At 68.6% G+C, this 105,173-nt stretch carries 106 protein-coding genes and 10 pseudogenes (1 of these 116 running past the window's edge); 63 read left to right on the forward strand and 53 right to left on the reverse strand.

What is annotated here, in order from left to right; genetic code table 11:
* Positions 1 to 375, reverse strand: partial view of a hypothetical protein gene (locus tag ACY0PA_RS42385; RefSeq protein ID WP_473082640.1) — the 5' portion only. The gene continues 270 nt to the left of window position 1, outside the view; the window shows 375 of its 645 coding nt (coding positions 1-375); the start codon lies at positions 373 to 375; its stop codon lies off the left edge, out of view.
* Positions 376 to 684: 309 nt separating this feature from the next.
* Between ACY0PA_RS42385 and ACY0PA_RS42390 the strand changes: the two genes are divergently transcribed.
* Positions 685 to 882: a DUF6381 family protein gene (locus ACY0PA_RS42390; protein WP_473082595.1), complete on the forward strand. Its 198-nt coding sequence runs from the start codon at positions 685 to 687 to the stop codon at positions 880 to 882.
* A gap of 184 nt (positions 883 to 1,066) precedes the next feature.
* Positions 1,067 to 1,394: pseudogene (locus tag ACY0PA_RS42395) on the forward strand (GNAT family N-acetyltransferase); the annotation flags it as partial.
* A gap of 156 nt (positions 1,395 to 1,550) precedes the next feature.
* Here the strand turns inward: ACY0PA_RS42395 and ACY0PA_RS42400 are convergent.
* The 3 genes from ACY0PA_RS42400 to ACY0PA_RS42410 form a co-directional block, all read right to left on the reverse strand.
* Positions 1,551 to 2,285 carry an NADPH-dependent F420 reductase gene (locus tag ACY0PA_RS42400; protein WP_473082641.1) on the reverse strand — a complete coding sequence of 245 codons (735 nt, stop codon included), beginning with the start codon at positions 2,283 to 2,285 and terminating at the stop codon, positions 1,551 to 1,553.
* Between the two features lie 143 nt (positions 2,286 to 2,428).
* Positions 2,429 to 3,025 carry a TetR/AcrR family transcriptional regulator gene (locus tag ACY0PA_RS42405; RefSeq protein WP_473082642.1) on the reverse strand — a complete coding sequence of 199 codons (597 nt, stop codon included), beginning with the start codon at positions 3,023 to 3,025 and terminating at the stop codon, positions 2,429 to 2,431.
* A 496-nt stretch (positions 3,026 to 3,521) separates the two neighbouring features.
* Positions 3,522 to 4,418, reverse strand: coding sequence for a LysR family transcriptional regulator (locus ACY0PA_RS42410; protein ID WP_473086610.1), 897 nt, complete (start codon positions 4,416 to 4,418; stop codon positions 3,522 to 3,524).
* Between the two features lie 143 nt (positions 4,419 to 4,561).
* On the opposite strand from ACY0PA_RS42410, the gene ACY0PA_RS42415 reads away from it, so the two are divergent.
* The 7 genes from ACY0PA_RS42415 to ACY0PA_RS42445 all read left to right on the forward strand — a co-directional run bounded on the left by ACY0PA_RS42415 (position 4,562) and on the right by ACY0PA_RS42445 (position 8,924).
* Positions 4,562 to 5,296, forward strand: coding sequence for a flavodoxin family protein (locus ACY0PA_RS42415; RefSeq protein WP_473082643.1), 735 nt, complete (start codon positions 4,562 to 4,564; stop codon positions 5,294 to 5,296).
* A 113-nt stretch (positions 5,297 to 5,409) separates the two neighbouring features.
* Positions 5,410 to 6,219 carry a hypothetical protein gene (locus tag ACY0PA_RS42420; RefSeq protein WP_473082644.1) on the forward strand — a complete coding sequence of 270 codons (810 nt, stop codon included), beginning with the start codon at positions 5,410 to 5,412 and terminating at the stop codon, positions 6,217 to 6,219.
* Positions 6,220 to 6,288: 69 nt separating this feature from the next.
* On the forward strand, positions 6,289 to 6,759 hold the full coding sequence (locus tag ACY0PA_RS42425; RefSeq protein ID WP_473082645.1) for a hypothetical protein: 471 nt from the start codon (positions 6,289 to 6,291) through the stop codon (positions 6,757 to 6,759).
* A gap of 141 nt (positions 6,760 to 6,900) precedes the next feature.
* On the forward strand, positions 6,901 to 7,113 hold the full coding sequence (locus tag ACY0PA_RS42430) for a hypothetical protein (RefSeq protein ID WP_473082646.1): 213 nt from the start codon (positions 6,901 to 6,903) through the stop codon (positions 7,111 to 7,113).
* 84 nt (positions 7,114 to 7,197) lie between these two features.
* Positions 7,198 to 7,425 (forward strand): hypothetical protein, encoded by a 228-nt coding sequence (locus tag ACY0PA_RS42435; protein ID WP_473082647.1) that lies wholly within the window; start codon positions 7,198 to 7,200, stop codon positions 7,423 to 7,425.
* 370 nt (positions 7,426 to 7,795) lie between these two features.
* A complete protein-coding gene (locus tag ACY0PA_RS42440) occupies positions 7,796 to 8,110 on the forward strand; it encodes a hypothetical protein (protein WP_473082648.1) in 315 nt (104 codons plus the stop codon).
* Between the two features lie 247 nt (positions 8,111 to 8,357).
* A complete protein-coding gene (locus ACY0PA_RS42445; RefSeq protein ID WP_473082649.1) occupies positions 8,358 to 8,924 on the forward strand; it encodes a dihydrofolate reductase family protein in 567 nt (188 codons plus the stop codon).
* A 417-nt stretch (positions 8,925 to 9,341) separates the two neighbouring features.
* Here ACY0PA_RS42445 and ACY0PA_RS42450 read toward each other — a convergent pair whose 3' ends face one another.
* Together ACY0PA_RS42450 and ACY0PA_RS42455 are read right to left on the reverse strand one after the other, a co-directional pair.
* Entirely contained in the window at positions 9,342 to 10,076 is a 735-nt protein-coding gene (locus tag ACY0PA_RS42450) for a dienelactone hydrolase family protein (RefSeq protein WP_473082650.1), read from the reverse strand.
* Positions 10,077 to 10,261: 185 nt separating this feature from the next.
* Positions 10,262 to 10,402, reverse strand: a complete 141-nt coding sequence (locus ACY0PA_RS42455; RefSeq protein ID WP_473082651.1) for a hypothetical protein — start codon at positions 10,400 to 10,402, stop codon at positions 10,262 to 10,264.
* A gap of 775 nt (positions 10,403 to 11,177) precedes the next feature.
* On the opposite strand from ACY0PA_RS42455, the gene ACY0PA_RS42460 reads away from it, so the two are divergent.
* The 3 genes from ACY0PA_RS42460 to ACY0PA_RS42470 all read left to right on the forward strand — a co-directional run bounded on the left by ACY0PA_RS42460 (position 11,178) and on the right by ACY0PA_RS42470 (position 12,616).
* A complete protein-coding gene (locus ACY0PA_RS42460; protein ID WP_473082652.1) occupies positions 11,178 to 11,420 on the forward strand; it encodes an antitoxin MazE7 in 243 nt (80 codons plus the stop codon).
* Between the two features lie 2 nt (positions 11,421 to 11,422).
* The gene (locus ACY0PA_RS42465) at positions 11,423 to 11,797 is read left to right on the forward strand and encodes a toxin Doc (protein ID WP_473082653.1); all 375 of its coding nucleotides are present in this window, start codon (positions 11,423 to 11,425) and stop codon (positions 11,795 to 11,797) included.
* A gap of 291 nt (positions 11,798 to 12,088) precedes the next feature.
* Positions 12,089 to 12,616: a hypothetical protein gene (locus tag ACY0PA_RS42470; RefSeq protein WP_473086638.1), complete on the forward strand. Its 528-nt coding sequence runs from the start codon at positions 12,089 to 12,091 to the stop codon at positions 12,614 to 12,616.
* Positions 12,617 to 12,950: 334 nt separating this feature from the next.
* On the opposite strand, the pseudogene ACY0PA_RS42475 reads toward ACY0PA_RS42470, so the two are convergent.
* Both ACY0PA_RS42475 and ACY0PA_RS42480 read right to left on the reverse strand, forming a co-directional pair.
* A pseudogene (locus ACY0PA_RS42475) lies at positions 12,951 to 13,142 on the reverse strand (histidine phosphatase family protein); the annotation flags it as partial.
* Positions 13,143 to 13,161: 19 nt separating this feature from the next.
* Positions 13,162 to 13,923 (reverse strand): SDR family NAD(P)-dependent oxidoreductase, encoded by a 762-nt coding sequence (locus tag ACY0PA_RS42480; RefSeq protein WP_473082654.1) that lies wholly within the window; start codon positions 13,921 to 13,923, stop codon positions 13,162 to 13,164.
* Between the two features lie 934 nt (positions 13,924 to 14,857).
* On the opposite strand from ACY0PA_RS42480, the gene ACY0PA_RS42485 reads away from it, so the two are divergent.
* Positions 14,858 to 15,271 (forward strand): hypothetical protein, encoded by a 414-nt coding sequence (locus ACY0PA_RS42485; RefSeq protein WP_473082655.1) that lies wholly within the window; start codon positions 14,858 to 14,860, stop codon positions 15,269 to 15,271.
* Here ACY0PA_RS42485 and ACY0PA_RS42490 read toward each other — a convergent pair.
* Positions 15,261 to 16,057, reverse strand: a protein-coding gene (locus ACY0PA_RS42490) for an IS5 family transposase (RefSeq protein ID WP_376692667.1) whose coding sequence is annotated in 2 segments (ribosomal slippage) — positions 15,261 to 15,722 and positions 15,725 to 16,057 — 795 coding nt in all. Because the reading frame shifts where the segments join, the coding sequence is not laid out codon by codon here. The two genes, ACY0PA_RS42485 and ACY0PA_RS42490, sit on opposite strands and share 11 nt — an antisense overlap.
* A gap of 1,014 nt (positions 16,058 to 17,071) precedes the next feature.
* Between ACY0PA_RS42490 and ltrA the strand changes: the two genes are divergently transcribed.
* Positions 17,072 to 18,274 carry a group II intron reverse transcriptase/maturase gene (ltrA, locus tag ACY0PA_RS42495; protein ID WP_473086611.1) on the forward strand — a complete coding sequence of 401 codons (1,203 nt, stop codon included), beginning with the start codon at positions 17,072 to 17,074 and terminating at the stop codon, positions 18,272 to 18,274.
* An 846-nt stretch (positions 18,275 to 19,120) separates the two neighbouring features.
* Here ltrA and ACY0PA_RS42500 read toward each other — a convergent pair.
* On the reverse strand, positions 19,121 to 19,948 hold the full coding sequence (locus ACY0PA_RS42500; protein ID WP_473082656.1) for an alpha/beta hydrolase: 828 nt from the start codon (positions 19,946 to 19,948) through the stop codon (positions 19,121 to 19,123).
* 536 nt (positions 19,949 to 20,484) lie between these two features.
* On the opposite strand from ACY0PA_RS42500, the gene ACY0PA_RS42505 reads away from it, so the two are divergent.
* Positions 20,485 to 20,952, forward strand: a complete 468-nt coding sequence (locus ACY0PA_RS42505; RefSeq protein ID WP_473082657.1) for an RICIN domain-containing protein — start codon at positions 20,485 to 20,487, stop codon at positions 20,950 to 20,952.
* Positions 20,953 to 21,209: 257 nt separating this feature from the next.
* Here the strand turns inward: ACY0PA_RS42505 and ACY0PA_RS42510 are convergent, their stop codons facing one another.
* From ACY0PA_RS42510 to ACY0PA_RS42520, 3 genes are all read right to left on the reverse strand, one after another.
* Positions 21,210 to 21,659, reverse strand: a complete 450-nt coding sequence (locus ACY0PA_RS42510) for a hypothetical protein (RefSeq protein WP_473082658.1) — start codon at positions 21,657 to 21,659, stop codon at positions 21,210 to 21,212.
* Positions 21,660 to 21,912: 253 nt separating this feature from the next.
* On the reverse strand, positions 21,913 to 23,277 hold the full coding sequence (locus tag ACY0PA_RS42515; protein ID WP_473082659.1) for a protein kinase domain-containing protein: 1,365 nt from the start codon (positions 23,275 to 23,277) through the stop codon (positions 21,913 to 21,915).
* 105 nt (positions 23,278 to 23,382) lie between these two features.
* Entirely contained in the window at positions 23,383 to 26,802 is a 3,420-nt protein-coding gene (locus ACY0PA_RS42520; protein ID WP_473082660.1) for a WD40 repeat domain-containing serine/threonine protein kinase, read from the reverse strand.
* 536 nt (positions 26,803 to 27,338) lie between these two features.
* Between ACY0PA_RS42520 and ACY0PA_RS42525 the strand changes: the two genes are divergently transcribed.
* Positions 27,339 to 27,614: a hypothetical protein gene (locus ACY0PA_RS42525; protein ID WP_473082661.1), complete on the forward strand. Its 276-nt coding sequence runs from the start codon at positions 27,339 to 27,341 to the stop codon at positions 27,612 to 27,614.
* Positions 27,587 to 28,156 carry a DUF3885 domain-containing protein gene (locus tag ACY0PA_RS42530; RefSeq protein WP_473082662.1) on the forward strand — a complete coding sequence of 190 codons (570 nt, stop codon included), beginning with the start codon at positions 27,587 to 27,589 and terminating at the stop codon, positions 28,154 to 28,156. The genes ACY0PA_RS42525 and ACY0PA_RS42530 overlap by 28 nt, the downstream gene beginning before the upstream one ends.
* Positions 28,157 to 28,229: 73 nt before the next feature.
* Here ACY0PA_RS42530 and ACY0PA_RS42535 read toward each other — a convergent pair whose 3' ends face one another.
* The 4 genes from ACY0PA_RS42535 to ACY0PA_RS42550 form a co-directional block, all read right to left on the reverse strand.
* Positions 28,230 to 28,517 carry a hypothetical protein gene (locus ACY0PA_RS42535; RefSeq protein WP_473082663.1) on the reverse strand — a complete coding sequence of 96 codons (288 nt, stop codon included), beginning with the start codon at positions 28,515 to 28,517 and terminating at the stop codon, positions 28,230 to 28,232.
* Positions 28,518 to 28,605: 88 nt separating this feature from the next.
* Positions 28,606 to 28,815, reverse strand: a complete 210-nt coding sequence (locus ACY0PA_RS42540; protein ID WP_473082664.1) for a hypothetical protein — start codon at positions 28,813 to 28,815, stop codon at positions 28,606 to 28,608.
* Positions 28,816 to 28,944: 129 nt separating this feature from the next.
* A complete protein-coding gene (locus tag ACY0PA_RS42545; RefSeq protein WP_473082665.1) occupies positions 28,945 to 29,652 on the reverse strand; it encodes a transposase in 708 nt (235 codons plus the stop codon).
* A complete protein-coding gene (locus ACY0PA_RS42550) occupies positions 29,649 to 30,278 on the reverse strand; it encodes an IS110 family transposase (protein ID WP_473082666.1) in 630 nt (209 codons plus the stop codon). Before ACY0PA_RS42550 ends, ACY0PA_RS42545 begins: the two co-directional genes overlap by 4 nt.
* 1,131 nt (positions 30,279 to 31,409) lie before the next feature.
* Between ACY0PA_RS42550 and ACY0PA_RS42555 the strand changes: the two genes are divergently transcribed.
* Positions 31,410 to 31,733, forward strand: a complete 324-nt coding sequence (locus ACY0PA_RS42555; protein ID WP_473082667.1) for a hypothetical protein — start codon at positions 31,410 to 31,412, stop codon at positions 31,731 to 31,733.
* Positions 31,734 to 31,755: 22 nt separating this feature from the next.
* Here the strand turns inward: ACY0PA_RS42555 and ACY0PA_RS42560 are convergent, their stop codons facing one another.
* Positions 31,756 to 31,989 (reverse strand): WhiB family transcriptional regulator, encoded by a 234-nt coding sequence (locus ACY0PA_RS42560; RefSeq protein ID WP_473082668.1) that lies wholly within the window; start codon positions 31,987 to 31,989, stop codon positions 31,756 to 31,758.
* 199 nt (positions 31,990 to 32,188) lie between these two features.
* Between ACY0PA_RS42560 and ACY0PA_RS42565 the strand changes: the two genes are divergently transcribed.
* From ACY0PA_RS42565 to ACY0PA_RS42575, 3 genes are all read left to right on the forward strand, one after another.
* Entirely contained in the window at positions 32,189 to 32,428 is a 240-nt protein-coding gene (locus tag ACY0PA_RS42565; protein WP_473082669.1) for a hypothetical protein, read from the forward strand.
* A 174-nt stretch (positions 32,429 to 32,602) separates the two neighbouring features.
* Entirely contained in the window at positions 32,603 to 33,289 is a 687-nt protein-coding gene (locus ACY0PA_RS42570) for an HAD family hydrolase (protein ID WP_473082670.1), read from the forward strand.
* Between the two features lie 363 nt (positions 33,290 to 33,652).
* Complete coding sequence (locus ACY0PA_RS42575) at positions 33,653 to 33,793, forward strand: hypothetical protein (protein ID WP_473086612.1); 141 nt, start codon at positions 33,653 to 33,655, stop codon at positions 33,791 to 33,793.
* 18 nt (positions 33,794 to 33,811) lie between these two features.
* Here the strand turns inward: ACY0PA_RS42575 and ACY0PA_RS42580 are convergent, their stop codons facing one another.
* Complete coding sequence (locus ACY0PA_RS42580) at positions 33,812 to 34,498, reverse strand: DUF2848 domain-containing protein (RefSeq protein ID WP_473082671.1); 687 nt, start codon at positions 34,496 to 34,498, stop codon at positions 33,812 to 33,814.
* Between the two features lie 152 nt (positions 34,499 to 34,650).
* Here ACY0PA_RS42580 and ACY0PA_RS42585 point away from each other — a divergent pair, with 152 nt between their 5' ends.
* From ACY0PA_RS42585 to ACY0PA_RS42595, 3 genes are read left to right on the forward strand one after another with little or no spacing between them, the layout of a single operon-like run.
* Positions 34,651 to 36,015 carry an MFS transporter gene (locus tag ACY0PA_RS42585; protein WP_473082672.1) on the forward strand — a complete coding sequence of 455 codons (1,365 nt, stop codon included), beginning with the start codon at positions 34,651 to 34,653 and terminating at the stop codon, positions 36,013 to 36,015.
* A 48-nt stretch (positions 36,016 to 36,063) separates the two neighbouring features.
* On the forward strand, positions 36,064 to 36,855 hold the full coding sequence (locus ACY0PA_RS42590; RefSeq protein WP_473082673.1) for a carbon-nitrogen hydrolase family protein: 792 nt from the start codon (positions 36,064 to 36,066) through the stop codon (positions 36,853 to 36,855).
* Entirely contained in the window at positions 36,852 to 37,262 is a 411-nt protein-coding gene (locus tag ACY0PA_RS42595) for a cupin domain-containing protein (protein ID WP_473082674.1), read from the forward strand. The genes ACY0PA_RS42590 and ACY0PA_RS42595 overlap by 4 nt, the downstream gene beginning before the upstream one ends.
* On the opposite strand, the gene ACY0PA_RS42600 is transcribed toward ACY0PA_RS42595, so the two are convergent.
* From ACY0PA_RS42600 to ACY0PA_RS42610, 3 genes and pseudogenes are all read right to left on the reverse strand, one after another.
* On the reverse strand, positions 37,259 to 37,906 hold the full coding sequence (locus ACY0PA_RS42600; protein ID WP_473082675.1) for a GntR family transcriptional regulator: 648 nt from the start codon (positions 37,904 to 37,906) through the stop codon (positions 37,259 to 37,261). The two genes, ACY0PA_RS42595 and ACY0PA_RS42600, sit on opposite strands and share 4 nt — an antisense overlap.
* Before the next feature lie 974 nt (positions 37,907 to 38,880).
* Positions 38,881 to 39,197: pseudogene (locus tag ACY0PA_RS42605) on the reverse strand (SDR family NAD(P)-dependent oxidoreductase); the annotation flags it as partial.
* Positions 39,198 to 39,590: 393 nt separating this feature from the next.
* The gene (locus tag ACY0PA_RS42610) at positions 39,591 to 40,121 is read right to left on the reverse strand and encodes a TetR/AcrR family transcriptional regulator (protein WP_473082676.1); all 531 of its coding nucleotides are present in this window, start codon (positions 40,119 to 40,121) and stop codon (positions 39,591 to 39,593) included.
* A 184-nt stretch (positions 40,122 to 40,305) separates the two neighbouring features.
* Between ACY0PA_RS42610 and ACY0PA_RS42615 the strand changes: the two genes are divergently transcribed.
* Complete coding sequence (locus tag ACY0PA_RS42615; protein ID WP_473082677.1) at positions 40,306 to 41,748, forward strand: aldehyde dehydrogenase; 1,443 nt, start codon at positions 40,306 to 40,308, stop codon at positions 41,746 to 41,748.
* 53 nt (positions 41,749 to 41,801) lie between these two features.
* Positions 41,802 to 43,415 carry an MDR family MFS transporter gene (locus ACY0PA_RS42620; protein ID WP_473082678.1) on the forward strand — a complete coding sequence of 538 codons (1,614 nt, stop codon included), beginning with the start codon at positions 41,802 to 41,804 and terminating at the stop codon, positions 43,413 to 43,415.
* Positions 43,416 to 43,709: 294 nt separating this feature from the next.
* Here ACY0PA_RS42620 and ACY0PA_RS42625 read toward each other — a convergent pair whose 3' ends face one another.
* From ACY0PA_RS42625 to ACY0PA_RS42645, 5 genes are all read right to left on the reverse strand, one after another.
* Entirely contained in the window at positions 43,710 to 44,084 is a 375-nt protein-coding gene (locus ACY0PA_RS42625; protein ID WP_473082679.1) for a hypothetical protein, read from the reverse strand.
* A 401-nt stretch (positions 44,085 to 44,485) separates the two neighbouring features.
* A complete protein-coding gene (locus ACY0PA_RS42630) occupies positions 44,486 to 45,673 on the reverse strand; it encodes an NAD(P)/FAD-dependent oxidoreductase (protein WP_473082680.1) in 1,188 nt (395 codons plus the stop codon).
* Between the two features lie 56 nt (positions 45,674 to 45,729).
* On the reverse strand, positions 45,730 to 46,503 hold the full coding sequence (locus tag ACY0PA_RS42635) for an amino acid ABC transporter ATP-binding protein (RefSeq protein ID WP_473082681.1): 774 nt from the start codon (positions 46,501 to 46,503) through the stop codon (positions 45,730 to 45,732).
* On the reverse strand, positions 46,500 to 47,453 hold the full coding sequence (locus ACY0PA_RS42640; RefSeq protein ID WP_473082682.1) for an amino acid ABC transporter permease: 954 nt from the start codon (positions 47,451 to 47,453) through the stop codon (positions 46,500 to 46,502). Before ACY0PA_RS42640 ends, ACY0PA_RS42635 begins: the two co-directional genes overlap by 4 nt.
* Complete coding sequence (locus ACY0PA_RS42645; protein WP_473082683.1) at positions 47,450 to 48,403, reverse strand: ABC transporter substrate-binding protein; 954 nt, start codon at positions 48,401 to 48,403, stop codon at positions 47,450 to 47,452. The genes ACY0PA_RS42640 and ACY0PA_RS42645 overlap by 4 nt, the downstream gene beginning before the upstream one ends.
* Positions 48,404 to 48,664: 261 nt before the next feature.
* On the opposite strand from ACY0PA_RS42645, the gene ACY0PA_RS42650 reads away from it, so the two are divergent.
* On the forward strand, positions 48,665 to 49,603 hold the full coding sequence (locus tag ACY0PA_RS42650) for a LysR family transcriptional regulator (RefSeq protein WP_383548191.1): 939 nt from the start codon (positions 48,665 to 48,667) through the stop codon (positions 49,601 to 49,603).
* A 666-nt stretch (positions 49,604 to 50,269) separates the two neighbouring features.
* Positions 50,270 to 51,085 (forward strand): class I SAM-dependent methyltransferase, encoded by an 816-nt coding sequence (locus tag ACY0PA_RS42655; RefSeq protein WP_473086613.1) that lies wholly within the window; start codon positions 50,270 to 50,272, stop codon positions 51,083 to 51,085.
* A 412-nt stretch (positions 51,086 to 51,497) separates the two neighbouring features.
* On the opposite strand, the gene ACY0PA_RS42660 is transcribed toward ACY0PA_RS42655, so the two are convergent.
* Entirely contained in the window at positions 51,498 to 52,361 is an 864-nt protein-coding gene (locus tag ACY0PA_RS42660; protein WP_473082684.1) for a hypothetical protein, read from the reverse strand.
* Between the two features lie 711 nt (positions 52,362 to 53,072).
* Between ACY0PA_RS42660 and ACY0PA_RS42665 the strand changes: the two genes are divergently transcribed.
* The gene (locus ACY0PA_RS42665) at positions 53,073 to 53,351 is read left to right on the forward strand and encodes a hypothetical protein (RefSeq protein WP_473082685.1); all 279 of its coding nucleotides are present in this window, start codon (positions 53,073 to 53,075) and stop codon (positions 53,349 to 53,351) included.
* 96 nt (positions 53,352 to 53,447) lie between these two features.
* The gene (locus ACY0PA_RS42670; protein ID WP_473082686.1) at positions 53,448 to 54,137 is read left to right on the forward strand and encodes a restriction endonuclease; all 690 of its coding nucleotides are present in this window, start codon (positions 53,448 to 53,450) and stop codon (positions 54,135 to 54,137) included.
* Positions 54,138 to 54,322: 185 nt separating this feature from the next.
* Here the strand turns inward: ACY0PA_RS42670 and ACY0PA_RS42675 are convergent, their stop codons facing one another.
* Complete coding sequence (locus ACY0PA_RS42675) at positions 54,323 to 55,573, reverse strand: IS110 family RNA-guided transposase (protein ID WP_383533997.1); 1,251 nt, start codon at positions 55,571 to 55,573, stop codon at positions 54,323 to 54,325.
* A gap of 299 nt (positions 55,574 to 55,872) precedes the next feature.
* Here ACY0PA_RS42675 and ACY0PA_RS42680 point away from each other — a divergent pair, with 299 nt between their 5' ends.
* From ACY0PA_RS42680 to ACY0PA_RS42700, 5 genes are all read left to right on the forward strand, one after another.
* Positions 55,873 to 56,202, forward strand: coding sequence for a hypothetical protein (locus ACY0PA_RS42680; RefSeq protein ID WP_473082687.1), 330 nt, complete (start codon positions 55,873 to 55,875; stop codon positions 56,200 to 56,202).
* A gap of 9 nt (positions 56,203 to 56,211) precedes the next feature.
* The gene (locus ACY0PA_RS42685) at positions 56,212 to 56,340 is read left to right on the forward strand and encodes a hypothetical protein (RefSeq protein ID WP_473082688.1); all 129 of its coding nucleotides are present in this window, start codon (positions 56,212 to 56,214) and stop codon (positions 56,338 to 56,340) included.
* Positions 56,341 to 56,507: 167 nt separating this feature from the next.
* The gene (locus tag ACY0PA_RS42690) at positions 56,508 to 57,122 is read left to right on the forward strand and encodes a DUF5753 domain-containing protein (RefSeq protein WP_473082689.1); all 615 of its coding nucleotides are present in this window, start codon (positions 56,508 to 56,510) and stop codon (positions 57,120 to 57,122) included.
* Between the two features lie 177 nt (positions 57,123 to 57,299).
* The gene (gene lexA / locus ACY0PA_RS42695) at positions 57,300 to 57,986 is read left to right on the forward strand and encodes a transcriptional repressor LexA (protein WP_473082690.1); all 687 of its coding nucleotides are present in this window, start codon (positions 57,300 to 57,302) and stop codon (positions 57,984 to 57,986) included.
* A gap of 247 nt (positions 57,987 to 58,233) precedes the next feature.
* Positions 58,234 to 59,946, forward strand: coding sequence for an IS1634 family transposase (locus ACY0PA_RS42700; RefSeq protein ID WP_473082691.1), 1,713 nt, complete (start codon positions 58,234 to 58,236; stop codon positions 59,944 to 59,946).
* Positions 59,947 to 60,059: 113 nt separating this feature from the next.
* Here the strand turns inward: ACY0PA_RS42700 and ACY0PA_RS42705 are convergent, their stop codons facing one another.
* Positions 60,060 to 60,686, reverse strand: a complete 627-nt coding sequence (locus tag ACY0PA_RS42705) for a DinB/UmuC family translesion DNA polymerase (RefSeq protein WP_473082692.1) — start codon at positions 60,684 to 60,686, stop codon at positions 60,060 to 60,062.
* 4 nt (positions 60,687 to 60,690) lie between these two features.
* Between ACY0PA_RS42705 and ACY0PA_RS42710 the strand changes: the two are divergent.
* The 3 genes and pseudogenes from ACY0PA_RS42710 to ACY0PA_RS42720 form a co-directional block, all read left to right on the forward strand.
* A pseudogene (locus ACY0PA_RS42710) lies at positions 60,691 to 61,059 on the forward strand (ISL3 family transposase); the annotation flags it as partial.
* A 155-nt stretch (positions 61,060 to 61,214) separates the two neighbouring features.
* On the forward strand, positions 61,215 to 61,472 hold the full coding sequence (locus ACY0PA_RS42715; RefSeq protein WP_473082693.1) for a hypothetical protein: 258 nt from the start codon (positions 61,215 to 61,217) through the stop codon (positions 61,470 to 61,472).
* Between the two features lie 66 nt (positions 61,473 to 61,538).
* Entirely contained in the window at positions 61,539 to 62,354 is an 816-nt protein-coding gene (locus ACY0PA_RS42720; protein WP_473082694.1) for a DUF6042 family protein, read from the forward strand.
* Positions 62,355 to 62,405: 51 nt separating this feature from the next.
* On the opposite strand, the gene ACY0PA_RS42725 is transcribed toward ACY0PA_RS42720, so the two are convergent.
* From ACY0PA_RS42725 to ACY0PA_RS42740, 4 genes are all read right to left on the reverse strand, one after another.
* Positions 62,406 to 62,537: a hypothetical protein gene (locus ACY0PA_RS42725; protein WP_473082695.1), complete on the reverse strand. Its 132-nt coding sequence runs from the start codon at positions 62,535 to 62,537 to the stop codon at positions 62,406 to 62,408.
* 493 nt (positions 62,538 to 63,030) lie between these two features.
* Entirely contained in the window at positions 63,031 to 64,524 is a 1,494-nt protein-coding gene (locus ACY0PA_RS42730) for a SulP family inorganic anion transporter (protein WP_473082696.1), read from the reverse strand.
* A gap of 8 nt (positions 64,525 to 64,532) precedes the next feature.
* Positions 64,533 to 65,114: a carbonic anhydrase gene (locus tag ACY0PA_RS42735; protein ID WP_398378166.1), complete on the reverse strand. Its 582-nt coding sequence runs from the start codon at positions 65,112 to 65,114 to the stop codon at positions 64,533 to 64,535.
* A gap of 87 nt (positions 65,115 to 65,201) precedes the next feature.
* A complete protein-coding gene (locus ACY0PA_RS42740; RefSeq protein ID WP_473082697.1) occupies positions 65,202 to 65,549 on the reverse strand; it encodes a hypothetical protein in 348 nt (115 codons plus the stop codon).
* A 456-nt stretch (positions 65,550 to 66,005) separates the two neighbouring features.
* Here ACY0PA_RS42740 and ACY0PA_RS42745 point away from each other — a divergent pair, with 456 nt between their 5' ends.
* Complete coding sequence (locus tag ACY0PA_RS42745; RefSeq protein WP_473082698.1) at positions 66,006 to 66,551, forward strand: hypothetical protein; 546 nt, start codon at positions 66,006 to 66,008, stop codon at positions 66,549 to 66,551.
* Between the two features lie 306 nt (positions 66,552 to 66,857).
* Here ACY0PA_RS42745 and ACY0PA_RS42750 read toward each other — a convergent pair whose 3' ends face one another.
* Together ACY0PA_RS42750 and ACY0PA_RS42755 are read right to left on the reverse strand one after the other, a co-directional pair.
* Positions 66,858 to 68,102, reverse strand: coding sequence for an MFS transporter (locus ACY0PA_RS42750; protein ID WP_473082699.1), 1,245 nt, complete (start codon positions 68,100 to 68,102; stop codon positions 66,858 to 66,860).
* A 138-nt stretch (positions 68,103 to 68,240) separates the two neighbouring features.
* On the reverse strand, positions 68,241 to 68,798 hold the full coding sequence (locus ACY0PA_RS42755) for an SDR family oxidoreductase (RefSeq protein ID WP_473082700.1): 558 nt from the start codon (positions 68,796 to 68,798) through the stop codon (positions 68,241 to 68,243).
* Between the two features lie 190 nt (positions 68,799 to 68,988).
* On the opposite strand from ACY0PA_RS42755, the gene ACY0PA_RS42760 reads away from it, so the two are divergent.
* The gene (locus ACY0PA_RS42760) at positions 68,989 to 72,375 is read left to right on the forward strand and encodes an AfsR/SARP family transcriptional regulator (protein ID WP_473082701.1); all 3,387 of its coding nucleotides are present in this window, start codon (positions 68,989 to 68,991) and stop codon (positions 72,373 to 72,375) included.
* A gap of 545 nt (positions 72,376 to 72,920) precedes the next feature.
* Here the strand turns inward: ACY0PA_RS42760 and ACY0PA_RS42765 are convergent.
* The gene (locus ACY0PA_RS42765; RefSeq protein WP_473082702.1) at positions 72,921 to 73,742 is read right to left on the reverse strand and encodes an SDR family NAD(P)-dependent oxidoreductase; all 822 of its coding nucleotides are present in this window, start codon (positions 73,740 to 73,742) and stop codon (positions 72,921 to 72,923) included.
* Positions 73,743 to 73,745: 3 nt separating this feature from the next.
* The gene (locus ACY0PA_RS42770) at positions 73,746 to 74,339 is read right to left on the reverse strand and encodes a TetR/AcrR family transcriptional regulator (RefSeq protein ID WP_473082703.1); all 594 of its coding nucleotides are present in this window, start codon (positions 74,337 to 74,339) and stop codon (positions 73,746 to 73,748) included.
* Between the two features lie 88 nt (positions 74,340 to 74,427).
* On the opposite strand from ACY0PA_RS42770, the gene ACY0PA_RS42775 reads away from it, so the two are divergent.
* Both ACY0PA_RS42775 and ACY0PA_RS42780 read left to right on the forward strand, forming a co-directional pair.
* Entirely contained in the window at positions 74,428 to 75,138 is a 711-nt protein-coding gene (locus ACY0PA_RS42775) for an SDR family oxidoreductase (protein ID WP_473082704.1), read from the forward strand.
* Positions 75,139 to 75,271: 133 nt separating this feature from the next.
* Positions 75,272 to 75,538: pseudogene (locus ACY0PA_RS42780) on the forward strand (helix-turn-helix domain-containing protein); the annotation flags it as partial.
* Between the two features lie 106 nt (positions 75,539 to 75,644).
* On the opposite strand, the gene ACY0PA_RS42785 reads toward ACY0PA_RS42780, so the two are convergent.
* Positions 75,645 to 76,172: a DinB family protein gene (locus ACY0PA_RS42785; RefSeq protein ID WP_473082705.1), complete on the reverse strand. Its 528-nt coding sequence runs from the start codon at positions 76,170 to 76,172 to the stop codon at positions 75,645 to 75,647.
* A 467-nt stretch (positions 76,173 to 76,639) separates the two neighbouring features.
* Here ACY0PA_RS42785 and ACY0PA_RS42790 point away from each other — a divergent pair, with 467 nt between their 5' ends.
* A complete protein-coding gene (locus ACY0PA_RS42790; RefSeq protein WP_473082706.1) occupies positions 76,640 to 77,185 on the forward strand; it encodes a hypothetical protein in 546 nt (181 codons plus the stop codon).
* Here the strand turns inward: ACY0PA_RS42790 and ACY0PA_RS42795 are convergent.
* A complete protein-coding gene (locus ACY0PA_RS42795) occupies positions 77,154 to 77,429 on the reverse strand; it encodes a transposase (protein WP_473086614.1) in 276 nt (91 codons plus the stop codon). The genes ACY0PA_RS42790 and ACY0PA_RS42795 overlap by 32 nt on opposite strands.
* Before the next feature lie 12 nt (positions 77,430 to 77,441).
* Positions 77,442 to 78,092: an IS5 family transposase gene (locus tag ACY0PA_RS42800; RefSeq protein WP_473082707.1), complete on the reverse strand. Its 651-nt coding sequence runs from the start codon at positions 78,090 to 78,092 to the stop codon at positions 77,442 to 77,444.
* Positions 78,093 to 78,198: 106 nt separating this feature from the next.
* Here ACY0PA_RS42800 and ACY0PA_RS42805 point away from each other — a divergent pair.
* The 3 genes and pseudogenes from ACY0PA_RS42805 to ACY0PA_RS42815 all read left to right on the forward strand — a co-directional run.
* Positions 78,199 to 78,408 (forward strand): annotated as a pseudogene (locus ACY0PA_RS42805) (NF041680 family putative transposase); the annotation flags it as partial.
* Between the two features lie 824 nt (positions 78,409 to 79,232).
* On the forward strand, positions 79,233 to 79,637 hold the full coding sequence (locus ACY0PA_RS42810; RefSeq protein WP_473082708.1) for a reverse transcriptase domain-containing protein: 405 nt from the start codon (positions 79,233 to 79,235) through the stop codon (positions 79,635 to 79,637).
* Entirely contained in the window at positions 79,631 to 80,362 is a 732-nt protein-coding gene (locus ACY0PA_RS42815; RefSeq protein WP_473082709.1) for a group II intron maturase-specific domain-containing protein, read from the forward strand. Before ACY0PA_RS42810 ends, ACY0PA_RS42815 begins: the two co-directional genes overlap by 7 nt.
* Before the next feature lie 250 nt (positions 80,363 to 80,612).
* Here the strand turns inward: ACY0PA_RS42815 and ACY0PA_RS42820 are convergent, their stop codons facing one another.
* Positions 80,613 to 81,236: a histidine phosphatase family protein gene (locus ACY0PA_RS42820; RefSeq protein ID WP_473082710.1), complete on the reverse strand. Its 624-nt coding sequence runs from the start codon at positions 81,234 to 81,236 to the stop codon at positions 80,613 to 80,615.
* Between the two features lie 520 nt (positions 81,237 to 81,756).
* Here ACY0PA_RS42820 and ACY0PA_RS42825 point away from each other — a divergent pair.
* Positions 81,757 to 82,650, forward strand: a complete 894-nt coding sequence (locus ACY0PA_RS42825; protein WP_473082711.1) for a YwqG family protein — start codon at positions 81,757 to 81,759, stop codon at positions 82,648 to 82,650.
* A 16-nt stretch (positions 82,651 to 82,666) separates the two neighbouring features.
* Here the strand turns inward: ACY0PA_RS42825 and ACY0PA_RS42830 are convergent.
* Positions 82,667 to 83,215: pseudogene (locus ACY0PA_RS42830) on the reverse strand (IS630 family transposase); the annotation flags it as partial.
* Positions 83,216 to 83,282: 67 nt separating this feature from the next.
* Positions 83,283 to 84,038: a helix-turn-helix domain-containing protein gene (locus tag ACY0PA_RS42835; RefSeq protein ID WP_473082712.1), complete on the reverse strand. Its 756-nt coding sequence runs from the start codon at positions 84,036 to 84,038 to the stop codon at positions 83,283 to 83,285.
* Between the two features lie 252 nt (positions 84,039 to 84,290).
* Between ACY0PA_RS42835 and ACY0PA_RS42840 the strand changes: the two genes are divergently transcribed.
* The 4 genes from ACY0PA_RS42840 to ACY0PA_RS42855 all read left to right on the forward strand — a co-directional run bounded on the left by ACY0PA_RS42840 (position 84,291) and on the right by ACY0PA_RS42855 (position 87,151).
* Positions 84,291 to 84,953 carry a DUF4097 family beta strand repeat-containing protein gene (locus ACY0PA_RS42840; protein ID WP_473082713.1) on the forward strand — a complete coding sequence of 221 codons (663 nt, stop codon included), beginning with the start codon at positions 84,291 to 84,293 and terminating at the stop codon, positions 84,951 to 84,953.
* Positions 84,954 to 84,989: 36 nt separating this feature from the next.
* The gene (locus tag ACY0PA_RS42845; RefSeq protein ID WP_473082714.1) at positions 84,990 to 85,946 is read left to right on the forward strand and encodes an ATP-binding cassette domain-containing protein; all 957 of its coding nucleotides are present in this window, start codon (positions 84,990 to 84,992) and stop codon (positions 85,944 to 85,946) included.
* Entirely contained in the window at positions 85,943 to 86,734 is a 792-nt protein-coding gene (locus ACY0PA_RS42850; RefSeq protein ID WP_473082715.1) for an ABC transporter permease, read from the forward strand. The genes ACY0PA_RS42845 and ACY0PA_RS42850 overlap by 4 nt, the downstream gene beginning before the upstream one ends.
* A 258-nt stretch (positions 86,735 to 86,992) precedes the next feature.
* Complete coding sequence (locus tag ACY0PA_RS42855) at positions 86,993 to 87,151, forward strand: hypothetical protein (RefSeq protein WP_473082716.1); 159 nt, start codon at positions 86,993 to 86,995, stop codon at positions 87,149 to 87,151.
* Positions 87,152 to 87,343: 192 nt separating this feature from the next.
* On the opposite strand, the gene ACY0PA_RS42860 is transcribed toward ACY0PA_RS42855, so the two are convergent.
* The 3 genes from ACY0PA_RS42860 to ACY0PA_RS42870 all read right to left on the reverse strand — a co-directional run bounded on the left by ACY0PA_RS42860 (position 87,344) and on the right by ACY0PA_RS42870 (position 91,149).
* The gene (locus ACY0PA_RS42860) at positions 87,344 to 87,712 is read right to left on the reverse strand and encodes an IclR family transcriptional regulator domain-containing protein (protein ID WP_473082717.1); all 369 of its coding nucleotides are present in this window, start codon (positions 87,710 to 87,712) and stop codon (positions 87,344 to 87,346) included.
* A 168-nt stretch (positions 87,713 to 87,880) separates the two neighbouring features.
* Positions 87,881 to 89,791, reverse strand: a complete 1,911-nt coding sequence (locus tag ACY0PA_RS42865; protein WP_473082718.1) for a serine/threonine-protein kinase — start codon at positions 89,789 to 89,791, stop codon at positions 87,881 to 87,883.
* Between the two features lie 119 nt (positions 89,792 to 89,910).
* Positions 89,911 to 91,149 (reverse strand): IS256 family transposase, encoded by a 1,239-nt coding sequence (locus ACY0PA_RS42870; protein WP_473082719.1) that lies wholly within the window; start codon positions 91,147 to 91,149, stop codon positions 89,911 to 89,913.
* Between the two features lie 94 nt (positions 91,150 to 91,243).
* Here ACY0PA_RS42870 and ACY0PA_RS42875 point away from each other — a divergent pair.
* Positions 91,244 to 91,775, forward strand: a pseudogene (locus ACY0PA_RS42875) (transposase); the annotation flags it as partial.
* Positions 91,776 to 91,852: 77 nt separating this feature from the next.
* Here the strand turns inward: ACY0PA_RS42875 and ACY0PA_RS42880 are convergent.
* Positions 91,853 to 93,031 carry a hypothetical protein gene (locus tag ACY0PA_RS42880; RefSeq protein WP_473082720.1) on the reverse strand — a complete coding sequence of 393 codons (1,179 nt, stop codon included), beginning with the start codon at positions 93,029 to 93,031 and terminating at the stop codon, positions 91,853 to 91,855.
* Positions 93,032 to 93,141: 110 nt separating this feature from the next.
* On the opposite strand from ACY0PA_RS42880, the pseudogene ACY0PA_RS42885 reads away from it, so the two are divergent.
* Positions 93,142 to 93,318 (forward strand): annotated as a pseudogene (locus tag ACY0PA_RS42885) (IS110 family transposase); the annotation flags it as partial.
* Positions 93,319 to 93,366: 48 nt separating this feature from the next.
* On the forward strand, positions 93,367 to 93,747 hold the full coding sequence (locus tag ACY0PA_RS42890) for an ankyrin repeat domain-containing protein (RefSeq protein ID WP_473082721.1): 381 nt from the start codon (positions 93,367 to 93,369) through the stop codon (positions 93,745 to 93,747).
* A gap of 370 nt (positions 93,748 to 94,117) precedes the next feature.
* Here ACY0PA_RS42890 and ACY0PA_RS42895 read toward each other — a convergent pair whose 3' ends face one another.
* Positions 94,118 to 94,456 carry a hypothetical protein gene (locus ACY0PA_RS42895; protein WP_473082722.1) on the reverse strand — a complete coding sequence of 113 codons (339 nt, stop codon included), beginning with the start codon at positions 94,454 to 94,456 and terminating at the stop codon, positions 94,118 to 94,120.
* Between the two features lie 19 nt (positions 94,457 to 94,475).
* Positions 94,476 to 95,093, reverse strand: a complete 618-nt coding sequence (locus ACY0PA_RS42900) for a TetR/AcrR family transcriptional regulator (RefSeq protein WP_473082723.1) — start codon at positions 95,091 to 95,093, stop codon at positions 94,476 to 94,478.
* Positions 95,094 to 95,176: 83 nt separating this feature from the next.
* Here ACY0PA_RS42900 and ACY0PA_RS42905 point away from each other — a divergent pair, with 83 nt between their 5' ends.
* Both ACY0PA_RS42905 and ACY0PA_RS42910 read left to right on the forward strand, forming a co-directional pair.
* Complete coding sequence (locus ACY0PA_RS42905; RefSeq protein WP_473082724.1) at positions 95,177 to 95,908, forward strand: SDR family oxidoreductase; 732 nt, start codon at positions 95,177 to 95,179, stop codon at positions 95,906 to 95,908.
* 243 nt (positions 95,909 to 96,151) lie between these two features.
* On the forward strand, positions 96,152 to 97,108 hold the full coding sequence (locus tag ACY0PA_RS42910) for an IS630 family transposase (RefSeq protein ID WP_473082725.1): 957 nt from the start codon (positions 96,152 to 96,154) through the stop codon (positions 97,106 to 97,108).
* Between the two features lie 43 nt (positions 97,109 to 97,151).
* Here the strand turns inward: ACY0PA_RS42910 and ACY0PA_RS42915 are convergent, their stop codons facing one another.
* The gene (locus ACY0PA_RS42915; protein WP_473082726.1) at positions 97,152 to 98,378 is read right to left on the reverse strand and encodes an IS110 family RNA-guided transposase; all 1,227 of its coding nucleotides are present in this window, start codon (positions 98,376 to 98,378) and stop codon (positions 97,152 to 97,154) included.
* Between the two features lie 550 nt (positions 98,379 to 98,928).
* Between ACY0PA_RS42915 and ACY0PA_RS42920 the strand changes: the two genes are divergently transcribed.
* From ACY0PA_RS42920 to ACY0PA_RS42945, 6 genes are all read left to right on the forward strand, one after another.
* Positions 98,929 to 99,234 carry a transposase gene (locus ACY0PA_RS42920; RefSeq protein ID WP_266567197.1) on the forward strand — a complete coding sequence of 102 codons (306 nt, stop codon included), beginning with the start codon at positions 98,929 to 98,931 and terminating at the stop codon, positions 99,232 to 99,234.
* Positions 99,231 to 99,422, forward strand: a complete 192-nt coding sequence (locus ACY0PA_RS42925; protein WP_473082727.1) for a hypothetical protein — start codon at positions 99,231 to 99,233, stop codon at positions 99,420 to 99,422. Before ACY0PA_RS42920 ends, ACY0PA_RS42925 begins: the two co-directional genes overlap by 4 nt.
* Before the next feature lie 54 nt (positions 99,423 to 99,476).
* The gene (locus ACY0PA_RS42930) at positions 99,477 to 100,391 is read left to right on the forward strand and encodes an IS982 family transposase (RefSeq protein ID WP_473079725.1); all 915 of its coding nucleotides are present in this window, start codon (positions 99,477 to 99,479) and stop codon (positions 100,389 to 100,391) included.
* Positions 100,391 to 100,948, forward strand: coding sequence for an IS3 family transposase (locus ACY0PA_RS42935; protein WP_473086615.1), 558 nt, complete (start codon positions 100,391 to 100,393; stop codon positions 100,946 to 100,948). The genes ACY0PA_RS42930 and ACY0PA_RS42935 overlap by 1 nt, the downstream gene beginning before the upstream one ends.
* 186 nt (positions 100,949 to 101,134) lie before the next feature.
* The gene (locus tag ACY0PA_RS42940) at positions 101,135 to 102,247 is read left to right on the forward strand and encodes an IS110 family RNA-guided transposase (RefSeq protein WP_473082728.1); all 1,113 of its coding nucleotides are present in this window, start codon (positions 101,135 to 101,137) and stop codon (positions 102,245 to 102,247) included.
* A 13-nt stretch (positions 102,248 to 102,260) separates the two neighbouring features.
* On the forward strand, positions 102,261 to 102,473 hold the full coding sequence (locus tag ACY0PA_RS42945) for an IS3 family transposase (protein WP_473086616.1): 213 nt from the start codon (positions 102,261 to 102,263) through the stop codon (positions 102,471 to 102,473).
* Between the two features lie 20 nt (positions 102,474 to 102,493).
* Here ACY0PA_RS42945 and ACY0PA_RS42950 read toward each other — a convergent pair.
* Together ACY0PA_RS42950 and ACY0PA_RS42955 are read right to left on the reverse strand one after the other, a co-directional pair.
* A pseudogene (locus ACY0PA_RS42950) lies at positions 102,494 to 103,190 on the reverse strand (IS5 family transposase); the annotation flags it as partial.
* Positions 103,191 to 103,691: 501 nt separating this feature from the next.
* Positions 103,692 to 104,672: a threonine ammonia-lyase gene (locus ACY0PA_RS42955; RefSeq protein WP_473082729.1), complete on the reverse strand. Its 981-nt coding sequence runs from the start codon at positions 104,670 to 104,672 to the stop codon at positions 103,692 to 103,694.
* Positions 104,673 to 104,915: 243 nt separating this feature from the next.
* On the opposite strand from ACY0PA_RS42955, the gene ACY0PA_RS42960 reads away from it, so the two are divergent.
* Positions 104,916 to 105,098: a hypothetical protein gene (locus ACY0PA_RS42960; RefSeq protein WP_473082730.1), complete on the forward strand. Its 183-nt coding sequence runs from the start codon at positions 104,916 to 104,918 to the stop codon at positions 105,096 to 105,098.
* Positions 105,099 to 105,173: the final 75 nt, after the last annotated feature.

Genomic DNA, 105,173 nt, shown 5'->3' on the forward strand with positions numbered 1-105,173 from the left:
GTAGGCCAGGATGAGCCGGGCGCGCGTCTCGAGATTCTGCCAGGCGTAGCGTCTGCGGAGGTTCGTCATGTGGCGGGCGTCCGCCCGCAGGAAAGTTGACCCGGCCGAGAACCCGGCGGCCAGGAGGGCAAGGATGGCCGCAGGCACCCGCGCCCCGGCGGAGGCCAGACCCGCCGCGCCCGAGATGCCAGCGAGGACCGCCCCAGGAAAACCCAGACTGAGATAGGTCGCGTGCCACAGCTTGGCGCGGCGCTGCGCCCGCCGTGCACCGATCTGGGCCTCGGTGATGAGCTTCTCGACTTCGGCACGCAGCGCGAGCAGCCGTGCGTCGTGGGCGGCGCCCTGCGCGGCTCCGGCGGAGGTTCGGTCGGGCACGAATCCCCCTTACTGCCAAGGGAGTTGGAGGTCTCATCCCAGAGTTTAGGGGTTGCGCCCGGATTGGCGACAGGGAACGTACAGGCCGCGTCCCCGGCCGACGCCGACCGTCTCGTATCCAATCCCGTGGGACCGGGGCCACTGAGTGAGAGCACCACACAACGTGAGCAGAGTCCGGCACGCAAGTCCTTCCGCGAGGGCTCTTCCAGCTGCGTAGATAGCGGTGGGTGACCGCTCGAGATGCAGGGGGTGGCGGGGCCTGTTTCGCTGTTGTGGCCCGCTCTTCCCCCCATCACCCAAGGAGTGATCATGAGCGCTGCAGGTGAGTCCGGTCGTGCCCAGCAGATCCGTACGAAGGTTCAGGACCTGGAACAGGCCGCGGAACGCGCCACTGACCCGCAGGAGCGTCAGCGTCTGAAGGACAAGGCCCGCCAGCTCAGGGAGCAGAGCGAGCATGCAGGCGGTACGGGCAAGCCGGACATCGACACGACGGTGTCGTCCCGGTAGTTCCGAGCACAGACACCGGCCGGTGGCCGGCCTGCGTGGCTTTCCGGCACGCGAGAGGCCCCCGGCCGGTCACTGCTGTCTCCGGTCAAGAACAGCGCCTCAGCCGCCAACGACGCCGGCAAAGGATCACCGCACCCCAGGCAGTACCGCCGAGCCGTCCCGCCAGCCTCTATCCGGCCCTGAGATCGCCGGATTCCTCGATGAGCATGTCCAGCAGATGCGGTCCATCACGCCTCCGGAGAGCAAGCACGCCCTTGATCTCGATGAATGCCCTCCGGAAGCCCGAGGTCACGTTCTGGTCAGTGAGGGATGGCGACACCCTGGTGGGCTGCGGTGCGATCAAGAGGCTGGACGGGGGGCACGCTGAGCTGAAGTCGATGCGCACCGTGCCGGCGCGGGAGCGGAGCGGGATCGCGTCCCTGCTGCTGGAGCACATGATCACCGAGGCCAAGCGGATGGGTTTCACGAGGCTGAGCCTGGAGATGGGCACGGCCGAGTTCTTCCTGCCGGCTAGCTAGTTGGCGGCTGGGTGCTATAGCTGGCGCGCAGGGTAGCGTCTGGATCCCCCTGCGGCGCACAGGGAGAGAGAGGGGGGCGTCGCGGCGCCGGCCGCTGCGGTCCCCGCCGCACGGGGCGTGTGCCGTGGACGGGGGTGGCGGCAGGCGGTGTCACCGGTGGGCGGCGCGGTTCATCTCGACGACGTCGTCCACGGTGGGGTTGGCGCCGAGTGCGGCGAAGCGCTCCAGCATGCTGTCGCGGACGGCAGCGTCCTTGTCCCGGTCGGCCGCGGCGAGCGCGGCCGGGAGCTCGTCCAGGGTCAGCTCGGTGCAGTAGGCCGGGCCCATCGGCTGCTGTCGCCAGGAGTCGGTCAGGACCCCGGCGTCGTACGGGTCGAAGCCGGTGTCGTCCACCAGTCGCATGGCCACGCGCTTGGCCTCGTCGGAGTCCCCGGCGACCGGGATGGCGATGCGGCCCGGTGTGCCGGCCGGGAGGCCCTTGGTGCGCTGGGTCTCGGCCAGGGCGGCGTTCCACGCCTTGACCACCGGGCGTCCCAGTAGCTCGGAGGTGTAGACGCTCTCCACCGCGCCGTTCTCCGCGGGCTCGATCCGCCCGTTGAGGTGCGGGTAGTAGTTCGAGGTATCGATGACCACCGTCTCGGCGGGCACCGAGGCGAACAGGTCGGCCAGCTGGCCCGCCGCCCCGAAGGGAATGGCCAGGATGACCGCGTCCTTGCCCTGGACGGCGTCCTCGAGAGCCACGGCCCGGGCACCGGTCTCCAGGACGTCGGGCGCCACGGCCTTGGGGCCGCGGGCATCGGCCACTGCGACATCGTGACCGGCCCCGCTGAGCTTGCGGGCCAGGTTGCCACCGATCGCACCAGTACCGATGACAGCTATTTTCATGATTCGTCCCTTCGAAGGTTGCGTGCGCCCCGGGAGACGGCATGCTGGAATGGCCGCGCGGCCGAAGCCGCCGGATGGCATGGGGAAATGTGGTCGGCCTCCGCGTGAACCGGCGGCCCGGGTGGAACGGGGTGCCCGAGGGCCTACGCCTGGACGCCGCGCTCGCGGTAGCCGCCGGCGACGAGCGCGCGCAGCCGGTTCAGGGCTTCCTCGTCGGTGGCACCGGTGCCCTTGACCCAGGCAACGGAACAGGCCGCGAGGAACAGCTCGTGCGCCTGCACCGATTCCCGTACGGCGCCCGTACGTTGCGCGGCGCGCAGGTACTCGCCGGTGGTGGCGGTGAGATCGTCGCAGGGAACGGTGAGCGGATTGCCGGGAGCAAGCGCCCTGGCCGCGGCCATCAGCGGTTCCGGCAGTCCGCTGAAGGCGCTGAGGTACTCCTCCAGTGCCCGCAGCCACCGCTCCAGCGCCTCGACCGGATCGCCGACCTCGGCGATGTCGGCCTGGCGGGCCACCAGCTCCTCGGAGCGGGTCTGCAGCACGGCCGCCAGCAGAGCTTCCCGGGTGGGGAAGTGCCGGTACAAGGTGCCCGGCCCCACCCCGGCCTCCTTGGCCACCGCCTCCAGCGAGGTACCCACCCCGTGCCGCAGGAAGTGGCGCTGCGCCGCCTCCAGGAGAGCGGTGCGGTTGCGCTGGACGTCCGCACGGGGCCTGCGCCCCTGCTGTCCACTGATGCTCATTGGAGGACCATCCTGTCCTGCGCTGCTCTGGCGGGTCTCGATAAAGCGGAGGCTGCCTCCGTACTCATTGGAGACTAAAACGGAGACAGCCTCCGGTCAAGCTGGCCGCATTTCCCCCACATGCCCCGCCGCACCGGACCGGACCCCGACGGGCCCATGCCTGACGGCGAACAGGGACAGCACGTTTGGGGTGGTGCGAGATTCATGACCCCGGGACCTCGGCCCGTTCGCCATACCGCAAGAGGCTGCGGCCCGGGCAGTACATCAGCTACCACCTGAGCCTGGCCGGGGGCTGGCTGATCGCGGGCCGCAAAGCTCCAGGACGGCGCCGTCCTGGACACTCAGGCTGGGCACTTCACATGACGAACGACGCCAACTGGGCTGCACAGTCACACGGCCTGTGACTGAGCGCTTCAGTTGGCCAGTGAGCGTGCGAGTTGGCCCGTCTGAGCGTCGTGATTGACCCACCCCCGGGTTTCAGCGCAAGCGGTGCAAGTCAGTGGTCCGCGGAGGCTAGCTCTGTCGAGGTGCTCAGGAGCAGGTCGCGCAGTGCCTTGGCGGTGTTCGACGGCTCGGGAGGGGTGAGGATGATCTGGTCGGCGGTGGTCGAGGGGCCTGTGAGGGGGATGACACGCAGGCCGGGTGGCGGGTGGTCGAGTGCGGATTCGACGGTGATACCGATGCCCGTCCCCGCGGCGACGTGAGCGGCGATGGCCTGCACGCTGTCGGCGGTTCGGACGATGCGTAGGTCGGCTCCGCCGATGTGGAAGGCAGACAGGAGGCGGTCGCAGAGACCGCTGTTGATCTGGTGGGGCCAGGTGAGCAGGCCGGTGGTGGACAGTTCGGACGCGCTCAGCTCGGCGTGATGAGCAAGGGGATGGGTTGCGGGTACGAGCGCCATGAATCTCTCGGTGGACAGCACCCTCGCGGTCACGTCGGTGACGTCGCCGGTCGCCCAGCTGATGCCGAGGCCGATCGTCTGCGCCCGTAGGGCGGTGAGCTGGGCTGCGGTCGGCATGGCCTGGGGGACGATCGTCACGTCGGGGAAGCGGTCGCGTAGCCTTGGCAGGCAGTGCAGCAGCAGTTGGTGGTCGGTGTACTCGGCGTGGCCGACGACGAGGGTGGTGCGGGTTTGGCCGCCGGCGGCAAGGGAGCGTCCGCGCTGTTTGAAGTGGCGCAGCTGGGCCAGGGCGGCGTGGGCGTCGGGCAACAGCGCTTCGCCGAGGTCGGTCAGTGACACCCGGCGGCTGGTGCGGTGGAACAGCCGCCCGCCCAGGGTGCTCTCCAGGCGCCGGATGGCGTCGCTGACGGTGGGCTGTCCCCGGTGCAGGCGCGCGGCGGCGCGGCCGAAGTGGAGTTCTTCGGCGACCGCGACGAACGCTTCCAGTTCCATCCTGTCCACGGGGTCAGGCTAACCCGATCGATCGATGCGGCCGATCGCTGCACGCCGAAGTTCGGCGTTGATGCCGTGCCGTACGCAGGTTGTGATGGATGAACAAGCAGGGTCTCCCCACAACTGGAAGCAGCGGAAAGAACATGACGCTGAATGACGTTGATCTCCAGCACGACGCACCGACGGCCACCGTGACGGTGGTCTACCACTCGGTGCACGGGCACACCCGGGTCCTGGCCGAGCGCCTCGCCGACGGAGCGCGACTGGTGCCGGGCGCCCAGGTACATCTCGTCGAGATCCGGCCCGAGGATGTCATCGCGGGCCGTTGGCACGATGCGGAGGTGCTGGCCCTGCTTGAGTGCTCCGATGCGATCGTCTTCGGCTCTCCGACGCTGATGGGCAGCGTGTCGGCGGTATTCAAGGCGTTCATGGAGGCGGCCTTCACACCGTTCGTGACGCAGGCATGGAAGGACAAGCTGGCCGGTGGGTTCACCATGTCCGCTTCGCAGAGCGGCGACAAGCTGGCGGTCCTGGAACAGTTGGCGGTGTTCGGCGCGCAACTGGGCATGCAGTGGATCGGCGTGGCCGATATGCCAGGCAACAACTGGAGCGGTGGCAGCCGCGATGATGTGAACCGGCTGGGCTCCTGGCTGGGGCTGATGAGCCAGAGCCACGCCGACCTGGGGGCAGAGCAGGCCGGATCGCGTGGCGACCTGATCACGGCGGAGCGGTACGGCGAGCGGATCGCCCGGCTGACGCAGCGCTGGGTCAACGGTGTGCCGTACGAGACCTCCCGGATGACCGAACACGAGGCCCGCGCTCTGTCGGCTTCCCTCAGAGACACGGACGACGCACCGGCGGCGCTGACCGGCGCCTGATCGCCTCACTCTGAGCGCTTCAGTTGGCCGTTCGGGCCAACTGAAGCGCTCAGTCACAATGGCGTTGTCCGGTCATCCGCGAACCCGCGGTCACCGGCTTTGTCCACTTCGGCGTGGAGCCGCCGGTCGAAGGACACGGGCTCGGTGGGCTGTTCCCGGCCGACCTCACCAGAGACCACGACGAAGCCGAGGTCTCCCTTCCGGTCGCTCTGGAGCTGGTCCGGGCCATGCTCCGCGACCAGGGCGCCTGGTGCCGGCTGGGGGTCGGGGACGTGTTCACTGTGCACATCGGGTGGGACGAGTACATGTACGTGGGCAGCGACCGGTTCTGCACGGACGCCGTGGCCCGTACACGTGAACTCGGCCTCTGTCCGGAACCGATGACGGCCTCGCCCTACGCGGCGGAGCTCGAGGAACGGGACGTGACTGAGGCTGCCGACCAGGACTTCTGGGCGCGCGTGCGCACAGCGCTGGCCGCACGGCACACGGCGCTCCTAGAGGAGGTCTACGTCCGCAACGTCGCGCGGTGGCACCGTCTCACGGCGGAGAACCTCGACGCGGTGCGTGCCGGTCTCAGCCTGCGAGCCCTGCTGTCCGTCTGGCCCGACCTCGTCCCCGATGCACCGGGAGGCCGCCGAGCAGGGCCGCCGCGCTCTGGTGACGGATCGCTGCCGCCCTGCTCGAACGCCGCACCGAGCTCGCCGACGACGAGGAGGTCGAGTATTGGCTCGACGAGACCGAGACCGTGCTTGCCGACTACCGCACGCCGACCCAGGTCGTCTCGCTGGCCACGTACCTGGAGGCGGCCGTGCGCCACCTGCAGCGCCACGAGCGGAGCACCGGTCAGCCCGCGGCGGCCCCCCGAGGCGGGCGCGGCGTACGCGGCGGCCCGCTCCCTGCTCCGGGCCGGAGGCGGCGGCTGAGGGTATCGAGCGCACGTCCGAGAGGCTCCCGGGGCGCCCTCCCTGGACTTGTCAACTAAACTTCAACTCATGAGCGCGATGGAGACGAACCTCTCGGACCTGCTGAACAAGCCCAAGGTGACGCTCGCCGCCCTGCGCGGCGCCCGGCGGATAAGGCTTAGGCGCCGCGACGACGAGGACCTGGTACTCACCACGGCCGCGCGCGCCGACCAGGACAGCGCGGTCCTGGGGGCGACCAGCCGCATGTTCGTGGAGATGATGCGCACCTCCCAGGGCCGCACTCTGGTCCTGGACGTGCTGCCCGCGACGTTCCCCTGGGTGCGCTACCTGACCGCGCACGACGTACGGGAGTTCTCCGTCGAACTGGTCGGCGCCCTGGGCGCGGCCGCCGACCTGGACAGCACCGCCGCCGTCGCCCAGCTCATCACCGAGTGGAAGCACACTGCCGAGGTGCACGCCGACCCCGAGCTGTACGCCGCCCTCACCACCGACTCCGGCGAGGACTACGGGCCGGTGCCCGAACCCGGAGCCGCTGCGTGAGCCCCAAACGCGGAGATCGCGTCGCCCCGCCGCCACGGGCCCGGCGAGTGGGACATCCGGTTCGTCAACGGCGAGGCCGCCAAGGGCTGGGAGCAGCTCGCCGCGCAGGCCGCGGGCAACACCCGGGCCGCCTGGCTGCTGATGCGCACCGACCCGGCCCCGGCCACCCGCACCGAGCGCCACCACCGGCTCAAGGGCGAGCTCGGCCACGGCGCCCACCGCGGCGAGTCGATACAGCGCGGGCAGATCGAAGGGACCGCCGGCGGGCGCATCTGGTACCTGCTGGACACTGAGCGCCGCACTGTATGGATCGACCAAGCATCGACCGGCCACCCCAAGGTCACCGACCGCTAACCCCGGTTCGCCCGCCGCCTCGTCGACTCCCGCCTCGCCGCCCCCGGCCGTCTGCCGATCGCCACCCGGGCCGGTATCCGCACCGTGCACGTCCCCGCCGACCCGGGCGAGGACATACGCGTCGACATGGGCTGCCCCACCTTGCCTGGACCCGAGACCATCACCGTCACCGCTTGCGGGCGCAGCTGGCTCGCCGTCCATGTCGACGTCGGCAATCCACATGCTGTCGCCCTCGTCGACGACCTCGCCCACCCGGCACTCTCGACACCGCCCCCACAGTCACCCCGCACGGGGCCTACCCGCACGGCGTGAGTATCGAGCTCGTCCGCCGCCTGGACACACACCACCTTTCGGTGCGCGTCCACGAGCGCGGCGTCGGCGAGACCCGGGCCTGCGTACCGGAGCCTGCGCCGCCGTCATCGCCGCCGCTCACACGGCCACCGGCGCCGACAGCGGCCAGTACCGCGTCGACGTCCCCGGCGGCACTCTGCACGTCACCCTCCACGCAGACGGCGCGCTCCAACTCGCCGGACCCACCGAGATTGTCGCCACCGGCGCCATCACGCTGTCACTCGACACTGGGTGAGCGCCCCGCCAACAGGCGTACGACATACCGGATAACGCCTGTCACGGCACCGCCGAGTGTGATCACCTGGACAACGGCCGAGCTGAAGGGGGAGACGTGTACCGAGCGAGGATCAAGGACGGCGGACGGGAAATCTTCGCCGTGCAGATCGGCGACGAACCCGTCTGGTACACGGACAAACACAAGCTGATCTGCTGGAAGTGCGACGCCGCGGTGCACGGCAAAGGCACGTATGTGAAGCGCAACGGGGCCAGCTACCGCGCGCACTTCGCCCTCAACCCCAAGACGTCTCACGCCGAGACCTGCCCGTTCAACCCGATCGAGGTGATCACCTCGATCGCGCAGAGCGCCCAGGACCTGGCGCACGTCGACGACGGCGTGCTGAAGCGAGTGTGGTCTCGCCGCTCGTGACATGTCGATCTTGCGTGACCTGGGTGTTCGTGGCTGTCTCACGGCCTTGTCACCCGTGATCAGTCTCAATCCCGTGGCATTTCCTCGCGAGGGCGAGGTCGAGATCAGGTGGCTTGCCCGTGTCGGCCGAGTACACCACGCTGAGCCCCGAGCACGAGGACTACTGGCGAGCCCAGATCGCGCACCGATGAGTTTCCCGCGCCGCGCTGGTCTATACGCCGGACACCCACGGACGGAAGGCTGGGCCATGCGGAAACTGATCTACGGCATGAACCTGACCCTGGACGGCTACATCGCCGCGGCCGGCGACGACATCGGCTGGAGCGGACCGCCGAGCGACGAGCTGTTCCAGTGGTGGCTCGACCACGAGCAGGCGAGTGGGCTGTCGCTGTATGGGCGCAAGCTGTGGGAGACGATGAGCTCCTATTGGCCGACCGGCGACCAGCAGCCCAACGCCACCCCGGCGGAGATCGAGTTCGCGCGGAACTGGCGGGACACGCCGAAGGTGGTGTTCTCCTCGACGATCGACAAGGTCGACTGGAACACCCGCCTGGTCACCGGTGACGCGATCGCCGAGATCACCCGGCTCAAGGCCGAGGACGGCGGCTCCATGAACATCGGCGGCGCAACGCTCGCCGGGGCGGCCATGCGCGCCGGGCTGATCGACGAGTACGCGATCGCCGCCTATCCGGTCCTGGTGGGCGGCGGCACGCCGTTCTTCACCGCGCTGGACAGCTGGGTGAACCTGAACCTGGTGGAGACGCGGACGTTTCCCGGCGGCGTGGTCCTGACCAGGTACGAGACGAGGCGCTGAGCAGCAGCTTGCGTAGCGGCGCGGGTAGCAGAACCTCAGCTGCTCCCACCCGCCAGCCCGACCACCACCCCTCATGGACGCGCTCCGCGCGACAGTGTTCCCACCACGTCGTCGCTGTCCTCGCCACGAACACGCCGAGAACCTGCCGCGGTGCCAGCTGACGTCCCCACAGCAAGTGACTCCGTCACTTCGAAACACCACTGTCCTGTCGCACTGCGGCTGTCAGATGGTGGGCCGTTGACGAGCTGGGATGCCAGGTCGTTTGCGACCGCGGAGGCTCGGGGTTCTCAAGCGACCTGGCTTTTACGGAAGTCTCGTTCGCGATAGAGGTGGGCCACGGCCATGGAGACATCGGTGTGGCCCGCCATGCCGTCTGCTGGTCGCGGCCGTTTCAGGCTTGGTTTCTGGGCTGGAGCCTCAGCTGTTGGCCAGGGTGCGGTCCAGGAGGGGGAGCAGGCGATCCCAGTGACGCTTCAGCCCGGAGGCGCTAAAAGCGTCGGTGTCGGACATGGTGAAGCCGTGGATGGTGCCGGGGTAGATCTCGGAGGTGTAGCCGACACCTGCCGCATCCAGGGCCTGGTTGAGCTCGCCGAGGGCCTCAGGTGTCATGTCGCCTTCGGCGTGGCCGAGGTGGACCTGGGCGGTGAGCTTGGAGAAGAGGTTGGCCCCATCGACACCCACGGGGCCGTGGAACGCCGCGACGGCGACCACCTGGTCGGGGTGGGCCGCGGCGGTGCGCATCGCGTAGAGGCCGCCTATGCAGTAGCCGGTCACTGCGACCGGTCCGGCGGCGACTTCGGGCTGGGTGGTGAGGAACCTGAGGTAGGCGTCGGCGTCGCTCAGGACACGTTCGGCGGTGTGCGCCTCGATCAAGGGCATCAACTGGGCGAAGACCGCGGGCCGGACCTCTTCTCCGATGTGCTCGGGAAGTTCGATTACCGGTGCCGGGCCGTGCCGGTAGAAGAGGTTGGGGACGAGTACGTAGTACCCGTGCCCGGCCAGTTCGCGGGCCATCTCCCGCAGCACGGGCCGGATGCCGAAGCCGTCCGCATGCATCAGCACCCCTGGGTGCCGCTCACCGCCGTCGGGGAAGGCTGCGAAAGCGTCGGCCTGGCCGTCCGTGGTGGGAATCCGCAGAGTCTTGGTGGGCATGAATTCTCCTGTCGTGGTTGATGTGCAGAGCCTGTGATCAACACGACGGGGGCGGAGCCCGCGCAGCAGCGCCAGATCCTCGATCAAACAGCGGGCCCAAACCGGCCCGTACGGCGCTCAGAAGAGCCCCGGGTCACCGATCCGTGTGTGGCGCAAGGCCGTCCCGGTAGTCATGGCCGCAGAGCTTAGCCCACCGGATATGAGCCGACGCCGGCCTTGCGGCAGAGCATCGCGGTGATCGCCGTGTTGATGTAGTGCTTGGCGACCCGGCGGGCTCGGTGGGTGAACAGGAAGTCGGCGTACGCGTTGGTCTTGCGGTCGAGCATGGGCGGGCGGGCGGATCTGACGGCCTGCCCATGCCTCGATGGCCTGGCCGAGCAGGGGGTCGACGGGCTTGCTGAACGAGGTGCCGGTCTTGTGGGTGGGCACGTCCAGCAGGCAGACAGCGTCGCGGGCGAGGACTTCGCCGGAGTCGCCGGGGATGGGCAGCCCGTCGTGCTGCCAGTGGATGCAGCCCAACCGGAGCCGGGCGATCTCGTCGCTGCGTTGACCTGCGAATAGCCAGGTCAGCGTGATGGCGCGGATCAGTTCGACCGGATAGGTGCGGCCGTCCGCGGTCGGCAGGTCGCTGGGCTCGACGTTCAGGCCGGCCCATAGCGGTTTGGCCCAGATATCATCGGCGATGACCCGCGGGTCCGGGCCCATCAGAGCGCGAACGCTCCGTGGCGTCCTCAGGGCGTGGGCGGGGTCGAACCGGCGCGGGATCCACTCCCCCCGACCGAGCCGGAGCGCACGGCGCCTGCCGCGCCGCCAGTCCTGCCCCAGCCCTCCCGCCCGCCACGGCCGACGTCCCCGCCGCCGCTGACACCGAGGCGTCGCCGCCGCGCGGGCCTTGTCGATTGGCTCGGACGCCGCAAGAAGCGCCGGAGCTGATCCGCCGGCCCGCCGCGCAGGTAGGGGGCTCTCGCGTGTGGCGGGCGCCTTGCCTCCAGTTGCAAGTGCCTTCGGAGGAGGCGGGGCACCGCCACGTGATTCGGCCCCAGGACCGCAGGAAGCTCTCTGAGGTATTCGCAAAGGTAGTCGCTAACGTATACTCGAGGTATGGGTGACACGACTGTCAAGATCGACACAGAGACCCGGGATCGGCTGGCGGCACTCGCTGCGGACCGCGGTCAGAGCATGCGCTCTTACCTCGCGGAGCTGGCCATTGAGCAGGAGAACCAGGTCAAGTTGGGGCGGGCCACGGCCTCCTTCCGGGATGTGGTGTCGCAGCCGGGCATCGCGGAGGCGTTCGACCGTGACTTCGGCGGACTCGCGGCGAGCACGGCGCGGCAGGCGGCCTGACCTTGGACTTGACGATCGACGTCCGGTGGCTGCTGGACCGCCAGGAGGAATTGCTCGGCAAGGACCTGGCCGTGCTCGACTACTCGGCTCTGGTGGCCGCCGTGGCCCGCCACCGGGTCAACACTCCTCAGCTGGAGGAGAGTTCTCCCGATGCGTACTGGCGGGCGGCAGCGCTGCTGGAGCAGATCGTGCTGTTGCGCCCGCTGCCGGCGCGCAACGAGTACTTCGGCTATGGCGTCGCCATCGCCTACATCGAGGCATCCGGTGAAACGGTCGACCGGTCCTACGAGCCGTGGCGGGATCTCATCACGGACATCCGGGCCCTGCGGCTCACCGTCTACGACATCGCCGAACGCTTTCGTTCCTGGCGGACCTGACCGCTGCACCACCTACGACGCGAGAAGTGAAGGGGCATGGTCGCGATGGACTTCGTGAGCGGCCGCCCGCGGCGCGGGGAAGGTTCTCCACTTCACCGCCACTCAGGGAGATGCGCCGCGCATCATCGAGCAGATCGGCACGGGCCAGGCCTGGCCATCGTCAGCGCTTTCGCGGAGATGCAAGGACTCGCCGGTACCCCGGACGCCGTGCTATCCCTACGGCCGGAGCTGTACCCGGACATCGGCATCGCGCCCCTCGACCCCACCGAGTAGCCCAGGAGCCTCCACCTCATGCAGGGCGCTGACTCACGGTACGGCCGTAATGCCGACGCGCCGGTCGACCCTGAACTCCCCGATGACATGCGGAAGTTCCTGGCCAAGGCGTCGCCGGACGACCTTGCGTACTTCGGTAACCCCGACAGGACGAGCCCGTCCTTCGCGTCGCTCATCGTTTCCTACCTGGTGCGCTTCGGCCTGCCGCTGGGCGCGTCGATCGCGTCCCGCTTGTACTCGTCGGAATACCGCTTCGTGTACTTGCTTCCCACCTGGCACTACTTCCCCTGGAACCGCTTAGATCCCAGTCTCCAGGTGTCCACGATCAAGGGGAAGCTTCAGTTGATGGGGCAGGTCGGTCAGTTGCTGGGGAGTCTGTCCGCGTCGGTGCATGGGGAGGTCCTGGTCGGCGCTGCCGATGCCGACAGGGCGGGGGTGTGCGGCCACGGTAAGCGCGGCGAGCTGAACGGCGCCGGGCAGCATCGCAGGGGCGAACCGGGCAAGGCCCGGTGCGCGGCCCGGGTGTGCTGCGGGCGGCCCGGCTGAGCCTGCATTGCTGCGTCAGGCAGGCGCGCCTGCCCCTGGGTGCTGTATGCCGCGGCAGCCGCGTGCCGCGCAGCAGCCCGTGGGCCAGGCCTACTTGTGCGTGGCTGTCCGTGCGCAGGGCGCACTGCAAGGCCAGCAGTCGGGCGGCGGGGGAGCAGAACCGAGGGAGCGCGGTGGCCGGATAGGCGAGCAATTTCCGTACCCGGTGCCCGGTATACCCGTGCCTGTGTGTCGGCGCGCGCGGAGACACGATCTTGTGAGGGCCGGGCGGGTGGGGACGGGATTGGTTGCCGCGCAAGTGGTGCGTGCTTCGGATACCTCCCTTGGCCGTTTGCAGGGTGCGTTGTAGATCCGATGAGAACAGTTCCACTTCGGCGTCGTGCAGGATCTGGGCCCGCAGTGCCTGGGCGATGGAGACCGCTGCGCGGATGCCGGCGAGTGTCAGTTGCGAGTCATGCCATCCGGCGACGTCTTTCTCGACGTGGTGCGTCGCCTCAAGATGGGTGACGACGTAAAGAGTGCGCATGAGCGCGTGCCCTCCATCGTCAGGTACGCAGGTGGGATGCGCCGTTGAGGTCCACGATGGTTCCCGATGCCCACATTGCCGCGGGTGAGGCCAGAAAGTGCACGGTGGCGGCGATCTCGTCTGGTGTGCCGACTCTGCCGAAGGGGCTCTGTGCGCGCAGGTGTTCGCCCTCTGGCCCTGCCAGTTTGGCTGCCTGGCGTTCGGTGGCCACGAACCCGGGTGCGACGGAGGTGACCGCGATGTTGTGCGGCGCCAGTGCAACGGCCAGTGATTGGCCCAGTGCGTGCAGGGCGGCTTTGGTCGTCGCGTAGGCCTGGAAGTCCGGCTCTCCCCGGAACGCGCCGCGGGAGCCGACATTGATGATCGCGCCCCCTGCCCCACGGTCGATCAGGTGCCGGGCAACGGCCCAGCACAGGTCGGCCGGGGCGAGCAGGTTCACGTCGACCATGCGCCGCCACACGCTCTGCCAGTCCGCGATCGGGGTGTCGGCGACCGGGTGGCGGTTCGCTTCCGTCGGCGCCACACCGGCATTGTTGACCAGGACGTCCACCGATCCCAGGGCGGCGACCGCCTGAGCAACGAGCTGTTCGGCGGCGTCCGGCTCGCCGAGGTCGGCCTGCAGCAGCACGTGTTTCTCGCCGGGCAGTTGCCGCAGGGTCTCCTCGGCATCCGCGCGGTTGCCCGCGTACTGCACCGCAACCCGGTCACCGCCATGAGCGAACGCCAGCGCGACGGCCCGGCCGATGCCCCGCGAGCCGCCGGTCACCAGGACGGCCCTCATCGGGCGACCGCCGTGCAGGCACCGCGCAGGGGCACCGCGGGCCCGTTGGCTTTGAAGTCGGACAGTGAACTCGCGGTTCGCGGTCGGCGCGCGAGGCCGTGGCAGCGCTGCCCGTGAGGCGGCATACGGCGGCAGATAGGCGCGGCCGATGGGGCAAGGGGACGGTGCGGCATGGGGAATCTCCTGGTCGGCGAACCTGAATCCATGGACAGCTGCTCCTGTGCGACGAAGCGTTGCACCAGGGGCGATCGGGTCATAGCGTGCGCCGTGCCCGTGTACAGCTTGCCCCCTGCCCTGCGCGTCTGTGGCAGTGAGCCCGGGGCAATGACAGCAGTTGCCAGTGTCCCTGAGCTCTGGTTCCGAGGCCGGGGACGGGGGAGTATCCGGTACCGGCCTCGTTCGCAGCGGGCGAACGTGCCGTCAACGGGTTGCGGCCGTGGCCGGTGCCCTGCGGGCGTACTCGTCCATGAGCTCGGTTAGTCGGAAAACATGGGATAACAGATGACCCCAGTAGGAAACTTCTGGTCACCAAAACCGCCCTCATGCTCTTTGCGGAGAGGCCCGGGGTCTGGCGCGGTGGAGAGGGAGCCGGCAGAGACTTCCTCAGTGGTCGTCCCGTTCGGAGGGCGGCCCGTACTGCGTGATGAGGTCGCAGTTGCAGGAGCCGCCCTCGTACACCGTCTTGTCGCACGCGCCATGGTGGTGCCGCACCGGAGGATTCGGCGGCGGCACGGGCTGTACGGAGCAGCCCTTCGTCGACTGGGCTGGGACGTTCTGGGCGGCTGGCGCCGTCGATGTCCTCAAACGCGCGGGCGAGCAGCCGGTCGGTGTCCGCCAAGTCGGGTTGCCGGACCAAGCGGCAAGCTCATTGGCGGTGGCATAGGTGATGCTCAAATGATTCCTCCAGTGCTCTCGACCCTGCTTCAATTCGCCCATGAATCAGATTTTGTTGCTCATCGGACCGTTGACCTGTGGTGCATTGCTTGCTGCCCTGAGCCTCAACCGGCAGCAACGCAAGATCACCAGTCACCTCATCGACGGACGGCGCATCAAGGTCTTCTGTGTCCTGAAAGACCCCCAAGCGCCCAGATGGACACGCGGGCACTTCGTGATCGAGTCCGGGGCCTGGTCCTGGGAGCCTGGTTCGCGACATGAGAATCCGTTGATGTTGCCTACTGACCTGGAAGTGGTACGCGTACGGAAGCCGGCGCTTGGGGAGAGCGCACGTCTCAATCACCGCTTCTTTGTTATGGAATGCACATCGCCCCAAGGCGAGGTGCTTGTCGCGGCACTGCACGGTCAGGTCGAGCACGTGTTCATGGCTCTAAGAGATCATCTCAATTGGTGAGTCTGCGGTAGCAGATGAGGGTGCAGGCGATGCTGGTGAAGGCCAGGAAGTGGATGGCCTGCCGCTCGTAGCGACGGTGGAGACGTCGGCAGCCGGCGAGCCAGGCCATGGTGCGTTCGATGGTCCACCGGTGGCGCCCCAGCTTCTGTGACGTCTCAACTCCCTTGCGGGCGATGCGCGGTGTTATGTGGCGTAGGCGGAGCCATTGCCGCAGGTGACGGTTGTCGTAGGCTTTGTCGGCGTGAAGCTTGGCGGGGCGCCGACGGCGTGGACCGCGCCGGGATCTGATCGGTGGGATGCCGCGCACGAGCGGTTCGAGGGCCTGGCTGTCATGAAGGTTGGCGCCGGAGATGCCGACGGAAAGCGGCAGTCCGGTCCGCTCGGTGATCAAGTGGATCTTCGAGCCGTACTTGCCCCGATCTACAGGATTCGGACCCGTCAGGTCCCCTTTTTCAGGGCCCGCATGTTCACCGAGTCGATTGCGCATCGTGACCAGTCCAGCTCGCCTCGAGCCCCCAGCTCATCCAGGACCAGACGATGCAGTTTCGCCCAGACCCGTTGTCGGCTCCACTCCATGAACCGGCGGTGAGCCGTGGCCCCCGATGGCCCGAACACGGGCGGGACCTGCGACCACGTGCACCCGGTCGTGGCCACGAAGACAATCGCCGCCAACACCTCACGGTCCCCATGACGGCGCCGGCCACCACCCTGCGGCCGAGTCGGCGCCTCCGGCACCACCCGCTGGAACAACTCCCACAGCCCATCTGGGACCAGACGCTCAGTCAGCAACACAGCACCAGACTACCGGCATCACCAATTGAGATGATCTCTAACCCACCGCTGATGCCACTACCCGCCCCTATCTCGTGGTGTGTTCGATGCGAGCTGCGGTGACCGTCTCCTGCGGGCGCACCGACAGACAGACTCATTCACAGCGGCCGTTCTCTTGCACTTCGTGACTCGACATCTCGAAGCGTGGAGAACGGCCGCCTCCACTGTCCCGGAAAGAACCACAGATCAGCAGGTCGGGTGACCTGCGACGTTAAACGCCAAGCGTACGTCCAGCAGTCCGGGCGTCTTCCCAGTTCAGAAGGGGTGTGAACGATGTAACCGGACGTCAAGTTCAGGGTAGCCAGCCGGTGCAAGTCCGGTCTGGGGAAACGCCAGGGTCCCCGGTAGCTGACTCCCGGCGTCGCTCGAAATGGTGGCGTCGAAGTGGAGTGACAAGCGCCCCTCGGGGGCGTGCAACCGACCAGTCCGCAACATGAAGTGAAGCCTGCAGCGTCGTCATTTAACCCCCGCCCGCGGGCGGGCCAAGGAGGAGCCGAGCCTGTGCTTGATTGGCGAAGGCCACGGAAGACGATCTCGGACCTGGAGCGGTCGTCGAAGAACCTCCCGGCGTAAGGGGCGTGGAATGGTCGGAAGGTTGCCCTGGGAACTGGAGAGAGCCTCCTCGGCCCCGGGTATTGCGGCCCGGGAAGCGTGGCCTTCCTATAACCGGAAGAACCGGGAAATGGCGGGTTGCCGAGAGGCAGTCGGAGGGGGTCGTAGTAGTGACGATCGGCGGGACAACACAACCCGCTGGGAGCGAAGGGCCCCTGCTTCATCGATGCGATTCGAAAACAGGGAGGGACCCGGATGAGTGCCGTTTCGGCTAGTTCCATCCGCCGGGAGGAAAGCGTCGCAGGACCGGGCCGCCGTCCTCTGGACAAGGTCCGAGCTCTGCAACGGACGCTTTACCGCTGTGCCAAGCTAGAACCCGAACGCCGGTTTCACGCCCTGTATGGCCATGTCCACCGCATGGACGTCCTTCGGCGGGCGTGGGTCGGTGTGTGCGCAAACCGGGGTGCCCCCGGCGTGGACGGCATGACCGTCGACGCGGTGGAGACCTCGGGAGTGGATGCATTCCTCCAGGACCTTTCGCAGAGACTGCGGGCGCATACGTATCGTCCGGCAGTACTGCGACGAGTCCAGATTCCCAAACCCGGGCGGCCGGGGGAGTTCCGGCCGCTATCGATCCCCACCGTGGCGGACCGTGTGGTGATGGCGGCTGCGAAATTGGTCCTTGAACCAGTATTCGAGGCCCAGTTCACCGAGGCGAGCTACGGATTCCGGCCGAAGCGGTCCGCGATCGACGCATGCGAAGCCGTGCGCGTCGCCGCGAACCAGCGGCGGGAGTGGGTGCTCGAGGCCGATATCCGCGACTGCTTCGGCACGATCGACCATGAGGCGCTGATGGCCCAAGTGGCACGGCGTGTGGTGGACCGGCCGATGCTGAAGCTGATCCGGGCCTGGCTGCGGATGGGAGTCCTGGAGGGCGGGGTGACCTCGCCTACCGGGGCAGGAACCCCTCAGGGCTCACCGATTTCCCCATTGCTGGCAAATATCGCGCTGCACGTTCTCGACGAGGCGTGGCAGAACGAAGGATGCCGACTGGGGGTGCTGGTGAGATACTGCGATGATTTCGTAGTCCTGTCGCCGACGGAGCAACGGGCCGAACAGGCCCGTGAATTGGCGGCACGAGTGCTGGAGCAGCTCGGGATGCGATTGCATCCCGAGAAGACCGGCATCGTCCGCCTCACCCGAGGTGGGCAGGGCTTCGACTTTCTCGGCTTCCACCACCGGAAGATGGAATCGTGGAAATGGCGGGGCAGGTACTACTTGCAACGCTGGCCCTCGGCCAGGGCGATGCGGGTACTGCGGGACAAAGTCCGTGCGGCGACCGCTCGTTCGAAGACTGAGCGGCCGGTATCCGCCGTGGTCGCCGATCTCAACCCGGTCCTGCGGGGCTGGGCGGCGTACTTCCGTAACGGGAACTCCGGACGGAAGTTCAACGTGGTCGACGGCTATGTCCACGAACGTCTGGCGATCTTCGCCAGCGCGAAACACAGACTTGCGGGCAGGAACTGGACCACCCGATTTACTTATGGGTGGATCACCCGGCTCGGTGTCTACCGCCTTACCGGAAACGTGCACAGGGCAACGGTGCATGCCAGCCGGTGAACGATGTCGGAAAGCCGTGTGCGGGAGAACTGCATGCACGGTTTGAAGCGGCGGGGACTGGAAACGGAGCATCAGCCACCGCGCCAGTCCCCGACCCTACTAAGTCCGAGCAGTCTCAAAGATCTCTGGACACCCGTCCGGGGTTGTCCGACGCCACGTCGCTCCGGGTGAGACGGTTCCCCTCTTTTGGGGACTTCGCGGAATCCGGCGAGCAGTCGCTGCCTGTTTTCGGATCTCCTCGACCAGGGTCTCCTCCGCGGCCTGCCGCTCGGCCCGAGCACCAGCGCCTGCGAACCGCCGGAGTAGCCCGACCGGGAGTCTTCCAGCGCCCGGCATATCCGCTTGATGCCGAACCCTCGGCGTGGACGGAGATGAAGTCCCAAGCGGCGGTCTTCACTTCCTCTCCCGGGCGAAACAGTTGGCAGCCGGTCCCCGGGACCGAACCGGCCCCTCGGCCTGGACGGTGAAGTGCACGATGCAGCGGGCGAGGCGGGACCACTCGCTTATCGCCACGAGGAAGACGGAACTCGTCCAAGGAGCCGGCAGTGACGTCGTCGGTGTCGTCGGACAGCGCGGTCACCGGGGAGACGATCCTCTCTGCGGCCGAGACCAGCAGCGTTGTAGGGGTGGATCTCGACGCGAGCTTGGCGACGCTGGCATTGCGCACCCGTCGCTGGGGCCGCACGCGGCGGCGAGGTCGATCGGCTGCAGGTGGCCGACCGGACCACTGCCGTTGAAACAGCCCCGCTGCCCCACACCGCGCTACAGGAAGCCGTGCCGCGTAGCGGCACAGCAACCCGTGGGACGGCCAGAATCCTCGCGCGTCAGCCCAAGGAGCATGTCAAGTCATTTCACCGCCGCGATCGCCGACTGAATGACCTTGCTCACGGCAGCCGGATCGGACACCAGGGTCAGATGCGAACCGCCTGGGTAAACAGTCACTTTCGCCCCCGCGCGACGCGCCATCTTCTTCTCCGACTCCGGTGTGATGATCTGGTCCCCGCTGCTGATGAAGTACCAGGAGGGGATCGTCTTCCATGCCGCAGCCTTGGAGGGGGTGGTGAAGGCCACTGTGCTGGCAGCCCGCTGGGTGGCCCACAGGTTGATCGCCTGGTCACGTGGCACGCTGCTGGCAAACTTCGTGACGAATACGTCCTTCTTGAGATAGAGGTTGGACGCCTTGGCGGGGGCGTCCGCGTACGACACGGCGTCGTACAGCTTGGACGGCGGCCCCGACAGTGCGGACGTCGAGCCGCTGAGCTGGCCCGTCGTCTCCCCGACCGCCGGAGCGGCCGCGTCGACGTATACGAGTGCCTTTACGTTGCTCACTCCTGCCGCGGCGTTCGTGATCACCGACCCGCCATAGGAGTGCCCCACCAGCACGATCGGCCCCGAGACGCTCTTGAGGAAGTCCTTGACCGTGCGCGCGTCGGTCGTCAGATTCTGCAACGGGTTCCCGATGGCACGCACTTTGTAGCCCGCGCGGCGCAGGATGTCGACCTCGCCGTCCCAACTCGACGTCCCCGCCCAGGCTCCGTGCACCAATACCACTGTGGGCTTCGTCTGCGCATTGTCCGCTGCTTTGGCAGCCGGATACCTGACTGTCGTGGCGGCGCCCGGAGGGGACGCCACGACCATGGTTGCAACAGTGACCGTGGCCACCGCCAGAGTCATCGGGATGAGCCGCCGCCGTGTAGTGGACGCCTTCATCAGAAGCCTCCTTGCTACCGCTTCACCGGGGAACGCGTCCTCAAGAGGATGAAGGGCCAGCGCACATATCGGAGGCGAACCGCGCTTCAGCCAACGACACGTCCCGAACCGTTCTCCCGACGTTAGCGCCAGGCCGCTGCATCGGCACCCGGAGCCGTGGTGCCCATCCTGTCGGCGCAGATCCGCCATGGTCACAGCGCCAGCGAAGGCTGCCCCCGCCCAACCGGTGTGCCCCAGGCACCGGTAGTGCAAGGCGTTGGTGGTCACTTTCCATGGATGTCGCGGTCCAGGGAAACGGAACGGCAGCGATGCCGTCACCGCGCCCTGGGCCGACCGCACAGGGACAGTTCACACACGAAGAGGTGACTCCGGCATGGCGTGGTGCAGCGGATCCTGTGTGCCTATGCGCGATGTCGGGGCTGGGGTGGCAGCTGGCTGCTAGTCTCCTGGCCCCGCAGATCTCAAATCGCACCCGGCCTGACCCGCCGGGCCGAGGGGGAATGATGTTGTTGAGAAGGCTGGCCACGCTGGGGGCCGTCATCGGGCTCGCGGTGGGCTTGGGCAGCACGCCGGCGAGCGCAGCGCCGGGGATCAGTACCTTCGAGAACAAGGCTGCCCCGGCCCGGAACTGCCTGGACTTCAGGGCCGACTACGGCCCCTATGTCTTCGGGTGCAACTTCACCAGCTATCAAAAGTGGTACTGGAACGACGAGTTCGAGTACACGGCGCTTCGGCAGAAGGCGACGGGGCTGTGCCTCGTGTCGCGCAACGGTCAGGCGACCATGAAGCCCTGTTCCGCGGCAGACGATGCGGCCTTGTGGACGATCACCCCGAATGAGGTGGATGGCGCCGCGATCAGGAACGCTGTGAGCCACAAGTGCCTCGCTCGGATGGCGAACGACCGCGTCAACACCACCACGTGCACCGGGGGTAAGTCCCAGCGCTGGCAGATCGGGTGGATCGCCTAGCGGGCAGCAGTGACCAGGACGTGCCGGGGTGGCTCCTGGGGCGCCGGTGGCAAAGCTGGGAGGCTCGCCGAATCCATGCTCTGGCGGCGGGCCGCCCCTGGTAGAGTTTTCGCCAGACTGCTGGGAACCGCCATGTGACGTCACATGGTCTGGCCTGGGCAAAGGGTTCTATGCAGGGGTGGTCTACGGGGATGTCACATCGCGTCACATGCCACTCACCACGCCTTCAGCCTTTGCAGGGGGATGGTAGGGCACGCTCAGCTTTCCGTTGGCGCCCCGGCCGCGGAGCGGCGGCGGGTCACAGTCCCAAGGCGCCGGTGGAGACCTGGCGGCCTGGGTGGGGAGGTCATCCAGGCATTGACTGCTGTCACGAACCGTTCGGTGAGGTCTTCCTGTTCGGCCTCCGCCTGCTGGCGCTGCTGACGCTGGGCCTTCCGATCCCGGCGTTGTCGGCCGGTGGTGAGGGCTGAGCGTACGTCGGTGCCCTGTCTCTCCCAGTACTGGATGTCGGGTTCGAGCTCCTCAAGGCCCTGCTCATCCTTGCCGTGCTCAAACGCCTCGTTCTGCTCGCGCTGGACCTCCAGTACGAAGTCCCACGCCTCCTGGCACTCGGTTCGTCCTGTGTGGTTGGCGGGGTGCCCCTTCTCGTCGGCGGCGTCTTCCCGGAGCCGCACCAGAGCAGCCTCGTCCGCAGTCGGCGACGGCAAAGGATCAAGGCTCAGGACCAGCAGCGCGGAATCCTGGAGTCGCACTGCGACGCCCAACGGTGTGTCATGGGGTACCGACGCGCCCGCGTCCCGGGAGAAACGAGGCGAAAAGTGGGAACGGGATGCGGATCCAGGTGAGCAGCAGGTCGAGCGCGAGGAGCACGCAGATGCCCGAGCGTGGATGAGGTGCCCCTTTTTTATCGCCACGGTCGCCGGCCGGGTTCTCCCGCGTAACTGCCGCAGTCAGGGCTCACTACCCCGCCCGCTCCAGCGCCCCGCGCAGCTCCGCCGCGCTCGAGCAGCCGATCTCGGGGTGCTCCCGCAGCGCCGTGTCGATGACCTCCGCGAGACGTCGTGGGATGGCCGGGTCGCGGCGGCGGATCGGGATCGCCGGCTCCTGCAGGACGACTTGCCAGGGGTCCTTGGCGCGCGGGAACTCGCGCGGGGTCCTTCCGGTCAGGGTGTGGTAGAAACAGGCGGCCAGTGCCCAGACGTCCACGGCGGGGGTGGCCTTGCGGAAGTCGATGACCTGTTGGCGCGCCATGAACATCGGTTTGCCTGCCGTTGTGCCGGTGCGTGTCAGTCCGCTCAGGCCCGCCTGGTCAAAGGCCTTTCCGATTCCGAAGTCCGCGATCTTCGCCGTCGTTGCGCCGTCGGTCTCCCGGTGCAGAAGGATGTTGGAGGGGCTCAGATCGCGGTGGACGATGCCCTGTGCGTGCGCGTGTTCCAGGCCCTTGAGCGCCTGCACCGCGATGGGCACCGCTTCCTCGACCGGGAGTCGCCCGCCGCGTTCGGCTACGAGCCGGTCCAGGCTGCCGCCGGTGCAGAACTCGGTTGTCAGATAGAAGGTTCCGTTCGCGAAGCCCGCGTCGTGCAGCGTGGCGATGTGCGGATGCTTCAGTGCCCGGGTGAGCGCCACCTCGCGCAGGAACCGGGCGCGCGCCGTCTCGTTCGCCGCCACCTTCGGCAGCATCACCTTCAGCGCCACCTCGACGCCGGTGGCCTCGTGCCGGGCCAGGTAGACCGCGCCCATGCCGCCACGGCCGAGCTCCCGGATCACCGAGTAGCCGCGGATGGCCTTGAGGTCGGCGCGTCCGCCGTGCGCCATGTCGAGCAGCAGCTTGAGCACGGCGTCGGGCCGGGCCTGACAGGCGGCGCACAACACCTCGCCGGGGCAACCGCCCGCCTCGTCGCCCAGCTCGCGCTCGCACTTGGCACAGCGTGCGAGCCTCAGCGTGGCAACCTGCGGCCGCGTGATGTGGACGCGGAACACGGTGTCACCGAGGCGGATCTGGTCGCCGTCCTTGAGGTCGTGCTCGGGGTAGGAATCCACGACGGCCTCTTCGGGGGTGAGGCCCGGGCGCCGCTGTCCGATCTTCTCGCCGTTGACGTACGTGCCGTTGAGGCTGCCGAAGTCGCGGATGCGGATGTCCGGCGGGTTGATGTCGAGCAGGCAGTGGTGGCGGGAGACGGTCCTGTGGTCGGGGTCGTCGGGAAGTTGGGGCGAACAGTCGGTGGAGCGGCCGAGGACGCAGGTGGTGCGCTCCTCGAAGACGTACGCGCTGGGCTTCACCCGGCCCTTGACGAGGGTGAGCGTGATGGTGGCCGAGGGCGTCACAGATGATCGTCTCCTTGTGTGGGGGAGGACGAGGGCTTCGGAGGGATGAGACGGTGAACGTGAGCGTCCTGTCTGCTGCGTGGGACAGGACGCGTCCCGCTCCGCTCAGTCGGCCGCCAGCTCCCAGTCGAGGTCCCAGAGCCGGATGCCGTCGTCTCCCGCTGAGACCAAGTTGCGCAGGTCGGGGGTGAGTTCGAGGTGCCGGATATATTGTCGGTGCCCTTCGAGCACGTGCAGGCATCGGCCGGTGGCGACCTCCCACATCCGTATGTCGCGGCCGGCTGAGAAGGCGAACCGGGCGTCGGGTGTGAACCGCACGGCGGAGACCCAGCCCTCGTGCCCCGCGAACTCGCGTACGGAGCGTTCGGCACCGGCGTCCCACAGCCGGATCGGTTCGTCCTTGGCGCCCGAGGACATGACCTGGTGTGTGGACATGGCCAGTCGGCCGTCGGCGCTCAGGCACGCCGACAGGATCGGTTCCCGAGGGCCGGTCCAGGTCCGCAGGCAGGCTCCGGTGTCGAGATCCCGCAGCCGGACCACGCCGTTGCTGTCGCCGACCGCCGCGAGCCGTCCGTCCGCGGACGTGGAGATCACGTTGACCGGGCCGTTCTGGCTGATCGTTGCGACGCAGCGGTCGTCGTCCAGGTCCCATCGGCGAAGGACACCGTCGCCGCCGCCGAGCCAGGCGTACCTTCCGTCGCCGGTGAACCTGATGGTCCGCCTCATGTCCCAGTCCGGAGTCAGCCGACGGCACTCGCCGTCTGCTAGTCGCCGCCGAATGATCGCGAGCGGCTTGGTGCCCTCGCACAGGACGTACTGGCCGTCGTCGCTCAACGCCACCCCGCCCACCCTGCCCGGGTGATCGTCGAGGACGAGCGTGCACGCGCCACTGTCCAGATCCCAGATCCGTACGGTGCCGTCGCTCTGCCCGCTGACGGCGAGCCGGACACCCGCGGCGACACCGAACGCCGTGATGGCGCCGAAGGAGAGGTGGCCGGCGTCCAGTGGCCGCGACCAGGCGGAGCGCAGCCGTATGTGGCGCGTCGAGCGGCCCAGATCGTGCCAGGCGGCCAGGAGCTGGGGCGCGCGCTCGTATCCTGGTATCTCTCGTGCGCGGGTCAGCAGGCCGAGGGCTGACCGGTGTCGGCCGTTCGACATCGCTTGGCGTGCGTCGGCGAGGAGTTCCTCGGCCAGTTCGCCGAGCCGGTTGACCTCCGCGTACTCGCGCGGCTTGATCACGTGCGGCTCGGCGGCGTATTCGGTCTCGGGCAACCGCCAATGATGCATGGGCAGTTCGGGATGGCCGCCGACGGAGCAGCCGAAACGGTCGTCGCTGTCCGGGAATCCGACGTGGTGCATTCCGTACGCGTGGGCGGTGAAGGTCCGCAGGCACCGGCCGCTGCCCAGCTCCCAGATCTGAACGGTGTGATCGCCGGTCGTTCCGGACATCAGCAGCCGCCCACTGTCGCCGAAGGCCAGGTGACCGGCCGCGGCGGTCAGCCCCGTCAATGTACGTAACGTACGGACCTGCCGACCGTCCCCCACATCCCACAACCGGATCACCCGGTCCTTGCCGGCCACCGCTACCATCCGCCCGTCGGGACTGAAGCACAGCGCATGCGTCGCCGAGCCGGTTGCCAGCATCCGGCACTGGCCATCGGCCACGCTCCACAGCCGCGCCCCGTCCTCCTCGGCGGTGAGCACATGGCGCCCGTCGGCGCTCACCTCGTACTGCGAGCCGTCCAGGGCGCCGTCCTTGAGTGCTGCCCCGAGCGACCACCGGCAGGTCCCGGTTCGCGGTTCCCAGACCTGGACGCGCCCGTCCACGCCCTGCCACACACCGACGCGCCCGTCGGCACTCAACCTGACCGGGCACCCCGTGGCGCGTGCGGCGGAGCGGATGACGCGGGTACACCTGCCCGCCCTGAGATCCCAGAACTGCACCGTGCCGTCGCGGCTCGTGGACAGTGCGTACGAGCCGTCAGGGGTGAGGTCGACGCCGAGCACCTGCGTGCGGTGGCCCTTGACCGCCAACCGCTGTGCGCGGGTCGCCGTGTCCCACAGCCGGAGCACGCCGTCCCAGTGGCCGCTCAGCGCGAGGCGTGCGTCGGGAGTGAACCGGATCGGCAGGTAGCCCATCACCTTGTGCCGGGCCAGCAGTTTCACCGGCGCGAACGGCACCGCGAACGGTTCGCGAAACTCGCGGGTGCCGGTGTGGCGGGCATCGGCCACGGTTCCTGAGGCCGCCACCCGCAGCGCCGCCCGTACGTCGGTGTCGTCAGGCCGTTCGCGCGCGAGGGCGTCGAGCAGGTCGCGTGCCGCCGCGAGGTCGCCGCGTTCGAGGTGGACCCGGGCCAGAAACAGCTGCAGCTGCCAGGAGGACGCGCCGGACCCGCGCGGGATCGCCTCCAACCGGGCGACGAGTTCCCCATCGGTGATCGCCCCCGTACGCCACCGGAACAGGCCACCGTTGTACACGGCCCCGACGTGGTGCGGGTCGACCGCGAGCGCCTGGCCGAAGGCCTGCTCGGCGTCGGCGGCCCGGTCCAGGTCGAGGAGCGACAGGCCACGGTTGTTGAGCTCGTCGGCGCGCAGATCGGCGGCCTGCGGCGTGGGACGAGGATACACCGAGCCGGTCGCCTGCTCGTAGATCCCGGTCAGTACATCCGCGATGTCCGCCATCGAGGCCGGCCGGTGGGCTGGGTGCTGCCGCAGGCAGCGCCGGAGCAGGTGGGCGACTTCCGGCGGCGCCGCGACCGGATTCGAGGGGTCGGCCAGGTATTCCTCCAGCGCGAGACCCGCTACCGAACCAGCCGCCCAGTGCACACCGCCGGTGAACATCTCCAGGACCGAGACCGCGAAACTGTACACATCGCTGCGCCGCCCGACCGGCTCGCCCGCGAGCTGCTCAGGGGACGCGTAGCCGACCGTCATGCCGCCGGATGGCACCAACGCGCTGACACCCGGCCCCAGTTGGAGGTCAGTCGGGGCCGTGGCGGCCTTGGACCGGGCGAGACCGAAGTCGGTGATCTTCGCGGCCCCCGTGCCGTCGAGCAGAATGTTGGCCGGCTTCACGTCCTGGTGCACCAGGTCTCTGCGATGGGCGTGCTCGAGCCCACGGGCCGCTTGGACTGCCGTGTCGAGCACACGGGCGAGGGCCTGCCGCTCATCCCCGGCGTAGATCCGCCCGTCGCCGATCCACTCGGCCAGGCTGCCGCCGTCGACGTACTCGGCGAACACGCGGGGGACACCGTCGATCACCCGTACGTAATGGCAGGCGCAGACGTTCGGATGGAGTCCGAGGGACACCCACGCCTCGGCCTCCCTGACGAACAGGTCCTGATCGCCGGGGCTGCGGAACAGTTCGGGCCGCGAACTCTTCACCGCCATGTCGATGCCCCAGGCGAGATGCCGTACCCGGTGCACGACGCCCATCCCGCCCCGGCCGAGCTCGCCGATCACCCGGTACCGGCCGTCGACGGTCTCGCCGGTCGCCCAAACGGCCGACGACGTAGGTGCGTTCACTGCGATTCCCCCCTCGTGCTGGCGGCAGAGTCGCTGTCCTGGAAGGCCTGGACGCTCAAGACCCCGTCGTCAGAATTGAACGAGGATCAGTATGTGACGCCGTCGATCCTGGTGTCGATGTTTCAGGCTCGCCGCGGGGGGGGGGGGCGTGCCGTTCAGTCCTTCGCCGAGATGCCTCACAGCGGGGAGGCCACCGTGCCCCGCGCACGCGACGCGGCTGGGAGGCACCTTGTCGGTGTCTCCCAGCCACGAGGTCGAGTCGGTGGAGATCGAGAAGGGATTGTTCACGCAGCCGTGACAGCAGGGCGGCGTTGTTCAGTCGGTGTGTCCGGGTTGATGGGGCTTCAGGAGCAGGGGCAGGACTGTGAGGAGGTCGCCGGGGGGCCAAGCCAGCCGGCGATCTGAGCAGAACGACACACAGGTTCGTCCAAGGCCCCGTCCGAGAATCCGCGAACCCGGGCGCTTCGGCGTTCGACGTGCTCGCCCATCCCGAGCTCGGGGACGTCCGCCTCCGGCCGTGGACGGAGCGCCGGGCAATGCTCCTCGAGCTGGTCGAGCCGCTCGGGCCCCCGATCCAGGTTGTGCCCGCTACCGAGGACAGGGCCGAGGCGGCACTGTGGTTCGAGGCGCTCGCCGATGAAGGCGTCGAAGGCCTCTTGAAGTCAGGGTTTACAGCTGACCGGTTGACCGAGTGCCCGCCGTCTAGGGCACTGCTTTCTTGCTGGGAGATGCTGGGCATCATGGTCATGGCAGGAGCCACAGTGCGAGAGGACAAGTACGGCAGATGCCTGGAGATATATCGACGGTTTTGACAGAGCTGTGGCAGCAGCACTGGCCGAACTGTCCTCCGGTTGGGTGCAAGCTCCGAGACCCATATCGAGATGTCTGGGTGCGCTTTCACAGCCTGCCCGAGTCGAAGCGATACGCAGAGGATGAGACTGAGTACGCCGTCCTCCTGGAGCGGTACAACATGGTCCTCGATGAGCTGTTTGCCGGTGGGGACGTGTACGTGGTCACGTCTGTCTGGGCGACCGAAGCCGAGGTCCCTCCGGTTGAGCCCGATGCTGGCTACTGGCAGACCCTGCTGGTGGAGGATGATCCCGATCCGGAGTTCCGCACCTACTGTCACCTGTTCGCCGTCCGTCGTCCTTGGCGGCATGGCTGCCTCGACGAGTTGCTGCGTGACATCGCTGACGACAAGGTGGCGGGCGTCCTCGTCAGTGACACCCAGATGCGTCGCATCCATTACCCCTACGACGGTGGCGCCGATGTCTTCCTGGCCACGCCCGTAGAACGTGATCGAATGCGTGAGAGGCATGCCGACTGGCTTTCCAGCCATCCGTCGGGCCTCTGACGGATCGTGCTCACCGCCCCGCTGACGTTGCAGGATCAAGGAGCCAGCCGACGAAGGCGGGACTGAGGGGAGGTCAGCGGCGGCGCGGCAGTGTGGTGACGGCGCGGGCGGTGTGGAGAGCGTCGCGCAGGGTTTCGTTGTCGACGCTCAAGCGCTGGATAACTGCGATCGCGACCTCCAGCTGCGCGGCGAGGTCGCGCTTGTCGCGCTGTAGTCGCGCGTTGTCGGTCTTCAGCCGGCTGTAGGCGTCCGCGCCGACCGCGCTGCCCGTCGGCGGAGCGATGGACAACTCGGCGCATACGTCGGGAAAGTTGCGGCGGAAGGTCGTGTTGGCGAGGCCGAGGCGAGTGGCGAGGGCCAACACGCTCGGAGTCCGGCCGGACTCCGCGGTGAGCGTGTCGATGGCGGCCTGGACGTCGGCGCGGCTCGGCAGGGCGCGCGGTGGGCAGTCACAGGGCGGCTCCGTCGACGAAGAGGAAGGCGTGGATCTTGTCGCGGCGGCGCTCCAGGTCGGCGTGGACCAGCGGCGGCAGGGCGGGGCTGGCGTGGAATGGGGCGTCGAGGCGTTCGGCCTCGTCAGCGAGGGCGGAGGCGTTGGTGGTGGTCAGCGCGACGTTCGGTGCACGGCCTGGTCGTGGAAGTCGCCGCGGGTACCACACGGCACGCGGTAGCCACAGTGATCCGAGTGAGATGACCCGCGACGATGATGGCGCTGAACGGAAAATCCATGTTCAGGCGGGCAGGCGGCAGCATCCGGCCGGCGAAGCTGGCCGGATGAATCTGTTCGGTCACGCGGTGGTCGGGGCGAGGGTGACAGTGTGACCGAGGTGTTCGAGCTGCCGGACGAGGTCGTGTGTTTTGCGCTGCGGGTTGAGGTGCTTGTAGTGCCAGTCCGGTCCGAGTTCGTGATAGCGGGCGTGCGGATCGTTGATGAGGTGCCAGGCGATGACGAGGATCGAGCGGGCGACTGCGACCAGGGCCTTGGCGTGGCCCCGGCGTTTGACCAGGCGGCGGTAGCGGGCGCCGAGGAAGGTGTCGGTGCGTGCGGCGGCGCTGGCTGCTTCACCGAGGGCGCCCTTGAGCCACGGGTTGCCCTTGCCGGCCGGGCCGGTGGTGCTCTTGGCGCCGGACTGGATGGTGCGGGGGCAGAGCTTCGCCCAGGACGCGAGGTGATCCGGTGAAGGGAAAACGCTCATGTCCGGACCGATCTCGGCCAGGAGGGCACGGGCTGCGACCGGTCCGACGCCGGGGATCTCGTCCAGCCGGATCAGCAGCTCGCAGCCGAAGAGGGTGCCGTCGGTGCCTGTCGATGTGTCGATCGGGGCACCGCGTGGATCGTGCAGGGCATCGATCGACGCAGCGATCTCCTGTTCCAGGGCGGCGATCTGCTTGCTCAAGTGATCAACCGTGGCGAGCAGGAGTTTCAGCAGCCGGGCGTGGTGGTCCTCGAACTGTCCCGTCATCGCCTCGATGAGCGCATCGCGCTTGGCGGTCAACTTGCCCTGGGCGAGAGGCCGGCAAGGGATCGGGGGCTGCGCTCACCGGCGATCAGCGCCTCCATCATCGCTCGTCCGGAGACGCCGAGCGGATCGGTGGCCACGGACGAGAGCCTGATCTGCGCGTCCTGCAGGACCTTGTCGATGCGCTGCTTGTGACGGGTGCGTTCGTGCACGAACACGGTGCGAGTACGGGTGAAGTCCCTCAGCTGCCGGACTGGCTTGGGTGGTACGAAGGAAGGGCGGACCATGCCGCGTTCGGCGAGCTTGGCCAGCCAGACCGCGTCCAGCTTGTCGGTCTTGGGACGGCCCGGAACGTTCTTAACCTGGCGGGCGTTGACCAACCAGCACCGAAGTCCACGGCTCTCCAGCAGGTAGAAGAACGGGCGCCAGTAGTTGCCGGTGGCCTCCATCACCACCAGCGTGACGCCTTGGCAGACCAGGTGGTCGCCGAGCTCGACGATTGCGTTGGTGGTCGACGCGACCGTACAGACCCGCTGAGCGCGCTTGCCCTCGCGCTGTTCGTGCGGGAGCCGGGTGCAAACGACCCCACTGTTCTTGGCGATGTCGATCGCGGCAACCCGGGCTACCGCTTCCTCCTGCAGTTCTTCGCGCGACTCGTCCATGGTGCCTCCTGTGTCCTGGTACTGGGCGGAGGCTGTCCGGGGAACCGGAGGGGAACGGAAAGGCTGATCGGCGTGCACGAGGCAACAGTTGGCGACCCCTGGCTGGCTCCCGCGTCAGACTCTTTCTCGGGCGCACCGGCCCAAACGCCATCGACGTGCGCGGACAGCCCCCGCGTCCATGGTCAAGGCGCACCCGTCTCGATCGGCAGGGCGCCTGGAAGCACTCAACTCAAGGAGTCCGGCGCACACCGATTTTCACGCCGCCAGGCGTGACGGGAGTTACAGGAGGCCCCAGGTCAGCGAAGTGAGCGAGCGAACGTTTCGGCAGGGTATGTCCCGGGCATGGCGAGCGAGACGGTCGAGGCTGTGCTGTTTCCCGGGATCGATGTGCGAGTGGAGTGCGTCAGCGACTCCTCCGACGTCCTTGTGGTGGATGCGGTGTCCACCGCTCGCCCCGGCCGGTGCCCGGACTGCCGGAAACAGGCGAGACGCACACGCAGCACGTATCAACGTGCCCTGGATGAAAGACCGTTGGGATTCCGCCGGGTCATAGTCCGACTGCGGGTCACCGGTACTTCTGCGACCGGAAGAGCTGTTCCCGCAAGACGTTCGTCGAGCAGGTACCGGGACTGTCCGAACGGCACCGCCGCTCCACCACCGGTCTGGCAGGCTGGCTGCGGTCGATCGCGATCGAGCTCCGCGGCCGTCCGGCCGCCTGGTTGTGCCGCCGCCTGCGACTGGTCGCGGGCCGGACCCGGCCGCTCAGGCTGTTGACGGCGCCGACGGTCGCGGGTACCGGGGGTGGACGAGTTCGCCTTCCGCAAGGGTTGCTCCTACGGCACCGTGCTGGTCAACGTCGAGGCCGGCCGAGTCGTGGACTGCTGCCCGATCGCACCTCCGAATCGCTCGGGGCCTGGCTTACCGAGCATCCCGGAGTTGAGATCATCTGCCGGGACCGGGCCACCGCCTACACAAAGGCAGTCAAGGAAGCCGCCCCTCATGCCCTGGAAGTCGCTGATCGCTGACACCTGTTGCAGAACCTGTCCGCCGCGGTGGAGGAGACCTGCCACCAGCACCGCGACTGCCTGCGCAAGGAGGAGACGGGGTCCGAGGCGCCGGAGCCGCCCCCCGATGCTCTTACCGCCCGCGGAACTGCCCCGCACCCAGATCATCGAACGCACCCGCCACCGCTACGAGGACATCCACCGCCTGCTGGACAAACGCTGGACCATCGGCGCCATCGCCCGCCGTCTGCATCTTGACCGCAAAACCGTGCGCCGCTTCCGCGACACCGACTTCGACGAGCTGATGGCCTCCGCCCGCGAGCGCCGCCCGGGCGGCGTCCTGGAGCCGTTCAAGGCATACCTCAACGCCCGCTTTACCGAAGCCCAAGGCCAGGTCAGCGGCACCCGGCTGTTCATGGAGATCCAGGCTCGCGGCTACCGCGGCAGCTGACAGGTCGTCCGCAAACACCTCGCTATACGTGGCAGGCCTGTTGCACGACCGCCCGCTCCTGCTCACTCGTTCCGCCCCACACGCCTGATGCCTGCCCGGTCTCGAGTGCCCAAGCGAGGCACTCGTCGATCACTGGGCAGCGGAAGCAGATCTGTTTCGCCGCCAGTGTCTCCTGTTCCGCCGGCCCCATCGTGCCGACCGGGAAGAAGAGATCGGGATCCGCGTCGACGCACGCCGCCCTGTGTGCCCATTCCATGGTTGCCTCCTGTCAGGCCGTCAAAAGTTGCTCGTGCTGGGGGTCTGCTCCGGTCCTGCTTCCGGACCGGGTGCTCGGCGGCGGGTGCCCCTGTGCGGAGGACGGAAACCAGTGGGGCCGGTTATAGCGGGAGCAGGAGGTTTCGACGTCGGGGCGGAGGTTACCCGGTTCGTCGAACGCCTTCGGCCGAGGAGTCGTCGTGCTTGTGATCCCGCTCGCCCTGCCTCTCGTGATGCTGTGGCTGATCCTCGCTCTTGCCCGCTACGAGGAGCTTTTGCTCGGAACCGTGAAGGCGACCAAGGAGGCCGAGGACGTCGGGGAGCCCAGACAGGCCAGGGGGGCCACGGCGCGTATGCCGTACAAGGGCTATCTGCGCGCCGTGCCGCTCTCTCCCGCCGAAGTGAAGTCCGCGGCGGACAGCCCGCGTCACGCGGCGTGAGACGTCCCCTCGGCTCCCTCCGGCGGCACAGCGGCGGGCTCGGTTCTCGACGCCGAGCGAGCGTCGCGAGGTGTGGCGACGGGGAAACGGCATGCTCGGAGGCGAGGATGGTTCCCAACGTCTCCACACGCTTCCGAATGTTTCCGGCATGACGCATCGAAGGGCGTAGGGCATATGGCGCGCGCGGTTCTGTTCGACGTCGACGGCACACTCGTCGACACCAACCACCTCCGTGTCGTCACGTGGTGGGAGGCGCTGCGGCAGGCCGGACACAACGTCACGATGCACGACATCCACCGCGCGATCGGCCTCGGATCCGAGGACCTGCTCGCCCACCTCCTCGGCGAGGACCGCGACCAGGACCAGGACGAGACCCTCAGCACCGCGCACACAACGCTGTACGGCACGTACTTCGGCCGGCTGCCGCCGTTGGACGGAACCCAGGACCTGTTGAGGGAGCTGGCCGGCCGGGGCTGGCGCATCGTCCTCGCCACCTCCGCCGGGGGGCCGGAGCTGAAGGCGCTGCGCCGCGCCATCGACGCGGACGACGTGATCTCGGGGGTGGCGAGCGCGGACGACGTGGCGCAGGGCAAGCCGGCCCCCGACCCGGTTCACCGGGCGCTGGAGCTCGCGGAGACGGATGCCTCCGACGCGGTGTTCGTGGGGGACACGGTCTGGGACATGAAGGCGGCCGCCGCGGCAGGCGTGCGCGCCGTCGGCGTACTGCGCGGGCGCCTGATCCGGGCCGCCTCGGCTTGCTTGGTGCGGACGAAGGACGCACAGCGAGCCTGGCGCGACATCGTCGATCTGCTCGCCGAATGCCTGCCCGTAAGCGCGTCAGCGAGCTGGCGGAGGAACTGAAGCGCCTCGAGGAGGAACAGCGCCAGGCTGCGGCGGCCGTGCGAAAGGCGCGCGAACAGGCCCGTGCCGCGGACCGCCGGTTCCGGGAGGCCCGTCGCCGCGCCGAAACCGCCGCCGACCAGGGCGCACCGCTGAGTGAGCCGTGGCGCGGTCACACCAGGAACAGAAAGCGAGGCGAAACGTGATGCCACGACCCGTCTGGAGCGGAGTCGTGACGCTGGGATTGGTTACGGTGCGCGTGGGCCTGTACATGGCGACCGAGGACCACATGGCCCGCTTCCACCAGCTGCAGCCCGGCACCGCTGACTGGTCCGCAAGCGGCGCGTCAACCAACGCACCGGCAGGGAAGTACCGTCCGAGAACATCGTCAAGGGCTACGAGCTCGCCGAGGGGGAGTTCATAGTCGTCGAGACCGACGAGCTGGATCAGATCGCGCGGCCCATGTCCGCAGCGCGCAAGGGAGGTGGCAGTCCTCGACGGCGTGGAGGACTGCCACCTCCCTGATCGCAGGCGGGCGGTGCGTCAGCCGATGGGGGCCGGCATGGGCTGGACGTCGTAAGCGAGGCGAATGGTGTCCCCGGCGGCGGGATCGGTCAGTTCCACGCTCCAGCCGTCCGCGAACTGGTCGACGCCGGGGATCATGGGGATGGTCCCGGAGATCAGAACGGTGCCGGGCGTGAGCGCGCCGCGGGAGCGCAGCACGTCGACCCAGTAGGCGGGCGTCAGGAGGTCGGCGAGGGTGCCGTGCTGGATCTCGGTCCGCGTGCCGCCGTGGGTGACCCAGGCGCGCAGGGTGAGCTGGTCGATGCGGGACCCCACGTCGGCCAGGCGCCAGGCGCGCCGTGCGAGGACATCGGGTCCGGCGTTCTTGCTCCAGGCCACGCCGTGCACCTCCAGATCGCGGTCGGTGTGGTCGCAGGCGGCCGTCAGCAGCAGCTCCCCGCCGTTTGCCACGACGAGGGCCCACTCCGCCTCACCGGAGGTGTGTCCGTGCTGTGCCTGGATCCGGTCGGTCTGCTGGGCCAGGTAGGGGGAGACCGGGTAAAGGGCCGGTGTCACGGACGGGCCGGGCACGCCCAGCTCGGCGAGTTCCGCGACGTGCGCGGCGACATCCTCCTGGCTGCGCCCGGCGTACCCGGCGTTGAGAACCTGGACGACGTCGACCTCGCGGGTCGATCCGTCGGGAAGTTCGAAGGTCAGCACAGCCATGAGGGCACTCCAAGAGATCGGGTGACGGTCCGCGGATCCGGATCCTGATGCGGATTTCTCCGCGGTTAACTTCTCGCGCAGGGCTTGCGCATACGATCTGTATACAAGAAGTATGCCTGAAGGTCGATGTCTCCCGAGCAAGGATGAGAACCATGCACGACACCCCGCAAGAGGACGCGAAGGCGTCCGAGAGGCGATCCGGCGTCCGCCGGGCCTTCGTCGCGAGCCTGACCGGCACGGCCCTGGAGTGGTACGACTTCGCCGTCTACTCCGCCGCCGCGGCCCTGGTCTTCGGTGACCTGTTCTTTCCCTCAGAGGACCCGCTCACCGGCACACTCCTCGCGTTCTCCACCTATGCGGTCGGGTACATCTCCCGCCCGCTCGGCGGGTTCGTTTTCGGTCGCCTCGGTGATGTGATCGGCCGCAAGAAGGTGCTGATCGCCACCCTGGTGCTCATCGGCGTGGCCACCTTCCTGATCGGCATCCTGCCCGCGTACTCGACGGCAGGCGTAGCCGCCCCAATCGCCCTGGTCGTGCTGCGCTTCGCCCAGGGCGTCGGCGTCGGCGGCGAGTGGGGCGGCGCGGTACTGCTGTCCAGCGAGTTCGGGGACCCACGACGGCGGGGCTTCTACGCGTCCGCCGCGCAGGTCGGCCCGCCCGCCGGCAACCTGCTGGCCAACGGCGTCCTGGCCGCCCTCGGCGCGCTGCTGACCGAGGCGCAGTTCGAGTCCTGGGGCTGGCGCGTGGCGTTCCTGTTCTCCGGCGTCCTCGTCGCGTTCGGGCTGTGGATCCGGGCGAAGCTCGAGGAGACTCCGGTGTTCAAGGCGATGGAGGCCGAGCACACCCGGCCCGAGGCGCCGATCCGTGAGGTTTTCACTACCCAGCCCCGCGCCCTGCTCGCCGCGATCCTCTGCCGCGTCGGCCCCGACGTGCTGTACGCCATGTTCACCGTCTTCGTCCTGACGTACGCCACCGGGGAACTCGGCATGTCGCGCGGCTCCGCCCTCGCGGCCGTCCTCATCGGCTCCTCGCTCCAGGTCTTCCTCATGCCGCTGGCCGGCGCCGTCTCGGACCGCATCGATCGCCGCCTGCTGTACGGCTGCGCCGCGGTGGCCGCCGGTGTGTGGCCCTTCGTGTTCTTCCCGATGATCGGCGGCGGAACCTGGTTCCCGCTGGCCACCGGCGTCGTCGTGGGCCTCGTGATCCACTGCTGCCTCTACGGACCGCAGGCCGCCTTCATCGCCGAGCAGTTCTCGCCCCGGCTGCGCTACACCGGCTCGTCCCTGGCCTACACCCTGGCGGGGATCATCGGCGGTGCCATCGCTCCTTTGCTGTTCACCACGCTGCTGAGTACCTACGGCACCTGGATACCGCTGGCCGGGTACATCGCGGTCGCCTCGGCGGTCTCCCTGGCCGGGGTCTGCTTGGGACGCGGCCCCGCAGCCGCCGTCGACGAGGACGCCCGTCTCGCCGCGCCGGCAGCCCGCCACGCGGCGGACGCCACTGCCTCCCGCTGACCGCACAACTCGCTGATCCCGATACGCCCGATACGGAGGAGCCGCACCATGCGGATCGCCCTGAGCCAGCTCATTACCGGTCCCGACCCCGAGAAGAACCTCCGGCTCGTCGAGGAGTGGACGCGGCGGGCCGCGGACGCCGGAGCCAGCGTCGTCGTCTTCCCCGAGGCGTCGATGGCCTGCTTCGGCACCCCGCTGGCCCCGCTCGCCCAGCCCCTGGACGGACCATGGGCCGACGGGGTGCGGGACATCGCCCGGGCCACCGGCACTGTCGTCGTGGCCGGCATGTTCACCCCGGCCCTCGCCGGCAGGGTGGCCAACACCCTCCTGGCAACCGGACCGGGGGTCGAAGCGTCGTACGACAAGATCCACCTCTACGACGCCTTCGGCTACCGCGAGTCCGACACCGTCGCCGCGGGCTCTGGCACCACGGTGATCGACGTGGGCGGCGTACGACTTGGCCTGGCCACCTGTTACGACGTCCGCTTCCCAGAACTGTTCCGGGCCCACGCCGACGCCGGAGCCGTCGCCACGCTGCTGGCGGCCTCCTGGGGCGCGGGTCCCGGCAAGCTCGACCAGTGGGAGCTGCTGGTGCGCTCTCGGGCCCTGGACGCCACCGTCTGGCTCGCCGCCGTCGATCAGGCGGACCCCGGCACCGAGGCGGGCACCGCGCCGACGGGCATCGGCCACAGCCGCCTCGTCGGACCCGACGGGAGTGTCCGGCACGCTCTGGGCGCCGAACCGGAGCTGTTGGTGGCTGACCTGGACGCCGACGAGGTCACCGCGGTCAGGGAGAAGATCTCCGTGCTGGCCAACCGTCGGCCGGAGGTGTGGCGGTGAACAAGCCCGAGCTGGAGTTCCACGTCCCTGACGGACCGTGGCGTGCCCCGGCCGGCGCCGGTCTCGGCGTTGAGGAGCGAGTCCTGGCGGAGGACGCCGGCCGCGGATGCCGGACCGTGCTCGTCCGCTGGGCGCCGGGCACCGACACCTCGGCCCAGGGCGTGACACGCCACGACTTCTGGGAGGAGGTTTACCTTGTCGAGGGAGAGTTGCACGACGTGACGCTAGGCCGGACCTTCACCGCGGGCATGTACGCCTGCCGCCCACCGGGGATGCCGCACGGCCCCTGGACCGCGGGGCACGGCGTCACCATGCTCGTGATCACCTACCCGGGCAGCCCACCCGGCGTCGACGACAGCGGCTGTCGGGCGAGGGTGGCTCCCGGTCCGGAGGCAGCAGGGTCCTAGCCTGCGAGCAGTACCTTCAGAGTCGACTGCAGATGGTGGTCGATCGCGGCACATGCGGACTGCGCGTCACCGGCGACCAGGGCGTCCAGGATGGCTCCGTGCTCTTCCAGCACGCCTTCCTGGCGCCCCTGTTGGCTGTAGAGGGCCACCACGCCCGCGCGCACCTGGCGGCTGCGCAGGCCGTCGTAGTGCCGGTCGAGGAGGGCGTTTCCGACGGCCGACACCAGTAGCGAGTGGAACCGGTGGTCCACGGAGATGAACTCCTGGGCCTGTTCGGCGCCGGTGAGTTCGCACTGGCGTTCCAGCAGGGACCGCAGCTCCTCCACCGGCGGCCGGCCACCGGAGACGAGCTGCTGGGCGGCGTACCGTTCGACGATGCCCCGCAGCTCCATCAGCTCGCGGATCTCCCGTCCCGTCAGGGGCGTCACCCGGGCGCCCCGCTTGGGTACGAGTTCGACCAGGTCTTCGGCCGCGAGCAGCAGCAACGCTTCCCGGACGGGGGTGCGGGAGACGCCGATGCGGTCGGCCAGCTCCTGCTCCGACAGGAAGGCCCCCTGCATCTCGGGATCCGTCAGCACCGTGTCCTTGAGATACGCGTACGCCTTCTCCCGACCGGACACCACGACAACCCCCAGACCTCGCATACAGTTTGTATACGGACGCTACCATGCGTTTTCCGTGAAGGGGGCCTCAACAAACACCGTCAACAAACACGCCCCGGGAACGGGCCTCCATCACCTCGCTCCGAGCCTCCTCCAAGTTCCCCCTCGCCCCGTCTGCTGGCGAGCAAGAGGACGCGCATGATCGCGGACCTGCGTTCCGCCGCCGAAACGCCGCACGTCCGGAAGGATCCGCCGACCGGGGCTTTCGCCTGCTCGCAAGCACACTGAGGTCTCCTCGCTAACTTCTCGTGACGTTCGTGACCGCTCGGATCTCTATGTGCCTATCGCATCAAGTGTCGAGAGCGACACATCACGCAGGTCTGTGAGACCGACACGATGTCACCTTCCGTGAGCACGCCGCAGGCGGAGTCGGAGCGGGCATGCGTGCGGCAGCGTCGCCCTACCGGACCGCCAGTGCTATTGCGGGGTTTCGGGTGCCCGGCGGCCAGGCGCCTGTCCGCCGTCATCACCGGCGCTTGGCGGCCCTCGGCAGACGTTCTGGGCAGGCGCTAAGGATGTGACCGCAACCGCAACCGCAGCTGGAGTTGAGTAGGAGGCACAGAGCTGAACGACCGCTCCTTACCGAGGAGCCTTTCGTGTCCGGACAGACCCCGTCCTACACGTGGTCGACCCGAAGCGGCTGGGACTCCTCATCGATGCCACCATCATGGTGCGCGTCGCCTCCGCCCGCCCCGACGCGGTGGGCACCCTGGCGGAACACCCCACCGTGCACGGCGCGTTCGCCACCACGGGCCCGTCCAACCTGCCCATCGGGATCTGGTTACGTGACCTGGAGCACCTCTACCGGTTCATAACGAACTCGGCGGTCTGGGAGTCGACGGCGCGGAGACCGTCATCGTCGGTTATCGGTCAAACGCCCGAGGAAGGAGCCAGGCGGCCGGGTCGGGTGAGCCGCGTCTGTCAGGCGCGATCGCCGCGGAGCCCGGCACCGGTCGTCAGCCCTGCGCGGTGGGCCGCACGATCAGCTCGTTGACGTCCACGTTCGCCGGCTGGTCTATGGCGAAGGCGATGGCATCAGCGATGGCCGAGGCCGGGATAGCCAGCTGCTCGGCCGCCGCCCGTGCGGCGGTCTGGGCCTCTGCCGAGCCGCCGCGGTCGGTCAGCTCACTCCGCGTGAATCCGGGAAGCTGACGACAGTGACGCGTACGTCCCGGCTCTCCTGCCGCAGCCCTTCGGACAGGGCTGCCACGGCGAACTTGGTGGCGCTGTAGACAGCAGCGGTCGGGTCCACCCGAGGAGCGGGCACACCAGCCCAGGACCGGTCGCAACGCAAGGCGGCCTGCCCGCCAGCCGCGCCCGACGGGGCGCTCGCGGAACGCGTGAACCCACGGGTGATTCAACGGAATTCCTCCACCGGGGCGCCGGAACCCGCAGTCGGGCCCGACCCCAACTTCGGGCCCGGCGCGGGCAGTAACGGCTCGATCAGCGACCACAGTTCACCCGACACGACCCACGGCCGCGCTTGACGCTTTCCCACGCCAAGAACGACGACACAACAAGCCGACAGTCGCATGATCAACGACTTCTGTTAGTGCTTCTTATCCGGCAGAAGCCGCTGACCATGGCTCGGCATACCAACACAACGACGTTTGCGCCGAGAGAGCCGACGCTTTTGTGGCCCGATGGTTCGTGGGGGAGCGCCTGGTCAGTGGGCGGCGTGCTGGGCCTGCGGTGTGGTGGCCCCGGTGGTGCCGGTACCGAGTCCGTTCAGGAGGGTGTCGACCACCGTGTCGGCGGCCTGCGCCGGGCTGAGGTCCGTCAGCTCGCGCGAGGCTATGTTCATCAGCTGGGGCAGGACTGTGCTCACCCATCCGTCCGGCAGTCCGGAGCGGATCAGGCCCTCGTCCGTGGCGCGGCGCAGGAAGTCGGTGAGCTCGCGGACCGACTGGTCGCGGCGCCGGCGGACGGACTCCTCGGCCAGCATCCGGCTCAGGTCGACCGGCCACGTGCGGTTGACCCCGATGATGCCCTCGACGTAGCGGTGCAGGGCGACGGTGACCGGGGCCTCGCGAAGCCGGGCCTCCTGGGTGGCCCGCTCGATGGCTGCCAGGCGGGCCTCGTAGATGGCTGCCAGCAACTCCTCGCGCGAGGCGAAGCGCCGGTAGACGGTGCGCCGGTCCACTCCGGCCTCCGCCGCGATGGCGGTGATGCTCGCGGCCTGATCAGCGGCCAGCATGCGTGCACCGGTCGTCAGGACTGTTTCCAAGTTACGTGCTGCGTCGGCTCTCACGCCACGAGTATAGCCAGCTCTGGGCGGAAAGGCGCATCTATTGCCACGTCTGCGTGCAGCTCCTCATGCGAAGTGCTACATTGGAGTGACAGTTAGCGGGGATCCCCGCCACAGACTTGGGAGAAAGCGCATGATCACCTACGACAGGCTCTTCATCGGCGGCACCTGGACCGAGCCGAGCAACCCGGAGCTGCTCGACATCCTGTCCCCGCACGACGAGTCGGTTGTCGGCCGCGCGGCCCAGGCCCAGCCGGCCGACGTGGACCGGGCGGTGGCCATCGCCCGTGCCGCCTTCGACGCGGGCACCTGGCCGAACACCCCGCCGGCCGAGCGGGTCGCGGTGCTGCGCAGGCTGAACGCTCTGCGTGAGGCTCGCGCCGAGGAGGTAGCCGCCGTGATCACCGCGGAGAACGGCTCGGCCGGCTGGTTCACCCGCGCCGGGCAGCCGGGCCTGTCCCGCCAGGCCAACGCTTACCTGAAGGCGGCCGAGGAGCTGGCCTGGGAAGAGGTCCTGACGCCCACCGACCCTGCGGCCACCGTCCGCAGCGTGGTCCGCCGGGAGGCCATCGGCGTCGTCGCCGCCGTCATCCCGTGGAACTCGCCGTTCTCCGCCTCCCTGGCGAAGATCATTCCGGCGCTGCTGGCCGGCAACACGGTCATCCTGAAGGTCTCCCCGGAGAACTCTCTGAGCATGGGCCTGCTGGCCGACCTGCTGTCCGAGTGCGGGTTGCCCGAGGGCACGATCAGCGTGCTGCCGGCCGACCGCGAGACCAGCGAGTACCTGGTGTCTCACCGCGACGTCGACAAGGTCGCGTTCACCGGCTCGACCCGTGCCGGGCGCCGGATCGCCTCCATCGCGGGCGAGCAGCTCAAGCGGGTCAGCCTGGAGCTGGGCGGCAAGTCCGCTGCCGTCTTCCTGCCCGACGCGGACCTGGAGAAGTTCAAGGCGGGCCTGAAGTTCTCCTCCCTGCTTAACAACGGTGAGGCGTGCATCGCGCATACCCGCATCCTCGCGCCGCGCAGCCGCTACGAGGAGGTCGTGACGGCCGTCAAGGAGGTCGTCGAGTCGCTGAAGGTCGGCGACCCCCAGGACCCGGACACGTTCATCGGCCCGATGATCCGCCGCGACCAGCAGCAGCGGGTGCGCGACTACATCGAGATCGGCATCACGGAGGGCGCGCGCCTGGTCACCGGAGGCCCCGAGGTACCCGTCGGCCGGGAGAAGGGCTACTACGTCACCCCGACCGTCTTCGCCGATGTCGACAACTCGATGCGGATCGCCCAGGAGGAGATCTTCGGCCCGGTGCTGGTCGTCATCGCCTACGAGGACGAGGACGACGCCGTGCGCATCGCCAACGACTCCGAGTACGGCCTGTCCGGCGGCGTGTGGTCCGCGGACGAGGGGCACGCCCTGGTGATCGCCCGCCGCATGCGGACCGGCACCGTCACGATCAACGGCACCTCCGTCGGCTTCGACGGCCCGTTCGGCGGCTTCAAGGCCAGCGGCCTGGGCCGCGAGTACGGCTTCGCCGGCCTGAACACCTACATCGAGTACAAGACCGTCACTGTCTGATTACCCGTCATACGGGGGCCGCGGTGACGTGGCCCCAGACTGGAGGCTTACCCATGTCCCAGACCGAGGCGTCCGCACCCTCGGAGGCGCCGCAGATCCCATACGAGGCCCAACCGGTCCCCCTTTCCACCGCGGCTGCCGCGTCCGGCGCGCAGCCGACTGCCGGAACCGGCGCGCACGGCAGGCGCCCCAGCGTCACCGCCGCCATGAGCGTGCTGGTGTTGGCCGTGCTGCTGGCCTCCCTCGACCAGACCATCGTCTCCACCGCGCTGCCACGCATCGCGTCCGACCTCAACGGCTTCGCGGACATCGCCTGGGTCAGCGCCGCTTACCTGCTGGCCTCGACCGCCGTCACCCCGCTGTGGGGCAAGCTCGGCGACATGTTCGGCCGCAAGCGCCTCTACCTCTCCGCGACCTCGCTGTTCCTGGTGGCCTCCGTCGCCTGCGGCCTGGCGCAGAACCTGCCCGAGCTCATCGGCGCCCGCGCGCTCCAGGGCGTGGGTGGCGGCGGCATGATCGTGCTGACCTTCGCGCTCGTCGGCGACATCGTTGCACCCAGCGAACGCGGCCGCTACCAAGGCTTGTTCGGCTCCGTCTACGGTGTGGCCAGCATCGCAGGCCCGCTGCTCGGCGGCATCTTCACCGACCAGCTCTCCTGGCGATGGGCGTTCCTGATCAACCTGCCCATCGGCGCCGTCGCGCTGCTGATGGCCGGCCGGGTGCTACCTGCCGCGGCCCGCTCCGCCAAGGCCCGCATCGATTATGCCGGCGCGACCCTGCTGGCCGGGATCGCCACCGCCCTGGTCCTGGTCACCTCCTTCGGCGAGCGCTGGGGCTGGGGTTCCCCGGGAATCATCGGCCTGATCGTCGCCGCGGTCGTGCTCGGCACGCTGCTGGTGCCCGTGGAGCGGCGCGCGTCCGCGCCCGTCCTGCCGCTGTCCATGCTGCGTTCACGGACCGTCGTGTTCGGCTCGCTGATCGGCTTCGCGGCGAACGTCGCGATGTTCAGCGTCCTGGTCTACCTGCCCACCTACCTCCAGGTGGTGCACGGTGTCTCGGCCACCCTGTCCGGCGTGCACCTGTTGCCGCTGGTCGTCGGCCTGGTCGTCAGCCAGTCGCTGGCCGGACGCTGGGCAGCCCATCCCGCGCGGGTCGGCGCGATCCTGATCGCCGGCATGGTGCTCAACGTCGCCGGACTGTTGCTGCTCAGCACCATCGGTGTCGAAACCAGCACCCTCGCGCTGAGCGCGTACTTCCTGGTCACCGGCGTGGGTATCGGCATGGTGCCCATGGTGGTCCTGACCGCCGTGCAGAACTCCGTCCCGGCCTCCGACATCGGCGCCGCCAGCGCTGTCGTCACCTTCGCCCGCTCCACCGGCGCTGCCTTCGGCGTCGCGATCTTCGGCACTCTGCTCAACACCGGCCTGGCCTCCCGGCTGCACTACACGGCCCAGCACGGCATCCACGTGCCGAGCGGCTTCGACCCTGCCCGGACCGGCGCGACGGACTCCCTGCCACCGGCCGCCCACCATGCCGTCCTCGACGCCTTCGCCCACGCCACCGGCGCCGGGTTCCTCTGGGTCACCCCCTTCGCCATCGCTGGCACCCTCCTGGCCCTGTTCCTCAACTCGCGCTCCTCCCGCCGGATCACCGCCGACCAGGCGTGACCCCGCGAAGGCCCCGCCCCCCAAGACGTCCGGACCGCCCTCAGCGGCGGTCCGGGCGTTCCGCGTGCGCCAGACCGGAGAACGGGGCCGGCCGGCTCGGGTCACACCGGCTGGAGGCGCTCAACGACCGATCGATAGAGCGTTCCATGAAAGGCCGATCGCCTGGATCGGCTGAGTCCACGGGCATGAGCGCAGGGCCCTGCAGCGCAACGCGCAGTACGGCCGCCGGTCCCCGGCGCACAATCGCGTCTGGGTTCCAGGCTCCCCGCACGCCCTTCGCTTCTCGGGCGGAGGTCACGCGGGCGGGGCGAAGGCGCGGCGGCCGAGGACCAGGGCTTGCCAGCGTTCCCGCACGGCCTGTTCTCCGTCGAGCCAGCTCGGCCCCGGGGCGGAGGAGTTGTGGTTCGGGCGGGCGTCCATGAAGCGCGTGAGGTCCGCGTAGAAGGCGTGGTCGCCGCCGGTGCGGAGCTCGTCGAGGCGAGCGAGGTCGGCGTCGACCTGGTCGTGGTCGCTCCGGACGGTGTGGTGGAAGGCGAGAGCGAGTTCGAGCAGTGGGCGCAGGGAGGTGAGCCCGGCGTTGGACAGCCGTTCGCGCAGGGTGGCCCCGGAGCGGTGACTGATGTGCCCGGTCGCACACCGAGGCGCCTTCCGGAGGATCCGTGCAGTCACCGTCCTGCCCGTCGGCGCGCGGCCGGCTTCCGCGCACCCGGGGCAAGCGTTCCTGGTCCGGAACGACTGGGACGACCACCACTTCAAGACGACCTTCAAATTGCTCTGTGCCGCGACAGGCGGCGACCCGGGTGCGGGGGTGCCGGTCAGCGACCCGCAGCGCGATACGACGGGGCACGAGCCCGTCCCGGCCGCGGACCAATGGCGTGTCACTCGATCCCGAGGCCGCCGCCGACGGCGACCAGCAGAGTGTTCCGCCGGCGGTGCCGACATGAGGACGGTGGACGGCGGTGCCGCGGCGGCTCAGCATGCCTCGGTACAAGTCAGTCATCGCCGCCCTGGCGGTGAAGTGCCTGGCCACGCGCATCGCCCGGGACGAAGACCAGCGCGTCGGATCCGCCTCACGCGGCCGTGATCGCCCCCGCGTTGCTCATGACCTGCACGCTCTCGTCGAGGACGTCCGTGGCCGGGGTGCGGTCCGGGCTGTAGTCCGCCAGGTCCGGGACGCTGGAGCCGCTGATGAGTTCCTGCGCGGCGAGCAGGCCGAGCGCCGGCGCCAGCGTCACCCCGCTGTGCGTGACGACCGTGTAGAGGCCGGGCGATGCCGCCGAACAGCCCACCAGCGGCAGCCCGTCCGCCGGGACCGGACGCACTCCCAGCCGGACGCCGGCCATCTCGGTGGCGCGCAAGGGGGCGTACACCTCGCGGCCCAGGCGGTGCAGCTCCTGTTCCAGTGCCGGATCGGCCTGCCGTGCCGTGCCCGACGCTCCCTCGACGTCCGCCGGCAGTACGGCGTCCACCGGCCAGGAGATGGACACCACGCGGCCGTCGGGTGCGGGCCTCAGATCGACACCAGGAGTCGCCAGGATCGCACCGAGGCGGTCCTGATCCGGCAGCCGCGTGCTCTCGCCCACGAGTCCCGGCACGCGGTTGAGCGGCAGCGACCCGCCGGCCAGCGCGGCGATACGCCCTGCTTGCGGACCAGCGCAGTTGACCACCCAGTCCGCCTCGAAACGGCGGCCCTCGGCCACCACTCCGGTGACGCGGTCAGCGGCGCGCAGCACCCCGGTCACCCGCAGCCCGTAACGGATGTCCGCGCCGTTGAGCGCCGCCCGGTCCAGGAGGCGCCGGGCGAACAGGGGAGCGTCGTACCAGGACGCGTGCTCGTGGACGACGAGCTCGTCCGCCCGGCATGCGTCAGGGCTCACGCCCGGGGCCAGCTCGGCCAGTTCGGACGGATCGGCCGCCCTGCAGGTGTGACCCCAGCCGCGCAGGCGCTCGGCGCGCTCCCGGATGACGAGCTGCTCCTGCTCGGTGTGGCCCCACTGCACGAGCGGCACGGGGTGACGCCAGTCGGCTCCGCCCAGCTCGTCGCCGAGCCGCACATGTAGTTCGGCGCTGCGCCGGTTCAACGCGTAGTAGGTGTACGGGGTCTTGAGGTGGGTGACGTCGATGGAGAAGGTGGCGCTGGATGTGCCGGCGGCCGGACCGCCTGCCTCGATCACTGTGACGTGGGCGCCGGCGGCCGCCAGATGGTGCGCGACGGAGGCGCCGAGCACGCCGGCTCCGATGACGAGGACACGGGGCATGGGTCTTCCTTTGCGGTGCGTGGATGAAGAGTGGGGGAGGCGTGGCGTGGGACCGGTCAGCGGACCTTGCCGAGGAACGCCCGAGTGCGCCCGTGGCGGGGGGAGCCGAGCACGTCCGACGGCGTGCCGGACTCGACGACGACACCGCCGTCCATGAACACGAGGGAGTCGCCGACCTCCCGCGCGAAGCCCATCTCGTGCGTGACGACGATCATCGTCATGCCGTCGTCGGCGAGGGCGCGCATCACGTCGAGGACCTCGCCCACGAGCTCGGGGTCGAGGGCGGAGGTGGGCTCGTCGAACAGCATCAGCTCGGGCCGCATCGCCAGAGCCCGGGCGATCGCCACGCGCTGCTGCTGACCGCCCGACAACTGCGAGGGGTAGGAGTGCGCGCGGTCGGCAAGTCCGACCCTGGCGAGGAGCGCCTGGGCCCGCTCCCTGGCCTCAACCTTGGACTCCTTCCTGACCTGCACCGGCGCCTCCATCACGTTCTGCAGCGCCGTCATGTGCGGGAACAGGTTGAACCGCTGGAAGACCATGCCGATGCCGCGCCTTTGGCGGGCCACCGCCGCGTCGTCCAGTTCGTGCACACGACCGTCGCGCTCCTCGTAACCGATCAGTTCGTCGCGTACGTACAGACGCCCCGCGTGGATGGTCTCCAAGCGATTGATGCAGCGCAGGAACGTGGACTTGCCGGAGCCGGACGGGCCGACCAGGCACATCACCTCGCCCGCCATGACGCTCAGGTCGATCCCCTTGAGCACCTCGGTCCTGCCGAAACTCTTGTGCACGCCCTCGGCGCGCACCATCGTCGCGGTGCTTGTCTTCATCGCTCCTCCAGAGGCGCGGGCCGGCGCGCGGCGAAGGTGGCGCGCACGCGCTGGAGCGGGGTGGGCGGCAGGTCACGGCTCGCCCCGCGCCCGTATCGGCGCTCCAGGTAGTACTGGCCGACGCTCAGGACCGACACGGCCAGCAGGTACCAGGCGCACGCAACGGTCAGCAGCGGGATCTGCTGGAAGTTGCGCGAGTAGATGGCCTGGATGGAGGTCAGCAGCTCGGGCACGGCGATCACCGAGACCAGTGACGTGGTCTTGAGCATGGAGATCACTTGGTTGCCGGTGGGCGGGATGATGATGCGCAGGGCCTGCGGCAGCACGATCCGGCGCAGGGTCTGACGATGCGTCATGCCGAGGGCGTTCGCCGCCTCCGACTGCCCGTCGTCCACGGAGGCGATGCCGGAGCGGACTATCTCCGCCATGTAGGCGGCCTCGTGCAGTCCGAGACCGAGCAGGGCCGCCGACGTCTGGGTCACCAGCCGGTTCGTGTCGAACTCCACGAACGTCGGCCCCCACGGCACGCCGAGCCCGACCTGGGGCACGACCGCGGCGAGGAAGTACCAGAACAGCAGCTGGACCAGGAGGGGTGTGCCGCGGAAGACCCAGATGTAGAGCCAGCTCAGGCGGGACAGCAGCGAGTTGTCCGACCTGCGCATCACAGCCAGGACGACACCGCCGACGATGCCGATCGCCATCGCGGCCGCCGTCAGCCAGAGCGTGGTGCCCAGACCCTCGAGGACGACGGGCGCGAAAAGGTGGTCGCCGACGGTCGCCCACTGCATGCGCGGGTTGGCGGCCCACCCTTGGAGCAGGAACACGAGGACGAAGGCCAGGGCGGCCGACGCGACCCAGCGGCCCGGACGGCGCAGCGGCACCGCGTCGATCTCCTTGCGGACCGCGGGCGTCTTCGCGATGCCGGTGCCGCGGAGAGTGGACTCGCTCATGTGGTGGCGCCGCCGTTCACCGTGGCGCGGTCCAGGGCGCCGGACTCGACGTCCCAGCGCTTGAGGATCTTCCCGTAGGTGCCGTTGTCCATCACCTTCTGGAGGGCCTGCCGCACCGCCTCGACCAGCTTCTTGTCCTGCTTGTTCACCAGGATTCCGTACGGCAGGAAGCGGTAGGGCTTGCCGACCTGCTTCATCTGGCCGTGGGACTGCTCGGCCTGGTAGGCGACGGTGGGCGTGCCGCCGACGAAGGCGTCTGCGCGACCGGTGGACAGGGCCTGGAAGCAGCCGACGGAGTCGGGGAAGACGAGCGGCTTCGCGGCCGGCTTGCCCGCGGCCTTGCACTTCTTGGCCTGCGCGTCCACGTCGTCGACCTGGGCGGTGCCGTTCTCCACGGCGGCCGTCCGCCCGCACAGGTCGCCGAGCGAGCCGATGGACTCGGCGTTCTTCTGCTGGACGAGGATGGCACTGCTGGTCTTGAAGTAGTCGACGAACGTGACGTGCTGCTGCCGTTCGGGCTTGTCCAGCATGGCCTGGATGGCGAGGTCGTAGCGGCGCGACTGTACGCCGCCGATGATGCTGTCGAAGCTGGCCTTGGAGAACTTCACCTTGACGCCGAGGACTTGGCCAACCGCCGTCATGAGCTCCGGTTCCATGCCGATCAGCGTCTTGTTGTCGGAGCCGAGGGACACCAGGGGCGGATAGTCGTCGCCCTCCGCCACGACCAGCTCACCGGAGTCGCGCACCTTCTGCGGCAGGAGTGCCGCGAGCTTCGCGTCCTTGCGCTGCGCGGCCGGGCCGGAGTCGGCAGCGGGCCCCTTGCCTCCCGCGTCGGCCGAGGGCGAGCCGCCACACGCCGCGAGCAGTGGAAGAAGTCCGGCCAGCGCCACAACGGCGGACGCGACGCGCTTCGACCGGCGGGCTCGGAGCCCCGGGAGCCGTATTTCCATGGCAGTGCCCTTCCCTGGGTCGGCCGGCCATGTCCTGGCCGGTCAATGCCGCTCAATCTGCGGCAGCGGGGACGGCAATACAAGATGAAGCAGAATGAACGTTGCCGCACACGTCGTTCAGCTGAACTGTTGCTCGTAGGGGAGACGATCTCCGTACCGACCTGCGGAGAATCAGTGGAAGGGTGGCCTCCACCTGCCCACAGGGAACCTTCCTGGATCGAACTCTGGCGGCGGCACCAGGCCGGTTGTTAAGTTCACCTGATGCTGACCCCGACGCAGTTGCAGGCGATCCGAGACGTGGTCGCCACCGGCTCACTGCGCACCGCCGCCCGCCGCCTCGGCTACTCACCGTCCGCGATCTCGCAGCAGATCGCCTCGGTCGAACGGGCCCTCGGTGTGCCCCTCTTCGAGCGGTCGCCGCGCAGTGTCCGGCCGACCGCCGCGGGTGCCCAACTCGCCCGCAGAGCCGTCAGATTGCTCGCCGATCTGGAGGCAGCCGAGGACGAGATGCGGTCCTTCGCGGCGGCCGAGCGCGGACGACTGCACCTCGGGAGCTTCTGGTCGGCAGGCTTCCGTCTGATGCCCGCGGTCCTCACCGACTTCCTGCGCGACCGCCCGCACGTCGACGTCCGCTACGAGGAGGGCGACCCACCCGTCACCCTGCCCGCCGTCGCCGAGGGCCGGCTCGACCTGGCGGTGATCTTCGAATACGGCACGGTGCCCCGCAACGACCCACCCGACCTGGAGCGCACCCTCATCCTCGAGGAGCCGCTGTACGTCCTCGTCCCCAAGAAACACCGCCTCGCCCGCCGCAAACGCATCCGGGTCGCCGACCTCTCGGCCGAGCGCTGGATCTGTTACCGCGAGGACACCGACGCGGCCCGCTCCTTGTTCCACATCTGCGCCGAGGGAGGCTTCCGCCCCGAGGTCATCTTCCGCACGAACGACTACAACCTGCCCTTCGAACTGGTACGGAACGGGCTCGGCGTCGCCATCGTGCCTGAACTCGCCCTGAGCAAGTCGGACGACGTACACCTCATCCGCCTCGCCAACCCCACCCATGTGCGCCGGGTGTTCGCCGTGCGCCGCGCGGGAGACCCGAACCCGTTCCTCGACCAGGCGGTCGCGGTACTGCGCACGGCGGCGGCCACGATCGACCGCGAGCTGTCACAGACGATCGACCCGCCGACGGCGGTGTAGCCGACGGGGGTGACAGGGTCTGGCGGCGGACACACGCAGCCTGCATCACCGCGAGAGTTGATGTGTGGGTGTGGGCGGCCGGCGCAAGGGGGGAGATGAGTGTCGTGGCCATCATCGCCTTGGTGGTCGTCGATTTGCCGGCACCACGGGGAGCGGCAGCGCAGACGGCTCCGGGAAGAAGGTGCCCCGGTCGACCGCCGTGTATCCGGTGAAGTTCCCGGACTGGGACAGGCCGCGGCCCCGGCCGACGCCGACGGTCTCGTACCCGATCCCGTGGGACCGGGGCCACTGAGTGAGGCACCACGCGACGGAGCAGGCCCCTGATTCTCCGGCCCCTGCTCCGTCAGGTGGTGCCCGGGGCGGGAGCCCGTGCTCCGACCGACCGCATAAGACAACGAGAGGGGGCTCAGCATGCCGGAGAGGAACCACGAGTTCGGCAAGTTCGGCGCGCAGGGCATCAAGGGTGGCGGCGGGAGCCGCATTTGTCGGCTCAGGAGGCCGTCAAGGGGAAGGCGCCTGTTCTTGCCCGTCATGACCAGTGCGGCGAGTGTGCGCGCATGACCGGCTGGCCGCGCATGAACCTTGCTCCACTCATCAGGCCCCTTGGAATCGATCATCTAGGCTGGCGCGGTGGCTGATGAGCAGGAGCGGGTGCAGCCGTCGGGAGTGTGGGCCACGGCGGTGGGGGCGGCCAGGGCGCGGGCGCTGGAGACCGAGCGGGAGAACGCACTGTTCCGCGACCCACTGGCACAGGCCTTCGCCACCGCCGGCGGCCTTTGGCCCTCCTCGCCGCCGCTGCCCGGTGACGAGGCCGCGCGACGCCGCCGGCTGGCCGTGTCGTTCTCCATCGTCATCAGGACGAAGTTCCTCGACGACCTGTTGCAGCAGGCCTCCGCGTCCGGGGTCCGGCAGGTCGTGCTGCTCGGCGCCGGCATGGACAGCCGGGCCTTCCGGATGGAGTGGCCCGAGGGCACCCGGCTGTTCGAGGTCGATACCGCCGCCCCACTGGACTTCAAGGCTTCGGTGCTGCGCCAGCAGCGGGCCGTCGCACGCTGCGAGCGGATCACCGTCGCGGTGGATCTGCGTGAGGACTGGCCAGGCGCGCTGGCCGCCGCAGGGCACGACCCGGCGGTGCCGACCGTGTGGATCGCCGAAGGACTGCTGATCTATCTGCCCGAGGACGCGGTGGAGCTGCTGCTGGCCCGGATCAGCGCGCAGTCGGCGGCAGGCAGTCGGATGGGACTGACGTTGGGCTCGCGCGGCGTGATCGAGCGCTTCGGCGCGGACGCCGTGCCGGGATCGGCGGCGTCCATGTGGGTCTCGGAGATGCCCGACGACCCGGTGGGCTGGCTGGCCGGGCACGGCTGGGAGGCCGACAGCCACACCCTGCGCGAGCGCGCTGCCGCCTACGGCCGCCCGATCAGCACCCCGCCGCAGCGCGAGGAGCGGCCCGGCGGACTGATATCGGCGGTCCGCCGGTAGAGCGCCTCCTCCCGGTTCCCTACCGAGGACGTAAGCAGCTGACCGGTGTCAGTTCGCATCGACATTTTCCGGCCCCGTGATCATCAAGTGCTGTCCGGACTCGGTGATAAACGGTGTCGCAACATCGCCGGGCCGCGCCCCCCGTCCCGGGTGGACCCGGCCATCGCGGAGGCAGTCGAGCGGCAGACCATCGCGATGCGGGAGCTCAGCCGCCGCGCGTTCCCCGAACCCGAGAGGGTGCCAGACGATGCGCCGACCGCGATCGAGGCGGCCCGCGTCCAGCGCCGCCGCCAGGGCGCGGCGACCGAGGCCGCCGCCCTTCGCCGGGCCCGCGCCGAACGGTCGGGAACCCCGTCTCCCGTGACCGCTCCCCGGTCGTTGGGGAGGACGGCGTAAGCGGCGCGGAGATGACTTAGCGGCCGAGGGCCTGTCGCACCGTCAGGTTGTGGTACTTCCGCAGCCGGTACAGCTCCCAGCACGACAACACCGTCACCGACACCGGGGCGCCCAGCAGGAACACGATCCGGGCAATGACGGGAACCTCGGCGTTCGCGTTGCTGATCACGTCGAGGGCGGCCATCACCCACACCAGCAAGGTGGCGAGGATCGGCGGCAGCACCTCGTGGATGTCGGCGGTGCGGAACACGTGCATGAGGCAGAGCGCGATCCCGTACAGGGCGAAGCCCACCGACGACGCGCAGAGGGTGATGAGAACGACCATGCCGGGGATCCCGATGGCGTCACGAAAGCCGGCGGCCGCCGGGTCGGGCGCGACGGCGAGGGGGAACGTGGCCATGGACCCCATCAGAGCCGCCACCGCTCCGAAAGACTTCAGGGACCGACGCAGGTAGAGCCTGCGCAGCGCACCCTGCGCGGCGAACGCGAACAGGACGATCACGAGCGGGAAGGCGCACACCAGGACGAGTGTGCTGGTCCAGCTCTGGTCGAACTTGTCGCCCGCGACTGTCTCGACGCCCTTGGCGGTGTCAACCGGCTGGTACGACATGACCAGCACGAGCCACGCAACGATGCCGAGCCCGGTCCGCCACATCTGGATCTTGCCCACCGTCAGGTCCTCGACGACGTCCGGGCGCGAGGGGCGGAAGGCCCGCTGGGCGGCGTAGAACGGGTTGTAGACGCACTTGAGAATCCGCTGCCCGCGCGTCAGCGGCGGCCGGGGCGGGCGCGGGAACGGCAGCTGCGGACCGCCACCGGGCGGCTGTGGCGGGTACGGGCCCCAGCTCTGCGGATACCCCGGGTACCCCTGCGGCGGCACGGGCGCGGGCTGCGGCGGGTAGGGCCTTACCCCGGGACCTCCGGCCCCGGGGTAGGGCTGATTGCCGGGACCTGGGCCCGGCTGCCCACCGGGGCCGGGTCCGCCCGCCGGACCCCAGTAACCATTGCCACTCATGCCGCGCCCCCGATGTTTTGGTCTGTGCCGTGCGCGGCGCGGCACGAAACCGCCCGCTCAACGTGCGGCGTGATCCTACCCATCGCGGAGGCCGAGAAGTGCACGTCATTCCGGAGCGTTTGAGGCCCTGTCGGCCTCGGTCGACCGGTGAGCGTCCGGCGGTCTGGCTACGCGCTCTTGTTGCCACCCGACGTCCTGCCACGCGCCGCACGGACTGGCGCCCGCAAAGTGCTCGCCGAGGACCAAATCTGCACAACGGAGTCGGCGACCTCGCCTGAGGTGAAGCCGCCGTTCTACGAGCGGACGTCGGTCTTGTCTTCGGTTCGGTTGCGGAGTCTCACCGTCTTCTGTCGGCGGGCCGCCCCGAATCTGCGTCATGACGTATTCGGCTGATTCCGCTCGCCGCGTCGCGTGAACGGCCTGGTCGCCAGCTCCCGACGCCGTCGCTCAACAGGCGCCTGAGTCTCATTCCCGCTGCATCCGGCGGTGCCTTGTGCAACCCGTTGTCAGTGACAGGTGGTGTCCTCATCCCAACGGGCCCTCAACAGGGCCGAGTTGGTTGGGAGGAGTGCGCATATGCCCTGGGTGGAGGAGCACGAGCGTGGCGGCATGCGAGTACGCCGGTACTTCCGGTGGGCACCGGGAGCGCGGCGGGACCTGTCGATCTTGGTCGTCCTGGGGATCGCGGTCGCGGGCTACGTCGGGACAACCGGTGCGGCCGACGGCGGTGGGCCGGGCCGAGCGCCGAGGCCGACACCGGCAGCCAGGTACCCGGTGCACTTCGAGGGCTGGGACGACCCGAAGCCCGCGCCGCGGCCGACGGTCTCATATCCGATCCGGTTCGACCGCGGCTGAGTAATGAGGCGTGCCCCGCGGAGAGGAGGCCCTCTTGCCGGGGCCGAGCAGGGCTTTCACACTGCGGACCACGGGCGTAGGGGGAGTGGGGAAGTGATGGCAGCACGACGACGGCGGCGGCGCTTACGAAAGCGGACGCGCAGCCAGGTACAGGGCTGGGGCATCGTGGCGGCACTGGCCGCGGCGGTGTGGGTGGCCGGGAACTGGACGACGCTCTGGCCCATCCTGCTGACTGTTTTCGCCACTTCCGTGGTGGGCGTGGCCGGCTGGATGCTGTGGCGCGCACACCACCGTGCGGTCGGCGAGGACCGCCAGTGGCGCGCACAGGTGGAGGCGAAAGCACGAGAGTTGTCGATGACGGAGGTCGACGCCCTGTCGTGGCAGGACTTTGAGCGCTACGTCGCGGACCTGTGCCGGCGGGACGGATGCTCAGGAGTCGTTGTCAGCGGCAGGAGCGGTGACCTGGGCGCCGATGTCGTCGGCTACCTCACCGATGGCCGCAAACTGGTGATCCAGTGTAAGAAGTACGCGCCTCAGCGCAGCGTGTCCTCGCACGACATGCAGAAGTTCGTCGGCACCGCCCGCCCCGAACACGGCGCGGATGTGGCCCTGTTCGTCACCACCTGCCGCTCGTTCACCAGGGACGCGCAGGGTCTGGCCCTGCGGCAGAACATCGTTGCTGTGCACCGGGACCTGCTGGGGGCGTGGGTCAAGGGTGCCCATCTGGAGACGTTGATCCCGCTCAATGGGCGTGGCAACGGCACGACGCGACGTGCTCCCGCCTGAGCGCTGAGACAGCCCTAGACGTACAAGGAGACCTCGTGCCGACGATCACCCAGCTCTGCGGAGCCCGGAACCTCACCTCGCTGCGCACTCCGCTGACGCGTAAATACGTGCATGTGGGGAGGGATTCGGGCAGCGCGACGTGCTCGGCGGCCATGTGCTGGCTGTCGAGTCTTGGTGTGCCGGGGTCAGCCTGCGGTGTCGAGCGGGTTGAGGGTCACGCGGTAGCCGAGTTGGTTGAGTTGGGTGATCGCGCGGCGGGTGGAGCGTTCGGGGTCGCGTTGGGTGAAGTAGGTCCCGCCGAGCTCGTTGTACGGCTTGGCGTCGGTGAGCATGTGCCAGATCGCGATGATGATCGAGTGCTCGACGGCGACGAGGGCCTTCATCATGCCGCGGCGGGCGGTGAGCCGTTTGTAGCGGGCCTGGAGGTAGGTGTCCTTGGTGCGTACGGCGCCGAAGGCGGCCAGCCCGAGCGCGCCTTTGAGGTGCGGGTTGCCGGGGCGGACCTTGGTGCTCTTGGTCCGGCCGGCCGAGGAGTGGTGGCCGGGGCATACCCCGGCCCAGGAAGCCAGGTGCTTGTCGCTGGCGAAGCGGCTCATGTCGCCGCCGGTCTCCGCAATGATCACTTCGGCGACGGCCTGGTTGATTCCGGGGATGGTGTCGAGGAGCTCCAGGACGGGACGAAAGGGCGACATCGCCGCCTCGATCCGTTCGTTCAACTGCCCGATGGCCTCGGTGAGCTGGTCGTACTGATGCAGATGCAGGCGGGCCAGGAATCCGTGATGCTCGCGGAAGCGTCCGGTCAGCGCCTCGGTCAGCTCGGGAATCTTGCTGCGCATCCGGCGCTTGGCCAGCTCGGCCAGTACCTGCGGGTCCCGCTCGCCGGCGATCAGTGCCTCCAGCATGGCCCGGCCGGAGACGCCCATGATGTCCGCGGCCACCGAGGAGAGCTTGATGCCGGAGTCCTCCAGCATCTTCTCCAGCCGCTGGACGATCTGCCCGCGCGTGCGGGTCATCTGGGTCCGGGCACGGGTCAGGTCCCGCAGCTCGCGCACCGGCTGCGGCGGCACGAACGAGGCCCGCACCAACCCGTGAGCTCCGAGCTGCGCCAGCCAAGCCGCGTCCGAGACATCCGTCTTACGGCCGGGCAGATTCTTGACCTCCCGGGCGTTGACCAGAACCACGTTCAGGCCCGTGCCTTCGGCGAGGAGATAGTAGAAGGGCTTCCAGTAGTCGCTGGTCGCCTCCATCACCACCAGCGTGACGCCGGCCTGGAGCAGGTGGTCCCGCAGCTCCAGCACGGCGTTCGTGGTGGCGCCCCAGGTTGTGGTCACGGTCGTGAAAGACCCCCGGCGCTTCTGACTCGGCGTGCGTACACAGACCTTGGCATCACGCTTGCTGATGTCCATCCCCGCGCACCGCTCATGCAGTACATCCACGTTCGTGCTCCTTCCCGGACGAGATCCAGCCCAGCGGGCCGCCCGCTCCGGGAGGGACAGGGCAAGTACAGGAATCTGACGCCCGTGCTCACAGCAACACTCCACGGTTCCCGTGGACGTCCCTCAGCACCATGCTGACCAACGAGCTGCACACATCACAGAGGCACCGGTTTCGACCGGAACAGACGACCCCAACCAGGATCTCGACACCGCCACCGCGACAGCAGAGCGCGCCAGAAGCACCACAGCGCGCCGAGAACATTTACCACGCCCCCGGCGCGCACCGAAGGTGCGCTGGGTTGCTGACCTGCAAATCGACATCGACCCTCGTGCGCCAGGGCCCGTCTACAAAGCCGAGCGGAGCGCCGGCCTGGCTGCTGTTCCTGTGCATCGAGCACGCCCAGGCCTTACCCAACTGGCCCGGCGCCCCAGCCGATCGCGATGACCCGCCCAGGATGACCTGCGGCGTGGTACTCGACTTCCGCAGCACCGACCAGGTGCTGCAATCGCATGCCGACCTCTGGCTCACCCCCCTCACCGGCGTCGACCCGAATATGTACATCACCGCCGACAAACGGGCCGACGTTCTGGTCCAGGCGCACCGCGCCCTGGCAGCGCAGCCAGAGTGAGCCGGAGTCGTGAATGAATTGCTGAACAGCTTGCTGATGATGCTCGGGATCGCAGTCGAGAACGTGGCGATGGGTGAGCTCTACCAGGCCACCGCGCCACTCGCGTTCTGCGAGACCCTCTTCCCGAGGTTGCTGTAGCCGCTTGCCCCGGCACCTCCGGCCGCAGCATTTGCACGCCGCCCTGTTCGAGAGCCGACCGCTACGAGGTCGTTGACCGACATCTCCCTCGACGAGACCAGCGAGCACGGGGGATGCTCACGGCGACCTGCCCAGGACCGCACGCCGTCACCCCAAGGGAGTCCGTCATGAGCGTTGACCAGCACGAGCACACCCCGTGGGCTCAGCTGCTTTCCGAGGGCCTGGACACGGTGCAGAGCAGCTACTTGGAGCGCTACCGCGCCTCCCGCCACGGTGAGCACTACTGCGCCGACGTCATCTGGGGCAACCTCCAAACCGAAGGCTACGCCCGCGCCATGCTCACACTCGTGGCCGAGTTTCACGGTCGTCACGACACCATCGAGGAGGCTGTAGCCGCCCGCACGGCCCGTACCGCGCTCATCGGCCGGGACGGGCGCACCAGCCACTTGATCCTCGGCGAGCAAGCCTTGCGGACGAACATCGGCGGCAGCACCGTGATGCGCGACCAACTGGACGCCCTCATCGACATGTTCGACCGCCAGAGCTTGACGATCGGGGTCATCCCCGCGCGGGCGCCCATGGTCTGTGTGCCGTCAACCTCGTTCACCGTTCTCGACAGTGCGAGCGTGGATGTGGAGACGGTCTCCGCCTCCCTTGTGATCACCGACGCCGACGAGATCGCCGCCTACCAGCGGCGATTCCAACTCCTGCATTCCATGGCCGTCTACAGGCAGCAGGCCCGCGACCTTATCGCAGCCGAACGCGCCGCCCTTGGCAGATAACACAGCAAAGAGTCCCGCCTGACATCTATGGGGTCTCGGCGACCGCGGCGATGCTGACCCATCACGGGGCAGACAGCAGGCTGGTGCAGCCGGTAATTCCGGCCGTGTTCCGTCTGTGGTGGTTGACGGGTTAGTGTCCCCAAAAGCAAGATCCCGCCCCAGGGGGAGCTCAACCACATGCACGCAGTTGAATCAGCCGGCCGGGCCGGGCGGCCGCCCGGCGGTGGGATCAATGCCGAAGGACTCACTGACCGCCAGGCCGCGATCGTTGCCTTCATCGAGCGGGAGGTCGAGCGCCAGGGCTACCCGCCGTCCATGAGGGAGATCGGCCAGGCGGTCAGTCTCAAGAGCACGTCATCGGTCGCGCATCAGGTGATGGCCCTCGAGCGTAAAGGCGTGCTCTACCGCGACCCCCACCGCCCGCGCGCCTATCGCGTTCGTCCGCGTCATACCGGTGCACTTCACGACGCCGTAGCGCCAGATGCGCCCGAGGTGGCTCAGGTGCCGCTGGTGGGCAGGATCGCCGCTGGCACGCCGATCCTCGCCGAGGAAGCGGTCGAGGACGTCCTGGTGCTTCCGCGGCAGCTGGTCGGCGAGGGGCAGCTGTTCGCGCTGAGAGTTGTCGGGGACAGCATGATCGACGCGGCTATCTGCGAGGGCGATATTGTCACGGTTCGCCGCCAGGATTCCGCTGATCACGGCGACGTAGTCGCCGCGCTGCTGGACGGCGAGGCAACCATCAAGCGCCTGCGTCGGGAAGACGGCCGGGTGTGGCTGATGCCCCACAACTCAGCCTATGAGCCGATCCCCGGCGACGACGCAGCCATCCTCGGCAAGGTCGTTGCTGTACTCCGCACCATCTGACGGCCTGCGGTTGCCCACCGGCCGTACAACGCCGTACAGCCTTGCAAGCAGCACTCAGCCCCCGAACAAGCCAAGGAGAGGGCCCTCACTCCCGGGTTCGACGTAATTCGCGGGTTCTAGAGGTCCCGCAGGGGTGAACGCGCAGGTCACCGTGTCGCGATGGGCGTAGACGCCCGAGAATGCCTAGAGACGCGATTTTCTTGATTCGCCTGCGCTGGCTTGTTGCTTCGGCCTATGGTCTGGAGCCGTGTACGTGAAGACGACGAAGCGGGAGAACAAGTCCGGCACGGTCCGGTACCTGCACCTCGCCCACAACGAGTGGGATCCGGTGAAGGGCCGGGCGGTGCCGAAGGTGCTGTTCACCTTCGGCCGCGAGGATGACCTGGACCGCGACGCGGTCAGGCGCCTGGTCGCGTCTCTATCGAAGCTCCTGGAGCCGGGTGACGCGCTGGCCGCGACCGCCGCCTCGGACCTGGAGTTTGTCTCCTCGGTGCCGTTCGGCGGCGCCTACGCGCTCGACCAGCTGTGGCGCCGGCTGCGGATCGACCAGATCGTGGCCCGGGTCGGGCAGCCCAAACGGGGTCGCCGCCGCGACATGACCGCGACCGAGCGGGTCCTGTTCGCCCTGGTCGCCAACCGCGCACTGGCCCCGTCCTCCAAGCTCGCCCCGGCGGACTGGATCACGAACGACGTGCACATCGACGGCCTCGCGGAGACCGGCGAACAGACCTGTTACCGGGCGATGGACTGGTTGCACGAGGTGAAGGACGACCTGGAGAAGCAGGTCTTCGACGAGGTCGCGAACCTGCTGAACCTGGAGGTGGACCTGCTGTTCTTCGACACCACCAGCACCTACTTCGAGCTGGAGGAGCCCGACGAGCCCGTCGCCCGCGACGACGCAGGCCGCCGCCTGGACGCCGACGACACCGGCGGCGACGCGAAGCAGGCCGGGTTCCGGACCTACGGCAAGTCGAAGGACTCCCGCGACGACCTGCCGCAGATCGTGATCGGCATGGCGGTCACCAGGGACGGGATCCCGGTCCGCTGCTGGTGCTGGCCGGGCAACGCCTCCGACCAGACCCTGATCCGCCAGGTCAAGGACGAGATGCGGGACTGGACCCTCTCCAAGATCGTGTGGGTGGCCGACCGCGGCTTCTCCTCCGCCGAGAACCGCCGCTACCTGCGCAAGGGCGACCACGCCTACATCATCGGCGAGAAGCTCCGCTCCGGAAGCCCCGAGGCGCAGGCCGCCCTGTCCCGCCAGGGCCGCTACCAGGACGTCGGCGAGAACATGCGCGTCAAGGAGGTGCGGATATCCGACACCGACCGGTTCGTCATCTGTCACAACCCCGAAGCGGCCGAGCGCGACCGGCACATGCGCGAACAACTCGTCGCCCAGCTGGCCGACTTGATCGCCGACACCGACAAGCTCAGCGACTTCAAGCGAGGCGAACTACGCGGACGGATCGCCGACAAGCCCGGCCTGAACCGCTACCTTCGCGCCACCCCGGCCGGCAAGCTCCGCATCGACCAGGCGAAGATCAAGGCCGAGGAGAACCTCGACGGGAAGTACCTCCTGCGCTGCTCGGACCTCCACCTGAGCGCCGAGGACATCGCCCTGGGCTACAAGCAACTGCTCGAAGTCGAGCGCGGCTGGCGCGACATGAAGCAGATCATCGACCTGCGGCCCGTCTACCACCGACTCGAAGAACGCATCCGAGCCCACGTCATCCTCTGCTGGCTCGCCCTCCTGCTGATCCGCATCACCGAGACCACCACCGGCAACACCTGGCCCCACATCCGACGCGAGCTCGACCGCCTCCATCTGGGCACCTTCACCGGCCCCGCCGGAACCTTCCAGCAGGTCACCGCCCTGACGAAGCCCCAGCGAGACCTGCTCGCGAAGCTGCAGATCCCCGCCCCCAAGCAGGTCATCGCCCTTCAGCCCGCATCCCGCTGACCAGCCAAAACGCGACCGCCTAGAGAAACGCCCTCCAGGCGGCCACACCCACGTCCGCCCAGGTCAGACCACAGATTCGATCCTCCAGGCCGCCGAATTACGTCGAACCCCGGTCACTCATACGCGGGGGAACGTCGGGGTGCCACATCAGGTCGGGGGACAGCAAGGAGTCGCTCTCCGTGGGGGTGGGGGCGCTCGCCCCTCCTCCACCGCAAATGTGGAGTCCGAGGTGTCGAGGAGGAGCTGGCGGTGGGCGTGTTCCGCGGGCGCCCAAGTTGTTCCGCACGTAGAGAGAGTTGAGTGACGCGGGCGCGCTGCAAGGCGAACGACTCGTACAGGTCGGTGCTGGTGCGGGCGAGGGCGAGGGAGTGGCTGCTGGCCTCGGATAGCGTGCGGCTGCGGGTGGTGGAAGAGCCGTCGGCGTAGCGGGCGGTGAGCGTGAGCCCGCGGCATACCTCGTGTGAGATGCGAAGCCGCTGGCCGAGGTCCTCGGCCAGGCCGAGCAAGGCGCGCCGGTGTTCGTGCGGGTTGAGTTCGTCGCGGTCGAAGCGGTGGCTGGCACCGGTGGAGCGGACGAGGGCAGTGCGCTGGACGGGCCGTTCGTCGACCCCACGCGCTCGGCTGGTCAGCGTGCGTGCGGCGTGGGAGCCCAGGAGGCGGGCGAGTGCTGGTTCGGGGGCGTCGGCGAGCTGTCCGATCGTGGTGATGCCGAACCGGGCCAGCGATTTGGTGGTCGCCACTCGCTGGATCCTCACACACCCCGACGCTCTCCCCGAAGGCGACCGGCTCCAGCTCAAGTCCGTGCTGTCCAACTGCCCTGAGCTGACGACACTTTCCGAGCACGTGCGCGTGTTCGCCCACATGGTCACCCAGCTACAAGGCGACCAGCTCCCGGAGTGGATCGACTCCGCGAGGGCCACCGCCGACCTTCCCAGCCTCAGCCGCTTCGCACAGCACCTCGAACGCGACCTTGACGCCGTCATCGCCGGCCTCTCGCAGCACTGGAACTCCGGTGTCGTCGAAGGCCATGTCAACCGGATCAAGATGCTCAAGCGTCAAATGTTCGGCCGCGCAGGATTCGAACTCCTCCGCAAGCGCGTCCTATTGGCGTGACCGAGCGTCACCGCACCACACGAAGTGGACCAGAGCCGTTAAAAGTGAACGAAGCCACCGGTCCAACAGCCCCACGACCTCAACGTCACAAGCCTCAAAGGCGGTTGAACCAGAGCAGGGGGAACACAACTGAGGTTCTGCTGTACACCAGAACCATGAAGACCCAAGAAGCGTTCTGTGTGCGATGCGGCAGCGCAGACACCCGAGTGACCCGCACCGACGACACCAGCGCGGACGGCACATGTCCCCGCTGTGACAAGCCCTTCCACGCCACCCCGTGCCAGAATTGCGGCGGCTTCCGCATCGACGGCTCCTTCGGAGTCTCCGGCACCCGGTTCGAGAACCTCCCCGAGACCGTGAAGTGCTGGGACTGCGGCCACCGCAACCCGCTGCGCGACCCCGGACCAGAGTAGGGACGCGCCCCGCACTCCAGTGCGTACGCTGCGAGCGTTCGGCCGTCTTTCAAGGAAGAGTTGCGGATGACTGAGAACCCGTACCTGCCCGGGCCGCGCCGGGACATGGCGATGCACAACGACTGGTGGGCCTCCGGCTGGGACCACGTCCTGCCCCGCCAAGGCTTCCCGCTGACGATGCTGATCGGGACAGCGAGCCAGCCCGGCTTCACCGGCTCCCTGGACGACCTCCTGCAGGAGGTCTTCGAAGGACACTGGGACATGATCGGCGGCGACCTCGACGGCGCGCTCACGTTCTCGTGGCCCGACGAGGAATGGGACTACGACGAGGCGCCGGAGGGACGCGAAGCATCCGAGGCCAACCGCTGGGAGACGTTCGGCACCATGCTCACAGCCGCCGGGTTTTCGGTGCCCACGACCGTGCGGGACCTGTCCGAGCTCTATCTGACGTGGGGCCTGGCGTTCCGCGAGGAGACGCCGGACGGCACCCGATGGTCAATGCCCGCCGCGCTGCCGCTGCCCGGTGACCTGCTGCCTCTGGACGCCGACCTCGCCAAACGGCTCGACTGGATCCGGTGGACGATGCGCACCGGCCCGCTCGTCGACGGCCTCATCACGTACCTGGTCAATGATCTGGGCGAGCCGCAGGAGGTGCTCACTTCCCTGGACCGCCTGGCGGCTGCCACAGGTCGGGATGTCAATGATGTCCGCATCGCCCTTGCGGAACTCGTTGAGGCTGGCGACGCCCAGGCGCAGCGAGGGCAGAAGCAGGCCGACGCGGAACGGCTGGAGGCGCATCAGCGCTTCCGCCTGGTCATGGACTGGGATCACTTCCACGAGACCCGGATGCGGCTGAGCGTAGAACCGACGGCGCGTGACTGAGGTCGTGCCGGCCGGCACGGCTAGGGACGGTGATCTGCGCAGAGCGACCGCTCAAGCGGCATGATCCGCCGGGCGTACGCCTGCCTTCACGTCCCACCTCACCTGCTCGATGGTGTCGGCCCGCACCATCCGCACACCCAGGGCCTCGCTGTGCAGTTCCACCCACACGTCCGTGACGGCCATCAGCCCTCCTGCCCTCCCGGGGGCCGGGGCTTCGTGGTGTGCGCTCTCAGTACAAGGGCGGAACCGTCAGCCACCGCTTGATCAATACGGCGGGAGGGGCAACAGGCCCGTACGGAGCGATCGCCAGGGAAACGGCCTCCGCCAACTCGTCGATGGAACTCACGAGATGAGCGGGCGGAGTGATCCACACCCGAGGTGCGGCGTCCGGCCCGTCCTGGTTATGGATCAGCTGCGCGTACAGGTGGACCTGCCCGCTCGGGTCGCTTTCGTAGCCCCAGGTGCTGAACTTTTGCCACCTCCACCTGCGCCGAACTCCCCGCCCAGCGCTGACCGTATGGGCGGTTGCGGCGCCGTGCCGCGATGACACCCCACCGCACCTGCCCAAAGGCAAGCCCCGCGGTCGCCTACAGGGCGGCATGTCGCCCTGTAGGCATGCGAAAGGCCCCGACTCCCGTGTCGCGCACGGGAGTCGGGGCCCGGTGGAGAGCGGCCGTCAGGCCGCGGTGGTGACCTTCACCGGTTCGGTCTCCGCCGTACTATGCCGTTCGGCCCAGTTCTCCAGGGCCGTGCGGCACGCATGGTCCAGGTGGTGGACTCCCGTCAGGTTGAGCTCGACCGGGTGGGTCTGCGGCAGCGCCTCGAGGCTGTCGAGGATCTTCGGCAGCTTCAGGAACGTCGCGTTGCCCGTCAGGTGGGCCTGGATCGGGCCCGCCCCCTTGTCGGCGACCTCCAGCTTGACGTGCGAGGCGTCCCACGCGGTCTTCACGATCGCCAGGGCGAGGCCGATGAGCACGCCCTCGAACATGCTGATCGCCACGATCGACACCGCGGTGACGACGAGGATCAGCGCCTCACCGCGGTGCTCGCGCCACAGCCCCACCAGCGCCCGTGCGGGAACCAGCTTGGCCCCGGCGTGCACAAGGACGCCGGCGAGCGCCGGGATCGGGATGTAGGCGAGCAGCGCCGGCAGCAGCGCCGCGAACAGCAGCAGCCAGACGCCGTGCATGATCCGCGAGGCCTTTGTCTTCGCCCCGGCCTGCACGTTCGCCGAGCTGCGCACGATCACCGCGGTCATCGGCAGCGCGCCGAGCACACCGCAGACCGCGTTGCCCGCGCCCTGCGCGAGCAGTTCCTTGTCGTACTCGGTACGCGGACCGTCGTGCATCCGGTCCACGGCCGCCGCGCTGAACAGCGACTCGGCGGACGCGATCAGTGTGAACGCGATGATCGTGCCGAGCACACCGATGCCGAGCGAGCCGAACGCGTCGAGCGGCGGCGGCTGGATCGAGCCGAGCAGGCCGTTGACCTCGACCATGGCGACCGGTGCGTCGAACACGAACGCCGCGAGCATCGCGAGGCCCACCGCGGCCAGCGGTCCCGGCACGACCCGCACACGCCGCGGCATGTGCTTCCACAGCACCAGGACGGCTATCGTGCCGGCGCCCAGGGCGAGCGAGACCAGCGCACGCGTGCTGCCGAGCGCCTCGAACAGCGCTGCCGGCAGCCCGGCCATCTTGCCGAGCCCCGACTCGGGGGCCTTGGCGTCGACGACCGAGTACATCTGGCCTGCGATCAGGACCAGGCCGATGCCCGCGAGCATGCCCTCGACGACCGAGACCGAGATGGCCCGGAAGTAGCGGCCGACCTTGAGTGCGCCCATCGCGATCTGCAGCACGCCGGTGGCCAGCACGATCACGCCGAGCGCCGGCAGGCCGAACTCGCGCACCGCCTCGAAGACAAGCACGGTGAGACCGGCGGCGGGGCCGGACACCTGGAGGCTGCTGCCCCGCATGAAGCCGGTGACGAGGCCGCCGACGATGCCGGTGATCAGGCCGAGTTCGGCCGGCACCCCGGAGGCGACGGCCACGCCGACGCACAGCGGCAGCGCGACGAGGAACACGACGAGCGAAGCGGTGAAGTCCGCCTTGAGGTGCGGGAACCGGGGTGTGGGGGTGGGTATTTCGGAGTGGGGGGTGGAGTCGGTCATGGCGGCGCTCACAGAATCTCGAAGGCGTCGGTGCCGGCACGGTGCTCGCGTACGCCGCCGGTGTGTACCTCGTAGTACCAGCCGCGCAGCGTGAGGCGGCCGTCGGCAAGCCGCTTCTCGACGCACGGGTACGAGCGCAGGCGCAGCAGCTGGGCGAGGACGTGTTGTTGGACCGCGGAGGCGACCGTCACATCGGACGGATCGCACTCGCCGGGCTCGTCGGCCGCGTGCGCGAGCCAGTCCCGCACGGCGGGCACGGCGGCCAGGTCGTCGCCGCGGACCAGGGCGCCGACCGCGCCGCAGTGCGAGTGACCGCACACGACGATGTCCTGGACACCGAGGACTTCCACGGCGTACTCGATGGTGGCCCGCTCCCCGCTGGGGCTGCCGCTGGTGTACGGGGGGACGATGTTGCCCGCGGTGCGGAGCTCGAACAGCTCGCCGGGGCGGGCGCCCGTGATCAGGGCCGGGACGACGCGGGAGTCGGAGCAGGTGATGAACAACACCTGAGGTGACTGACCGGCCGCGTGGCTGGCGAACTCCTCAGGGCGCGAGCCGAACGTTCGGGCGTTGTCGATGAGGGGCTGCATATGTGGTGATTCCTCCTGGCGCGCGGCAGGGGCGCGTCGGACGTGCAGGATCGGACGTGTAGGACAGGTGGGAACTTCTGTCCGAACTCAGCAGCGGAAGACCTGAAGTCTCGCCGCCGTCAGCTCGTCGATGGATCTGTCCGGGTGGAGGTAGGAGGCGTGAGGCAGGGCGGTCGCCGGTGCGGCGGTGTCGGGCGCGGGTGACGCGGCACGGGGGTGGGGCAGCGGGGTCGATCCCGATGTCGTTAGCTGCCGGTTCCGACTGCGTATCGCCTCGAGCTGTCCCTCGGGCCCCGAGTCGTCGCCGTGGCAGGCCTTCGGCTCGACCGACGCCGACGCCACCGCGGCGGTGTGTGCGGGCGCGAACTGATGGGTGGACGCGAGCAGCGGCAGCGCCAGCAGCGCGGCGACCGCAAGGGTCACCGCCGCTCGCATCCTGCCACCTCGGGACATGTCTCCCCCTCGCGCGCCCTCACCAAGAGTTCGCCATCATACGGTCAACTGAAGGTCAAGGGCCAGATTAACTATGCAAAGGTGTCCGGCGAGTTAACTCGGCGTTGCCGGGCACACGATGAGTGAAAGGTGCGGGTGATTTGGCCGGAACGCCCCCATGGGGTCGCGATCCGACCTGGCTGCCGCAGCAGCCATCGTTGCCAGCCACCCGACCGCACACGCCGGCAAGACCTATGACCTGGTCGGCGACCCGATCACCGCCGCGAAGTTCGACAAGTACGCCCGGTTCTTTCAGCGGAAGGAGACGGACACCGACGGCATCGAGAAACCGATGTGGCGCACCCGCTGGTCCGCACCCGCCTGGGAGGGGTACGAGCGGGTGCACCCGCCGGTCCTGCTTGTCTTCTTCAGGTCGGCAAGCGCTCCGCGAAGAGCCAGATGGAGAGGGTCGCCGACCTCACCCGCCACTACTGGCAGGGCCGGTGGCATAGCGGGGGCGGCTTCCACTCCTACGACGGCTGCATCCCCATCGTGGCGACCATGCTGGAGCTGCTGCGCGAGCACGGACCGGCCGGGCCCGCGTTCTGGCGCTTCGGCCGCAAGGAGCGACAGCCGCTGTTGGACGCGATCGGCAACCCTCGCCGGGAGGCCGCCCTCGCCCGCAGCCGCCAAGCCGCGCGGGAAGAGGAACAGCGCCGCGCGGAGCGGGAAGCTGCGGAGCGGGAGGCACAGCGGCCGGTGTGCGTGGACTGCGGGCGGAAGTTCACCGACGACCGGTTGGAGGCGGTCGACTTCCGGAACTGGCAAAACCTCGAGTCGCACCCGCACCTGTGCGAGGACTGCCAGAGCCGGGCCGTCGCAGTCGAGCAGCAGGCCGAAGCCGACGAACGCGACCGGCAGGAGCAGGAGCGCCTGCGCCAGGAGCAGGAAGCCGCGCAGGCAGCGCAGAAGGCCGGCGGCTGGCTCTCCCGCTTCCGCGCCTGACTCCGGCAGGCCGTGGCGACCGGCCAGGAGGCAAGCCCAAGGAGGCCCTGGGCAAGCCCGCGTTGTTGGTGGCGCGGCCGGGTGCGACTCCATCCCCAATGGGTCAAGCCACCTCAGCCACCAGCGGGTTCACCGGGCTCGACAGCTGCCATCCCGGCTTAACTACGCGGAATTGCTTCTAAATGCATCGGTGTTGCGGTCTTGAGGTCTGGCCTTCGGATCTGTTCTTCGGCAGCGGACGGGGGCAGCACGCGGACGGCCCCGAACTCTCCCGTGGCGGCGGGACGTTCGGGGCCGTCCGACGGCCTACGCGTCCAGCCGCTTGGCGGGGAAGCCGTGGCTGCGGGCGGAGAGGACCACCGCGAGCACCGGGAGCAGGAGCAGCAGCATGGTCCAGGGGAAGACGTCGCTGCCGATCAGGTCGAGCAAGATGCCGCCGATGACGCCGCCGGCCGCCATGGCGACGTTCCACAGGGTGACGAGCATCGCCTGGGCCGCGTCGGCCGCGTCGCCGCCGGCGTCGCCCGCGGCCGTCTGGAGCAGGGTGGGTACGCCGCCCCAGCCCAGGCCCCACAGGAAGGCGGCGACGTACACCAGGGCGGTGTTGTCGGAGAGTACGGCCAGCAGGGCCGCGGACACGGCGACCAGCAGAGCGCTGGCGATGGTCAGCGCGCGCAGCCGCTGGTGGATCTGGGCGCCCACGATCCAGATGCTGAGCAGCGAGGCGCCACCGAACACCAGCAGCACCAGGTCGGTGTTGCCGCCCATGCCCAAGTCCTCCAGGTACGTGGCGACGTAGGCGTACAGGACGGTGTGGGCCAGGACGAAGACGAGTGTGACGAATAGGACCGGAGTCACGCCCGGGACGCGCAGCGCGCTCAGCATCTTCGGGCGCTCACCGCGCTCCTGCCCGGGGTGGTCCGGGACCGCCGCGAAGATCCACAGCAGCAGCACCACCGTGAGCGCTGTCATCGCCAGGAACGCCGTGCGCCAGCCGAGCGTCTCGCCGAGGAAGGTGCCTGCGGGCACGCCGAGCGAGAGCGCCACCGGAATGCCCGCCATGGCGATGGCGATCGCCTTGCCCTGGAGCGCGACGGGCGCCATGCGCCGCGCGTACCCGGCGAGCAGGGCCCAGGCCAGACCGGCGGCGACACCCGCGACGAACCGCGCCACCATGGTCAGTCCGTAGACCGACGACACGGCTGTGACGGTGTTGGCCACGGCGAAGCCTGCCATGGCGGTCAGCAGCAGTACTTTGCGCCGCCACGCCGCGGTGGCCGCGGTCAGCGGGATTGTGGTCAGCGCGGTGCCGATCGCGTAGATCGTCACCGTCTGGCCGGTCGCGGACTCGCTCATGTGGAGGTCGTTGCTCATCGCGGGGAGCAGGCCAGCCGGGAGGGTTTCGGTAAGGCTGGTGATGAAGACGGCTGTGGCGAGGGCCAGCAGGGCGAAGAGCGGAAGCTTCTGTCGCTCCTCGCCGCCGCCCTTGGCATCGGGTGCGGCGCGGGTGTCCTTGCTGGCGGCGGCCGCAGTATCTGGTGAGGTGCTCATGCCATGATCTCCGGATCATCGGGGGACGAGGTGCGTCGGGTGTTCTGGTTCGGTCGGTGTTCTGATCTGTTCGGTGGGTGCTGTTCGGTGGGCGCGTGTCCGGCGGGTATCGGGCGCCGTGCCGGGGCGGCTGGCTGCCTACGGGTGGTCGAGTCCGCCGTCGACAGGGAGCCGGGCGCCTGTCGTGAACGTCGCGTCGGTGGCGAGGAAGAGCGCGGCCCGGGCCACTTCCTCTGCGGAGCCGAGGCGGCCCAGCGGCGGCAGGGATGAGGCGCCACCGGCCGGCGCCTCGATACAGCTCGGTGCCACCGCGTTGACGCGGATGCCGCGGGAGACGAGCTCGGCGGCGAGCGCCCGCACGGAGGCCGCAGACGGGGCGGCGGCGGTGAGCACGACCGCGCCGTCGTCTTGGAGGCGGGGCAGCAGCGGCCGTACGGTCGGTACAGAGTCGGCGAACACGAGGTCGACGACGCCGTGGTTGCCGGCACTGCCGGGCCCGAGGCCGGACTCGACGGCATCCGGGGCGACCACTCGGGCGGCAGAGCCCAGTTCGGCGCACGCGTGCGCCCGTTCCCGCGCGGTGTGCGCGGTCAGCAGCACCTCGGCGCCGCCCTCCACGAGCCGCTTGGCGATGGCCAGACCGATGCCGGTGGCCTGTCCAACGACCACAGCCCTTGTGCCCGCGTACCTGGTCATGTCTGCCGCTCCCTCCTGATGGCCCCACTGCCGGACACGCCCCGTCGCCCGGCAGGAACGACTGTGCGCGCCCCGGCTTCCGAAGAACTTCGGAGTCGCTGACGGTCCGCTGACGGCCGGCCGTTCGGGCAGGCGGATGCGGCACGCCCGGTACCGGTCCTGCCGTGCCCGGACATGTACGGTTGCTCGCATGCGGTTTGGGGTGCTCGGGCCACTTGTGGTGTGGGACGACGAGGGGGAGGCGGTCCAGGTCCCCGAGCTCAAGGTCCGGGCACTGCTCGCGGATCTGCTCGCGCACGACGGGAAGCCGGTCTCCGTCGACCGCCTCGTACACGACCTGTGGGGCGACGAGCCGCCGGGCAAGCCGACCGGTGCCCTCCAAGCCAAGGTCTCCCAACTGCGCCGGGTACTGGGCCGGGACCGTGTCGTACGGCAGGCTCCCGGCTACCGACTGCGGCTCGACCCCGCGGCCGACGAGGTGGACGCCGACCGCTTTCAAGCCCTCGTCGCCGCGGCCCGCCCCGTCCCGGATCCGCGCGCCAGGGCCGCCCTGCTCACCGAGGCCCTCGACCTGTGGCGGGGCCCCGCCTACGCGGACTTCACGGACGAGGAGTTCGCACGGGGGACGGCGCGGCGCCTCACCGAGCAGCGGCTGTCCGTGGTGGAGGAGCAGGCCGACGCCCGCCTGGAGGCCGGAGACCACCTGCTGCTCGCCGGAGAGCTGGCCGACCTGGTGGCCCGGCACCCCCTGCGGGAGCGCCTGCGCGCACTCCAGATGCGTGCGCTCTACCTGGCCGGCCGGCAGAGCGAGGCCCTCGCCTCCTACGAGGCCCTGCGCAACCTCCTCGCCGAGGACCTCGGCGTCGACCCCAGCCCTGCCCTCAGCACGCTCCACCAGGCGCTGCTCCGCCAGGACCCACGCTTGGGCCGGTCTTTCGGTACGACGCTGCCGGAACCGGCACCCACCACGACGCCGTCCGACACGGCTGCGTCGGCCCCTGGTTCGCCTGGGACGGCGCTGGGTGTGGCTGCGCCGGCTCCTGCTACGGCTGCGCCGGATACGGCCGCGACGCCTCCGGGCACTCCCGCGACCGATCTTGACGCCCCCTCGGCACCCCCCGCCAGGCCCGTCCCCTCAAACCTCCCCGTCCCCCTGACCCCTCTCATCGGCCGCACCGAGGCTCTCACCCGTCTCTCCCAACTCCTCGGCTCGGCACGTCTGGTGACTCTCACCGGCCCCGGTGGCGTCGGCAAGACGCGGCTCGCGGTAGCGGCGGCGGGTACGACGGGGACGGGGCAACTCCCCGACGGAGTATGGCTCGTGGAGTTCGCCGGCGTCCGGGCCGGCGACACCGCCGATCTCGCCCAGGTCGTGGCCCTGACTCTCGGCGTCAGGGACCATGCCCCGTCCGCGCTGCCCGGCGCCGGCACCGCGGTGCCCGCCCCGTCCCCGGCACACCGCCTCGCCGCCGTTCTGCGGGACCGCCGTACCTTGCTCGTCCTGGACAACTGCGAACACGTCGTCGACGCCGCCGCCGAACTCGCCGAACTGCTGCTGCGTACCGCTCCGGGGCTTCGGGTCCTGGTCACGAGCCAGGAACCGCTCGGCTTGGCGGGCGAGGCCGTGTTCCTCGTCGAGCCGCTTCGGACGGACGACGCCGTACGGCTGTTCACCGAGCGCGCTGCCGCCTCCGCCCCCGGCTTCCCCCTCGACCCGGCCGACCGCGCGGCCGTCGCCGAGATCTGCCGCCGCCTCGACGGCGTCCCGCTCGCCCTGGAGCTCGCCGCCACCCGGGTACGCGCCCTGGGCCTACGGGAGTTGGCGGCCCGGCTCGTCGACCGGTTCCGGATCCTGACCGTCGGGCAACGCGGCGCGCCCGCCCGTCAACAGACCCTGCGGGCGATGATCAACTGGAGCTGGGAACTGCTCAGCGCGCCCGAGCGCATAGTCCTGCGTCGCCTCGCCGTGCACAGCGACGGCTGCGACCTGGCCGCCGCCGAAGCGGTGTGCGCGGGCGACGGCGTGGCCCGTGAGGAGGTGCTCGACCTGCTGACCCGGCTCGTAGACCGGTCCTTGGTGGTGGTCGTGGAGGGCCATGCCGGCCCCCGTTACCGACTGCTGGAGTCCGTCGCCGCGTACGCGACGGAGCGCCTGCACGAGATGCGGGACCTCACCGCCGTACGCGACCGTCATCTGCGCCACTATCTCGCGCTCGCCGAACACGCCGAGTCACGGTTGCGCTGTGCGGGCCAGCGGGCCTGGCTCGCCCGCCTGGACGGCGAGGCTGGCAATCTGCGCGCGGCGCTCGATGAAGCGGTGCGCCGCGCCGCCGCGGGGCAGGCCGAAGAGGCCGTACGACTCGCCACAGCCCTGTCCTGGTGGTGGCTGCTGCGCGGCCGTCTCACCGAGGCACGCCGCAGCCTGGCGGCCGTCCGTATCGCCGTACGCGATGCCGCCGTACCCGAACTCGCCCTGCTGCACGCCGCGTTCGTGCTCCTCACCGGCGAGCACACCGAGGCGTCGGCCACCGCGGCGGCCGACGCCGTCCCCGACCCCGTACGACGTGCCCGCGCCCTCTGGCTGTCTGCGTACGGACTGTTCAGCGCAGGCGAGGCGAGTGCCAGTGCGGAACTGAACACACGGGCACTCGACCTCTTCACGGCCGCGGGCGAACAGTGGGGCACCGCCGCCACGCTCGGTCTGCGGGCCACGCTCGCCCTGGTCCGTGGCGACCTCGACGCGCTCGGCCGGGACGGGCTGCGCAGCGCCGAGCTCTTCCGCGAACTAGGCGACCGATGGGGCGAGTTGCAGACCGTGTCGCCGCTCGCTGCGCTCGCCGAGATCAAGGGCGAGTACGACGAGGCGGCCCGCCTGCAACGGGAAGGCCTGTGCATGGCACGGGAGATGGGCCTCCAGGCGGAGGTATCGGCGCGTCTGTCCGGGCTCGGCCGGCTCGCGCTGCTCGCCCACGACTGGGACCAGGGCCGTGCCCTGCATGAGCAGGCGCGCCGTATCGCCGCCGAACAGGGCTACAAATACGGTGAGATCCACTCGGAGATGGGCCTGGCTCTCGGTGCGCGCCGCTCCGGTGACCTCGACGCGGCCGAGGCACACCTGCTGCACATCCGCGACGGCTACGCCGAGGTCTCCTCGGAAGCGGGCGACCATCTGCTCCTTGCCGAGCTGGGCTTCATCGCCGAACTCCGCGGGGACGCCGACCAGTCCGTCCGCCATCACCTGCACGGCCTGGAGGTCGCCCGCTCCCTCGGTGAGCCGCGCGCGCTCGCCCTGTCCCTGGAGGGCCTCGCGGGTGCGGCGGCTCTCGGAGGACGCGGGCGGGCGGCCGAGTGTGCAGCGCTGCTGCTCGGGGCGGCGGACGCGGCCCGTCATGGGATGGGCGCCCCGCTGCCGCCCGCCGAACGTGGCGACGTCGAGCGGGTCACGGCAGCGGCACGGGCCGCCCTGGGCGGCCCCTCCTTCACGGCGGCATTCGAGCGCGGTACACGGCTGACCGCGTGGCAAGCGGTGCGCTATGCGCAGGACACACTCAGCTGGCCGCAGGACAGGGCTGGTTGAGAACAGGCCCGGGGCCCGGTGACCGAAAACTTCGGCGAGGTACTGAGGGACACAGCTCGATGTGCGCCTCGGGCCGACGGAATGATCGTCCGCACCAGGGTGATGGTGCGCTCCACCAGGTCGGCACGATCGTCGAGCACCCACGAGATGTCCTGAGCGCCGAAGAACGCGGAGACCAGGACGGTGGCGGGCGTGTCGGGCGGCAGGAGGTCGTCCCACGCGTCCGCCCATGAGGTGATCAGGCCGGTGTACGCCTCATACGGCAGCGGGAGCCGGACACCGATCAGCTGACGCTCCAGCTGGAGCCGCGCTCCGGCCTGGATGACCGTCTCGTCCCGGAACGCTGTGGCCGTCCGGAGCAGGAGTTCGGCGACGGAGCCGACCGGGGGCAGCCCAACCCCTCGATGGCGTCGGCGATCTCGCCGATCCGACGGTAGAACAGATCGGTCACCGCGAGCGCGAGGGCGTCCTTGTTCTAGTTGTTGCGGGTCATGAGGTTGATGGCGCCGACGGGGTGTCGGGCAGTGCCGTTAGATCTTCGAGGGTCATTCGGGGCGCTTGGTGAGTCTGGTGCTGAGGTCCCAGAGCTTCTGCTGGATGCTCGGATCGTAGGCATCGGCGTGTGCCTTTGCGGCACGGGTGCGGTCGTAGAACTGTCCAGTCACCCCGTCGAGTTCGGGGGCGTGGATGAGGCGCAGGGTGGCCTGCAGTCCGGTTTCGAGGGAGTCGATGCTGTAACCGACCGAATCCAGGACCATCTTGGTCGGCATGTAGGTGGCCGGGTGCAGGCTGTTGACCGTGACCCGGTGCGGGTCGAGTTGTCGGGCGAGCGCGAAGCCAGTAGTGATCATGGCCAGTTTGGACTGGCCGTAGGCGCGCATGCCCGAGTAGCCGTGTTCGAGGGTGGGGTCGTCGAAGCTGATTGGGGCCTGGCCGATCGAAGCGACGTTGACGATACGGGCGGGGGCTCCGCGGTCGAGCAGCGGCAGCAGGCGTCGGGTCAGCCCAAACGGGGCGAGATGGTTGACCGCGAAGCGGAGCTCGTTCCTATCGACGGTGAGCCGGCGGTCGGTCCCGTCGGGCTCGCCGCCGCCGATGCCCGCGTTGTTGACCAGCACCGAGACGTGATCGGTGAACTCGGTGACCTCGTCCGCAAGGCGGTGCACTTGCGCCAGCTCGGAAAAGTCGGCCCGGATCGTGTGGATCGAGGCCGGTGCATCGGCCAGCGTGGTGGCCAGTTCGTCGAGCCTGCTCTGGTTGCGTCCGTGGAGGATGAGCGTCGTTGCGGGCCGGCGTGCGAGGGCGCCGCTGAGTGCGCGGCCCAGTCCGTCGGTTGCTCCAGTGATGACGATGGTTCGATCGGGCATGCGCTACTCCTGGCCGGGGTGTTCGTTCAGCAGTCGTCGGACGGCGGTGATGTCGTCTTGGCCGAGCAGGCGCTCGGTGGCGAGGACCCGGTACCAGATCAGGCCGAACACCAGATCGGCGGCGAAGGCTGCCGTCAGGCGAGCGGGCTTGTCGCCGCGGTCTGCGGCCCGCTCGACGACGGTCTCGAGCGCGGCCCTGCGTTTGCTCAGGAAGCCGTCCTGGAAGCGGCACCGGAACTCTGCGTCGCGCTGCGCCTCGGCCATCAAGGAGCGCAGGACGGGGACCACCCCTGGGAAGGCCATCAGGGCGGCGGAGTCACGCAGGAACGCGTCTAGCTCCGCGTCGAATGAACCCTGGTCCGCGGTTGAGACCTTCAGATCTGCCTTGAGCGCCAGGGCTTCGAGCAGGACGTCCGCCTTGGTGGGCCACCAGCGGTACACGGTCTGCTTGCCTGCCCCGGCGCGGGCGGCGATGCCCTCGATGGTGAGGTCTGGGAAGCCGACCTCGGTCGTGAGCTCGTAGGCCGCGGTGAGGATCGCGAGCCTCGTCTGCTCGCTTCGCTTGCGGCCGCGGGCAGGTGTCGTAGCGCCGGTCATGCGCGTCAGCCTAACCCATTATCGAGACGTCACGTCTAGGAATGGGCTACGCTCATCGAGACGTCGCGTCTCGAAATAAGGAGTTGGCATGACCACTGCACTCGTGATCGGTGGCACGTCGGGGGTCGGCCTGGCGGTCGCCCGACAACTCACCAGCCGAGGACACGCGGTTCACATCGCCGGACGAAACACAGAGCGGCTCAACCGGGCAACCGCGGCCATCGACGGAGACGTCCACGGTCACGTTCTCGACGCCGCCGACGCCGAGGCGGCCGCCGCGCTCGCGGCGAAGATCGCCCCAATCCGCCACCTCGTCATCACCCTCGCCGGCAAGGGCGGCGCCGGCCCGCTCGGCGACTTGCCGCTCGACGGACTGCGGCAGGCGTTCGAGGAGAAGTACTGGCCCACCGTCACCGCGCTCCAGTCCTCGCTCGCTCACCTCAGCGAGGACGCCTCGATCACCCTCGTCGGAGCCGTCACAGCGAGGGCTGCCCTGCCCGGCACAGCCGGGATCGGCTCGCTCAACGCCGCCATCGAAGGGCTCGTCCAACCGCTCGCCGCCGAACTGGCGCCGATCCGGGTCAACGCCGTCTCGCCGGGATACGTCGACACGCCCTGGTGGGACGGACTCGCCGCCGAGGACCGATCAGCGTTCTTCAAGCAGGCCGCCGACACCCTGCCCACCAAGCGCATAGCCACCGCCCCGGATGTCGCCGAGGCCATCGTGCTGCTGGCCACCAACCCCAACATCACGGGAACCGTCATCGAAACAGACGGCGGCGCACGCCTCACCGCCTGACACGTCTTCACCACTGCCCAGCCGCCGCCGTGGCGCGGAACGGCCACGGCGAGCAAGTGATGGCCTGCACGCAGAACGGGATCGCGAGCCGCTGCTCACGACCCCGTTCTGCGTCGCCTCAAGGAGCTTTCTCGTGACGCACGCCAACGCACCTCTATCCATCGAAGGACGCCGTCGACTCGTCGAGCGATGCAAGACGCGGCCGATCGCCCACGTCGCAGCGGAGATGGGGACATCCCGCGCCTGCGCGTCGAAGTGGGTCAACCGCTACCGCCGCCACGGTGAGCTGGGCTTGCACGATCTCCCTTCAGTCCCGCGCCGCCAGCCGACCGCGACAGACGCCGCTGTCGTGGCCCGGATCGAGGACCTCCGGCGCAGCCAGAAATGGCCGGCGTCCCGGTGACGTGCCTGTGCCCGCTTCGCCCGGGCGGCTCGGCGCAAGGACTGGATACGAGCCTCATCCCAACTCCCGAGCACCTGCTGCCGAACCGGTCTGAGGAAGAAGCTCAGTCACCCGTTGCCCCGTCGGCCCGCTCCCGCAGGAAGTCGGCGTGGCCGTTGTGGCGGGCGTACTCCTGGATCATCAACACGTAGACCCAGCGCAGGCTGAGGGAAACTCCGCGAGAGGACGTCAAGGTCTCGTCGAGGTCGTGCCCGGCCGTCGCCACGTCGCACGCTTTGACCTCGGTCTGGAACAACCCGAAGTCTCTCTCCGCATCAGCTGCGTGAACTCCGTCGAGTCCCTCATTGCCATCTGACGGGCCGGTGAAGACATCGCCGATAGCCTCACCTGCGAAGCTTCGCCGGAACCACCATCGCTCTACCTCCGCCATGTGCCGGACCAAGCCAAGGAGGGTGAGGTTCGACGGCTCTACGGTCGTCCGTGCCAATTGGGTCGACTCAAGCCCGGCGCACTTGGCCAGCAACGTTTCCCGGTGCCAGTTCAGCCAACCCTCCAACATCTGACGCTCAGTTACAGTACCCAGCTCGCCTAGCTGTTTGGTGCGCTCGACCGGTGGTGCTGCCCATGTCATGGATCCACCCTGCACCGCCAGGGACCAAGCAGGCAAAATGGCAGCGTGGCCAGGCCTCCTTGGCGATTACTGAGTGTAGAGAACTCCATAATCTCGTGGACCCGTTGTCGGCGTACACATGAATGAAGATGCTCAACCCTGTACACGCGAACGTGCACCGCGCGCCATGCCGGCGCACGTGACCGACCGGTCGGCCCGTCGCCCAATGTCCTGGTTCCAAGGTCGCTCGTGACATGGGTCCATCGGCCGACGCGAGCCCCGACCACCGAGGTGAAAATTTGGACTGCCCACTTGAGCCGAGGAGGATCCATGCAGGTGGAGCAGGTGAACTGGGTTGACATACCCGACCGGCTCAGAAGCTGTTGTCTTTCCGTACTTGATCGCAGTGTTGTCGCTGGTCAGGCATGACGCCGGGGTTTCCGTGGCAGACAGAGCACGTCGTGTCGGCGTGGCTGTGGAGGTGCGGGATGCCGTCGGTGATCGGGCTGCTGGAGGAGCGGGAACGAGCTGCCGCTGAGCGGGTGGAAGTACTGCGGACCGAGGCGGACCGGGTTCTGGCCGCGTTGCGGGAAGCGGAACTCGACTGGGAGCGGTTCGTCGTGTCCCGGGAGACTGTGGTCGAGGTTCTCGCCGGCCCGGATGGTGTGGCGGAGGCTGACACGCTGGCATCCGGGGATCCTGAACCGTCGCCGTCGCCGTCGCCGTCGCCGTCGCCGTCGCCGTCGCCGTCGCCGTCGGGTGGGGTGCCGGGGTCGGTGGTGCCTGAATGGTGTGAATGGCTCGTGGTGTCGGTGCTGTCGCCGGAGTATCAGCGGATCATGACGGTCCTGATTGCTGCGCAACGGGCGCTGTTCTGCAAGGAACTTGCCTCTGAGCTCGGGGTGGAGCCGGTGGCGGCGAAGGTGGAGGGAGTGCGGTCGAAGGCGAACCGGCTGGTGCGGCAAGGGTGGCTGGTCAAGGAGCCCTCGGGCCGGTTCGCGCTCAGGGCCGGCGTGCGAGGCGGCGGGTCATGAGCATCGTCATCGACCACAGGATCATCGCCTCACTGGAGTCGCACCGGCGCTCGTAGTCGCGGACCAGGCGCCGCGAGCGCAACAGCCACCCGAAACTTCTCTCCACCACCCAGCGGCGCGGCAGAACGCGAAATCCGCGCAGGTCATCGCAGCGTCTGACGACGGTGACGACCAGCTGGAGGACGGCCAGGGCCCAGGTGACCAGGACGCCGGTGGAGCCGCCGTCGGCCCACAGCTTCGTGATCGTGGGGAATCGCTAGCGCAGCGCGGGCAGCATGTCGGCGGCGGCCTGCCGGTCGGTGACATGTGCCGGCAGGACCCGGATCTGCAGGAGCAGGCCGATCGTGTCGCAGATCAAGTGCCGGCGCCTGCCATTGATCTTCTTGCCGCCGTCATAGCCCCGGTTGTCCGCCCCCACCACCGCGTCCGCCTTCACGGACTGTGAGTCGATCACCGCAGCCGTCGGCTCCGGATCGCGCCCGGCCCCCTCGCGCACTTTCCCCCGCAGCCGGTCGTGGAGTTCGGTGATCAGCCCGGTTTGGCGCCAGCGCCGCCAGAACGCGTAGACCCGGTCCCAGGCGGGGAAGTCGACCGGCATGTTGCGCCACTTGATCCCGTTGTCCACGACATAAAAGACCGCGTCCAACATCACGCGGTGACAGTAGCCCTCCGGCCTGCCGCCCCGGCCCTCCATCCACGCTGGCACCGGCAGCAACGGCCGAATCTCCTGCCACTCGGCATCCGTCAGGTCCGTGCCGTAGGCCCGGACCCGGTCGGGCTGGTCGGCTGCGTTCCCGAACCGGTGAACGAGGCAATCGCACGCACCGCCGGACGAGTTGAACCCAACAGCTTCGACCGCGTACAACGGTGACAACAGGGCCTCCTGGCGTGATCGGTGTCTCAGCAACTCCGAACTGCACCAGAGGCCCTGTCCTCATGCACGGCCACGACAGAATCACCCGCCCCGAGGGCCACTTTCGATCACACCGCACTCAAGATCGATAGGACAACAGCTTCTCACCCCGGCACGGGTCCGCCGAGGGTTCAGGAACATCCACACTCACCTCGCCTGCCCGGCCCGTGTTCCCAAACCTCGAGGGGTCGGCCCCGGACGGCCACCCGGCGCCAAGAACAAACGCAGGGCACCCCGCTACGACGTCGGCAAGACCGTCAAACGCCCCGAGACCCTCAAGGCCATCGGCAAGCCCGGAAGGTCTTGGTAGTTAAATAACAAGCGTACGTCCAGCAGTCCGGGCGTCGTTGCGGCTCAGAAGGGGTGTGAACGATGTAACCGGACGACAAGTTCAGGATAGCCAGCCGGTGCAAGTCCGGTCCGGGGAGACGCCAGGGTCCCCGGTAGCTGACTCCCGGCGTCCCTCGAAAGGGTCGCGTCGAAGTGGAGTGACGAGCGTCCTTCGGGGGCGTGCGACCGGCCAGTCCGCAACATGAAGTGAAGCCTGCAGCGTCGTCATTTAACCCCCGCCCGTGGGCGGGCCAAGGAGGAGCCGAGCCTGTGCTTGTTTGGCGAAGGCCACGGAAGACGATCTCGGACCTGGAGCGGTCGTCGAAGAACCTCCCGGCGTAAGGGGCGTGGAATGGTCGGAAGGTTGCCCTGGGAACTGGAGAGAGCCTCCTCGGCCCCGGGTATTGCGGCCCGGGAAGCGTGGCCTTCCTATAACCGGAAGAACCGGGAAATGGCGGGTTGCCGAGAGGCAGTCGGAGGGGGTCGTAGTAGTGACGATCGGCGGGACAACACAACCCGCTGGGAGCGAAGGGCCCCTGCTTCATCGATGCGATTCGAAAACAGGGAGGGACCCGGATGAGTGCCATTTCGGCTAGTTCCATCCGCCGGGAGGAAAGCGTCGCAGGACCGGGCCGCCGTCCTCTGGACAAGGTCCGAGCTCTGCAACGGACGCTCTACCGCTGTGCCAAGCAAGAACCCGAACGCCGGTTTCATGCCCTGTGTATCCATGTCCACCGCATGGACGTTCTTCGGCGGGCTTGGGCCGGTGTGTGTGCGAACCGGGGCGCCCCAGGCGTGGACGGTGTGACCGTCGATTCCGTGGCGGCTTCGGGGGTGGATGCATTCCTCCAGGACCTGTCGGAGAAACTGCGGACGTATACGTATCGTCCGACAGCGCTGCGGCGGGTCCAGATTCCCAAATCGGGGCGGCCGGGGGAGTTCCGGCCGTTGTCGATTCCGACCGTGGCGGACCGGGTGGTGATGACGGCCGCGAAACTGGTCCTGGAGCCGGTCTTCGAGGCCCAGTTCACCGAGGCGAGCTACGGATTCCGGCCCCAGCGGTCCGCGATCGATGCGTGCGAAGCTGTGCGCATCGCGGCGAACCAGCGGCGTGAGTGGGTGTTCGAGGCCGACATCCGGGACTGCTTCGGGACGATCGATCACGACGCGCTGATGGCCCAGGTGGCCTGGTGGACCGGCCGATGTTGAAGCTGATCCGGGCATGGCTGCGGATGGGAGTTCTGGAGGGTGGGGTGACCTCTCTGACCGGGGCGGGAACTCCTCAGGGCTCACGGGTTTCTCCGTTGCTGGCGAATATCGCGCTGCATGTCCTCGATGAGGCGTGGCAGAGCGAAGGACGGCGGCTGGGAGTGCTGGTGAGGTACTGCGATGATTTCGTGGTCCTGTCGCCGACCAAGGAACGGGCGGAACAGTCCCGGGAATTGGCCGCGAAGGTGCTGGCACGACTCGGGATGCGACTCCATCCCGGCAAGTCCGGCATCGTTTGCCTCACTCGGGGTGAACAGGGCTTTGATTTCCTCGGCTTCCACCACCGGAAGGTGGAATCGTGGAAGTGGCGGGGCAAGTTCTACTTGCGGCGTTGGCCCTCGGCCAGAGCGATGCGGGTGTTGCGGGACAAAGTCCGTGCAGCGACCGCCCGTTCGAAGACTGAGCGGCCGGTGTCTGCTGTGGCAGCTGACCTCAACCCTGTATTGCGGGGGTGGGCTGCGTACTTCCGTAACGGGAACTCCGGGCGGAAGTTCAATGTGGTCGACGGCTACGTCCACGAGCGGCTGGCGATCTTCGCCAGTACGAAACACAGGATGGCAGGCCGGAACAGGGCCACCCGTTTCACTTACGGATGGATCACCCGGCTCGGTGTCTACCGTCTTACCGGAAACGTGAACAGGGCAACGGCGCATGCCAGCCGGTGAACGATGTCGGAAAGCCGTGTGCGGGAGAACTGCATGCACGGTTTGAAGCGGCGGGGACTGGAAACGGAGCATCGGCCACCGCGCCAGTCCCCGACCCTACTGAGTGCGGGTTTCTAATCCGTGGTGCCTCGGGCGGTGTTGGTGCGAGCCTTCACGGTTGCGTGCGGTGATCCTGAAGGCCTGGCAGCCCTCCACGTCGCGGGCATCCAAAGCTGGTCCGCAAGGTGATCCGGAGGAAGCGGTCCGGGCCTCAGACGTGGAGCTCCTGCGGGAAGCCGGTCCAGCGGAGCTCGGCGGGGAGGTGGCCGGTGTCGTTGAAGAGGAGAACCGACGGGGGGCGACCGGGCGCGTAGCGGATGACAGTCAGCGCCGCGTTGGCGTGGTTGATGCCCATCCAGCGCCACTTCGGGGCGTCGAGGGCAGCTCGGACGAGCCAGCCGACAAGAAAGTTGTGGGTGATGACGAGTTCGTGGCACGGCTCGTCGCCGACGACGGGTCCGGTGAACTCCGCGAGCGCCGCCGCCGCGAGCCCGGGCCCCTGCTCGCGTTCCTCGGCCGGAAACTGGCCCAAAAACCCAAGCATGGCGTCGGCCGTCTCCTGCGGCAGCTCCTCGCGCGGCGGCAGGTACGGAATGTAGTCGCCGGCCGCATTGGAGCACCGCAAGGGGACGCCGTCGAGCCGTTCGCCGACCAGCCGGGCAGTCTGTTCGGCGCGGGCGAGCGGTCCGTGATGGATCGCCGTCAGCGGAACCCCATGGAGCCGCTCCCCGAGCAGGGCGGCCTGGTGGCGGCCCGCGTCCGTCAGCTGGCTCTCGTCCGACGAGGCCTCGCCGTGCCGGGTGATATAGAGGTAGCGGGCGGCCGTGCCGGTCATGGGCAGGTCCTCCATTGGAGTCGATCTTGCTGGCTCCTGGAGGGACGCTGACCGGCGCAGACCGGTTCCACGAAGGGCTGGGATCTACCTTCAGGCGGATCAACGCGTCGCGAGCCCCAAGATCCGGAAGACAGGCCCTAAGGGCAATACCGGTGATTTAGGTGCTTTTCTGGCGTCTGCTGGTCGGTTTGGTGGGTGGGACCAGAGTGACGGCGACGGCCGGTGGCCGGGGTGGGTTGCGGTGGTGGGTGTGTTTGAGGTGCCAGTTGGTCATCTTGCGTTTGATGACACGGGGGTTGGAGCGTTGCCTGCGGGGTGGCAGGAGCCGTTCCAGGAGCTCACGGTTGGTGTGACTGAACCTGAACTCGTGATGTCGGGTGTTGGCAAGGCTGACCGCGAAGTGCCCCGTGGCTGAGAACGGGGTCTGCTGGTGGATCCGACAGACCGTGCGGCTACTCTCAGCCCACCGCGGTCTCGGTCGTGGCCAAACCAAGACTTTGGTCTGTGAGGAGCACGTCCGATGGCTCGCACCACCCCGCCACGTCCGCTCGATGTCGAGACGCTGTTCCCGGAGGTGGCCAACTATCGGAAGACGGCCGTTCGCCTGCATCCGCGCCTCGGCGATCCGAGCGCGCGGGAAAGCTCGCTCGGCGGACCCGTGCTCTGGCCGCTCTCGGAGCCCTGGCCCCACTGCAAGGACGACCACCCGCGCACGGCGTTCTCCCCTCCCGCCCAGGGACCGATCCCGCTCGTCCCGGTCCTCCAGCTATTCGCAACCGACGTGCCTGACCTGGCCTTCCCCAGCGCCGCCGATCTACTGCAGGTGCTCTGGTGCCCCTTCGACCACGAGGACGGCTACGTTCCCCGCCCTGAGACGTATTGGCGGGACAGCTCCCTGAGCGACCTACAGCCGGCCAATCCACCCTGCCCGACCAGCCCTGACAACGACTACCTTCCGGACCCGTGCGTCCTGCACCCTGAGCGCGTCACCGACTACCCGAACTGGGACCTCCCGGACGAGGTCGCCGAGGCGCTCGAAGTCAGGTTCGAACAGCTGGAGGAGGAAACCGGCTGGTCTTACTGGTCCCACCTCTCCGTGTCGGACGGCGTCAAGGTCGGCGGGTACCCCACGTGGACGCAAGAGCCTGACTGGCCGACGTGCCCTACATGCAGTGTGCGCATGGAGCATCTCCTGACGATCAACAGCTCCGAGTTCGACGGCGAGAGCTGGCGCACGTGGCTGCCCATCGAGGACACCCCGGCCACGGGAAGCATCTGGGACCTTCCTTACGAACAATGCACCGGGATCCAATGCCCCCCTGGGCTCACGCTCGGCGACATGGGCGGCATCTACCTGTTCGAATGCACCAGCTGCCCCGACAGGCCCTTCGCCTACCGCTCAGACTGTTCTTGACCGCGCGCGGCTTCAATCAAAGGGTCATACCGGTGCCCGCGAGGCAGCCGTCGATCACTTCGGGGCGGTACTGCAGCATCTTGAGCTTGCGTTTCACGGCTCGGGTGATCTGGCCGAGGTCCGCGGCGGCGAGGTTGCCGATATCGCGCTTGACCAGCGACCAGATGCCCTCCTGAGGGTTGAGGTCTGGGGCGTAGGTGGGTAACTGGAACACGGTGAGCCAGTCGGCGTTCGCGGCGATGAACTCCTTCATGCCAGTGGTCAGGTGGAGGTGGACGTTGTCCCGGACGAGCACGATCGGGCCACCGAGCTGGATACGGGCGCGGACGATCAGGTCGCGGAAGTTGCGCCAGCCGAAGCCCTTCGGTGTGTCCTTGCGGCCGCGGTACTCGCGGATCGCGTAGATCAGCCGGGATCGCTCGCTCGGCTTGTAGCAGGCCATGCCCGCCATCGACACCCGCCCGGAGCCACGGCCCCTCACCCTCACGACCGGGGGCTGGCCGATCCGGCCCCAGGCTCTGGCGCGCGGCGGAGTCATCGACTGTCCGGTCTCGTCCTCGAAAACGGGCGTCCGTCGAGGACGGTGCCGGGCCCGGCGGGCAGCCGCATTCCAACTTCCCTCGGACCGCGCTCTATTCGTGGTCCGCCTCTGCGTCCGCCTCTGCGTCCGCGACCGCCTCTGGCCTCGTGTAGAGGACCTCGCGGGCCTGTTCCGCGGCGCGGGTGAGGCTGTCGGCGACGTAGTCGAGGAAGCGGGCGATGTTCTCCAGGCGGGTGGCGGCCGGGGTGCCGGGGCCAAGGACGGCGACGCCCTGGCGTGAGACCTCGACTTGCTGGATGAGGGCCTTGGAGCTGGCGAGCATCGACTGGTACCAGAGGTCGTCGTCGATGACGTAGCGCTCGCGGCGGCGTTCGTCGCGCTCTCTGCGCACGAGGGTCTGGCTCTCCAGGAAGGCGATCGACTTGGAGACGGTGGCCGGGCTGACCTGGAGGCGCTGGACGAGCTCGGCGGCGGTCAGGCTGCCGGAGTCGGTGGTCAGGAGGCTCGCCATCACCCGCGACATCATCTTGGGCAGACCCGACTGGATCATGACGGTGGTGAACAACTCCTCGTACTCGCGTACCGCTTCGGGGTCGCGCCCGTGGGGGAGCGCGGGCGCCTCCTGTCCCCGGGAGGCGGGCTGCTTGCGCCGGTGGGCGCGGCGTTCGGTGGCGCGGTGGGCCTGGTCGGCGCGGTAGGAAGTCGGGCCCCCGTTGCGCATGACCTCACGCGTGACGGTCGAGGTGGGGCGGTCGAGCCGCCTGGCGATCTCCGCGTAGGCGAGGCCGTCGGCAAGGCCCAGAGCGATCTCCTGGCGTTCGTGCTGGCTGAGCCTGCCTCCCGGCATCGCGATCTCCTCCGTGTCCGTGATCCGTGGTGTCGCCAACCTTAGCGTTCACTCTCATTTCAATGCAACGTTCGGCTGGCTACCGTTGCGTTAGAGTGCAGAATTGTTGCAACGAAATAGACGTTCTGGCCTGCAGTTACTGCGTTTTGGCGCAACAAGCTCATTGCGCGATCCTTGAACGCTACGTAGCGTTTCCCTCGTCAGAAAGAGAAACCGAGGGCCGGAGACGGCACCCGATCAAGGAGCACAGTGATGCAGAAGTTCGCCACCACCGCCCCCGTCACCGCCGTCCTGGACATCCCCGCCGGCCGGGTCCAGCTGATCGCCGCCGACCGGAGCGACGTCACCGTCGAGGTCCGGCCCGCCAACGCTTCGAAGAGCCGGGATGTGAAGGCCGCCGAGCGGACCACCATCGCCTACGACAATGGTGTGCTGCGGGTCGTGAACCCCGGGGGCGACCAGCACTTCAGCCCGTCGGGCTCCATCGAGGTGACCGTCCAACTGCCCGCCGGCTCCCGGGTCGAGGCGAAGGCACAGGCCGCCGAACTGCGCGCCGTGGGCCGCCTCGGTGTCCTCGTCTTCGACGGCGCCTACCAGCACGTCAAGGTCGACGAGGCCGCGGGCCTGCGTCTGACCGCGACCGACGGCGACGTCGAGGTCAAACGGCTCACCGGTTCCGGTGACATCAGCACGGCCCGTGGTGACATCACCGTCGCCGAGGCCACCGGCGGCAAGCTCACGCTGACCACTCAGTCCGGCGACATCACCGTCACCGCCGCGGCCGGCGTCTCCGCGGCCCTGGAGGCGGGCACCTCTCACGGCCGCGTCACGAACAGCCTGAAGAACGACGGCACCACGACCCTCGACATCCGCGCCACCACCAGGCAGGGCGACATCACCGCCCGCAGCAACTGACCCCCGTCACGCAGCCCTCAAGAAGGAGCACTTCTCATGACCAGCTTGGCCATCGCGGCGAACGGGCTGCGAAAGTCGTACGGCGACAAGGTCGTCCTCGACGGCATCGACCTCGCCGTCCCCGAAGGAACCGTCTTCTCGCTGCTTGGCCCGAACGGCGCCGGCAAGACCACCGCCGTCAAGATCCTCTCCACGCTCATCGGTGCCGACACCGGTGAACTGCGCATCGGCGGACACGACCTCGCCACTGACGCCCACGCGGCACGCGCCGCGATCGGTGTCACCGGGCAGTTCTCCGCCGTTGACGGGCTGATCACCGGCGAGGAGAACATGTTCCTCATGGCGGACCTGCACCACCTGTCCAAGCGTGAGGGGCGGCGGGTCGCCGCCGAGCTGCTCGAGCGGTTCGACCTGACCGACGCCGCATCGAGGCCCGCCTCCACCTACTCGGGCGGCATGAAGCGCCGCCTCGACATCGCCATGACGCTGGTCGGCAACCCGCGGATCATCTTCCTCGACGAACCGACCACCGGCCTCGACCCTCGCTCCCGCCACACCATGTGGGGCATCATCCGCGAACTCGTCACCGGCGGCGTCACCGTCTTCCTCACCACCCAATATCTGGAAGAGGCCGACGAGTTGGCGGACCGTATCGCCGTACTGAACGACGGGAAGATCGCCGCGGAGGGCACCGCTGAGGAGCTGAAGCGGCTCATCCCCGGTGGCCACATCCGGCTCCGGTTTATTGACCCGGCTGCCTACCAGCAGGCCGCCACCGTCCTGCACGACGCCGCCCGCGACGACGAAGCACTGGCGCTGCAGATGCCCAGCGACGGCAGCCAGCGCGAACTGCGCTCGATCCTCGACTGGCTGGACTCGGCCGGCATCGAGGCGGACGAACTGACCGTGCACACCCCCGACCTCGACGACGTGTTTTTCGCACTCACCAGCGACAACAAGGTCCCTACCCAGCCCAAGGAGACCGTCCGATGAGCTCCCTGACCCTCGCCGTGCGCGACTCGTCCACGATGTTGCGCCGCAACCTCCTGCACGCCCGGCGTTACCCGTCGCTGACCCTGAACCTGCTGCTCACGCCGATCATGCTGCTCCTGCTCTTCGTCTACATCTTCGGAGACGTGATGAGCGCGGGTATCGGCGGCGGGGGAGCGGACCGCTCCGAGTACATCGCCTACATCGTCCCGGGCCTGCTCCTGATGACCATCGGGTCCACCACGATCGGCACCGCGGTCTCCGTCTCCAACGACATGACCGAGGGCATCATCGCCCGCTTCCGCACCATGGCTATCCACCGCGGGTCTGTCCTCATCGGCCACGTCATCGGCAGCGTCCTGCAGTCGATCGCCAGCGTGGTCCTCGTCGGCGCCGTCGGCGTCGCCATCGGCTTCCGCTCCACGGACGCCACCGTCCTGGAATGGCTCGCGGCGTTCGGCCTGCTCGTCCTGTTCGCCACGGCGCTCACCTGGATCGCGGTCGGCATGGGCCTGATCAGTCCCAACGCCGAAGCCGCCAGCAACAACGCCATGCCCCTGATCCTGCTCCCTCTCCTGTCCAGCGCCTTCATCCCCGTCGACACCATGCCCGGCTGGTTCCAGCCCATCGCCGAGTACCAGCCCTTCACCCCCGCCATCGAAACCCTGCGCGGTCTCCTCCTCGGCAGCGAGATCGGCAGCAACGGGTGGATCGCCGTTGCCTGGTGCGTGGGTCTGAGCGTCCTCGGCTACTACTGGTCGAAGGCGAAGTTCAACAGCGACCCGGAGTGACCTGGATGAGTACGCGGGCTATCTCCCGAAACCCGTCCCACCCCTGGGCGGCGTACCCCGACACCACGTCGGCGTGCGCCGCCCTTCGGCGTTCCTGCCCCGTGCATCAATGGACGGCCCTGGGTTCTTCTGGCGGCCTGTCAGGGTTTGAGGAGGGTTTCATCACCTGGACCTCGGTTTCCGAGAGCCGGACTTTCCGCACCGCCCTCACATGGCTCCCCCACACGCCGCCGAACGAGACCCTTCCGGGTCCCGGACGTGGACGCCGCCAGGGCGGCCCTACTGATCGTCAGCGCCCTGCGCGGTGCCGTGTACCAGGCGCTGCTCGACCCCGAGGCCGTGTCGATCGACGCCGCGCTGGGCGACCTGAAGTACGTGGTGGACGCGCTGCTCGCGGCACCCGGCTCCCAGCACTGAGGTGGCAGGGCGGGGCGTGAGGAGGCTCGACTCGACGAACTCGTGCCGTACACGCCAGGGGCCGCCGCTGAGGGTCGAGCGCACCGCTTCGCTGAGGGCGCGCAGCTTCACGAGCGGGGCATCGCGCGACCGGGATCGCGCACGGTTGGCATTGCGCACCGTCAGGATTACGTACCGCCAGAAGTGCGCCCGTCAACTTCGCCGTCGGCTCGCGAGGTTGGCGGCGATGTCGACCGCCGCCTTGCGGACCAGCTCGCCCAGCTCCGGCACTTTGCGGTGGTCGAAGCGGATATCGGGCATGGAGATGCCCACCCCGCCCACCGGCTTGCCGTCGGGCCCGAGCACGGCCGCGCCGACGGCGCAGACATTGGTCCGGTTCTCGCTGATGTTGATGAGCTTGTCGGAGATCGCCAAGGCGACCGGGCTGAGCCGTCGCACGGTCAGCAGATACCTGTCGGGGCAGGCACTGATCGCGCCACCGAAGCGGGCGCGGAACGGGAAGCCGAAGGCTCGGGTAGTGGACGAAGTCGCGCCGCTGATCGACGCGACACTGCGGGCCAAGATCCCCATCAAAGGGGCGGTGGTCCACGAGTGCCTGGTCGCCGTCCTTCGGCCGTCTCCATGACATGGCCTCCTTCCGCGCCCCTGTCTCCCGTCCCCCTCGCTGGCTCTACTGCGATCATGCGGCTGCGGCCGGGGATCCGGCCGGCTGCCGCGAGCCGACGGTGGTCACAGTTGTGGAACCAGGGTGATGGAGTCGTTGCCGCTCAGGAGGAGCTGGAGGCTGTCGCCGGATGACGTCAGGGCGGCAGGTGCGCAACCTTCCGCGGTAGGTGGGGAGAATGCGGAGGGTCCTAGTCGGATCGCGTCGTCAGTTACCTGCAAGAGGGGTGACTTGCCGGTGCATTTGGCACCGTTGGGGCCATCGGAGAGGGTGAAGGTCACGGCGATTTCTCCGACTTTGGCTTGGCGGATGGTGGCTGGTGCCGTGTGGTAATTGGTGTCCATTTGCGAGTAGCGCGGTTTGCTACCCGACCAGTTGCCCAAATAGTCTTCATCAATGGGCTTGTCCGCGTCGGGTTCTCGGACCAGGCCAGGGTCTTCGGAAGCGTTCGTCGACGCGGCTCCTGCTCTAAGCCTGTCCTGCCCTTGCACTGTGTAGGCCTGTCGGCGCTCGCCCGGGCACTGGTTCTTGCCTGCGCTCGCCGGCACTGTTCTCGTGACTTGCTCAGGCCCAAGTAGTACGCGCTTGTCGCTTCGCTCAATGACGGGAGCTGTCGCCTGGCACAGCACGTCGCCGCGATTGTTGATGAACAGGACCTGGGCTGGTGAGCCGCCTTTCTCGCTGTCGGTGCCGATGGTGAGCCGTCGGTAGGGGCCGTTCATGGCCGGCTGGTCGAGTTGCCAGGTGCCGACCACCGTGAGGTCTGGCTCGTCTAGAAGTCCTGTGGCGGGGATCAGGGCTGCAGCCAGAGTGATTGCCAGGGAGCCGATGATGAGGCCGCGGTTGCGGGGTTTGCCCCAGACACGGCGCCAGCGAGCAGGGCCGGGCGCACGGGCGGGCGCCGGTGGCGGCGAGTGGCTTGTCAATGGCGGGCGAGCGGGTGCGTCAGCCGTTGGCAACTCCGGTTCCGGCACTCCCGGGGCCGTGGCCGCCACCGCCGTGTCGCCGGATGGCGCGTCCGCGGACACGGCAGTGGCACTGCGCTGGCCGGCTATATCGGCGTAGGCCGCGGATTGATCTTGTGGAGTATCCGCCTGCAAGATGAAGGCGATCTCCCGCCCGAGGTGGGTCAGAAGTTCTGCAGGAAGCCACGGACCTTGGGCCGGCTTCGTCAGTGCGAGAAGCTTGTCTACGCCTGGACGGCGCAAGGGGTCTTTGACCAGACACCCCTCCACCACGCTGCGCAGACCGTCGGGCAGGTTTGACAGGTCTGGAGTCTCCTCGGCGACGCGGAACATCAGAGCGTGGATGCCACTGTCGGCAGTGCCGAACGGAGAGCGGCCAGTAGCGGCGAACGCCAGAACAGACCCGAACGAGAAGACATCCGAGGCAGGCGTGAGCCGATCGCCCCGTACCTGCTCCGGTGACATGAACGCCGGTGAACCGATCACTGCGCCGGTGCGGGTCAACTGTCCGTCTGCCAGGGTCTCCAGAGCGCGAGCGATGCCGAAATCGATGACGCTCGGCCCGTCGATCGTCACGAGAATGTTGGACGGCTTGAGATCACGGTGAACCAGTCCCGCGGCGTGAATATCTCGCAAAGCCTGAGCTAGGCCGTGACCGAGCGTAACCACCGTCGACTCCGGCAGCGGTCCGTACGTCTCCGTCACCACGGTGTGCAGATCCGGGCCGGGCACGTATCCGGTGGCCACCCAGGGCGCCGCCGCATCCGTGTCCGCGTCCAGGACCGGGGCGGTCCACGCCCCGCCGACCCTGCGCGCTGCAGCGACCTCGCGGGCGAACCTCTGGCGAAATTGCGGAAGTTGCGTGTACTCCGCCTGAATTACCTTCATCGCTACCGTCCGGCCGCCCGCGGAGCGCCCCAGATATACCCGCCCCATACCGCCCTCCCCGAGGCGACCGAGAAGGCGATAGCCCCCGACCTGTGACGGGTCTCCCTCGAGCAGTGGTCGCACAGTCCCCCCTAGTCGCGCCGCCCACAACGGTGCAGGACAAGCTAGCCGAAAGGAAGAGCAGGAGGTCACGTCCGCTGGAGTGGTGTATCGACGGCCACTCGGTGATCTCTTCTTTGAGGCTAGGCGGTGAGTTCGGTGGGCAGGACGGTCTCGTCGGTTTCTGACTCGATCGGGTGGAGGCGGGCCTTGGCGAGTAGGTCGAGTCCCATGTAGCGGCGGGCCTCGGTCCATTCGTCGTTCTGCTCGGCCAGGACCGCGCCGACCAGGCGGATCACGGCGGCGCGGTCGGGGAAGATGCCGACCACGTCGGTGCGGCGCCGGATTTCCTTGTTCAGCCGCTCCTGCGGATTATTCGACCAGATCTGCCGCCAGATCTCACGCGGGAACGCGGTGAATGCCAGGAGATCGTGCTGGGCGGTGTCCAAGTGGGCTGCTGCCTTGGGGAACTTGGCCTCCAGCGCGTCCAGGACGTGTCGCATCTGAGCCTGGACGGCGTCGGTGTCAGGCTGCTCGAACACCGTCCGCAGCAGGGTGGCCACCCAGGGCTGGGCCGACTTGGGGACCTGGCTGAGCAGGTTGCGGGCGTAGTGCGTGCGGCATCGTTGCCACGAGGCGCCCGGCAGGACCGCGCCGATCGCGTTCACCAGGCCGGTGTGAGCGTCGGAGACGACCAGCTGGACACCGGACAAACCGCGGGTAGTCAACGAGCGCAGGAAGGCGAGCCAGCCGGCCCCGTCCTCTGCCGTGGCGACGTCGATGCCGAGGATCTCCCGGTGTCCGTCCGCATTGACGCCGACCGCGATCAGCGCGTGGACGTTGATGATGCGGCCGCCCTCGCGGACCTTCTGCGTCAGCGCGTCGACCCAGATGAACGCATAAGGCCCGGCGTCCAGTGGCCGGTTGCGGAACGCGGCGACCTGTTCGTCCAGGTGCTTGGCCATCGCACTGACCTGGGACTTCGACAGCTGGGTGACGCCCAGGGACTCGGCGAGTTTCTCGACCCTGCGGGTGGAGACGCCGAGCAGGTAGGCGGTGGCGACGACCGAGATCAGGGCCTGCTCGGCCCGGCGGCGCCGTTCGAGAAGCCAGTGCGGAAAGTAACTGCCCTGACGCAGCTTGGGGACGGCTAGTTCGACGGTGCCGGCGCGGGTGTCCCACTCGCGTGGGCGATAGCCGTTGCGGTGGTTGACGCGTTCGTCGCTGACCTGCCCGTATTCGGCGTTGCAGAGAGCATCTGCCTCGGCAGACATGAGCGCGTCGGCGAACGTTTTGACCATCGCGCGCAACAGATCCGGACTCGCCGCGGCGAGGTTGTCTTCCGCGAGGACATGCAGGGGCAGACTGTCTGGTGCGGTCATCGTGCTGATCTCCTTCGAGGCTTAGACACTTCGAAGATCAGCCGGTGGCCGTTCGTCTATGCGGATCTCATTCCCATGCCGGAGCAAACCCCCGGATCAGGTCGAACCCGTACACCACTTCCCTGGACGCAACCGAGCAGGAAAGCGGCGAAGGTGGGAGTCCTGCTTGTAGGCCGCGTCCGCAGTGACCCAGGCGAAGGGCGGTGGGTTGGACTGGCGCGCAAGACCATGGCCAGGCAGGCGACGCCCCTGCCTTCGCGGATGTAATGGCCCGTCTGGGGTCCCCCGACCTCGTGGACGACCTCGCACCAGGCAGGACGTGATTCTGGCCGACAAAGCATATTCCTCCCGGGCAATCCGTGATCACTTGCGGAAGCGTGGCATCCGCGCGGTGATCCCCATCCCGGCAGATCAGCAGCGTCACCGGCTACGCCGGGTAGGGGTAGCAGGCCACCGGTCTTCGATCGCGAGGCATACAAGCAGCGCAAGACCGTAGAACGCTGCATCAACCGCTTGAGCAGTGGCGTGGGATCGTCACCCGCTACGAGAAGACAGCAGCCGTCTATCCAGCCGGACTACACGTGGCGGGCATCTTCATCCGGTTCGCCCAGATGACCGCGTATTGAGGCCTGCGGGTATCCCGTGTCCAGCCAACTCTTCTCGGACGGAGTGACGGCTGGGCGATGGGTTGTTGTCGGTGCGGCTACTGCATCAGCTCGGTGTGGGGATGCTCCGGTGATGTCGGGCAGACGTAGAGCTGCTGCTTTTGGCCGCTGGCGATCTGGACGGCGGTCGGTTGCCTTGGCACAGGGTCGGTGCCGAGCGCCGTGGCGCGGGCATCGCGGGGGATGCGACCGCGGTCGTGCACCTCAATGCCTTGGGCGCGAAAGAAGTCGATCACGGCGTGGCCCTCCGGGCGAGTGTGGATGGAGGACGGACTGGTGTGTTCTCGATCTTCGCAATCTGCGTTCGGGATCCAGCTGCGGGTGCTGTCGTCCCATTCGAAGGTGGGGATGGTCAGCAGCGGGACCATCGTGGTGTCGCAGGCGGGGCAAGACTGGGGCCTGGGGTCGGTGTAACCCCAGGGGGCCCAGCCGCCGACTTTCCAGCCGGGCGCGACTGACAGATTGACCGAGTAGAACTCCTCCGGGTACGAGGCGTACCGGCTGTCCACCGCGTCGCCGGCCGCCTGCCACTTGCTCAAGTTCCCAAGTTGGGCCCGCACTTCCTTGCTGAGCTCCAGGGGGTTGGGGTACTCGGTGATCTGCTCCGGAGCGAGCAGGCACGGCTCGGGCAGGTAACCGTCGAACTGCACCACGGGCGGTTCCGGGGGTGCGGTGAGGATGCCGGTGACCGTGGCCGCGGACCGCCAGAACAGCACGGTCCTGGGCATGAACTTCATCGGAGGGTGGTCGAAAGGACACCACAGTACCTGGAGCAGATCTGCGCCGGCGGGCGCGCGCAAAGCGGGCACGTCACGCACGTACAGCTGCGCCAGCGGCAACATCGCCATCGCCCCGTCATATGGTTGGCGGCTCGGCCTTGGTCGCGGATAGGTCCTCGGGGGACGGATGCGGGTGAGGGTTTTCCGTTCCTGCGAGGTCAGATCCCGGCCCTGCGCGGCGGCACGGATCCGGCGTTCCAGCCGCAAGTCCGCCGGCGACAGAGCCACGTTCACCCCGTCCAGCTCGTGCGGTCCTTCGCAGTGCGGCCACAGCTCTTCGGCTGGCCACAACAGCGGACCACCGACCGAACTGTCGCGCGGCGAAGGGGACCCGGGGCGAGGGTGCAGCCGGGTCGCCGTGCGGGCCAGCGGGGCCAGTTGAGGGAAAAGTGTGGTCACGTCGAGCGGACGCGGCGGGGTAGTACGGATGATGCTCATAGCGGCTGATGCTGCCAGCAGCCTCTGACACTGGGCAGATCAGCCCTCCACCACTGATACCAGGGCAGCCTTCGGCCGTGGACAGGCGGAGCAGGGAAGGCGGCCACGATGCCGGGCCCGGTGCCAAAGCCCGGCGCCGCCGCGACCACGGGGACTGGCACGCATCAGCCCAGCGCAACCTATTCAACCGTCTGATCGGACAGCTCTACCACTGCCTCCAGCACGGCCACCACTTCGATGAGGCCGTTGCCTTCCCAGCCGCGTCTGCCTTGGTGGCGGCTGTTTAGGAGCTGCTCGGCCGATCATGTTGGTGAGCGGTCAGACATGATGTCGTGGTGAGCATCGTGGAACTCGAAAACCCCTGGACGCCCGCCCACCAAGCGGTGGAGTCCAGCGATCACGCCACGCTCACTCGCCTATTGGACGAGGGAGCTGACGTGAATGAGGTCTGCTGCGGGATGACCCTGCTGACACACGCCATCGAACTGGAAGGGGACTCAGCTCTTCAGTCAGGTCAGCCGATCGATAGCGCTCTTACCGCCATCGTCCTGGCCTATGGTGCCGACCCCGTCTCAACCCTCGGCGGCGGGCGAAGCGCTTACGAGATGGCCCAGTTCTACGACCACGACATGGCGATCCGGCTGCTGGACCGGTTCACCACTCAGCATGGCCGAGTCGCGAAGGCCACTACAGGGGGACCTGCCGACCATCGATAGCCAGATGATCGGCCGGACAGGTCCTGGCTGCTTCCCTGCAGCAGCCGTCAGCCGAACGGGCCGGCTGCGCGGACCATGAAGGAGACGCAGCCATCATGCTTGAAGCGCACCTGTCCATCGAACGTCGAGTCGACATGGGAGCAGGCATCCCAGTCCTGACCCAACTCGCCGCTCAACGCGATCCAGAACCGGCATCCACCGCACTGCGCGTCATACCACTCGTCCCGAAATCAGGCGCCCGAGTCGACCTGTTCCGCAGCCGCAGCCAACGCTCGTGAACCTCGTTGTTGTGGCCACAGTCATCACCCGTCCACGGCCCACTAGTGCAGCGCGTCGCAGGTCCTTTGCTGGTTGAGTGTGCCGGATCTGGCTACGCGTGGTAGTCGGCGAGGTGGACGAGGGCGGCGGTGTCGAAGGCTGTCGTCGGGCTGCCGGTGCGCAAGACCGCGTCGGTGTAGGCGTCGGTGGCACTCAAGTACATGGCGAAGCCCCAAGCGTTGTCGGCGCCGAGGTATTCGATGCGGCACAGCGGGATGCGCACGTCCTCGCCCTCTTTCTCGACGATCGCCGTGAGGTAGCCGAACGAACCGCGCCACCGGGTGTCAACCTCGGCCAAGGCGGGCCAGCTTTGTAGCTGGAATGCGTGGTGGTCGACGGTGCCGTCGACCTCTTCCTTGAGGCGTTTGGGGGGAACCGGCATGGTGATCACCCAAGCTCCCGGCTAGTGCTCACGTCGCGTTGCCGCGCAGCAGCGCCGTCGCCGCGCGCGTGGCGCGGGTGGCGACATCCTCGGGGGAGAGGCGGGAGCGCGTCAGGAAGTCCTCCGTGTCCAGGGTGACGTAGCCGTGGGCTAGGACGAAGAGCTGTTCGAGTAGGAGCAGTGCTTGGGAAGGTTCGGCGTGGCCCGCCTGCCGGGCGAGGTCGAGCAGCAGCGCCATCAGGTCCCGGCCGGCCCGGGCCACGTCGGCGTCGCGCAGCGGCCTCAGCTCCCGGGCGAAGATCACGTCGAAGCCGGCGCCGCGGTCGGACACGTGGCGAACGTATGCCCCCGCGGTGGCCGCGAGCCGGTCGATCGGGTCGGATCCGGCCGCCTGCGCGGCGGCCTCGATGGACCGGGTGAGCTCGTCGGCGGCCTGTGCCGCGACGACGGCGAGCAGCGCGTCACGGTGGGGAAAGTGACGGTACGGGGCGGCCGTGCTCACCCCGAGCCTGCGGGCGAGTTCGGCGACGGAGAAGCCGGCCATCCCCGTCTCGGAGAGCAGCACGAAGCTCTCAGCGATTAGCGCCGAGCGGAGCTGCCCCCGGGCAGGGCGCTCACTCCCCGCCCCACTTGCTGCGTCAGTCACTCGGTCCACCTCCTTGACCATAAGTAAGAGGCCACTTACTTTATAAGTGATAGCCCTCTTACTTCTAGCATCGGAGGCCGAGCATGACAGGGATCGACGGCAAGGTGGTGGCCATCACGGGCGCGGGCAGCGGGATCGGCGAGGCGAGCGCGCTGCTCCTCGCGTCGCGCGGCGCGAAGCTCGTCCTCGGAGCGCGTCGGAGCGACCGGCTGGAAGCGCTCGGCGCCCGTATCGAGGCCAATGGCGGCACGGCCGTCTGGAAGACGACGGACGTGCGTCGCCGAGGAGACGTCGCGGACCTGGTGGCGTACGCCTGCGGGCGCTATGGCGCGCTCGATGTCCTCGTCAGCAACGCCGGGATCGGCCCCATCTCGCCGTTCGACGAGCTGCGCGTCGAGGACTGGGACCAGATGATCGACGTCAACTTCCGCGGCGTGCTGCACGGGATCGCGGCAGCGCTCCCCGTGTTCCGCAAGCAGAGCAGGGGGCAGTTCGTCAACGTCGTCTCGACCGCCGGGCTGCGCATCGTGCCGAACCAGGCTGTCTACGCGGCGACGAAGAACGCAGTCCGCACCGTCTCCGAGGGACTGCGCCAGGAGGCCGGGCCCGACCTGCGGGTCACCATGATCTCGCCCGGCTACGTCGCGACGGAGTTCGCCGACTCGGTCACCAGCCCCACCGTCAAGTCGCAGGCTCCGGCGGTCGACTTCTCCCTCTCCCCCGACGACATCGCCCGCGCTGTCGCCTTCGCGATCGAGCAGCCGTCGAACGTCGACGTCGGCGACATCGTCGTCCGCCCCACGGCACAGAGCTGACGCCTCACGGGTCTCTGTGGGCGAACTCGTCGACGCCCACGTGTGTATCCCTGGAGGGATGGGCCTGACCGGGGATGTCCCCGCTTCGCCCACCTGTCCGGCATGGAGCGAAGCGTCAGAAGGCAGTCAGCGATTGATGATCACCCCAGCTTCCGGCTGGTGCTCACTCCAAAGGAAACGCACCCCTTCGTGGCCCATCCACCCGCACCGCCGTTGCCGCTTTCACGCAAGCAGGAACGCAAGGTGCGCACGCTCGTGGCCGCTGCCGGGGCAGGGCAGGCAGTGGTGCGGCGCGCACGGATCGTACTGCTGGCCGCCGCGGGCCGGCCCACCACCGCCATCGCCGCCGAGCTCGGATGCAGTGTGCCCACCGTGCGCACCCGGCGCGAACGCTTCCGCCGCCGTGGGGTGGCGGGCCTGTTCGACCGCCCGCGCAGCGGACGCCCCGAACAGCATGGTCCCAGCGCGCGCCTGGCCGTGGTGGCCACCGCTACCAGCGTGCCGCCCGAGGGAGCCACGCTATGGACCCGCGCCACCATCGCCGCCCACCTGGCCGAACGCGGCCTGGTGCTCTCGCCCTCCACGGTCGGCCGGGTCCTGGCCGAGGCGAAGGTGCGCCCGCACAGGGTCCGCGGCTGGCTCAACCGGGCCGACGACGACGCGTTCTGGGCCCAGGCCGGCGCGGTGTGCCACCTCTACCTGGACATCCCACCCGGCACGCTGCTGGTCAGCGTGGATGAGAAGACCGGCATCCAGGCCAAGTCCCGCCGCTACCCCACCCGGCGCGCCCGCCCCGGACAGGCCGAGCGGCGCGAGTTCGAGTACCGCCGGCACGGCACCGTCTCCATCGTCGCCGCCATGGACGTGGCCACCGGCCAGGTCCTGGCCGAGCGCATAGAGCGCAACGACTCGGCCACCTTCATCGCCTTCCTACGGCGATTGCATCGGCTGACCGACCCGGCCCTGCGCCTCCACCTGATCATGGACAACGGCTCCTCGCACACTTCCCGGGCCACCCGCGCCTGGCTTGCAGCCCACCCGCGAATCACCGTCACCCACACGCCCAAGCACGCCAGTTGGCTGAACATGGTCGAGCTGTGGTTCGGCGTCCTGACCCGCCGCCTGCTCCGCCGCGGCGACTTCACCTCCCGCAAGGTGGACCTTCCCCTTGATCGTGGACACCTGGAGACTGGGACGTGAGTTCCAGAGGAAGTAGTGCCAGACACCTCACGATGCCAACGCGTCAAGCCGAGGAAGCGAGTTCGGTGGGGAAGGCCGTTTCCTCGTCGAACGGCTTGCGGTGCTGGAGGTAGTGGTAGAGCTGTCCGAGCATGCGGTTGAAGAGGTTTCGCTGGGCGGCCGCGTGCCAGTCGCCGCGTTCGCGACGTCGCCGGTAGTGGGCGTCGGCTCCGGGTGAGTTCCGCAGGGAGGCGAAGCTCCAGAGGTAGCCGGCATGGTTGAGACGGTCGTTCTTCACCCAGCGTCGCGTGATGGACGACTTCTTGCCAGACGCCCTGGTGATGGGCGAGGAGCCCGCGTACGACTTCAGGCCGCGAGCGTCGGCGAAGCGGTTTCGGTCGTCCCCGATTTCAGCGAGGATGCGGGCGGCGAGCTGGATGCCGAGTCCGGGGAAGCTCAGGAGGATTTCGGCGTCCGAGTGCTGGGGAAATGCCTCCTCCACCGCCTTCGCGAGGTCGTCGGTTGCCGTGCAGGCAGCTTCCAGCTGGAGGAGGAGAGCGAGCATCTGCTTGCCAAGAGCATTCTCGATAAGCAGCGGCTGATGCGCCCCATCGACGCGGAAGACGTCGCGCAGGCGGTCGGCCTCGGTAGCGATGCCACGTTTGCGGCCGGCACGCTTGAGGGCGGCCTGGAGCTGAGTGCGGGTGAGCCTCGCTGCCTGCGTGGGGGTCGGTGCGGTCTTCAGGAGTTCGCGGGCCTCGGGGCGACACAGCCCGTTGGCCCAGGTGGTGAAGGCTTCCAGGGCGGCTGGGTAGTACTCCCGCAGCAGAGAACGCAGCTGGTTGGCGAGTTGCTGCCGGTTCCAGAGCGCGTCCTGCTGGGCGCGGGCGAGGACGGCGATCGCGCGTCCGAGATCGGAGTCGTCTGGCAGGGGACGGTGAGCGTGCATGTCGGTGCGCAAGATGTTCGCCAGGACGAGGGCGTCGCCGGGGTCGGACTTCTTGCGCGAGACGCTGTGCCGGTCGCGGTAGCGGGCCGCGGCCAGTGGGTTGATGGCGTACACCCTGCGCTTGCCGGTCCGCAGCACCGCGACCAGCAGTCCGCGGGAGGTCTCGATCGCCACGGGGATCGGGGTCTCCTTGGTGTCGCCGTGCTCGGCGAGCAGCTCCATCAGCAGTGCGTATCCGACTGCATCGTCGGTAATGTGTCGTTTGGCTACTAACACGCCGGAGTCGTCGACCAGGGCGACGTCGTGGGTGCGTTCGGCCCAGTCGATTCCGCAGTAGAGCAAGGTTCCCCTCCTCGAAGTGCTGGTGTTTGCGCTGGTCACGAGCGCATGCGGGCCACGCGAGCGACCTAATCCCAGGCATCAGCCGCGCTGCGGTTGTGCCTCCACCTCACTAGCCGTTCGTGGCACCAGCGCACCCCACGGGCCTCGGTCTGTGCGAGAGCTCTGGCGGCTCAGGCGCATCAAGAGGTCACCGTGCGGCGGGCTCGCACCACCAACACCAACGAGTGATCAAGCGGCGGGTGTTGACGCTCGGCGATGCCGGGCGCCGCCGCTCTGCAGTGAGGGGTCGAACTCCAGGGGAAGTTCAGGCATCCGCCCGGCACCGACGAAGCGCCAACGGCCCGCCGCGGTGGCGGCAATGCGACACAGGGCGCCGTCAGCCTGGCACGAGACCTGAACGGTCCAGTGGGAAGTAGACGTCCGTCCGGCATCCACACTGCCGCCACCACGAAGAGCACCGGGATCTTGGCCATGCCATGAATGGCGGATCCGGCACTCGAACGTCCCGAGAAGCACACGCTCCATCTGAACGTCCTTCACCACGGATTAGGTGGGAAGCAAGAGCAACCGCAGCAGGAGGTATACGGAGGAGTTCAAACGGGACGCGATCGCGCTCGTGTACTCCTCCGGGAAGACCGTCACCGAGGTGGCCCGCCAGATCGGGGTCAGCGCCGAGGGACTGCGCAACTGGGTCAAGCAGGATGCGATCGACCGCGGGCAGGGGCCGCCGGGAGAGCTGACGACGGCCGAACGCGAAGAGCTGCGGCGGCTGCGGAGGCTGGCCGCCGAGCAGGCGGAGACGATCGAGGTGCTGCGAAAAGCGGCGGTCTTCTTCGCGAAGGAGAGCGATCGATGAACGAGGTGTACGCGTTCATCGAGGCGGAGAAGACCACCCACAACGTTGCTCTGCTGTGCCGGCTGCTGAAGGTGGCCCGCTCCTCCTTCTACGCATGGCTGGCCGGAGAGAAGACCCGGCGGGCGAAGCAGGCCGCGGACGACGCCCTGGCCCACGAGATCACCGTGCTGCACCTCGCCTCTAGATGATCGATTCCAAGGGATCGGCTGCGCGCATAAGGGGAGGGAGCCCAACGTCAGTGTGTGAAGACAGAGTTGGACTCCCTCGCCACCGCACTCTATGTGAAGACCGACGACCTGCTGAAGGCATCGCCGCATCTGGCGCCCTGGCGTCCGGCGGTCGGGATCGCTCCGCGACTGACCGATGCCGAGCTGGTCACGCTCGCGATGGTGCAGGCCATGCTGGGCTTCACCTCCGAGGCCAAGTGGCTTCGCCATGCCCGTTCCCACCTGCGGCATCTCTTCCCCTACCTGCCGAAGCAGCCCGGCTACAACAAGCGCCTGCGCAAGGCCGCCGAGCTGCTGCGGCGGGTGACCCGGCTGCTGGCTACCGACACCTCTGTATGGAGCGACGACGTGTGGATCGTGGATTCCACGCCGGTGGAGTGCGGACGCTCCCGCGAGACCGTCAAACGCTCCGACCTGGCCGGATGGGCCGAGTACGGGTACTGCGCCAGCCACAGCCGCTTCTTCTGGGGCCTGCGCCTGCACCTGGTGTGTACCCTGCAGGGCCTGCCGATCGCCTTCGCCCTGACCGGGGCCAAGGCCGACGAACGCGAGACCCTGCTGGACCTGCTCGCCGCCGAACCGCACCTCGTCGCTGCCCGGCCTGGACAGACGCTGATCGGCGACAAGAACTACTTCGGCCGCGACTTCGAGCACCAGGTGGCCGAGCAGGACATCCGGCTGCTGCGGCCGGCCCGCAAGGGCGAGCCGGAACGGCCCGGGGCCCCGCTGTTCAAGCCGTTGCGGCAGGTCATCGAGTCGGTCAACGAGACCTTCAAGGGCCAGCTCAACCTCGAACAGCACCGAGGCCGCACACCGGCCGGCGTGATCGCCCGCGTCATGCAGCGCATCCTCGCGCTGACCGCCGCGATCTGGCACAACGACCACACCGGCCAGCTCGTCCTGCGCTCACTGACCGCCTATGACCACTGATCCCTTGGAATCGATCATCTAGGGGCGCCTACGGGGTGCCGCGCATCCACGCCGGACTGCGGCGGCTCGGGCACCGCGTGAACCGTAAACGGATCGAGCGCGTCATGCGTGAACGCGGCATCAGCGGTGTCACGCGGCGCAGGCGAAAGGGCCTGACCCGCCCGGCCAAAAGGGCGGTGCCCGCCCCGGACCTGATCGCCCGCGACTTCACCGCACCGGCTCCGGGGATGAAGCTGGTCGGCGACATCACCTACATCCCCACCGACGAGGGCTGGTTGTATCTGGCGACCTGGCTGGACCTCGCAACCCGCGAGATCGTCGGCTACTCGATGGCTGACCACCACCGTGCATCCCTGGTCGTGGACGCGCTGAAGATGGCCGCCGGACGCGGCCGACTCCAGCCCGGATGCATTGCGCACTCGGACCGCGGCAGTGAATACACCTCAGATGAACTCCGGTGCAAGATAAGCCGGTTGGGACTGCGGCAGAGCATGGGCCGAACCGGCTCGTGCTTCGACTGTGAGGATGATCGGGTACCGCTCCGGGCAGTGGCCTGACCCGTGCTTCGACTGGCGTTGCTGCCTTGGCGTTGATCTGTCGGCCGCTGCCTGGAGCGGTACTCGCTGCCGCCGGGCAGGGGACGTGTCCCGATAGGGGCCTTCGCGACAGGCACCGTCACAGTCTTGACCGCCCCGGCCCGGCGACGGCCACCAGTACCCGAGGTGATCAGGAGACAGGCGACCTTGCCCAGCATCACGCAGCCCACGGCCCCATGTCACGTCCCGGGCAGCGCCGAGGAGGACATCCTGCTCGGCGTTGACACCCACAAAGGCGTCCACGCCGCGGCCGTCATCACCACGCTCGGCGCCGCTCTGGACGGCCGCAGCTTCCCGGCGACCGTCGAGGGATATCGCCAACTCCTCTCCTGGGCACGCTCGTTCGGCATGCTGCGGCGAGCCGGGGTCGAGTGCACCGGATCCTACGGGGCAGCCCTGACGCGGCACCTTCGGGCCGAGGGCATCGAGGTGACCGAGGTCAATCAGCCCGACAAGGCCGCCCGACGGCGCCACGGCAAGACCGACGCCATCGATGCCGAAGCAGCTGCCCGTGCCGTGTTGTCCGGTCGGGCCACCGCCGTGGCGAAGACGAGCGACGGCCCGGTGGAGATGCTGCGGCTGTTCAAGCTGGCGAAGGGGTCCGCGATCAAGTCCAGGACACAGGCCATCAACCAGCTCAAGAGCGTTCTGGTCTGCGCCGACGCCGAACTTCGCGAGTCCCTGGCAGGGCTGAGCAACCCGAAGCTGTTCCAACAGTGCGCCGCACTGGCGAAAACGGAGATTTCCGGGCCGGCAGACGCCGCGCGTCACACCTTGGGACTGCTGGCCCGCCGCATCCAGAACCTGACCGAGGAGATCAACGACCTCAACAAGCGGATAACAGAGGCGATCCAGGCGAGTACTCCGGGCCTGCTCGACGTCCATGGCGTCGGCCCGGACACCGCAGCAGCCCTGCTCATCTCGGCCGGTGACAACCCCGAACGCCTCGACAGCGAAGCGTCCTTCGCCGCCTTGTGCGGCACCAGCCCAGTCGAGGCATCCTCCGGCAAGACCCAGCGCCGCAGACTCAACCGAGGCGGCGACCGCCAGGCCAATGCCGCTCTCTACCGGATCGTCCTCAGCCGCCTGCGCTGGGCGGGCCCTTCCCAGGACTACCTGCAGCGACGCCTCGCGGAGGGCAAGACCAAACGCGAGATCATTCGCTGCCTTAAACGGTACGTCGCACGAGAGATCTACCGGTTCATCGTCCCCGCAAACACCCCGGCACACCCCACGGAACTGGCCCGAGACGACACTTGACATCCATAGGGGCATCAACGCCGCCGCCGAGTCGTTCTTCGCATTGCTGAAGGAGGAGATCGGAACCCGCCGCTGGCCGGACCGGTCCAGCGCCCGCGCGGACATCTTCGCTTTCGTCGAGACCTTCTACAACCGACAGCGCCTACGCCGCCATCCACGCTGGGGCTACCTCACCCCGCTCGAGACCCGACAGCGCCTCGAACAAGAACACGCCCTCGTGGCGTAAGCATCGAGTGTCCAAGATCATGGGGGAGCTTCATTGCTGCCGCGCCTTTGACGGTTGGCCCGGTGGTTGCTTGGTTCGGGGATGGCGTGCTTGATCTGCCGTCTGCGCGGGTAGTGGGGGTTGCGTCGGGACGAGTGCGCCTTATCGCCGCCGTGATGATCAGGGCGGGTGCGGGGTCGGCCGCCGTCGTGTCGGTGGACGCGGATGCGTTCCATGACGGGGATGCGTTCCATGACGGGGATGCGTTCCATGACGGGGATGAGCTGCGGGGCGTCGCCGCACTGACTGGGTGTGATCAGCAGAGCCAGGGGGCGCCGGCCGCCTTCCCCGGCGAGGTGGATTTTGCAGGTCAGGCCTCCCCGGGAGCGTCCGGGTGCGTCGTCGGGGCGGTGCTGCCAAGGGCATTGCTCTTTTCCCGGGACCCGGGGGCGTCTCTTCCGTGCTCCGGTGGCGTGCTGGTGTGCCTGGGCAGGAGGTGGAATCCACGCTCACCATGGACCAGTCGATGCGGCCCTTGGCATCGGCCGGGACGGCCGCGAAGAGCCGGTCCCAGGTGCCGTCCGCCGACCACCGTCTGTGCCGCTCGTACATGGTCTTCCACTTGCCGAAACGTGCAGGTAGATCCCGCCACGACACTCCGGTGCGATTCCGGTACAGGACTCCGTTGATGATCCTGCGGTGGTGACCTCCTGGCCGAGGTCTCCCCGAACCAGATGGTCGAGGAGCACTACGTGGTCAGCTTGGCTGCCGCCACCTGTTGACACAGCGCTGCGACATGTTGGCGACCGCCGGCGGACAGAGGTGCTGCCAATTCTCGTGAACAAACATGGTGAGGCTGGGCACTCACTGCTGCTCGAACAGATCGACAGACGCTGTCGCTGGAAGTGAACGAAGCCAGCAGGCCCTCAAACACGCCAAGGGCGGCCTCCTCGACCAGGGAGACGTCGACAAGGCCGCCTGACGATCAAGACTGACGGCGTGGGCAGTGGCGCTCGGGAGCCGTGCGTGATCCGGCGTACGGCTTGATTTCGCGGGGAGGCTGACGCTGCCACAGCTGTTGGCTTTCACCGTCGTCATGACGGTCATCAACTACGGGACAGTCGCGGTCTACGGCGCCTTCGTCGCGGCGTCGGGGACTTGGCGGGGCTGTCAAGGAGCTCCCCGAAGGTGATTTTCTCGTCGAAGCGGAAGTTGAGGGCCGGCGGCAGCGAGCAATTGTTAAGACCTGTGGATGGGAGCCGCGCCGACCCATTGGTGGTAGGCGTCTACGTCGACGTTGCTGCCGCACACGATGGTGACGACGTGTCGGCCGGCGAAGCGGTCACGGTCTTCGAGGATCGCTGCGATACCGAGTGCGGCCGAAGGTTCGACGACGAGGCCGGCGTGGTCAAGGAGCATCCGCATACCGGCGATGATCGACGCCTCCTGGACCAGGACGGCGTCGTCAGCGACCAGGAGGAGGTCGTCCAGGACGGCCGGGATGGGATGCCGGCCGGCGACGCCGTCAGCGATGGTGTTGGTCGAGTCGGTGGTGACGACACGTCTCCTGCGCCATGAGTGTGTCAGCGCGGGTGCGCCCAGCGGCTGGACGCAGATCACCTCGACTTCGGGTGCCAATGCCTTCACCACATGTCCCACGCCGGTGGCCAGCGCCCCGCCGCCGAGAGCAATCAGGACGGTGTCGAACGCCGGCGAGGTGTCTACCAGTTCCAGGCCGATGGTCGCCGCGCCCTCGCAGGTCTCGATGTCCAGGCTGTCTTCGACCAGCCGGATGCCGTCGTACCGTGCGATGGCCGCCGCCCGCTCGCGGGCCATCTCGTGGTCGCCGTCCACCAGCTCCAACACGGCGTCCAATGCGCGGATGCGATCAAGCTTGGTCCGAGTCGCAAAGCGGGATGCCACGACGGTGACGTCGAGCCCCCGGCCGCGGCCGGACCACGCGAGGGCTTGGCCGAGGTTGCCCGCGCTCGCGCACACCGCGGCTCGCGAGGCATTCTCAGCGAGCAGGCTCGCGACTACCTCGGTGCCGCGGGCCTTGAAGCTGCGGACTGGGTTCGCCGTTTCGAGCTTGATGCTCACCGTGCATCCGAGGCCGGGCTCCAGCGCCTCGCAGCTGTACAGCGGAGTGTCGAGAAAGACCGGGTCGATGACCCGGCGAGCCGCACGGATCCGAGCGGTGTCGAGACGCGTCTCCTGCACGGCACAGCAGCGTAGCGCCACCGGCGCTGGTTCCATGAGCAACTGTCAGGAGTCGTAGGTCGCTTTAGAGGTCGCGCGGATAGGCCTGGGGGTGTCCCCGACCGCAAAGCAGGCACGGGCCTTGGCGATCACGGAGTTGCGACGCTCTGTGACACGGCAGCTGTAGTTCCGTCGTCTTCGCTGTTCAGCGGCTTGCCGGGGTGCGGGCGGGCGCAAGTACGGCCACCGCGATCATGAACGTTTGTGACGACGTATCAAGACGCGGTGGCCGGGGAGGCCACGATAGTCGAGCGGGCGTGGGGCCAGACGTTCGGGAGGGCGATGGCGGTGGTCTCGGGCTGCTTCGCGCGATGCGAGACGCGCACGACAGCGGCGGAGTTGGTGGCTGGACTGTTGCTGGAAGAGAACTACAGCTGCCGTGTGTGATCACCGGAAGACCTTTGCCTGTACTGACTTCCTGACTTCATGGCTGACCGAACCGCTGTGGGACCAATTCTCGAT

The organism is Streptomyces sp. DS1-CR2, assembly GCF_055760475.1.

Bases quoted from the DNA above. Each gene is read 5' to 3' on its own strand.
- ACY0PA_RS42530 (WP_473082662.1), top strand. From the start codon at position 27,587: ATGCCTGGAGATATATCGACGGTTTTGACAGAGCTGTGGCAGCAGCAC.
- ACY0PA_RS42460 (WP_473082652.1), top strand. From the start codon at position 11,178: ATGGGTGACACGACTGTCAAGATCGACACAGAGACCCGGGATCGGCTG.
- ACY0PA_RS42610 (WP_473082676.1), bottom strand. From the start codon at position 40,121: ATGCTGGCCGCTGATCAGGCCGCGAGCATCACCGCCATCGCGGCGGAG.
- ACY0PA_RS42825 (WP_473082711.1), top strand. From the start codon at position 81,757: ATGGCTCGCACCACCCCGCCACGTCCGCTCGATGTCGAGACGCTGTTC.
- ACY0PA_RS42590 (WP_473082673.1), top strand. From the start codon at position 36,064: ATGCGGATCGCCCTGAGCCAGCTCATTACCGGTCCCGACCCCGAGAAG.
- ACY0PA_RS42755 (WP_473082700.1), bottom strand. From the start codon at position 68,798: ATGACCAGGTACGCGGGCACAAGGGCTGTGGTCGTTGGACAGGCCACC.
- ACY0PA_RS42670 (WP_473082686.1), top strand. From the start codon at position 53,448: ATGGCAGCACGACGACGGCGGCGGCGCTTACGAAAGCGGACGCGCAGC.
- ACY0PA_RS42765 (WP_473082702.1), bottom strand. From the start codon at position 73,742: ATGCCCGATCGAACCATCGTCATCACTGGAGCAACCGACGGACTGGGC.
- ACY0PA_RS42640 (WP_473082682.1), bottom strand. From the start codon at position 47,453: ATGAGCGAGTCCACTCTCCGCGGCACCGGCATCGCGAAGACGCCCGCG.
- ACY0PA_RS42770 (WP_473082703.1), bottom strand. From the start codon at position 74,339: ATGACCGGCGCTACGACACCTGCCCGCGGCCGCAAGCGAAGCGAGCAG.
- ACY0PA_RS42400 (WP_473082641.1), bottom strand. From the start codon at position 2,285: ATGAAAATAGCTGTCATCGGTACTGGTGCGATCGGTGGCAACCTGGCC.
- ACY0PA_RS42870 (WP_473082719.1), bottom strand. From the start codon at position 91,149: ATGACCGCACCAGACAGTCTGCCCCTGCATGTCCTCGCGGAAGACAAC.
- ACY0PA_RS42815 (WP_473082709.1), top strand. From the start codon at position 79,631: ATGTTGAAGCTGATCCGGGCATGGCTGCGGATGGGAGTTCTGGAGGGT.
- ACY0PA_RS42430 (WP_473082646.1), top strand. From the start codon at position 6,901: ATGCGCACCGACCCGGCCCCGGCCACCCGCACCGAGCGCCACCACCGG.
- ACY0PA_RS42735 (WP_398378166.1), bottom strand. From the start codon at position 65,114: ATGCAGCCCCTCATCGACAACGCCCGAACGTTCGGCTCGCGCCCTGAG.
- ACY0PA_RS42840 (WP_473082713.1), top strand. From the start codon at position 84,291: ATGCAGAAGTTCGCCACCACCGCCCCCGTCACCGCCGTCCTGGACATC.
- ACY0PA_RS42410 (WP_473086610.1), bottom strand. From the start codon at position 4,418: ATGGAACTGGAAGCGTTCGTCGCGGTCGCCGAAGAACTCCACTTCGGC.
- ACY0PA_RS42620 (WP_473082678.1), top strand. From the start codon at position 41,802: ATGTCCCAGACCGAGGCGTCCGCACCCTCGGAGGCGCCGCAGATCCCA.
- ACY0PA_RS42740 (WP_473082697.1), bottom strand. From the start codon at position 65,549: ATGCGAGCGGCGGTGACCCTTGCGGTCGCCGCGCTGCTGGCGCTGCCG.
- ACY0PA_RS42555 (WP_473082667.1), top strand. From the start codon at position 31,410: ATGCTCTTACCGCCCGCGGAACTGCCCCGCACCCAGATCATCGAACGC.
- ACY0PA_RS42425 (WP_473082645.1), top strand. From the start codon at position 6,289: ATGAGCGCGATGGAGACGAACCTCTCGGACCTGCTGAACAAGCCCAAG.
- ACY0PA_RS42500 (WP_473082656.1), bottom strand. From the start codon at position 19,948: ATGACTCTGGCGGTGGCCACGGTCACTGTTGCAACCATGGTCGTGGCG.
- ACY0PA_RS42480 (WP_473082654.1), bottom strand. From the start codon at position 13,923: ATGAGGGCCGTCCTGGTGACCGGCGGCTCGCGGGGCATCGGCCGGGCC.
- ACY0PA_RS42905 (WP_473082724.1), top strand. From the start codon at position 95,177: ATGACAGGGATCGACGGCAAGGTGGTGGCCATCACGGGCGCGGGCAGC.
- ACY0PA_RS42600 (WP_473082675.1), bottom strand. From the start codon at position 37,906: ATGCGAGGTCTGGGGGTTGTCGTGGTGTCCGGTCGGGAGAAGGCGTAC.
- ACY0PA_RS42505 (WP_473082657.1), top strand. From the start codon at position 20,485: ATGATGTTGTTGAGAAGGCTGGCCACGCTGGGGGCCGTCATCGGGCTC.
- ACY0PA_RS42745 (WP_473082698.1), top strand. From the start codon at position 66,006: ATGGAGAGGGTCGCCGACCTCACCCGCCACTACTGGCAGGGCCGGTGG.
- ACY0PA_RS42560 (WP_473082668.1), bottom strand. From the start codon at position 31,989: ATGGAATGGGCACACAGGGCGGCGTGCGTCGACGCGGATCCCGATCTC.
- ACY0PA_RS42845 (WP_473082714.1), top strand. From the start codon at position 84,990: ATGACCAGCTTGGCCATCGCGGCGAACGGGCTGCGAAAGTCGTACGGC.
- ACY0PA_RS42925 (WP_473082727.1), top strand. From the start codon at position 99,231: ATGAACGAGGTGTACGCGTTCATCGAGGCGGAGAAGACCACCCACAAC.
- ACY0PA_RS42615 (WP_473082677.1), top strand. From the start codon at position 40,306: ATGATCACCTACGACAGGCTCTTCATCGGCGGCACCTGGACCGAGCCG.
- ACY0PA_RS42665 (WP_473082685.1), top strand. From the start codon at position 53,073: ATGCCCTGGGTGGAGGAGCACGAGCGTGGCGGCATGCGAGTACGCCGG.
- ACY0PA_RS42525 (WP_473082661.1), top strand. From the start codon at position 27,339: ATGCTCCTCGAGCTGGTCGAGCCGCTCGGGCCCCCGATCCAGGTTGTG.
- ACY0PA_RS42820 (WP_473082710.1), bottom strand. From the start codon at position 81,236: ATGACCGGCACGGCCGCCCGCTACCTCTATATCACCCGGCACGGCGAG.
- ACY0PA_RS42720 (WP_473082694.1), top strand. From the start codon at position 61,539: ATGACTGAGAACCCGTACCTGCCCGGGCCGCGCCGGGACATGGCGATG.
- ACY0PA_RS42415 (WP_473082643.1), top strand. From the start codon at position 4,562: ATGACGCTGAATGACGTTGATCTCCAGCACGACGCACCGACGGCCACC.
- ACY0PA_RS42730 (WP_473082696.1), bottom strand. From the start codon at position 64,524: ATGACCGACTCCACCCCCCACTCCGAAATACCCACCCCCACACCCCGG.
- ACY0PA_RS42445 (WP_473082649.1), top strand. From the start codon at position 8,358: ATGCGGAAACTGATCTACGGCATGAACCTGACCCTGGACGGCTACATC.
- ACY0PA_RS42450 (WP_473082650.1), bottom strand. From the start codon at position 10,076: ATGCCCACCAAGACTCTGCGGATTCCCACCACGGACGGCCAGGCCGAC.
- ACY0PA_RS42715 (WP_473082693.1), top strand. From the start codon at position 61,215: ATGAAGACCCAAGAAGCGTTCTGTGTGCGATGCGGCAGCGCAGACACC.
- ACY0PA_RS42485 (WP_473082655.1), top strand. From the start codon at position 14,858: ATGAATCAGATTTTGTTGCTCATCGGACCGTTGACCTGTGGTGCATTG.
- ACY0PA_RS42725 (WP_473082695.1), bottom strand. From the start codon at position 62,537: ATGGCCGTCACGGACGTGTGGGTGGAACTGCACAGCGAGGCCCTGGGT.
- ACY0PA_RS42405 (WP_473082642.1), bottom strand. From the start codon at position 3,025: ATGAGCATCAGTGGACAGCAGGGGCGCAGGCCCCGTGCGGACGTCCAG.
- ACY0PA_RS42455 (WP_473082651.1), bottom strand. From the start codon at position 10,402: ATGCTCGACCGCAAGACCAACGCGTACGCCGACTTCCTGTTCACCCAC.
- ACY0PA_RS42790 (WP_473082706.1), top strand. From the start codon at position 76,640: ATGCCGTCGGTGATCGGGCTGCTGGAGGAGCGGGAACGAGCTGCCGCT.
- ACY0PA_RS42470 (WP_473086638.1), top strand. From the start codon at position 12,089: ATGCAGGGCGCTGACTCACGGTACGGCCGTAATGCCGACGCGCCGGTC.
- ACY0PA_RS42850 (WP_473082715.1), top strand. From the start codon at position 85,943: ATGAGCTCCCTGACCCTCGCCGTGCGCGACTCGTCCACGATGTTGCGC.
- ACY0PA_RS42690 (WP_473082689.1), top strand. From the start codon at position 56,508: ATGAGCGTTGACCAGCACGAGCACACCCCGTGGGCTCAGCTGCTTTCC.
- ACY0PA_RS42630 (WP_473082680.1), bottom strand. From the start codon at position 45,673: ATGCCCCGTGTCCTCGTCATCGGAGCCGGCGTGCTCGGCGCCTCCGTC.
- ACY0PA_RS42650 (WP_383548191.1), top strand. From the start codon at position 48,665: ATGCTGACCCCGACGCAGTTGCAGGCGATCCGAGACGTGGTCGCCACC.
- ACY0PA_RS42880 (WP_473082720.1), bottom strand. From the start codon at position 93,031: ATGAGCATCATCCGTACTACCCCGCCGCGTCCGCTCGACGTGACCACA.
- ACY0PA_RS42835 (WP_473082712.1), bottom strand. From the start codon at position 84,038: ATGCCGGGAGGCAGGCTCAGCCAGCACGAACGCCAGGAGATCGCTCTG.
- ltrA (WP_473086611.1), top strand. From the start codon at position 17,072: ATGGACGTCCTTCGGCGGGCGTGGGTCGGTGTGTGCGCAAACCGGGGT.
- ACY0PA_RS42635 (WP_473082681.1), bottom strand. From the start codon at position 46,503: ATGAAGACAAGCACCGCGACGATGGTGCGCGCCGAGGGCGTGCACAAG.
- ACY0PA_RS42775 (WP_473082704.1), top strand. From the start codon at position 74,428: ATGACCACTGCACTCGTGATCGGTGGCACGTCGGGGGTCGGCCTGGCG.
- ACY0PA_RS42760 (WP_473082701.1), top strand. From the start codon at position 68,989: ATGCGGTTTGGGGTGCTCGGGCCACTTGTGGTGTGGGACGACGAGGGG.
- lexA (WP_473082690.1), top strand. From the start codon at position 57,300: ATGCACGCAGTTGAATCAGCCGGCCGGGCCGGGCGGCCGCCCGGCGGT.
- ACY0PA_RS42390 (WP_473082595.1), top strand. From the start codon at position 685: ATGAGCGCTGCAGGTGAGTCCGGTCGTGCCCAGCAGATCCGTACGAAG.
- ACY0PA_RS42570 (WP_473082670.1), top strand. From the start codon at position 32,603: ATGGCGCGCGCGGTTCTGTTCGACGTCGACGGCACACTCGTCGACACC.
- ACY0PA_RS42750 (WP_473082699.1), bottom strand. From the start codon at position 68,102: ATGAGCACCTCACCAGATACTGCGGCCGCCGCCAGCAAGGACACCCGC.
- ACY0PA_RS42785 (WP_473082705.1), bottom strand. From the start codon at position 76,172: ATGACATGGGCAGCACCACCGGTCGAGCGCACCAAACAGCTAGGCGAG.
- ACY0PA_RS42580 (WP_473082671.1), bottom strand. From the start codon at position 34,498: ATGGCTGTGCTGACCTTCGAACTTCCCGACGGATCGACCCGCGAGGTC.
- ACY0PA_RS42585 (WP_473082672.1), top strand. From the start codon at position 34,651: ATGCACGACACCCCGCAAGAGGACGCGAAGGCGTCCGAGAGGCGATCC.
- ACY0PA_RS42550 (WP_473082666.1), bottom strand. From the start codon at position 30,278: ATGGACGAGTCGCGCGAAGAACTGCAGGAGGAAGCGGTAGCCCGGGTT.
- ACY0PA_RS42645 (WP_473082683.1), bottom strand. From the start codon at position 48,403: ATGGAAATACGGCTCCCGGGGCTCCGAGCCCGCCGGTCGAAGCGCGTC.